We start from the raw sequence: 113,457 nt of genomic DNA, 5'->3' as shown, positions 1-113,457 counted from the left end.
TCAAGACTACATCCTGGTACGCAGCGCGCAAAGGCTGCGGGCTGTCCGGAGACACATCGGGTCCGTGCGCGATCGTCCAGCCTAGTTCACCGAGCCACTCGAGTGCCGCTTCCTCGACGTGATCTTCGACGAACTTGCCCACTACGCGAGCTTCTCAAAACCGCGGCGCACGACACTCGCCATAAGATCACGTCGTTTTTCAAGGAACTGGTCGTAAGGCATCGCCTCCCATCCCATGGGCAAGCCATGAGACCGATGCATTTCGGCCCAGTCCTCATCGGAGAAGCGAACCTTGATCTGCGGCACATAGTCTTGCGGCGCCTTGGCGCTGATGTCGATGTTGTCCGGCCACTCTACCAGAGCATAATTCGCCATCTGGTTGCGCATCCGCTGGTCGCTTACGCCTTGCGCTTCAAGCCAGGCTTTAGGGAACAGATGGTGCCGCTCCAGCGCCTTCTTCGTCGTCTTGATCGTGGGATCCAGCATATCCGAAACGGTTTTGTGCGAGAACAGCACTGGTGCGCCGAGCCGGTTCTGCGCTGCGAAGAACGCGAACAGCTGCGGGTTGCGGGCAGACGAACTGTCGAATTGCGATGGGAGGGTGATCTGCCAGAAATCGTTGGTCAGCTCGCTGGTGATCTCTCCGTCGAGCCACGACAGGAAGGCGTCACCGGTATCGATTTCGCGTATGCGGGCGAGATCGCCATCCATCACGGTTTCGGGCGAACTGGTGTAGCGACCGGTTAGGGACGCGAAGAAGAACCAGCGACCGATTGCGCGCTGCAATTGATGCTCGGCCAGACCGAAACGAACCTTGCCGATCAGGTAGAAGGCATAGCCAAACAGCAGCGCATTGGTGGATGAAACGAGCTCTCCGCTGCGGAAACCCGCGCCGACCAGCGCCTTGAAATACTGGTGCCAGTTGTTGAGGTTGAGGACGTGCGCCTGCGCCTCCGCCAAGATGTCGAACTGGTCCTGTCTGCGCTGCGGATCGTATTCGCCGGTGTCCGGGTCCTTGCCCCGCAGGACCTGATAGACGCTTTTCAAACGCCCACGGTTGAAAGCCAACGCCACTGCCACGCGGAGAAGCTGGTCAGGGTCTGGCTCGAGAAAGTGGTTGAACGGCGACGAGTCCGAACCTTTCGCCGGGACCCTTGCCGCCCTGCAGAACTGTTCGAGATCGGTGCGTCCTTCTTCCCAGAACACCGACAGCAGGGTAAGGATGAAGTCAGCCTGGTTCAGCTTCACCCCCTCGCTGTTGATCCGGACGAAGATGTCGGCAACCTGCTCTTCCTCAACCGATTGCGCGATTTCCAACGCTGTGAACGGATACTTCTGCAGGTCGAAAAGGCGATCGAGATTGTGCGCGATGTGCTCTTCCTCGGCCTCGCTCAATTCCACCTTCTGGCCCAGCTTGTCGATGAAACCATTGACCAGCTTGCGGCTCGACGCACCCGAAGACCATAGCTGCGAGATGTTGGGTATCCATTCCGGATCGCGCCGAATGGCAGCATCCGCCACCTCGAATTTGCCGTCGCTAGGGCGAAAGGCGATTTCGATCTGGCGATAGGCGTAATTCTCGTCGAGCACCTTTTGGCCGCGGAACACGGCATAGAGTGAGGTTAAGCGCTGCTGCCCATCCACGATCAGGCGAGCGGGCACATCTCGCTGCTTTTCATCGAACCCGATCTGCTTTGCGCCGCTTTCGACCGCATTCTCCCAGAACAGGAGATAGCCCACCGGGAAGCCGCGATACATAGAATCGAACAGGTCGCGGACCTTGGCGTTCTTCCAGACGAACGGGCGCTGGATATCTGGTAAACCGATATCGCCAACGTCTATAAAGTGCAGCAGGCTCGAAAGGTCGTAATCGACGCGCTTGAAACAGGTCTTCAATTCACTCATGCGCACCCCCTGCTACATAATCAGTAGTTTGCGAACTTGCTCAAATCGCGAGCAATCGCAATCCCTTGCAAGGATTTACGGACGACCGTTGCGATGTCGCCCCACTCTTCTGCACCTTCGGCCAGCGCAGTTTCCAACAGCTGGCGTTCTGAGTGATCCAGCTGGTCGATGTGCCACGCTATCATCGGAGCGACGGTTTGGTCGAATGCCGCTTCCAGCATCGGATGCGGGCCTTCCTGCGCCTCGTGGCAATACTCGTCCCAAACGGTTTTGAACCGGTAATCATCCCCGAAAATGCCGCTTGCCGGCATACGCTGCATGGCGTGGATCACCTTGCGCGCGAGTGCTTGGATACGGGTGTCGGAGAACCGCCACGCTGCTTTCCAGAGCGCCGAGTCCAGATCGTCGCTCATGCAGCAGAAAGCTTTTTGCTCGATACTTCGCCGACGCGGATTTCGCCGGACATTAGCTTGGGCAGCAGCAGGTCGCGGGTCTGGGCAAGCGTGTGACTTTCCGCGACATTCGCTCGAATCTTGGAAAATAGCGGCGAAACGATGGTTCGGAATGCTTCGTGAAGCGCCTCATTCGGCTGAGCCAGCGAGAGACCTTCGAAAGTCTTACGGGTTATCGTGGAGAACACCGACCCATGCGCCATCGATTTCAAGCGATCGACCATGTGGCCCGCTGCGAGATAAACGAATTCATCGCTAGCACCACTAAGGCCCTGAAGGGCATAACAAGACTGATTAAAGGTCAGATCTTGTGCGGCAATTGCGCGGTTTCCGACCGTTCCTCGCGCCGAGATAATTGTCGTTCCTGCACGCACAATTCTGGCAGACGAATTCTCGATGCCCTCCTGCGTTATGGTTTTTTCGGTCCTGAAAACGAAAACATCGCAGGCTGAAGGCGTGTCGACAACAGAGAACCAGGGAATCGGACCGTTCCAATAATCCGCGATTGACGTCTTTGGCGTGCCACCTCCGATAATTTCGAAATGCTCTGTGAGGGGAGAGAACTTCCACCCCTCCGGAACGCCAGCATCGCCGAGGCGGTCGGGGAAGAGCGACCAGAGGTCCGGCGCGAGATAGGGGGTATCGCCGGCCATCTTGGCCTTCACAGGGCCGAAGTCGACGAACCAGTCGCGGAACAGCGCCCGCGCCTGCGCCTCCAGCGTTTCGTTCATCCGCCGGTTCAGCTCGATCTTATGGTCGAGGGCGTTGAGAGTCGCCGAGATCGAGTTTTGCTCGTTCTCCGGCGGAAGAAGAAATTCGAATTCTTTGATCCGGGTCGGCGATGTGTGTTTGACGGTCGACCCTGTGGCACTGCCAACTACGCAGTTCCTATAGGCCGGTGTCCTCATCAGCCACCCGAGAAAGTCCAGACTGATCGCCTTGTCTTTCGACGTCACGAGACCGATACGTTGGTTGTGAAGCAATCGCGGACCGTCTTTCGGCACAATTGCCGAATATCCTAGGGTATCAGCTTGTTTGCTTAAGTCGGTCATGGTGACGATTAGGTCCCCTGGCTGAAGAACATACTCGTCAGGCACAGGGCCGTCATAATATTTGAGTTTGTCCGACTTGAAGCCTCCCCCGATCGCGAAATTGCCGGGCGTCACGAGCACATCATTGGTCTGATAATCGACGAAGTGCTGCCCTTTGAAAGCGAAACCGTGCTTGATATCGATAAGCTCGGCGAGAGAACTAGGCTGCCAATCAATCATTGGCGAAGACCTGAGACAGTTTCTCCCGGATCGTCGCCGTTAACCGCTCCCCCTCGTCAAACTGATCCTCCAAAGTCGCTTGCAACGATGCGAACTTCTCCGCGAACGGCACGCCGTCATCCTCAACATCTTCCGCGCCGACATAGCGCCCCGGCGTCAGCACATAGCCATGCTTCGCCACCTCTTCGAGGTTGGCGGAATACGCGAAGCCAGGCACGTCCTCGTAATCCTTGCCCTCGCGCCAAGCGTGGTAGGTGTCGGTGATCCGCGCGATGTCCTCATCCGAGAACTCGCGCCGAGTGCGGTCGACCATATGGCCGAGCTTGCGGGCATCGATGAACAGGATTTCGCCGCGCCGATCGCGCAGCCTGGCATCGCCGACCAGCCCGTTCGACTTGTCCTTGGCAAGGAACCACAGGCACACCGGGATCTGCGTCGAATAGAACAGTTGGCCGGGCATGGCGATCATGCAGTCGATCACGTCGCCTTCGACCATTGCCTGCCGGATCTCGCCCTCGCCGCTCTGCGTGGAAGACATCGAGCCGTTGGCCAGCACCACGCCCGCCGTGCCCGCCGGTGCCAGATGGTGCAGGATGTGTTGCAGCCAGGCAAAGTTCGCATTTCCCGCAGGGGGAATGCCGAACTTCCAGCGCCCGTCCTCACGCAGACGGTTGCCGCCCCAGTCCGACACATTGAACGGCGGATTGGCGAGCACGTAATCGGCGCGCAGGTCTGGCAATTCGTCGCGGTGGAAGCTGCCGTCGCTGTTCCAGCGAATGTCTGCGTCGATTCCGCGCACCGCCAGGTTCATCATGCAGAGCCGCCAGGTCGTATGGTTCGACTCCTGACCATAGACGGCGATGTCGCCAATGCGTCCGCCGTGATTCTCGACGAACTTCTCCGACTGCACGAACATGCCGCCCGATCCGCAGCACGGGTCATATACGCGGCCATCATGCGGCTGCAGCATCTCGACCATGGTGCGCACGACCGAGCGCGGGGTGTAGAACTCGCCCCCGCGCTTGCCTTCTGCACCGGCGAACTGGCCGAGGAAGTATTCATAGACGCGGCCGAGCACATCGCGGCTCTGCCCCTCGTCGGACTTGAAGCCGATGCCGGAAATGAGGTCGATCAGCTCGCCCAGCATGACGGGGTTGAGCGCAGGGCGGGCGTAGTCCTTCGGCAGCACGCCTTTGAGCGAAGGGTTCACCTTCTCGATCTCGAGCATTGCCTCGTCGATCAGCTTCCCGATGCCGGGCTGCTTCGCGCTCGCCTGCAGGTGCGACCAACGTGCGGGCTTCGGCACCCAGAAGACATTATCGGCCCGGTATTCGTCCTCGTCCTCGACGCCGTCCGGATACTCTTTTTCAAGTTCGGCGCGCTTGGCCATGAAGCCATCGGAAATATGTTTGAGGAAGATCAGACCGAGGACGACGTGCTTGTAATCGGACGGCTCCATATTGGCGCGGATCTTGTCCGCTGCCTTGAACAGCTCGGCCTCGAAACCGAGGTCGCCGCCCTTAGAACTGTCTGCTTTCTTTGCCATTCTTACCCCTCATACCATGCGGCTGCGACGGGATAGCAAGGCGGAAAGGGTCTCGCTACGCCCATCTAGGCAAATTGGCACAATCTTGCTGTAGGTGATCGATGAAAACCGAATAAGCCTTACGCAATGCCACAGCATTATATTGATTTTCAGCAAGTAAATTGACTACCCATCACAGGGTAGAACAGGGGAATTTGAATGAACGCCGAGGCCAATCCGCAAGTGCGCAAGCTGTTCGATGAGACGCGGCGCCGGCTGGTTGAGACTGGCACTCGCAACCGGCTCGTGCACGTCAACAGGGCGAACACGCGCGGCGCCGTCGTGAATATTATCAACGAACGCTCAGATGACGTCTACGCCATCCTTCCGAGTGGCAAAACGATGCGCTTTCGCGCCCTTGGCAAGGACAAACACGAGCAGGGGGAAATCCTGCTTGCGGAAGATACGGGTGAAACGGAGACTTTCGACGAGAACCGCTACACCGACAACTTGCTGGAAAGCCCGCTGGGGCCGGACGCTCTTGCCAAGAAGCTCCTGAAGATCGCGCGGGATGCGCGCACCGCCGAGGAGGAGCAAGGGGTAAACATCCTCTACCTGGCACTCGGCTTCGTCACCTGGTTTGAGGATGAGAAGTCCGAAGTTCGCCGAGAAGCGCCCCTTGTCCTTCTTCCGGTGGAACTTGTCCGCAACCAGCGCACTTCGACATATGACATTCGCATGCGCGGTGAGGATCTCATTACGAACCTTCCGCTCCAGCAGCGATGGCAGGACGATTTCGGGTTGGTTCTTCCCGAACTTGAAATCGGCGAGGACTGGCAGCCATCGCAATACTTCGACGAGGTCGAGGAAATTGTCGAAGAGCGCGATCGCTGGGAAATCGACCGTGATGCCATTCAACTGGGCTTCTTCTCGTTCTCGAAACTGCTCATGTATCGCGACCTTGATATCGATGTCTGGCCCGATAGCGCGCTGGAAACCCACGAGCTCGTCAAAGGCCTCCTTTATGAAGGGTTCGAGGGCGACGACGACGCAATTTTTGGCGAAGAGGACAAGCTCGACGATGTCTTGCCGCCGGACAGAATCTTCCACGTAGTCGATGCCGATGCAAGCCAGGCCCGAGTAATCGAAGAGGCCCGGTCTGGTCGCAACCTTGTCGTGCAGGGGCCGCCGGGCACAGGGAAAAGTCAGACCATCGCCAACATCATCGCGGCTGCCGCGCAGGAGGGCAAAACCGTCTTGTTCGTGGCCGAGAAGATGGCCGCACTGGAGGTCGTGCACGATCGGTTGGTAAAAGTCGGCTTGGCAGACATCTGTCTTGAATTGCATTCCCGTAGCGCGAACAAACGCCAGGTGCTCGAGGAGCTGAAGCGAACCCTCAACGCAGGTGCCGCCGTGCCTGCAATTCCCGCAAGGCCAGAAGCGCTGCAGCATAGCCGAGACAAGCTCAACGCCATCGCCCAGGCTCTCCATTCGCCGATCGGCGATACAGGCGAAACGGCGTTCGGGATGCTGGGCCGCCAAGCGCGCTTCATGGGCTTGAAAGCGCCGCCGCCAACTTTCGCTGCAGACGGCCTGGCTGAAATGGATCGCGCTGCCGAAAGCAAAGCGGTGGATGCACTCAAGCTTTATGGTGGCGCACTGAAGGAGGCTGGCGATCCAGCCAAACATCCGTTCCGGACAGTAACCGTGACGCAGCTTCAGCCGGTCGATCAGGCAAGATTGCGGCCGATGCTAGATGAGGCACGGGAAGCGGTAACGGCCCTTGATAGCGTCATGAATGCCGCTTTGGATTCTCTCGGATTGGCTGAAGGCGGCTGGTTCGACCTGGTCGCGCCGGTCGAAGAACTCTTGGTTGCACTCTCCGGCTTGAAAGAGGTCGATGGCAACCTTGCCAGAGAGCTTCTGCAATGCCGTGACATTGACCGCTTGTCTGAGGCCCTGGCATCTGGTCGCCGGTGGCGCGAAGAACGCGATGCGGCCAGCGACCACTTCATTGAGCACGCCTTCACGAGTGATGTGGCGCATCTTCGCGCCCCGCTCGTCGCAGGGACAACATCATTCTTCGCTCGCTGGGGCAGCCCTTATCGCAATGCCTCACGTGAACTTGCGGGATTGCTAAACGATCAGCTGCCGAAATCTGCCGATGAGCGTGTGGAGCTAGTCGATAGGCTTTTGCAAGTTTCCCGGCTCCGGAATGAATGGGGGCACGAGGAGGAATTTTGTCGGGCCGCGCTTGGCGAAAACTGGCGCGGCGAGCGGACCGATTGGGAGGGCATTGAGGCTGTCCGGGCATGGGCGGCGCGAGTGGCGTTAGCCAACGCCGATCTTGATGCCGAACCCGATTTCCTCGTTTCCACTGCCGTAGCCAGGGAGCGCGAAAATTGGGTGGATAAGATCAAACAGTTGGCGGGTCCGGCACGGACATCAGTCGCGCTTGTTCGCGATCGTCTCGGGATAGCTGATGACCGCTTCGAAGAAGGATGGAACGATGCGCAACTAGCCGAAATCGCCGGCGCTCTGGCGCAGATGTCAGGGGCAATAGAACGGTATCCAGAGTGGGCCGCCCTTATCGACGCTCGCACAAAGGTAGACGCCGCTGGCGCTGGCTCTCTCGCCGATCGCATGGCGTCCGGGGAATGCGCTGCCGATGCAGCTGTCGTTGAACTCAAATTTGCAAGGGCGGAAGCGATTTGGGAACGTGCACTAAGCGCCGAACCGGCGTTGCGGGAGCTCAGCAGCGTCGATCGCAACGCCCTGGTTGCAGACTTTACCAAACTCGAGAAGCAGCATCTGCGGGACAACGTAACGCATATTGTCGCCAACCATCTCGGCCAGCTCCCGCGCGGTGCGTTGGGAGAAATGAAGGTGTTGCGCGGCGAAATGGGGAAGAAACGTGGCCACAAAGCGCTTCGTCGCCTGTTTTCGGAGGCGCCAAATGCCATCCAGCGCATTAAACCGGTGCTGTTGATGAGCCCCATCTCGGTGGCACAATATCTGACACCAGGGATGCTTTCTTTCGATCTGTTGCTTATCGACGAAGCCAGTCAGGTGCGCCCCGAGGATGCGCTCGGTGCGATCGCCCGTGCTAGCCAGATCGTCGTCGTCGGCGATCAAAAACAGCTCCCACCGACCTCCTTCTTCGACCGACTTACCAGTGCCAGCCAAGATGAAGACGACGATGAACAGCTCGAAGACGAGGATTTGCTTGGTGGCGCCGCCCAGCTGGCAGAACTGGAAAGCATCCTGACCCTGTGCGAGGCGCGGGGCCTCGGTGCCCGCCTGCTCGAATGGCACTATCGATCGCGGGATCCTTCGCTCATTCGCGTGTCAAACCGCGAATTTTACGCGGACCGCTTGATACTCCCACCTTCGCCATTGGAGAAAGACCCAGCTTACGGCCTCGTTTTCACCCAGGTCCCAGGCGCATATGACAAGGGTGGTCGTCGCGATAATCGGCTGGAGGGCGAAGCTCTGGTAGAGGCCGTTGCAAATCACGCACGGACGATGCCGGACCAGTCACTGGGAATAGTTACGTTCTCTGCAACGCAAAAAAATACGATCACCGAACTCCTTGAACTTGCTCGTCGCAAGGACGCCATTCTTGACGATTTCCTCCGCGAAGGCGGTGCTGAGGATGTCTTCGTCAAGAATATCGAGAACGTTCAGGGCGACGAGCGCGACGTGATTTTCATCAGCGTCGGCTATGGCCCGACGGAACCTGGCGGGAGAATGATCGGCGCGAGTTTCGGCCCGGTTAACTCCGAAGGCGGCGAACGTCGTCTCAATGTGCTTTTCACGCGGGCTAGGCTTAGGTGTGAAATCTTCGCTTCCTTCGACCCGGGCGAACTTGATGTAAGTCGCGCTTCACGGGATGGGCCGCGCGTTCTCAAACGTTTCCTCGAATTTGCGAAGCATCGCCAGCTCGTCGAGCATATGCCGACTGGCGAGGAAGCCGACACCCCCTTTGAGGAGGATGTCGCGGACACCATACGGTCCTTCGGTTTCCTTGCAGATCCACAGGTGGGATCAGCAGGCTTCAAGATTGATTTGGGCATCCGCCACCCTGACAGACCGGGAAGTTATTTGCTGGCGGTTGAGTGCGACGGAGCTACATACCATTCGGCCTTGTGGGCGCGCGAGCGCGATCGCCTCCGTCAAGGCGTGCTGGAGCATCTGGGATGGCGCTTCCATAGTGCTCTGCCACCTGAAAACTGGACCATTCGCAGTTAGAGTTTTCCGCCGTAGACATCCTTGGCTGGACGAGGAGTTACGGCATGAAGGCATCGAAGTTCACGGACGCGCAGAAGGCGTTCGTCATCAAGCAGGGCGAGGAAGGCACGCCGGTGGCGGAGGTGTGCCGTAAGGCAGGTATCAGCCAGGCGACTTACTTCAACTGGAAGAAGAAATACGCGGGGCTGATGCCGTCGGAGATGCGACGTCTGCGTGATCTGGAAGATGAGAACGGCCGACTGAAGCGGATCGTCGCTGACCTGACGCTGGACCGCGAGATGCTGCAGGATGTCATCAAACGGAGTCGCAGACGGCCAAGCGAAGCGCGGCCAACGCTCTAAGGCCGGATCGGAAGCGCGAGATTATCGACGCTGTTCGGCAGGACTGGCAGGTGACGATCCGTAGGGCATGTTCTGCCTTGCAGTTTGATCGGTCGACCTATCACTACCAGTCCCGCCGAACCGATCCGGCCTTTCTGAAGAAGCGCATCAAGGAGATCTGCGAGACCCATGTCCGCTATGGTTATCGGCGTGTGTATTACATCCTGCGTCGGGACGGTTGGCATGTGAACCTGAAGAAGGTCTACAGGCTTTACAGGGAGTTGGGCCTGCAGCTGCGCAACAAGACGCCCAAGCGGCGAGTGAAGGCGAAGCTGCGAGAGGATCGTGCGCCGGCGGTCCGACCGAACGATGTCTGGGCAATGGACTTCGTGCACGATGAGCTGGCGACTGGTCGCAAGCTGCGGATCCTGACGGTGGTGGATACGTTCTCCCGGCTATCGCCGGTGATCGATCCCCGGTTCAGCTATCGCGGTGAGGACGTGGTCGCCACGCTGGATCAGGCATGCAGGAAGATCGGCTATCCGAAGACGATCAGGGTGGACAATGGCAGTGAGTTTATCTCTCGGGACATGGATCTGTGGGCTTACCAACGCGGTGTGATCCTGGACTTCTCCCGCCCTGGCAAGCCCACGGACAATGCCTTTATCGAAGCGTTCAACAGCAAGCTGCGCAGCGAATGCCTGAACGCTCATTGGTTCCTGTCGCTGCAAGATGCTTGCGAAAAACTGGAGGCCTGGCGTAGACACTACAACGAAGAGCGACCGCACAGCGCGATCGGGAATATCCCCCCGATAATGCTGGCAAACTCAGCCGGTGCATCCAGCCCACCGGAAATGAGAAAGGCGGAAAACTCCAGACCTAAGTGGTCCGACGTTGGGTAGCAGTGCAACAACCGCCCGACTCTAATCGAGACTGGAGGAAAATCAGGGGGTCACGTCAAACCCCCGACGACGTCGTCGAAAGCCTGCCGCCAAGCATCGGAGTGTTCGGCGATTTCGCAGGCTTCGTCTGGTGCCACCGGCGACACCACTAGGTCGAGTTCGCTGCAATAACGAGCTTCGTCCCTCTTGCGCCGGGCAATGATGGCGCTTGCGATCGAACGCATGACCGCCATCAAGAAATACTCCATCTTGAGTCCGGCAGGGCAGCTGCGTGACGTTAGCGTCCGTAGAATCGCTTCCTGCAGGATGTCTTCCGTGTCGAACCCGGCGGTAAAAGCGCGAATTCGCGCCATTCGCATGAGCTTTGAATTTGCCCGAAGGTCGAGCGCCGCAATTGCTGCGCGAACCTGGGGCTTCGTGAGATACGAGCGTGTCGCGTTATTCGTCGATGTATGCGCGGCACTGCCCGAATTCGGACAGGCGCTCCTTGGTTTTTTAATTTCATTGCCGTTGCCGGCAGCTGCCTTCGCCATGGTTTCCTCGCTGGGCGAGCGAGACCACGGATGTGGACAGCAGTGTCGAAAATGTCATTTCGCGACCTCGAGCGCCAGTCGAACGCGCACGAGTTTGTTCGGGTTCACAGGGTTAGCGCGACTCGAATTAAGGTCTCCGGCTCGGGGTTCTGTCCCGGCACGCTGCATCGCGACACTGCTTTGCCATGGAACAGTTTAAAAAATGGTTACTGTCGCCTGCCCGCATCAGCGGAGGTTGATTTTTCTTGCGCCGGACCGACGATGTCCGAATTTCTCCAGTCCGGCGCATAAGTATGGGGAAGGCTCAAGCAGCGTTGTCAAAACCCTCGGCGATTTTGCCGTGCAGGCTACCAACGTACGCTCGCAACTCGCCAGCCAGCCCATGGTCCGGACGTCGTCGCAAGAACCCTTCGACCAGCGTTACGATGGCAGGTTCAAGCCGTAGGCCATTCGTGCCCTGGGCAACCAACCACCCAATTTTTGCGATGGCGAGCAGAAGACAGTCCAGCTCGACGTGATCGCGTAGTTTTCGCCAAGCTCCATCGCTGGCCGGGCGTGGAACGGACGATTTCGCTGCGACGAGGTCGAACGGCACACCCATGCGCAGCAAAAGCTGGCTGAGATGGGTCCACGTTTTACCTCCCCCTTTCATCATTAGGCCGAGATCGAGATGAGGGCGCGGGCCTTTCCGGCCAGGCTGGTCGATGAGCTGCGGTGGCAGCCGGACGCCGTGGGCGATGCTCGCGTGCAACAGGATCGGCACGTCGGTCGCCAACCCGCCATAGGTGATGACGGGCTTGTCGTCATTCGCACGCAGATAATCGAAGACCCTGGTGACCACGCCAGCCTCGTCAGCCCAGTCCCGCTCGCACCAGCTGCCGATCTCGCCGGTGATCACCCGTCCTTCTTCGTCGATGGTGAACTGAAACACGCCGGCGGCCATGACCTTCTTGACCGCCACAGCACGATGGTTTGATTTTGGATCCATAGCCTTGTGCTGCTTGTACAGGTCCTTGTCCCAGAAGAATTCCGCATCGAGCGCGATATACGTTTTTGCCATTCTGCTTTTCCTTTCATCTAGTGTTGGCATCATCACGCTTCGTCAGAAGGGGAGTGAGCGCGCCCGCTCGAGCGCTCGCCATGCCTGCCAGGCGGCGACGAGCGACGCCCGCTGGTGCGGCGAACATTGCGACCAAAGGTACGCCGCCCAAAGGCACTGCGCTTCGTCCGGTACTCTGCGCGATCGCGACAGGACGTCCGAACCGGGCCCGGCTCGCTCGATCCGGTATGCGGCCGCAATTTCTTCCAGCACGCTGTTCGCGCATTCGAGCGGGAGAATATCGAGGTCCGGACGATCCCCCTGGAGCAGCTGCAGGTCAGCGGGCGGCAGCGGTCCTCCAGAGGCGAATGCGTGCCGCAGGTAATGCTGCGATGTGCGGGATGCCCGCGCGATAAGTGTCGCACCTGCAGGGATGCGCTCGGCGACGCCAGCCAGAATATCGGCCCGGTTCGCTGTCCGATCGAACGCGCGGTGATCGATAGCGAACCTTGCGCCGCCCTTTTGTTCGCGGCGGACAGTGAAGATGGCGGTCGATCGTATAGCGGATCGCGGGCTGCTTTCGCCGGGATCGCGGATGATCGCGAGCGAGCACAGCACCCGCGGATGGCGTCTATGGGAATGGGGCATGCTGAAAATCCTGTTCTGAAAAACGAGACAGGCGGCGCCTTCTGTTGGAGACGCCGCCTGCGTATTGGTGATAATCGATGTGAAGCTGGTCAGGCCAAGAAGTCGGCGAAGGCCTGCGCGTCGGTGAACAGGCTGAAATAGCCGGCTTCCCACTGGTCAGGATCGACCTCGACCGTGATCATGGCAGCGCGGATGTCAGTCCATGCGCGTTCGACGCCGCGCTCGACTTTCGCGCTCGACGGCACGGCGCACGATCGCAGCACACAGCGTTTGTCGAGGCGGAAGGCATGGCGGCGATCGGTGGTGACAAGCAGGATCGGCTTTCCACGGCTCAGGCGGCACGGCTCGACCTGCATGATCTGCGCTCCGTCCTTCGTCCGGTAGATCAGCGCGATCCCAGCGCAGATGCTGGTCTGATCGTTGGCGAACATCGCCAGCAGCGAGTCCTGCCTCGCCGTCATCGCCGCCCGGGCGACCATTTCAAGCGCGGGTTCGGATGGGTAGTCCATGGTGCCGATTGTGAGCGCGTCAGTGAAAGCGCCGGGTTCGGTGGGCAGACCCAGCGCTTGGGACAGGGCACAGGTCAGCTGCTGGCGGGGGCATGCCCCGCCGATATCGAGATCGATCATTCGTAGTTCCTTGTTGTGTGGTTGGCGGCCTATTGGCCGGAGCTTTTTTCCGTTCAGCCGGATGGCTCACATTCCTTGCCTTCTTTAGGCGCTTACCCGTTCAGGCCGGAGTCCACATGGTGTGGAACCGATACCGTTCGCTTGCAGGCAGCGGGACGATCACGGGCTCTTTTCCGATGGTCGACACGTACCAATCAAGCTCTCGCTGGTAGGCTTCATCGCGCACATGCTTGTGCCACACATCATGCAGCCGCCCCCACGCCCAACGATAACGTTGCTCGCGCAAATCGTCTTTGTATCCGTATGGCGCCCCCTGCGCCTCGAAGCGCCACGCTGGCGCATCCATCGCCGCCAGCGTTTTGGCCATGACGGTCTCGCCATCATCGCAGACGTGATCAAGAAGCTGGACCAAGGCAAGAACGTCGTCCTTCGCGCGGTGGGCTGAAGGCATGTAGTAACCAGCCTGATTGAGAAGGTAGCCTTGCGGTCCCGGCTCAAACCCGATCTTGCGCCACGGCACGTCAGCCATTGCGCAGCCCCACGGGACAGGCACATGCCGCCCAAGCATCTTTTCAATGTATGGCCTGTCAAAGCCAGCGTTGAAGGCCACGGCACCATCGCAGGATGTCAGCATTTCTGCGACTTGATCGTCGTCGATTGATCGCCCGGTAAGTTCCGTGTCGGTGAGACCGGTCAGTTCCACGATCTCTGCCGACAGCGGGTGACCCGGATCGACCAGTCCGCTCCTGACGACTTCGACAGCAACGATGCGTCCGGCATCGTTTACCAGGACTATCGCCATGCACAGTTCGATGATCTGATGCCGCTCAACGGCTAGTCCAGTTGTTTCGCAGTCGATAACCGCAATCCGGCGGACGGCTTCTCCTTCCGGCGCCAAACGTGGCCAATTGTCCCGGTCGCGAACCGGATGAAGAACGCGTTTGACGCTATGGTGGTTGAAATCGGTGCCGGTCTCGTCCGGGCGCTTGTTCAGCTTGTTCATTTATGCCTCGTGTCACGAGGCCGACCGAAGGGCTTTTCCCCTCTACCAACCGACCTCGGACAGCGACGCTGGCCGGTCAGACTTTTCCTAATGCGGCGACATGCCCAACCATTCGGTACTTTGATTTGAAAGACTGCTTTGCGCCCCATTCCGGACGTTCGGCCTCTTCCAAAGAACCCCTCAAAGCGGCCATCACGATGAAGACAGAGCAATCGACGATATATCCTCCTCCGGATTGATGACCTTACCGGCTTCCTTCCTCTCAGAGTAGCGGTCGACCAACTGTTCCGAGTGCGGGCGCAGGAGGACCGTAAAGCGGACTAGTTCCTCCATGACGTCCACAATCCGGTCGTAGAACGAGGACGGTTTCATGCGGCCGGCCTCGTCGAACTTCTCGTATGCCTTCGACACGCTGGACTGGTTGGTGATGGTGAACATCCGCATCCAGCGTCCAAGCAACCGCAGTGTGTTGACGGTGTTGAACGACCGTGAGCCTGCCGACACCTGCATGACTGCCAGCGTCCGCCCCTGAGTAGGGCGCATGCCTCCGATGCTTAGCGGCAGGTGATCGATCTGGGTCTTCATGATGCCGGTAATCTGACCGTGCCGCTCCAGGCTGCACCAGACCATACCTTCGGACCAGAACGCATGCTCGCGCAATTCGTGGACCGCTGGGTGGTCATCCGCCCCAATCTGATCGGGTAGCGGCAGGTCTGACGGATCAAAAACGCGCGTCTCCGCGCCGAACAGCTGCAGCAATCGAACAGCTTCCTCAACCGCGAGGCGCGAATACGAGCGCTTCCGCAGGGAGCCGTAAAGCAGCAGGATACGCGGCGGTGGCTGGTCGGAACCGAGGTTCTTGGCAGGACGGGCATGGACGAAGGACGGCTCAACCGCCGGGAAGGTGTCGGGATCGGGCAAGGGACGCCGACGGGACAAGGAAATTCTCCGAATTCGGGTCGTCAGCCACGTGGGCCGAACAGGATGATGGCAGCGCCGGCGAGCACGACCGCGCCGCCGATGAAGTCCCACCGATCGGGCGTAGTGCCTTCGACGATCCACGACCACAGGAGCGACGCGGCAACATAGACCCCGCCATAGGCTGCGAAAGCGCGACCGGCGGCGTCAGTCGGAACAAGCGTGAAGCCAGGCGAACAGCGCCAGCGACACCATCCCGGGCAGAAGCCACAAGGGGCTCTTCTCCAGCCGCCACCAGGCCCAGAACGCGAAGCAACCGGCGATTTCGAACAGCGCCGCGAGCGGATAGACGAGGAACAGTTTCATGCGAGACTCAATCGGAGGGCGAGCGCTGCCAGGGTCACCAGCAGGATTGGTGTCGTCAGCGTGATACCGACGCGGAAGTAATAGCCCCAGCCGATCTTCACGCCCTTCTGGCCCAGAACATGCAGCCACAGCAGGGTCGCGAGGGAACCGATCGGGGTGATCTTCGGCCCGAGGTCGCAGCCGATCACGTTGGCGTAGATCATGGCATCGCGAACCGGGCCGGTGGCACTGGTCGCATCGATCGACAACGCTCCGACGAGGACGGTCGGCATATTGTTCATGCCGGAGGAAAGCACCGCGGACAGAATGCCCATTCCGAAGGCCGCGCCCCATATGCCGCCCTCGGCGGAGCGCTCCAGCAACCCGGCAATCGCAGTGGCAAGCCCCGCATTGTTCATCCCGTAGACGACGAGATACATGCCGAGCGAGAAGATCACGACCTGCCAGGGCGCTTCGCGGATGACTTGGCTCGTGGGAATGACGTGGCCGCGCGCTGCGATGGCGATGAGCGCAAGCGCGCCGACCGCAGCGACGGCACTGATCGGCACGCCGAGAGGATCGAGCACAAAGAACCCGATCAGCAGCAGGGCCAGCACCACCCAGCCGGCGCGGAAGGTCGCGCGGTCATGGATCGCCTCTGCCGGAGCGCGCAGCTGGGTGAGGTCGTAGCTGGCCGGAATGTCCTCGCGGAAGAACAGCAGCAGTGCCGCCAGCGTGGCTGCGATGGCGGCAAGATCGACCGGCACCATGACCAGCGCATACTCGCCGAACCCGATATCAAAGAAATCGGCCGACACGATGTTGACGAGGTTGGATACGACCAGTGGCAGGCTCGATGTATCAGCAATGAACCCTGCCGCCATGACGAAAGCAAGGGTGGCCTTGGCGCTGTATCCCAGCGCCCTGAGCATCGCGATTACGATCGGGGTCAGGATCAGCGCCGCACCATCATTGGCGAAGATCGCGGCAACGCCTGCACCCAGCAATACCACGAGCACGAACAGCCAGCGACCGTCGCCGCGCCCCCACCGCGCCACATGGAGCGCAGCCCATTCGAAGAATCCGGCACGGTCGAGGATCAAGCTGATCAGGATCACCGCAACAAAGGCGCCGGTGGCGTTCCAGATGATGTCCCACACAACCGGAATGTCGGCGAGCGAGATGACGCCCGTTACAAGCGCCACCAAGGCTCCACCGATCGCGCTCCACCCGATGCCGAGCCCGCGCGGCTGCCAGATCACCAGCGTGATGGTGGCAACGAAGATCGCGATCGCCAGCAGCATCAGGCGATACGCTCGCCCGCCGCGTCCACGACCTGTTCGCCGTCCTCCTTGGTGAAGGCGCCCAGCTGGGGACTTGGCAGAATGTCGAGCACCGCTTCGGACGGACGGCACAGGCGGACGCCGAGCGGGGAGACGACGAGTGGTCGGTTGATGAGGATCGGGTGCTCCATCATCGCGTCCATCAGCGCTGTATCGCTCAGGCTCTCATCGCCGAGCCCCAGTTCCGCATAAGGCGTGCCCTTTTCGCGCAACAGCTCCCTCGGACTGATTGCGGCGCGCTCGATCAGGCGTTCGAGCATGGTGCGCGAAGGTGGCGTCTTCAGATATTCGATAACATGCGGCTCTATCCCGGCATTGCGAATCATCGCCAGCGTGTTGCGCGAGGTGCCGCACTCGGGGTTGTGATAGATGACGATGTCAGGGGTCATTCAGGCTTCCTTCGCCTTGGCGCTGGCGCCCTCCTGGCGGCCGATCGCGGCTAGTTTGCTGCGCATTGCCATTTCGTCGATGCTCTGTAGCGGGAGCATCAGGAACAGTTCGATCCGGCGCTTGAGATAGCTGAGCGCATCGACGAAAGCCTGCCGCTGGCCATCACCCTCCACCGCGGCGGGATCCTCGACGCCCCAATGCGCGGTGAGCGGCTTGCCTGGCCATACCGGACAGCTCTCGCCCGCGGCATTGTCGCAGACGGTGAAGATGAAATCCAATTCGGGTGCGCCGGGCTTGGTGAACTCGCTCCAGTTCTTGGAGTGCAGGCCATCGGTCGGATAACCGAAGCTATCGAGCACCTCGAGCGACATCGGATGCACTTCCCCCTTGGGTTGGCTACCCGCGCTGTAGGCACGGAAGCGGCCTTCGCCCATCTTGTTCATCAACGCTTCGCCCAGGATCGAACGAGCCGAGTTGCCTGTGCAGAGGAACAGGACATTGTAGAGTCGGTCAGGCAATGACTGCTCCTTCAGCAGCAATGGGAAAGTTCGGCGACAAGCGGCTCGCAAAGCTCTGCTCGGCCCTCACAGCAGTCCTTGGCGAGAAACAGCATCAGGTCGCGCAGGACCTCGATGTTCGCGCGTTGGATCATCTGCCGCCCCCGCTTCTCAGGTATGACAAGACCAGCGCCCACGAGAATCGCGAGATGACTCGAGAAGGTGCTCTGGGTGAGGCCCGAGGCTTCGACGAGCTGGCCTGTCGAGAGCCCGTCGGGTTCGCTACGCACGAGACGGCGAAACGCATCAAGCCGCGTTGGGTGCGCTAGAGCAGAGAGTGCATCGAGAGCTGAGGCCGACTTCATTCATCGGTAATTATCGATGAATTGAGCGGCCGTCAATTCCCATCGACAGTTTTCGATGAATTGAGCTGGATTTGGTGGGACTTACTATTGGCCCACCGTGATTGGACGACTGAATGCGACTTTCTAAATCCTAAAACCAGGCTGTCAGCCGGCAGGCCATGATTTCTCATCGGGTGCCGGTGTGTGGGCGGTCAACTTGGGGTGGTGGATAAGATTTCGACGATAACCGATAATGGGCCTCGCAAGTCGACGTCAGCTCGACCGTGAATAGGCTTGCTGTGCAGCGAACAAGACGGCCGTGACGTCATCCGTCCAAGTATCATAAGCTGAGCCAGCTGTCCTCGGCACGACCGATTGGGCGCAGTCTCGCGCACGCAAGTTAGATGTGGAACAGAAGCTGCGGCGTGCCCGTATGCTAAGCGATGTTAAAGACATTGCGTATCGCAGGCCGGGACCGCAAGCGCCTGGAAGAAATGATCAGCGTCACCTCCCGCTATGGCCTCGGCCTTCTGCTCGCGCGGATAGGACTGGGTCGCTTGGGGAGTGACGATGCGGGCGATGGTCCGTCGCATAGCCTGCCTCGGCGCACTCGACTTGCCATGGAAGAACTTGGGCCGACCTTCGTAAAGCTTGGCCAAATCCTGGCGACACGCGCCGATCTCCTGTCTCCGGAGTGGGTTGCAGAATTCGAGCAATTGCATAGCAAGGCACCGACGCTTCCGTTCGAGGAGTTGCGACCGATTGTCGAGGAGGCGCTTGGCGAGGCTCCCGAAAGCGCCTTTTCGGAATTCGATACAGAACCGCTGGCGGCGGCATCCATAGCGCAGGTCCATCGCGCGACGCTGCACGACGAGCGTGCGGTAGTGGTCAAAATCCGCCGGCCCGGCATTCGTCTGAGGGTCGAGGCGGATATCCGGCTCCTTGCGCATATTGCAGCCCTGGCGGAACGCGGCAGTGCCGAAGCGAGGCGCTTCGGGCCGAGCCGGATGATGCGGCAGCTTGCGGACGCGATGATTGAGGAACTCGACTTCACGAACGAAGCGCGCAATGCTGATCGTCTGCGAAGCGATTTTGCCGATCAGCCGAGCGTCGTCGTGCCCGAAATCCACTGGGAATGGACGTCTGAGACGCTGCTCGTCATGGAATACATTGATGGTGTGCCGCCGAGCAATGCGCAGGCTCTGGTGTCTGCGGGCCTTGATCCGGCCCGAATAGCAGCGCTGGGTGCCGACATGGTGCTGGACATGGTATTAGTGAACGGCCGGTTCCACGGTGATCCGCACCCGGGGAACCTTCTCTGCCTGCCGGGCAACCATATAGCTCTGCTGGACCTGGGCATGGTCGGCTATGTATCCCCGCGCAGGAGAGAGGAATTTGTCAGCTTCGTGCAGGCGCTTAGCACTGGCAGTCCGACGCAGCTCGCCGACGTGTTGACGCGGTGGTCGATCGGAGACGACGTTCCGGCGGACCGCGTGCTCTCTGCATCGGAACGGCTGATCGCGCGCCATGGCAGCGGTCGCCTTGTTCTGGGCGCCATGGTAACCGATTTCCTAGGGTTGATGCGCGACGAGCGCATGTCGTTACCGCCCGATCTTCTCCTGATCTTCAAGGCGCTGATCACGATGGACGGGGTATTGGCTAAAATCGAACCGGACTTCGACCTGACGCAGGCCATGCGACGCTCTTCGTTTCGAATCGCGCAGGCGCGCTTGTCACCCGAGCACTGGAGTCCCATTCTGCAGGGCGTTGCTTGGGAACTGTTCAAGATCGGAGATGATGCGCCGCGCCTGATTCGGGCGGCGATCCGGCGATTGGAACAAGATAGAATGCCGCCGTCTCTATCGCCCCCGGTTCGCGGCGGCTCGAGCGGCGATATTCGCTGGGCTGCAGCTGCTATCGTGGCGGGCGCCGTGATCATAGCGATAGCGCCCTGGTTTTATTGAGGCGTGATTGAGGGGCATGTCGAATGTTCAGCTCGGGGTCATTAGCCCGAACGGCCGCTTTCCCGGCGGCTCTTGTTCAAACCGGCAAGTCCGGAACCGGCCCCGTATCAGCCAAGCAAAGCAAACCCAGTTGCCGCTCCCGCAGCGACAAGCACCGGGCGCACCCAGACACCCTTGAGCTTCCACGCTGCGGCAAGCTCGACGCCAAACATTGTAGCGATCACGGGCAGGCTCGATGTTAAATCTACTAGGCTCCCAGCCCGGCAAGCCACTTCGTTTGCGCAACTCAACCGAAGGCTTGCACGATCGAATAAGCGCTGGTGGCGATCAGAAATACCGCAACCGCGCCGAGCAGGAGGCGCGGCTGGACGCGCTTCACTAGCATCGCGCCGAGCGGTGCGGCGATGACGCCCCCGATGATCAGGCCGACCGTTGCCACCGTAAAGGCGGCGAAACCGAGAGAGGCGATGAAGGCGATCGAGACCGATAGCGCCAGCAGGAACTCAGCTGTGTTGACCGTGCCGACAATCCTGCGCGGATCGCCGCCTTGGATGAGCAGGTTCGAGGTAACCACCGGGCCCCAACCGCCGCCCCCCGCAGCATCGAGAAAGCCACCCACGAGTGCGAGCGGGCGCGTGGTTTTTGGGTCCTCGAATCGCGGCTTTGACAGCTTGATCGCGCGGTAGAGTAGCAGCATCCCGATGATGGCAAGGTAGGCCATCACGAACGGCTTCGCGACCGATGCGTCGATGTTCGACAACAGGTAGGCCCCGGCTACTCCGCCCGCGATGCCGAATGGAACAAGTCGCCTGAACAGACCCCAGTCGACATTGCGTTGGACGATGTGGCTGGTCCCGGAAGCCCCGGTCGTGAACACCTCGACGAGATGGACGCTGGCCGAGGCTGCTGCGGGCGGGACGCCGACACTCACCAAAAGGGTCTGCGAGATCACACCAAATGCCATGCCAAGCGCACCGTCGATCAGCTGTGCGGCAAAGCCAATGAGGAGGAATGGCAGGATATCGGCGAGAGTGAGATTACCGATCTCGAGCAAGGGTACGGTCGATAGGTCGAACATGCGTTAAATCTCCGGCTGAGATACGCTTCAGAATCTGACGGCTACGGTGGCGCCATAGGTGGCCGGATCGCCGGGATTGCCGACGATCAGTCCGGTGTTTCCACTAGGCACCTGAAGCTGCTCGAAATATTCCTCGTCGAACGCGTTGCGCGCCCAAGCGAAGATGTTGAAGCCGCCATCGCTGCGAAAGCCGAGGCGGAAATTGCTCAGCGAATAGCCGTCCACACTGGTGTAGATCGATTGTGAGGGGTTCGACGAAAAGTCCGCCCGATGCGAACCGTCATATCCAAGATAAATTTCGCCTCCCGCGCCGAAGAGCGTCACCGGGTGGGTGTATTCCGCACCGTAGGAGAACGCCCATTCGGAAACGCCGGGCAGTCGCTGGCCCGAAATATCGCAGTTCTCCGGGCTGATGCCGCCGGGCGTACCCGGGGAGCTGGGCGACTGGCCGGGCAAAGCAATGGTTCCGCCCGAAAGCTCGGGCGGGCAGGGAGCATCGGCGAAGCTCACATATTCGGCATCCGTGTAGGCGCCGTTGACATAGAGGTTGAAACGCGCGCTTGGCCGCCAAGACAGGTCGACTTCGATCCCCTGACTCCGCACTTTGTCGGCATTGGCGAGATAGCCACGCAATACGCCTAGTTGACCATTGGTGACCAGCGCCTGATAGTCGTCGATCTCGGTGCGAAAGGCGGCCAGGTTGGCTGTAAGGCGACGATCAAGGAACTGTGCCTTCACCCCTGCCTCGAAGTGATCGACAGATTCCGGCGCGACCGTCGCGGCGGCAACGATCGGGTCGCCCACGGCGTCGGACGGCACGCCGTTGAGGTTTATCCCTCCCGATTTGAAGCTCTTGGCATAAGTCGCATAGGCGAGCACGTCGGGTTCGATTTCGTAGCTGGCGGTGAAGTCGTAGCTGAGGTTCCAATCGCTGAACGTGGTCTCGAAGCTCTGCGGCGCTAGCACGCCGCGCTGCGTGACAATTCGCGGATCGGTACTTGCGAATGTGACCAGCTGCCCGTCGCCATTGGTCACAACCGACTGGTAAAGCCCCTCCTTGCGGTCGTAGTTCAGCCTGAAACCCGGTTGCAGCGTCAGCCTATCGGTCACCTTCCAGCTCAGCTGTCCGAAAAGCGCTGCGCTCAGATTGTCGAGCCTTATGTCGTTGGTGGCAGTAAGCCCGTCGAGCACGGTCGGATCGTTGCTGAGCGGGTTGGAGGGATTGATGAGCCATTGGCTAGCCGCCGGTCCCTGTGCCTGCGAGCCTTCGGTGCGGATTTCCTGATAGTAGCCGAAAGCGTCCAACACGAAATCGACCCGTCCGATCTCGCCGCTATAGCGCAATTCCTGCGTCCACTGGTCCTGGCGCGAGGGGTTCTGCGAGAGCGTGGTGATCGGCAGACCGAGGAAGTCGCGATCGTTGGCGGGCAGCCAGTCCCAGAACCGCCACGCGGTGATCGAGGTGAGCGTGCCGGAGCCGAGCTGCCAGTTGGCCTTGAGCGCCGCCCCGCCAAGCTCGTTGACCGCGCTCAGCGGCGCGTCGAGATCGGCGATCCGGTCGAAAGGATCGTTGCTCGGGACCGCATACCCCTGCGCGGCGGCGAGCGCGGCAAATTGGCGTTCGAGCGGGCGCTGGGTCGCGCCGGCGCCGACGAAGACCGTGCCGCAGCACAGCGGGTCCTGACGGCTCCAGTCGAGCGCCATGGTGATATCGAAAGCGTTGCTCGGCTCCCACAGCAGCTGGCCGCGCGCCCCGAAATTGTTCTGCTCGTTGATGTTCTCGCCCGTCGCCGCGTTGAACAACGTGCCCTCGCGGTCGGTGTAGGAGAGCGCCACGCGCGCGGCGACCGTGTCGCTCAAGGGCCCGGAGAGCGCTGCCTTCACCTGGCGGAAGTCGAGATTGCCGAGCGACACCTCGAGGCTGCCTTCCGGCGTGAAGGTCGGATGACGTGTGGTGATGTTGATCGCGCCTGCGGTCGTGTTCTTGCCGTAGAGCGTGCCCTGCGGCCCGCGCAGCACCTCGATCTGCGCGACGTCGAGAAAGTCGAACGTGGCCGAGGCGACGCGGGAATAATAGACATCGTCGACATAGATGCCGACGCCCTGCTCGATCCCGTCGTTGGTGAGGCCGAAGGGGACACCGATGCCGCGAATATTGACTGCGGTGTTGCGCGGGTTGGAGCTGTAGAACTGCAGGGTCGGGGTCAGTTGCTGCAGCCGTCCGACATTGAAGCTGCCGGTCGCGTCGATATGCTCCCCGCCCACGACCGACACTGCGATCGGCACGTCCTGCGAATTTTCCTGCCGCCGCCGGGCGGTGACCACGATCGTTCCGTCATCCGCCGCGCCTGTGCCGACAGACGAAGGAGATTGCGCTTCTGACTGCATTCCCTCGGGAGGTTCAGTTTCGGGCTGGCCGGAATCCTGCGCCAACGTTGGGGTTGAGGGAATGGCAATCGATACCAGCGCTGCCGCGCGAATAAGATATCTCGGATGCATGGTCTCGCTTTCGTAAGATCGAGCCGCATCCGGTGGTCCGGTCTGCTTGTTCGGAGTAATTTAGGGTTGACGGAATTCAGGTGAAGCGGCGCTTCTCCGTAATTTCGAGCTGGACGAGCTTGCCTTCGTGCACCGTCAGCTGGATCATGCCGAACCGTAGCTTTTCAATCGCCTCAGCTACCTGAATAAGGGGTTCTGAGAGGTTGGGCGCCAGTTCGGTAACTTTTTCGTTCAAGCCAGCCATTCGCCTGTCTCCATGTTGCCGAATCACGGCTCCATGCACAATGATCTATTCTCAACTGATTTAGTTGACAATATGGTATGCGATAGGGCGTTCGAAATTCAGGCACCGGAAGAGCGTTCGGTGAGCAATTCCTCAAATGAAGGCAGCGGCTGGATCACGTCAGACAAGCGGATCGCGTCCAGCAACTCGGCAGTTTGGTCGCGTACCTTGAGCATGAGCGCGCGCAGGCGGCATTCATCCTCGGCCAAGCAATTCGAACAGCGTTCGTGAGCATTGCGACTGGCACATGGCACCAGGGCAAGTGAACCGCGCATCATCCTGACGAGATCACCATACGTCAAAGCATCGGGCGCCGTCGCAAGCCAATATCCGCCATCTCTCCCACGCTGCGAATCCACGACACCGGATCGACCGAGCTCCGACAGGATGGTTGTTAGGAAATTTGCGGGGATCCTTTGAGCCTTCGCGATTTCGCCAAGTTGGACCGGCCCCTCTCCATAGCGATCGGCGAGGTGTTGCATTGCGCGAATGGCATATCGAGCTTTCTGGGAGAGCATGGTCGGGTCTTAAACCAAACGCGATTGGCGCGCGAGTAGGTCTTATGAACGTCCGCTTTCCTGTGGTTCCCGACAAAAGCTGCCATTCCGCATACGGCCCCATAGCTTCGGGCCGCTTCTAGCCAACGCTGCCGGTAAGCTACGCGCTCAATTCCCTACACTAGCGTAAAAGACTCGATGAGGATGAAAGCCGGTGAATGCGACTTCTCGTAAAAGAATTGAACCACACAATAAATTCCGGTTGCGAACGCGCGATCCCAGATTCTCAGGATAAAAAGCGTCGACAAGGCGTTAGCAAATCCGAGGCGTAATCATGACGTCTAGTTGATGAGAAGGGTCGTATAATGTCGCTAGACGGCACGGATACTGCTGCGGGTTCACCGCCGGAGGAAGCTTATAACTATCGAAATACACGCTCGCTGGGGGTGTTCGGCCTCGCCGGCTTGGCCGCTTTCGGTGCGCTCAGCCTGGTCTGGGCAGCATGGTCGACCCTGGAGGCGGCTACGCGCGACCAGCGCCTGGCAGAGCCACCCGATTTGAAAAACGTCGTGCAATCTATCGAAAGCAAGGCAAGGGCAGCCGCCCCCGCCGCAAGCGGTAGCGTGTCAGATGCCCAAGAGGGCGAGGCCCGCCTTGCCAGCGAAAATCCCGATGACGATCAGTCCATCGACGATGCGGTCTAGCACTGCGTCCTGCATAAAATCGCTCCTGCTCTGGTACCAGGGCGTAGGAAGACGGGATTGAGATAGGGTTTCCCCGAAGGGTTACCGGAGCATTTACTTCTTCCTCCTCACCCAGAGAAAATCAGAACCGAAACGAAAATCAGGTCGGCTGTTCCGGCCCGATGCAGGCACTAGACGTGGCACAGGCAACTATTTCCGGCGCACAGCCAATCCAGAGGAGCGAGGAATACTGGCGCAAGCGCGAGCGCAAGGTCGCGCGTCGCTATGTATTGGCACTCGCCTTCGCGCTTGCGTGGGTGCTATTCAGTATCTGGATGTCGCTCCCTTGGCTGAGCGACCTCAGCAATTTGAGCCATCCGCTTGTCGCTCTCTTCGTGCTTACCTTCGTGGCTTACGTCCCGGGGTTCATGAACGCCTTCCTCCTCATCACCCTTGTGCTGCGGCCCAGCTCGCGACGTGAGACGCCCGCGCATTGGCCCGCCATTTCGATCCTCGTCGCAGCCTATCAGGAAGAAGAGCTGATCGGCGAAACCCTTCGCAGCATCGCCGCGCTCGAATATCCGGGCGACCTGGAAATCCTCGTCATGGACGATGGCTCCACCGATGGCACGCCAGACCGGGTTCGGGAGTGCGAACAGCTGTTCGCCGGCATTCCCAACATGACGCTCAAGCTGATCAGGGAAGAACGGAATCGCGGCAAGGCGCGTGTCCTCAACCATGGGCTCGAACTTGCCAGCCACGAGCTGATCATCACGATCGATGCAGATACCCTGCTTGAAAAGGGCTGCATCGTGAGCCTGGTCGAACATCTGGTTGCCAGTCCGCCCGAAACGGTGGCCATTGCCGGTGCAGTGTTCGTGGCCAATCATGACGAAAGCTGGATTACCCGGGCGCAGCAATGGGATTATTTCCACGGCATCGCGGCGGTCAAACGCATGCAGGGAATGTATTACGGCACGCTCGTCGCCCAGGGTGCCTTTTCGATATATCGCAAGCAGGCGCTGGTCGAAGCCGGTGGATGGCCCGATACGGTGGGCGAGGACATCGTGCTGACTTGGTCGCTCCTGCGTAAGGGCCTGATCGTGAGGCATGCCGAAGATGCCATTGCCTGGACCCACGCTCCCGCAAGCTTCTCCGGCCTCGCCAGCCAGCGCAAGCGCTGGGCACGCGGCATGATCGAAGCGCTGGCGATCCACAAGCCGTTGCTGTCGATGCGCAAGCTGCGCACGATGTTCATCTGGTGGAACCTGTTGTTCGTCAGCATCGACCTGACATTCACATTTGCATTCCTTCCCGGTCTTGTCCTCGCCTTTCTGGGCATCTTCTGGCTGGCCGGGCCGATTACCCTTCTCGTGCTGCCGCTGGCGGCACTTTGGAACGTCGTAATTTACCGCATCCAGACCCGAATGCTGAGACGCATGGACGTCAAGATGGAGAAGAGCCTGACCGGCTTCGTGCTCTACGCCTTCATCTATCCGCTGCTGATGCAGCCGGTTTCGGTCTGGGGCTATTTCGCCGAACTCTTCGGAGGCAAGAAACAATGGAACTGAAAACCGCTCTTCGCGCGGCGACAGCAATTGCTGCGCTCGCGATTTCTCCAAACATCACGATGGCGCAGGATCTCGAAAGCGCGCCGGCGACCGGTGCGGAAATTTTCTATTCGTCGGATAGCGACGATACCGAAATCGTGCGCACCGCGATCGACCTCGACATAGTGAACCGCGGCGAAGACCGCCGCTACGGCATTCGTCTGGAGAAAGCCTGGTACGATCCTTCGGGCACGGGCAAGCGCGAACGTGAGCGGGTCTTCCTGCGCGCAGCCGATGTTTCGGGTGACTGGAACTGGTCGGCGCTGGTCGGCACCGACGGGGATACGATCATCGGTTCGGCTTATGTGCACGACAATTCGCGCTGGCGGAAGGAAGCGTTTATCGAGCGTGACGTGGTGGAAACGCCGCGCGGGATCGACGAGGGCATCTATTCCACCTTCGTCGGCGCAGCGCTGGATATCCCGGCCGACGAGAATAATATTTTCACCGTTCTTGGCGGCGTGCAGGAATTCACCGGTGACAATGTGCGGCTTCACGCTCGCGCAAACTATGTCCACGTGGTCGACGCAGACCTGGGGCTAAGTGGCCAGCTTCGCACGCGCTATTTCCATTCGACCGAACCGAATGAATTCGATTACTATTCACCGCGCTGGTACGCACAGGTACTGCCGGTGGTGCAGATGCGCCGTTTCGTAAACCGGTGGGAACTCGTCGGGGCGGTGGGTGTCGGTCTTCAGCGCGATGCGACGAGCGACTGGAGGCGGTCAGATTTCGCCAACCTGCGCGTACGCAGCCCCAGGAACGACGACGATTGGCAGTTCCACGCCGACCTCACCTATACCAACGCGCCAGGCGACAGCGCTGTGTCGGGTAGCGACTACAGCTATTTCCAGACACGTGTGGGGTTCATGAGGAGGTTTTAGCGCCTCCAATCCTTGGGGAAAGCATCCCGCGACAAGCACAGCCAATGGTGCTTCGCCTGACCGTCAGCCTAGTCAGAAGGCTGCTTGTTCGATTGCGGGTCGTGACGTTTTGACCAAGGATTTCAACGGACGAGCAGGTTGACCAGCGGCCAGCCCAAAAGCGTGAAGATTATCAGACCGCCCAACACCGCAAGACCCGTCATCACCCTGCGTTCGGTCTTGCTGGGCTGTTTGTGCTTCATTTCCACCGCCTTATAAATACCTTCGTAGCTTGACCACTCGTGCAGTCCTTCTCGAATCGTTCTGGTAATGTTGTCAAACGGCTTGGCAAAGAATGCAAAGAGGATACCTTCATGCACCGCCAATATTGGTGTGATGATAGACGAGGGTGTCGAGGTCCGCGCGTTCAGGCCAAGTGAACGGCTGCCAACAGTAAGTTTCAAGCCTCGCTGACAACCCAATCGGCTACGGCAGCTCGACCGAACAGGTGAATGAATGTCTGCTTATCAAGGGCCTCGAGCTTAGAAGCAGACAGTCAGCAACCGGCCCAAAAGCCGCCTAAACAGGTTCTCCAGCGTCCTTCCATTCGTGCATTGCGCGAATGAGCTCAGCCGTTGGATATTCTTGAATATCTTCTTCGGAAGATCCTGCCGCCAACTCTCGTTCCCAGTACCATTCTTGAAATGCGATATACTTCCCTTAAATTTTTGCTGACCCGATCGCGGTAGCTCCAGCCTGAGCGATGAGCCAGCTTCGCACATGACGGACAGCTTTTTCATAGTCACCGGCATGAGCTTGTATATCCCAACCGGAAATGTCCAATGTATGACCCGCCCTGTCCATGCAAGGGTCGATTGGTGTTGACGGTGCCAGTCTGCACAAATGTATCCGGCCTCTCGCAAGTGGGCCGCTGTTGCGGCCAGGCCTTGATGAGATCCGCGCGCCTCGTTCGCAGATAAATGCTTCGGGCTTTCTGCCCGCTTTTTTGCAGGGGCTTACGATGCGCTGGTCCACTGTCTCGTCATCACTCTCACGAACCTCGCAGTTGGTGGCGGCTTCGTTCAGCCGAACGCTGGAACGCGCCGCTCGTAGGTAGCACCCGGCTTGGTCAGGATCACCCAGACGATGCGAGCGATCTTGGCTGCCAAGGCAACCGTGACCTTGTTTTTGTGCATCCGACTCTCAAGTCCATCGAGCCATGGTCCCAGTCGGTCCCGGCTGCGGTCAAGATGCGTGACGCAGGATCGAGCGCCATGGACGATCATCCTTCGCAGATACTTGTTGCCGCGCTTGCTGATGCCGAGCAGCTTGGTCTTCCCGCCGGTCGAGTGTTCGCGCGGCACCAAGCCGAGCCAGGCAGCAAGATCACGAGCCTTGGCGAACTGGTGCCCGGAACCGGCTGCCGCCAATAAAGCGGTCGAGGCAAGCGGGCCGATGCCCGGCACTGTCATCAGGCGCCGTGCGGTATCGCTGCGTGCTGCGATGTCTTCGATCTCGTGGTTCATCGTCGCGATGCGCTGTTCGAGCTCCATCATCTCGCCGTGAACCTCTGTCAGGATGCGGCGCATCGAAGGAGTAAGCTCGTTGGTCTCATCTGCCAGCACGCGTGTTATCTCGGCCTTGAACTTGCCCGCCCCCTGATGGATCGCGATGCCATACTCGAGGCAGAAAGCGCGCATCTGGCTGATCAGCCTCGTTCGATGGGCGATCATCCGGTCTCGAACCCGGTGGAGCGCTTGCAGGTCGATCTGCTCAGGAGTCCGAATCTCGACGAAGCGCATGGTCGGCCTGGTCACGGCTTCTGCGATGGCCTCTGCATCGATGATATCGTTCTTGTTCGACTTCACGAAAGGCTTCACGAACTGTGCCGGCACGATACGGACCGTATGCCCCATCGCCTGCAGCTTGCGCGCCAGCCACTGCGAGCCCGGGCACGCTTCCATCCCGACCAGCACTGGGGAAGCGCGCTCGAAGAACTGCAGCAAGGTCTCTCGCCTGAACGTAGCCTTCTGGATCGGCGCGTGGGCAGCATCAAGGCCGACCACGTGAAAGATCGTCTTGCCAATGTCGACGCCGAACACGGCTGCATCTCTTGGTTGGTTGCGTATGCTCATCATTACCTCCTTCTCGGTCCGCAGAACATGCGTGGTAGGACAGGGTGGGTCATCTCATTAGTTCTGACGCCCGTCGCAAAGCGGGAAGCTGTCGCTCATCTCCAGGCGTGCCACGGGATGAGCGAACGGCGGGCGTGCCGTGTCATCGATGCCGATCGCAAGAGCGTGCGTTACCGTTCCACCCGGGACGACGATGCCGGTCTGCGTGAGAAGCTGCGCGAGCTGGCCAACCAGCGTCGCCGGTTCGGCTATCGCCGTCTGCACATCCTGCTGCGCCGGGAGGGAATCATGATCAACCGCAAGAAGACCCAGAGGATCTACAGGGAAGAAGGGCTGGCGGTCAGGCGACGACGAAGTCGCAGGCGTGCTGTTGGCACAAGGGCACCTGCTCCGGTTCTCGCCTTGCCGAACCAGCGCTGGAGCCTGGACTTTGTTCACGACCAGATGGCCTCGGGCAGACGGTTCCGGGTGCTCAACGTGCTCGATGACGTGACCCGGGAGTGCCTGGCAGCGGTGCCGGATACGTCGATCTCCGGGCGCCGTGTCGTGCGCGAGGTGACTGCGCTGATCGAACGGCGTGACAAGCCAGGCATGATCGTCAGCGACAATGGCACCGAGCTCACCAGCAATGCGGTGCTGGCATAGTGCGGCGAGGTCGGCGTGGAGTGGCATTACATCGCGCCCGGAAGGCCAATGCAGAACGGTTACGTCGAGAGGTAGGCCTTCGGCCAGCTGCGCTTCCAACGGTCGCATGCGCGACGAGCTTCTCAACGAGACGCTGTTCATGAGCCTGGCCCATGCCCGTGTCGAGATTGCGGCCTGGGTGGATGACTACAATCGGGAGCGACCGCACTCCTCCCTCGACTACGACACACCGGCGGCGTTCGCCGCTGAACTGGATAAGCAATGGCCTGCTTCGCTACGCCCTACGGGCTCCGCTACGCAGCCCATTGCTTCAACCGCGCTTATGCGCAAAACTGCTCTGCCACCTGAAAACTGGACCGTTTCGAGCTAGAGTTTTCCGCCGTATGTATCCTTGGCTGGGCGAGGAGTTACGGCATGAAGGCATCGAAGTTCACGGACGCGCAGAAGGCGTTCGTTATCAAGCAGGGTGAAGAAGGGACGCCGGTGGCGGAGGTGTGCCGTAAGGCAGGTATCAGCCAGGCGACTTACTTCAACTGGAAGAAGAAATACGCGGGGCTGATGCCGTCGGAGATGCGACGTCTGCGTGATCTGGAAGATGAGAACGGCCGACTGAAGCGGATCGTCGCTGACCTGACGCTGGACCGCGAGATGCTGCAGGATGTCATCAAACGGAGTCGCAGACGGCCAAGCGAAGCGCGGCCAACGCTCTAAGGCCGGATCGGAAGCGCGAGATTATCGACGCTGTTCGGCAGGACTGGCAGGTGACGATCCGTAGGGCATGTTCTGCCTTGCAGTTTGATCGGTCGACCTATCACTACCAGTCCCGCCGAACCGATCCGGCCTTTCTGAAGAAGCGCATCAAGGAGATCTGCGAGACCCATGTCCGCTATGGTTATCGGCGTGTGTATTACATCCTGCGTCGGGACGGTTGGCATGTGAACCTGAAGAAGGTCTACAGGCTTTACAGGGAGTTGGGCCTGCAGCTGCGCAACAAGACGCCCAAGCGGCGAGTGAAGGCGAAGCTGCGAGAGGATCGTGCGCCGGCGGTCCGACCGAACGATGTCTGGGCAATGGACTTCGTGCACGATGAGCTGGCGACTGGTCGCAAGCTGCGGATCCTGACGGTGGTGGATACGTTCTCCCGGCTATCGCCGGTGATCGATCCCCGGTTCAGCTATCGCGGTGAGGACGTGGTCGCCACGCTGGATCAGGCATGCAGGAAGATCGGCTATCCGAAGACGATCAGGGTGGACAATGGCAGTGAGTTTATCTCTCGGGACATGGATCTGTGGGCTTACCAACGCGGTGTGATCCTGGACTTCTCCCGCCCTGGCAAGCCCACGGACAATGCCTTTATCGAAGCGTTCAACAGCAAGCTGCGCAGCGAATGCCTGAACGCTCATTGGTTCCTGTCGCTGCAAGATGCTTGCGAAAAACTGGAGGCCTGGCGTAGACACTACAACGAAGAGCGACCGCACAGCGCGATCGGGAATATCCCCCCGATAATGCTGGCAAACTCAGCCGGTGCATCCAGCCCACCGGAAATGAGAAAGGCGGAAAACTCCAGACCTAAGTGGTCCGACGTTGGGTAGCAGTGCACTTCTCAACGAGACGCTGTTCATGAGCCTGGCCCATGCCCGTGTCGAGATTGCGGCCTGGGTGGATGACTACAATCGGGAGCGACCGCACTCCTCCCTCGACTACGACACACCGGCGGCGTTCGCCGCTGAACTGGATAAGCAATGGCCTGCTTCGCTACGCCCTACGGGCTCCGCTACGCAGCCCATTGCTTCAACCGCGCTTATGCGCAAAACAACCGCCCGGCTCTAATCCCAGCTGGGGGAAAGCTGGGGGTCACGTCATCTGAGCTTGCATCACCTTACTCAGTCCAACAAGTTTGCCTCCGTCTGGACCGAAGCCACGCGGAGGCACAGTCGGGCAATCGGAATGCGAGCCATGCAAAAGGAGATGTGCAATGGCGAAGGGCGATAAAGACAAATACACCGACAAGCAGAAGCGCAAAGCCGGACATATCGAGGAAGGATACAAGGAGCAGGGTGTCAGTTCGGATGAGGCCGAACGCCGTGCATGGGCGACCGTGAACAAGGAGTCTGGCGGCGGCAACAAATCGGGCTCGGGTCGCGGAAAAAAGGACATGCGCGAAAGTTCGCGCAAGGGCGGCAAGAAAAGCAGCAGTGACTGATGCCTCAATACGCGTAACAGGATGGAAGCTCGACCGCGACGATCGAGCGGCGCTGCTCAAACGCTTTCCGCCGGTCTGGCCCGACATCATTGCCGATCACGTTACTCTCGATCCTTCGGCGACCAAAGACGCCGCCCTTCCCGACGCTGACTTCGGAGAAGTCGTCGGCCATGTGAATGACAGGAACGGGCTTCAAGCACTGGTTGTCGCTATCGATGGAAGTACCGACCGTCCCGATGGAAGCATTTATCATATAACATGGTCCATTGATCGTGCACAGGGACGCGAACCGAAGGATAGCAACGACGTTCTGGCGGATCAGGGATGGGAAGAGATCAACTCCCCTGTTCAGATCAGGCTTATTCCGGCACGATGGCCGTGAACCAGCTCTTCCTCGATTGCGATGGCGTGCTTGCCGACTTCGATCGCGCAGCCGAGGCAATCCTCGGTATGCCACCTCGCCAGTTCGAAAAGCGTCACGGTCTGTCGGCGTTCTGGTCGCGCCTTGCGCGCCATCCGGAATTCTACGCCGCGCTTCCGCTACTGCCCGATGCTCGCAAGCTGTTCGATGCCGTGCGTCATCTCGATCCGGTCATTCTTACCGGTTGCCCGAGAGGCGGCTGGGCCGAGGCCCAGAAGGTGCGCTGGGCCGCCAACCATTTTCCGGGCACTCACATCATAACCTGCATGGCGCGGGACAAGCGGCGGCATGGGAAGCCCGGCGACGTGCTCGTCGACGATACTTTGTGGCACAGACATCTGTGGGAGGACATGGGTGGCACGTTCGTTCACCATGTAACAGCCGACCGATCGATCGAGAAGCTAAGCCAGATGGGCTTGCTGGACCAAGAAGATCCAGCCGATAGAGCAGCTATTGGAGAGACTGACGCATGACCGAATCGAGACAAGCCGAACGCGAGCGAATGGTCGAGCGACAGATCGCGGCGCGGGGCATAAAGGACGAAGCAATTTTATCGGCATTCCGCGAGGTGCCCCGGGAAAGCTTCGTGGATCCGGAGATGGAGGCTTATGCTTACGAGGATTCGGCCCTGCCGATCCCCTCGGGCCAGACGATAAGTCAGCCCTATATCGTCGCATGCATGATCGCTGCGGCGCAGGTTAAGGCCGAAGACACGGTTCTCGAGGTTGGAGCAGGCTCAGGATATGCTGCGGCTGTTCTTTCGCGTATCGCAAGCGAGGTCCATGCCATCGAGCGGCACGAAGTGCTAGCGCGACAAGCGATGAAACGCATGACAAAGCTCGGCTACGATAACTGCCACGTTATCGCAGGTGACGGGTTGAAGGGTCTCCCGGACCAGGCCCCGTTCGATGCCATTCTTGTGGCGGCGAGGACCGACGAGGTGCCGAACGCGCTTAAATCGCAGCTGAAGATTGGCGGTCGTCTGGTAATCCCGGTAGGCGAGGAAAAAATCCAGCAACTCCAGGCCATAGTTCGCACCGGCGAGGATAGCTGGACAGACCGCGACATAACGCCTGTTCGCTTCGTCCCCTTGCTGGACGGCGTAGTCGCCGAAGGCCTTGCGCAGAAGACATAATGATTTGATGCTTTAGATTGTGCTAAGCTTACATAGAAGAACCGGACCGAAAAACGGTCCGGTTCCATCGTTATCGATTGCTGTGCGCCAAGCGCAAGGCTGCGAGCCTAATAGCCGCCGTAATAGCCCCGCACATCGGCACCATAACCGCGCTCGTAGTCGATTTCATCGCCGGCCCTGTGACTTGGCGCTCTGTCGAGATCATCTTCGGTGATATCGACGACGTAACCGTTCATGCTTTCGTCGTAATCGAGCTGGTCCCAGGGAAGGGGGTAATGCCGCTGCCCCATTCCGAGGAACCCACCAAAGGACAGGACGGCGTATTCCACCCGGCCGCTGCGTTTGCCGACCATGAAATTCTCGATCGTGCCAAGCCGGTTGCCTCGCCGGTCGTAGACCGCCGTGCCTTCGACGCGATCCGAAGCGATCAATCGACTGGATGAATCATTGCGGCCCCAGTTGTCGCGTTCGGAGCGGTAGCCGCCACGTCCGGAACGGCCGCCTCGATCATCGTCTTGCCATGTGCGGCGGCTATTCCGCCTCGAAGTCGTATAGTCATTGCGATAATTTGCCACTGGATTGCTCCTCGTAATCATTGGCAAAGCGCAGCGCCATTTCGCGGCGCTACGCTTTATTATGGCTTAGGTATTGGTTGATTTACCCGAGCCGCTTTTGTTGTCGGCTTTTTCGGTCGCGGAAGACCCGGATGCGGATGTGTTTCGATTCTCGCCACTCGAGGTGCGACCGCGTCGCCATTCATCGAAATCCTGGCCCATCCGTTCCTGACGGTCGCGCCGATATTCCCCGTAATCGCGGTCGAACTCGCGCATGTGGCGCTCGCGTAGATCGTGATAATGGTCGTCGTTGTATTGGCCCGAACCGTAGCTTTCACGTCCTTGGCCATATCGGTTTTCGTCTTGAAAGCGCTGGCCACCGTAATTTCCGCGTTCATAGCGATCCGCATTCCCGTAACGGGTAGTGCCTAAATCGCCCTCGCGGTCGAAACGACTGCCATATCCGCGTCCACCGTAGCCACGTTGGCTGTAGCCGCGCTGATAGTCGTCTTGCCCGCGACCGTAATCGTCTTGGCCCCGGCCGTAGTCGTCTTCGCCGCGACCATATCCTGACTCGTAATTGCGATCCGACCGATAGTTTCGCTCGCCGTAATCCTGACGGCGCGCGCCATACTCATAGTCATCGTTTCGACCCTCGCCCCAGCGGTCTCGGCCGCCGGACTGGTCGTCATCGAAACCGCGACCACCACCGCGGTTTCTGTTCGTATAATCGTTTCGCTGTGCCATTGGCTTTCTCCTCTTCCGAAAGACTAATGGTTAGAACGCGATGCTGCGGGGACGTTTCCGTGCTGCATTCGCCATTGCGACCAGAGGTGCAGGAAATGCGATCTTCGGCAAATGCGTGTCTGCGTATAATGCGCACCGAGGCCAGTCGATTCGATTTTTAGCATCCTTCTCAAAACAGGATGCGTTGGTGTTGAAGCTGCATTAGTAAGCAGGCGAAGAATGTCTCGTCAGGACAAAATCGAAGAGCATATGGAATTCGTCGGAGCGGATGGTGTTCATCTGGGCACTGTCGACAGGTTCGAGGGTAACCGGATCAAGATGATCGGAGCCGATAGCGGCTCGCATGGCGATCAACACCATTACATATCTGTCGGGCTCGTAGCTTCGGTCGAGGTAGATAAGTTTCACGTGTCTGCGACAGGCGCTTCGGCGGCTTTGCTGGAAGAAGAGAAAGGCAGCGAGCCTAATTTCGGACAAGCGGTAAGTTCGATCCGATCAAACCAATTGCGTTCGCTTCCTTGTTCTCCGTGACTGCGAAGGCGGAACATTGGCGTGGCCCGTTCGTCGAACTGACAAACGGCAATTCAGCATTCGATGTGAAGAGGAGAACGGCGATGTCCGATCAACGACGCAAGGAAATAGCCGAGGCGGCCCGCGATTCCAAAAAGGAGGATCAGGATCTGCGCAGCAATCCCGGTATCGGACAGTCGAAGGGGGCCTATGCGATGGGTGGCGATCTCGACTTTGCGGAGGGCGAGAACACGGTCGAGGGCGATGTGGAAAACGACCCCGACAGCCAGGGCCGGGTCAAGGATACGCATCAGGGGCGGACGAACCGCTAGGTCGATCATGCCCCTGCGCGACGTCGAATATGTCCTGCAAAAGCTGAACTCGATGCGAGCGGAAAAAATCTGGCCGAACGGGCTGCGCTATTTATGGACGGATGCATTCGGTGTCATCCTTATGAAACTCCCATCGCCCTTCCGACTGGCGAAGTTACGCCGCTGGGAGAGTTTCGTGATCTGGTCCGAGAGGCGCCTGGCATGAAAATCGGTTATGCGACGGATCTTCGCGACAATGCCAGTAATCGGAATGCTCTCGCCGCGCTCTTCGCAGGGGCCGATATCGTGTTTATCGAAGCGTCCTTTGCCGCCATCGATGCGGACCGGGCTTTCGAGCGCACGCATCTGACCACACGCGCCGTTGGCGAGATCGCGCGGCAGTGTGGCGCCAAGAGGGTGGAGCCCTTCCACTTTTCACCAAGATATAAAGCAGAGGAACACGAGCTTCTCGCCGAAGTCGAAGCTGCTTTTTCCGCCGTCGTACCGGAAAATGTCGAAGCCAAGAAAGCCAAGTCCCGATAGCTTGATAATTTGCGCAAGCATTCGCAATGTTCATGGTGTGATCACGTCAGGATAGCTCGAATAACCGCGATTCCGGCACCGAAGAATGCCCACTAACTCTGGAAACGTCCCGCGTGTTCACATTTCACGGACTGCCGGACATCACGAACGCTTGTCGGCCAGCGGCGCGCCGTCTTTTTCTTCCTCGAGCAGCGCCGCCGACGCTCCCGATGCCGAAAGGCGCACCTGGTTGTTCTCGACGCCGCTCACAAGGCCACCCGGAATGAAGTGATGGTGATCGCCATGCGAGCCGCTGTCGGCCTTGGTCATCTTGATGCGATCGCCTTCCACGCGGTCGACCGTCCCGAGATGGACGCCGTCCGCTCCGATGATTTCCATATGTTCCCTGATCTGGCTGAGATCGGTCATGCGTTTTCTCCTGCTGGTATGAGATGCAACGCATCTGGCGTAGATTGGTTGCACGGACTTTGAGATCAAGGCCGTATCGGAGGCATTTCCTGTGCTTCTGGCTCGGCGGAGGCATGCGGCTGCCGTTATCCCTAGCCGGTGTTTGGCCTTGTTTTGAAGCAATTGCCTTCGAGGGGGATTATTTGCTTGAAACCCTTGTCTCGACAATCGATCCTCCGAACTCCTGATGGACGACACCTTCGATCTCGTCGACGTAGTGCTTCTCACGCTGCTCCCGGCGCTTGGCAGCATTCTTGGAGTTGCCCTCGCCGAATGGCGCAAGCCGTCCGCCTGGCTGACCGGCACGGCGCTGCATATGGCAGCCGGAATAGCCACCGGCGTCGCTGCGGTCGAGCTCGTTCCCCGCGCACAGGAGCGCGGTGAAACCTGGCTGCTCGCCCTGGCGATCATCGGTGGAGCTTTGCTTTCCGTGGTTCTGGTGAGCCTTTCGCGACGCCTGAGAAAGGGCAAGGGCGAGGGAAGCGAGGTCCTCTGGGGCGCCTACACCGCCATCATCATCGATTTGTTCAGCGATGGGTTGATGACAGGCGGAGGCGGGGCCGTCGCGGCTAATCTCGGCGTCCTGCTGGGCGCATCGCAGGTGTTCGGAAACCTGCCGGGAGGGTTCGCGATTACGGCGGGGTTTCGCGAGGCCGGAATTTCGCGGCGCAAGCGGTTGATCGCGGCCTGCTCCTATCCGCTCGCCCCGGTCGCAGGCGGCGTCGGCGGGTTTCTCATCCTCGACGGTGCGAGCGATGCCTTGACCGGTTTCGTGCTCGCGCTGTTCGCCGGCCTGCTGCTGACCGCGACGATCGAGGATCTGGTTCCGGAAGCGGACGCACCGGGAGCGTCGCGAAAGCTCTCAAGCCCTGCCTTCGCCGTCGGTTTCGTCCTGCTGCTATTGATGTCCTCCTACCTCGAAGCGTGAAAAAGGTGCCGGATTTCACAAGTCTGAGCCTGTTCGTTCTAGTACTGATTTTCGTCTCAGGTGCAGCCCTGGTTTGGTCTGCAGGCGTGTGGGATACTTCAATCGCAATCATTGATCGGCGAGTATTTCGCCGTCGACCTCGGTTTCGACCTTGCCGGGATAGAAGCAGAACCATCCCACGATCTTCGTGGCGTCACCGATGAGGTCCGCGAGACTCCACGCGGCATCCTCTATGCGCTCGCCGCCCGCCTCGGCATGCCAATGCTGCGCCGGGCCCTTGTAGGGGCAGTCGGTCACGGTTTCGCTCTTTTCCAGATGGTCGCTGCGCACATCGTCCGGCGAAAAATAGTAGCGGGGCGGGAGGCTCGTCTCGAACAGCATCGCCGGCCGCCTGGTCTCGGCGACGATCTTGCGGCCGACGCGCGCGACCACGTGGCGCGAGGCCATGGCCACGTCGACGCGGTGATAGGGATCGCGCGGATGCGCGTAGCCGCGCTCTTCCTCCTCGAACCAGTCTCCGACCTTCTCGAGATCGAAAGCCAGATAGTCCTTCATCGGCGGCGCGTGCGCGAGCGGTTCCTCGTAGGACCAGGCGACATTATCGACGGCGCTACCGGCCATGGAATAATAGCTCGCATCGCCCTTGTGCGGGCACTGCGTCGTCTTCCCGGACGTTTTCAGCAGGTCCATCTTCACATCCTCGCGCGGGAAGTAGAGCTGCATGAGGTGTCCGGTCTCATGCAGCAGCTTCACGCCGCGGCTGTCGGCGACGGTGCGGCCGCCGATCTCGAAGCGGAAGCGCTTGGGGCTGTCCTCCCAGTAGATGACTGTGCCGTCCGGCCGCTCGAAATTGAACGTGCCGGCGGCCTGTTTGCCGAAGGGCCCGGTGCCGAGAGTGAGGGCCATGTGTCTGCTCCTGTCCTTTCGCGCGTCAGATCCTGCCCGGATCGATGCCCTTGTCTTCCAGTTCGGCCATTGCATCCCCGCTCTTGTTCAGATCGAACCCCATCGCCTCCTGCACCCCCTTGTCCTTCAGGAACTGGAGGTCGCGATATTCGACGACCTGGATGCGGTTGCCCGATGGATCGACAAAATCGAGGAACGGGCCTTCGAGGATTATCGCGCCGGAAGCCTCGGCGAGGTCGCGAACGCGCGAGCGATCGTCGACCACGAGGCCGAAATGCCGCGTCGTGTCCGCGCCCTGCTCGCGCCCCTCCATCAGCGCGAGGAACTGGTCGCCCATGTCGACGAAAGCACGGTCTTCGCCGCGACCGCGAAACTCGAAAGCGAAGATCCTGCCGAGAAAATCGAGCGCCTCGTCGATGTCGCGCACTTCTAGCGCGACATGATTGATGCCGACCAGGCTGGGCAGATCCGTATCGTTCATCGCCTCATTCTCCTGCTTCCGTAATTAGCACGAAGCGGGGCGCGGGAAGTTCCGGAAAATTATCCCGCCGTTGAAAATCGTGGCGCAACCGGATGCGCTGGATCGATCATCATGTTGAGGGGGAGAACAGGTTATACGACGCCGGAATTGTCTGGACGGAGGATGGCAATTCTCAATAGTCGTCGTCAACGGCGAATATTGTCGGATCGGATTTGCAGCGGGTGGTAGCGACACCGTAGCCAAACACGCGGCCTGCGAACGAGCGGCATTTCTTCGCAGTCTCGTGCTTACCCGTGGCTTCCAGTCGTTTGAGAGGAGCCAGGACTTCGAACGGCTCCATCTCGTGGATGGGTCGGTTCCCGATGGCAGGCGCAAGCTTGTCGAGGAAATAATTGGCCTTGACGATCGTGCCATCGGCGCGGCCATTCTGGACCATCATCTGCTCAATATACTCACGTGCGACTGCCTCGAACGTCTGTGCGGAAAGGAACTCGGCGCGGATTTTCCGCTTCCGCTTCTCAAAGGCCGGGTCGCCGCCAGAAGCAACAGCTCGTCGTGCCTCGTAGGCCACGTCTCGCGCTTGCTTGAGGCTGATCTCGGGATAGCTGCCGATGCATAGCTTCTTTTGCGCTCCGCCGATCCGGTATCGGAATCGCCAAAGCTAGCTACCGGTCGGCGTGACCTCAACATATAGGCCGCGCTCATCGGTTACCTTGTACGGCTTATCCTTGGGCTTGAGAGCGCGGAGGCGAGTATCTGTCAGCGGCATGTGGGGGCCTTTTCATCTGGGCCTTTGCGAAACGGCCTCAAAAGGCCCACAAAAGTGTCTGGAACCCCCGAGAACAGGCGGGACGATCCGGAACGATCCAAGGGCCAAATCCCTAGGATTTCTGCGGGTTTTATAGATCATTTGGGAGAACGTGAGAAGAACAAATGGTGCCCAGAAGAGGCATCACATTCGAACTAATTTCCTACGTCTTATCAGATAGCTATGAATTCGGTCGTCTCCAAAAAGCCCTCAAAAGGCCCTCAAAAGCGGTCTAATGCATTGGTTCGATGCCTTTTTGAGGACTCAGAATATGCGATTATTTAGCATTGGCATCGTCGATGCAAGTCCGCAAAAACGGCTAGCGATCCATCTCCGCAAAGCCATCCGATCACGTTTTCATCCCGCAAATTCACATTTCCCTGAATTGCTGGATAAAACTGGCCGGAGCATCTATTCGCGCGTCTTAACCTCGTCGCGCACCTCGGGGCTGATAGGCCGCTCGATCGCCTTTTCGGCTTCCTGCAGCAGTTTCGGTGTCAGATCGGTCGTCCGCGCGGGTAGAGGCGTGCCGTCGCCCATCTCGCCGTTCTGCTCGATATCCTCGATCAGCAGCTTCATTTCGGCGATTTCCTTGACCTGCGCCTCGATGATGGAATCGGCAAGCTCACGTACACGCGGGTCGGTGATCTCGGCGCGGCTGCTCGTGAGGACGGCGATGGAGTGGTGCGGGATCATCGCCGACATGTATTCCTCGTCGTTGACGGTCGCCTGGCTGCGAACCAGCCAGAGAGCCACCGCGAACACCAGCGCGCCGACGCCCAGTATGATGAGGTTCTTCGTCTTGTCCTTGTACATGCCCGACATGAAGGTGGAGGTCGCCACCATCGCCATGAAGCGCCAGTAGTTGCCTCCACCACCGTGCTGGTGATCCGTGTTGTAGTCGTCGGCCATTCAATCCTCCTTTGGGCTCATTTTCTTGTACCCGTACCCGGCTGTGCAGCTGATCATGATGAAGACCATCAGCGACGCGATGATCGTGCTCACCCCGAGGTGATCGGTTGGATATAGGTCACTCAGGCCCACCGTCCTCACGGTAAGCAGGGCGAAGTAATAGTAATCCCTGGGCGACATGGCCGGTTCCTTGGCGAAGCCGCCAAGACCGAGCGAGGCGGCCCATGCAAAACCGGCCGCGAAAACAACGGCTAACATCATGTGGCTGATAGGAACGAGCAATGATCCGCCCGTTACTCTTGGACCGGTCGGCAAGAGCCCCGGCGGTAAAATCCTCTTCGCGCATCGCAGCATGGCCAAGTGCAAGGTTAGTCGCCCCAAAAAAGAGAGCTATTTCGAAAAGAGCGAACAAGCCTATTCTCCATAAGGGAAAGTGTCAGGTACGCCGCTATGCGTTTCGTGCGGGTCGAGTGGCTGTAGCGCGGAGGTTTCGTCGAACCAGACATAAGCATCGAACTGGCGCGGCAGGACCACCTCGCTGTAGTGGCTCCACCGCTCCGTTTCCGGGCGGTAGATCACGCCGATAAACCGCTCCAGGCACGGTTCAAGCAGTCGCCGGGTCACCATTCCATCCTTCCGCAGATCGAGCAAGAACCGGTCCACGCGGCTGTCATGGCAAAGCCTCTCGTAGCTGTCGTGGCGCGACGGATTTACCCGCTTGATTTCGCGCTCGCCGTCCCAGTCGGTCGCCGCGCTGACCGTGCCGGTATGCGTGCCGAAGCCGACCAGCGCGACGTTCTCCTCGCCCCAGCGCTCGCGAGCCAGCTGGCCGATGTTGTGTTCGCCGCGAACCGCGCCCATGTCGGTCGCGCGCGCATCGCCGATATGGCTGTTATGCGCCCAGACGATCGCCTTGCTTCCCGCGCCGCCCTGTTCGAGCAGATGTTCTAGCGTATCGGTCATGTGGCTGTCGCGCAGGTTCCAGCTCTCCGCGCCGCCGTAATACATTACGCGATAGTAGCGCTCGGCCGAGGCAACGAGTCGCGCGTTCATCGCAGCGGAAAAGCTCTCGCCATCGCTGTCCAGCGCCCGGTCGAGAAGCTCGCGGCATTGTTCGACGACCGCATCCTCGCACTCGGCATAGCCCTTGCGCAGCGCGGCCCGCCCGTAAGTCGCGGGATCGGACTGCCAGGGCGAGAGACACCCGTATCGCGCTCGGGCCATTTGCGCAGCCTCGGGATCGGTCTCGTCCAGGTATGCGAGAACGGCCTCGATCGACCCGGACATGTTATAGATGTCCAGCCCGTAGAAGCCGACCCGGGAATCGGCATCGCGTTCGGCGTTGATGCCGCGCAGCGTTGCGAGAAACCTCGGCATGACCGTGTTGCGCCACATCCAGGTCGGAAACCGCTGGAATGGCGCAGTGCCGCCGTCCTTCGCCGGCGTTCCCTGTATGTGTTGGTTGTAGATGGCCGCATCGGGCCAGTCGCCCTCGACCGCGACAATGGTGTATCCGTGGCGCTCGACCAGGCGGCGGGTGATCGCCGCGCGGGCGGCGTAGAACTCGTGGGTACCGTGACTGCACTCGCCCAGCATGACCACGCGCCGATCGGCAAAGCGATCGAAGGCGACGGCGAATTCAGGATCGTCGATCTCCGGCAACGACTGACAGGCCGCGGCGATCGCCTCTGCGAGGGAGTTCGGATGGCGCCCGCGGTGATTGCTGGCCGCGCGCGAACCATCCTCGGGCTCGATCCCGTTCAGCAAAGGCACGAACCGCACGGGCATGATGTCGTGGGCTTCCCAGCTCGCCTCTCCGGTCCGCTCGATGACGCGCAGTTGCTGCACGTCGTCTGCGCCTACCGGGATTACAAGCCTGCCCCCTACCTTAAGCTGGCGCTTCAGCGCGTCGGGTATGTCCTCGCGTCGCGCCGCAACGAGGATCGCGTCGTAGGGGGCGAAGTCCGCCAGGCCGTTGGTCCCGTCGCCCGTGACGAGGCGGCAGTTATCGTAGCCAAGCTTCGCAATCCGGTCCGCGGCCTCCCGCGCGAGCACGTCGTGGCGCTCGATGGCGTAGACCTTGCTCCCGATCCGCGAGAGCACCGCTGCGGCGTACCCGGATCCGGCCCCCACTTCGAGGACCCTGTCGCCGGAGCCCACGCCCGCCGCGTCGATCATGCAGGCGACGATGTAAGGCTGACTGATCGTCTGTCCGGCCGCGATCGGGAGCGCAGTGTCCTCGTAAGCGAACTCAGCCATCCCCTCATCGACGAACGCCTCGCGCGGAACTTCGCGAAACGCCGCGAGGATTTCTTCGTCGTCGATGCCCCGGGCAGCGATCTGCCGCTCGACCATGCGATGTCGATCATCCGATCGTGCCTTGCTCATCCCGGTCACTCCTTTGTTCGCGCTTGGCCCCCGCTTGCCCAAGGTCTCCTAGAAGTACGCGCGAGCACCGCTTCCTCTCCCGCAAGAGCGGGGAAACTATGGGCGTATTGCCGAACCCTTGCGTCGCACCGCGACCCGTGACACGTCCGCTTGCCGTCGATATTCTGCCGGAAGTGCATGCATATGGCCGATGTCCCCGACCCCCGGAAGGGAATGCCCTCACCCAAACTCGACGAGGGCGAATTTCGCAGCCGCTACCTCGAGCAGTTCGTCGACCCGGCGTTCGACGACATGCGTGGCGAACTTGATCGGATCGCAGGAATTGCTTGGGAAGCGTACTCCGACGAGCGCAAGGCACCGGTGACCCGCAAGGGTGGAACAGAGTATGCCGATCCCGCTTACGACCTCTCGGTCGACTGGATCGCTGCCCGCGAGGAGGTCAACCGCGCGCAGGAGCAACATGACCACATCGAAGGGCGGCCGCGCATCCTCATCGTCAACGCCTCGCCGCGGAGCGAGCATACCTGTCCCGGAGAGATGTCGAAGTCCTGGCGGCTGCTCGAACTCGCGCAGGAAGCATGCTCCGAGGAAGGCACGAAGGTCGATGTGCTCGACCTTGCCCGGCTCGCCTCCGAGTACGGCCGCAAAATTCATCCCTGCAAGGCCTGTTTTTCGACGGCCGCGGCGCTCTGTCACTGGCCGTGCAGCTGTTATCCCAATCACGGCCTGGGCCAGACGCAGGACTGGATGAGCGAAATCTACCCGATGTGGGTGCACGCGGACGGGGTGATGCTGATCACGGCCGTCCACTGGTATTCGCCGACCAGCCCCCTCAAGCTGATGATGGACCGGCTGGTCTGCGCCGATGGCGGCAATCCGGATCCGACAAGCACACAGGGCAAGGATGCGAAGAAGGCCAAGAAACTCGAACTCGACGACTGGTCCTATCCCCGCCACCTCGATGGGCGACTGTTCTCCGTGGTAGTGCACGGCGATACCGAAGGTGCCGAGAACGTGCGCCGCGCCCTCGCCGACTGGCTGAGCTCGATCAAGCTGGAGCCGGCGGGTCCGACCGCGCACATCGATCGCTACATAGGGTACTGGGAACCCTATGCCACCAGCCATCGCGAGCTGGACGCGGACGAGGCCGTCCAGGAAGAAGTACGAAACGCCGCGCGCACGCTGGCGCGAGCGGTCGTTGCCAAGCGCGAAGGAAAGATCGTCAATCCTGGGGTCGATCTCGAGCCACCGCGCAAGAAATAGCTTTCGCACGAGGCCGATTTTTCGCTTCGACAGGAAACTGCGCCATGCATCGCGCATTTTTCTACCGAAGGAGATTTCACCATGGCGAAACGCGAACTGATCGATACCGGGACCGACAAACGATACGCGCGACGTGACAAGGACGGCAAGTTCAAGGAGTCGGACGATGTCGGCAAATCGCTCGCCGTCGATCGGCGGACGAAGGCGAAAACGACGGTAAAGTCGGGCCAGGGCGATCGCGGCGACCAGAAGAAGCGCTGACCACGTTTGGAACCAAGGGGTGCGGATCGCCACTTATAACGTCAACGGTGCAAATGCCCGCCTGCCGGTGCTAACGCGATGGCTCGACACGTCGCGACCCGACATCGTCTGCTTGCAGGAGCTGAAGACGCCCGACGATCGGTTTCCTGCCGCTCCCCTGGGCGAATTGGGCTACGAGGCGGTCTGGCACGGTCAGAAGAGCTGGAACGGCGTCGCGATCCTGAGCAGGGCGGGCACGATCCACGAGACCCGGCGGGGCCTTCCCGGGGATCCCGACGACAGCCACAGCCGCTACATCGAGGCGGCGGTGGGCGGGGTGCTGATCGCCTGCCTCTACCTGCCCAATGGCAATCCGCGCCCCGGCCCCAAGTTCGACTACAAGCTGCGCTGGTTCGCCCGGTTGCAGGACCATCTCGCGACGTTGGCCGCGCTCGATGCACCGGTGGTGATCGCAGGCGATTACAACGTGATGCCGACAGAAAGAGACGTCTACAAGCCCGAACGCTGGCTCGACGATGCGCTCTTCGCGCCCGAGGTCCGGGATGCCTATTCCAGATTGCTCGATCAGGGTTGGACCGACGCAATCCGGCATCTGCACCCCGACAAGACGATCTACACCTTCTGGAAATATTGGCGCGGGGCGTTCGAACGCAATGCCGGGCTGCGGATCGATCATATCCTGCTCAATCGCGTGGCGGCGAAGCGGCTGAAGGCCGCCGGGGTGGACCGGGAACCGCGGGGCTGGGAAAAAACCAGCGACCACGCTCCGGTGTGGATCGAACTAGCCGGTGCGTGAGGTTGTGACGGAACGGAAGCTGCTGGGGCGTATTTTAGGGTTTTGGATCGAACATCGAATGCGAGTTTCATGCGCGTTGCCATCGTAGAAGACGAAATACTGGTCGCCGCTCACCTTGAAGCTATGTTGGAAGACCTCGGGTACGAACCGGTCGGCATCGCGGTCGATGCCAACCAGGCCAAAGGCTTGATTGAGAAGCAACCCGACATCGCGCTGGTAGATCTCAATCTGCGCGACGGCCCGACCGGACAGGATATAGGTCATTCGTTCGGCAGTGTCGGTACGGCGGTGATATTTCTCACCGGCAACCCACACGACATAGTTCCCCCTATACCCGGCGCGGTCGGCAAAATGGCCAAGCCATGTGACGACAGCTGCGTTGAGCGCGTACTGGGCTACGTTAAAGCGCTTCGGTCGGGCGAGGCTGGCGGCGGACCGCCCTCAGCGCTTATGCCGTTATAGTACGCACCAAGCTTCCTTCGGGCAGTGTGACCTCGACGATCAGACCATCATGCTTCCAGTGATGGGCGATTGAACCGAAAAGCTGCTGCTCCACGCTCATTTTAACCAGTTGACTTCCAAAGCCGGTGCTTTCGGGTTGAGCTTCCACCGGCGGCCCACCGACCTCCCGCCACTCGATCTTAAGATGCTCGTTCGCGAACGACAACCGCAGTTCGACAAATCCATCCGGATGCGAGAGCGCGCCGTATTTCGACGCATTCGTGGCGAGTTCGTGGATCAGTAGTGCCAGCGGCGTCGCACCGCGGTCGTCCACGGCCACATCGTCCCCGGTTGCCCGGATGCGTGTGCCTTCCGGGTTCTGATAGGGTTCGAGCAGGCTCTCGAGCAGACCGTGCAAGGTGATGTCGCCGACACCGGGCCGCGAACGATCGCTGTGCGGGCGCGCGAAATCGTGCGCGCGGCCGAGCGACACGATCCGCTGGCTCAATTGTCTCGCAAAGGCCCTCGCCGAGGGCTCGTTGCGCGCCGACAGGCCGATCAGGCCCGCTATGATCGCGAAGATGTTTTTGATCCGATGCGCGAGCTCGCGGCTGAGCACCTCGTTGTGCTCGGAGACCTGCTTCGCTTCGTGAATGTCGGTACATGTGCCGATCCAGCGCCGGATCGATCCGTCGTTGTCGTAAACCGGTGACGCTCGGCCGAGCACCCAGCGATAGGCACCGTGGCGATCACGTAACCGATACTCGATCTCGTATGGGTCGCCGGTCGCCAGACTGTGGCGCCAAGCAGTCCAGGCTCGCTCCTGATCATCAGGGTGGAACAACCCTTTCCACGCTTCCCCGTCGGTCGAGCCCTGGGGCACGCCGGTAAATTCGTACCACTTGTCGTTGTAAAAATCGTGGTAACCATCAGGGCGGGTCGACCAAACCATCTGCGGCATCGCATTGGTCAGCACCTTGTATTCTGCACGGCTTTCGTCGCGCTGTGTTTCGGCGCGCATCTGAGCACCGATTTCGGTGTTGACCCCGAACCAGCGAACGACTTTGCCCGATGGATCGGTAACCGGCGAAATGCGTGTGAGGAACGGTCGAAAAACGCCATCGGCACCGCGAAGGGGAAAGACCATCTCGAACGGTTCGGCCTCATTGATAGACCGCTGCCATCGTACCTTTACATCATTCAATACCGCGGGATCGTGGACCTTTTCCCAGCCCCAACCCTCCATTTCCTGCGGTGTGGTGCCGGTGTAGTCGTACCAGCGCTGGTTGTACCATACGATGTAGCCATCCCCGCGCGCCATCCAGCAGAGAGTGGGCAGGCTAGCGGCGAAGCAACGGAAATCCTCGTCGCTGGGCTCGCCGGGAAGCGGTGGCAAGAAATCCGGCGATTCAATCCGACCCTGCCAAATTCCCTTAAAGAAATTGGTATCACTCATCGGGATCGGATATTACGTCGCGACAAAATTGCCTAGAGATTCCTGACCGGTAGCAGGTCAGATCGAAACGGGGTGGGCGCAGCCTCTGGGACGCGATCTTTTTCGATCCACGCGACGGCTCATCAGGAACGGAATGGGGACGATGACCAGCGAATGCTTCATGCTTGCAGCAAACGGGTGGGTGCCGAACAATTCGCAACTGCCGGTGATTGTGTATCGCGCGGTGGAACGCGGAGACTGCGACGAGATTGCCCGGGCCTTCGAGAGGCGTTTCGGGCGCCATGGCTGGCCACCCGACTGGCGTGATACGGTCTACGATTATCATCACTACCATTCGACAGCGCACGAAGCCCTGGGTGTGGCCGCGGGTCACGCGGTGCTGGAACTGGGCGGGCCTAGAGGGCGGAGGATGGACGTCTCGGCGGGTAATGCACTCGTCCTTCCTGCAGGGACGGGCCATCGGCGGATCCACTCGACCGAAGATTTCCTGGTCGTGGGCGCATATCCCGCAGGCCAAGAATGGGATATCTGTTGCACCGCGCCGTAGCCCGAAGCACACGAACGCATCCGAACGCTGCCCTATCCCGGGCGCGACCCCGTCATGGGCTGAACCTGGCGCGGACCCATCAATCCTTGTCGAGCCTTGCCGGAACGAGATCAATCCGGAAAGGAAGGTCGAGCTTGTCCCAATCACGGTTTGCTAGGACCGCGTTGCTGTCCTTGGCTTCGCGTCCGCGCTCCCGGTCGAGCGACCACGTAATGTGATAGGTACTGCCGTCAGGTCGCCGCGGGGTGCCGTCGATCGCGACGACCAGCGCCTGTAGCCCCTCGCCATCGTTCACGTGACCGACCACCTCGCCGGCCCGCGTTTCTGATAGCGCCCTCTCCGCCGAAGCGTCCGCATCCAGAGTCACATGATCGGCAATAATGTCGGGCCACACCGGCGGGAAGCGCGCAAGAAGTCGTTCACGCTCGTCGCGCGGGAGACGCCAGCCAATTGTCGCCATCGCCTGGTCTAGGCGTTGTCGTTCTTGCGGCGGGTTTCCCAACCCTTCTTCGCGGCTTGCGAGCGCTTCTCGGAACTCTGCCCCGACCCGCTGTTTTTTCCGCCTTTGCGCGAGCTTTCGTGCGTGTCCTTCTTCCCTCGGCCGGAGCCGGACTTGTTGCCCCCGCCGCTTTCCTTGTTGACCGTGGCCCAGGCACGCTTTTCCGCTTCCTTTTTCGACACGCCCCGCTTCTCGTAGCCCTCCTCGATATGCTCGGCCTTGCGCTTCTGCTTATCGGTATACTTGTCCTTGTCACCCTTCGCCATCGTCGCTCTCCTTTTTCAGATCATGGGCTTGCCGCCGGTGACCGCTATCGTCGCACCCGAGATGTAGCTCGCCTCGTCGCTGGCGAGCATTACGTAGGGCGGGGCAAGTTCTGCGGGTTGGGCGGCACGGCCGAGCGGATAGTCCTTGCCGAACTTTTTCACGTCCTCGGACGGCATCGTCGCGGGGATAAGCGGCGTCCACACGGGGCCGGGCGCCACACAGTTCACACGGATCTTCTTGTCCGCCAACAACTGCGCCAGCCCGGCGGTGAAGTTCTGGATTGCGCCTTTGGTGGTCGCATAGGGAAGCAGGGTCGGATTGGGTTTGTCCGAATTGATCGAGGCCGTGTTGATGATCGAGGCCCCTTCGCGCATGTGGGGGAGCGCCGCCTTGGCAAGGTAGAACATCGCATGGATGTTGGTCGCGAAGGTCTTGTCCCACTCGACGTCGGGAATGTCCTCCAGCTTCTCGAAGGACATTTGGTGCGCCGCGTTGTTGACGAGAATATCGATACGTCCGAACGCCTCGACTGCGTGCTCGACCACCTTGCGGCAATGCGACGCATTGCTGATATCCCCCGCAACGAGCTCGCAGCGGCGGCCCGCCTTCTCCACTAATGCGGCCGTGACGCGCGCATCGTCGTCCTCGCACAAATATGAGATCAGCATGTCGGCCCCTTCGCGAGCGAAAGCGATCGCGACCGCGCGACCGATGCCGCTATCGCCCCCCGTGATGACGGCCACCTTGCCGGCAAGGCGATCGCTACCCTGGTAACTGTCCTCGCCGTGATCGGGCATCGGATCCATGTCGCGCGTCGTGCCCGGCACATCCTGCTGCTGATCGGGGTATGGCGGCTCGGGGCGGTTCTCGTCGGGATCGGTCATCACGTCATGCGTCCTCGGTTTCGCGGTGTTTCGGTTTGGCAAGGCGGCGATGCATCTGCGCGACCAGGTCGTCGGGCAGGATATCGGCGAACATGGTCTGCACCTTGTTCATGAACCCGCTGACGACCTGCGTGTCCCCCTCGAGCAGCGCGTCGTATCCGTCCTTTGCGACCTTGGCGGGGTCGGCCTTGCTATCGGACTGGCCTGCCTTGGTATCTTCCATGCCGGCGCGCTTGAAAAATTGCGTGTCGGTGACGCCCGGCAACAGGCAGGTGACGACGACGTCGGTTTCCATGAGCTCGTTGTGCAGGCCCACGCAGAAATCGTCGATGAAGGCCTTGGTCGAATTGTAGACCAGCTGGAACGCCCCGGGTAGGTGACCGGCGATCGAGCCGGTTACGAGGATACGGCCAGCATTGCGCGCACGCATCCGCTGTCCGACCTTGTGGATCAGCGAAACGGCGCCCTTGATGTTGGTGTCGATCACGTGGGCGATGTCGTTCCAGTCTTGGTCCAGGAACGCCCCGCCCTGGCCGTGTCCGGCGTTCGCCAAGAGCACGTCGACGGGGCGATCGCCTATCCTCGCCATCACGCTGTCGATCCCGTCACGGGTCGCAAGATCGGCTTCTAGCGTTTCGACATTCTTCGCACCGCATTCGCGCACCGCGTCGGTCGCTGCAGCAAGATCGCGGTCGGCGACGAGGAGCAGCGAGCACCCGTCCTTCGCCGCAAGCTTGGCGAGTTCGAGCCCGATACCGCTCGAAGCACCGGTGACGATCGCGAAGCCCGACAGTCTGTCGATTTCGTTCTTGCTCATGCCGTGGTCTCCATTCCGGGTTTGAGGACCACCTTGGTCCAGCTGTCTTGTTCTTCCTTGAAGCAATGATATCCGCGCGGCGCGTCTTCGAGCGGCAGGCGGTGGCTGATAAGGAAGGTCGTATCGAGAGTACCGTCCTCGATCTTCGCCAGAAGGTCCTTCGTATATTTCTGGACATGTGTCTGGCCGCCGCGGATCTGCAGGCCCTTTTCCATCATCGCGCCCAGCGGCCACTTGTCGGTCATCCCGCCGTAGACGCCCGGTATCGAGACCTTGCCGCCGAACCGCACCGCTAGAATCGCCTGCTTCAAAGCGCTCGCGCGATCGGCACCGATGCCGACCTTCTGCTTTGCCACATCGAGCATGTTGTCGATCGCGAAACCGTGCGATTCCATGCCGACGGCATCGATCACCGCGTCGACGCCGATCCCGCCCGACATCTCCAGCAGCGCCTCGCGAACGTCGGTTTCGCGGAAATTGACGATATCCGCGCCCAGCTTGCGCGCCAGTTCGAGTCGGTGCGGATAGTGATCGATCCCGATCACCCGCGCGGCGCCCATCACGATTGCGGACTGGATCGCGAACAGACCGACCGGGCCGCAGCCCCACACCGCGACCGTATCGTCAGGCTGGATGTCGGCGTTCTCCGCTGCCATCCAGCCGGTCGGCAAGATGTCGGACAGGAACAGGACCTTCTCGTCCTCGAGGTGATCGGGAACGACGATTGGCCCGACATCGGAGAAAGGCACGCGCACATACTCGGCCTGACCGCCCGAATAGCCGCCGGTCAGGTGCGAATAGCCGAACAATCCGCTCATCGGCTGGCCGTAGAGCGTGGCCGACATGTCCTGCTTCTCGACGGGATTGGAATTGTCGCAGGCCGAGTACTGCTGGCTCTTGCAGTGAAAGCAACCGCCACAGGCGATGGTAAACGGCACCACCACCCGCTGCCCTTTCTTGAGGGTCGAATCCCTGCCCGTGTCGACCACCTCGCCCATGAATTCGTGGCCGAGCACATCGCCCGGCTTCACCCCGGGGATGACGCCGTCGTAAAGGTGCAAGTCGCTGCCGCAAATCGCGGTGCTGGTGATCTTCACGATCGCATCGCGCGGGTTGATGATCTCGGGATCGTCGACCGTCTCGACGCGAACGTCACGGGTGCCGTGCCAGGTCAGCGCGCGCATCATCCATTCTCCTGTTGGGCAGCCCGCGTCTGGTCGGCGGTGCGCGCCGATGTCGCGATCTCGCCGGTTTCCATCAGCATCTTGAACCGCTTCAGGTCGTGCCGCGCCTGGATCGCCGGCTCGCGCTGGAACAGCTTGGCGACCCGCTTGCCAACTTCGCCCGCCGGAGGCTTGTAGGCGATGATCAGCTTGACCCGCGTACCCCGCTCGCCGGGCGCGTCCTCGAACGTCACCCGCCCTTCCGTATCGATATCCGATCCTTCGACCGACCGCCAGGCGATGAGTTCGCCCGGCTCTTCCCGCGCAATCTTGGTCTCGACCTCCACGGACCGGCCGGCGGGGGCCTTGATGACCCACACCGAATCCCCGTCATCGCCTTGCTGGCGGACCTCCTCCAGGTTTTCCATGAAGCGCGGGAGGTTGGCGAAGTCGCGCCAGAACTCGTAGAGTTTCTGCCGCGGCTCGCGAATGGTGACCGATCGTCCGGTCACATCGTAATCCCCGAACGAGCGCGGCTGCGTATACCCGGGCGCGTCATCGCCGTGCCAAGCCCGCCGCCGCGCGAGGAAACTTGCCACCAGCCCTGCCGAAAGAGTCACCCCTGCGGCTGCCAGCAGTCCGCCGAACCGGTTTCTAGTTTCGCGTTCCATTCGTAATTCATCCTGCATCCGAGCGCCCACATGAAACCAGACGCTCGGCGGATCGCGTTCGTTCCAATCGAGCATTCCCGTCGTGGACGAAGTCAAGGAAGCTAAAGCATTCTGAAAAGTCGCGAATTCACATTTGTGACCCCGCCTCACGGTCCGAGGCGTTAAGTCGCTATGGCGTTGGTTGACTGGGCACGCGATAGTGATGACATACAAAGCACCGAGGTGGCGATCAGCACCACCAAGGTTTGGTCAATGCGAAGAAATCCAGGCATGGTTAAGTAACTGGGCTGTCCGCGCGGATGTTCCGATCTGGTCAAATTCGAGAAGCTGTTGAGCGTACGATCTGATATTTAAACCAAGGACGCGCAACCGACGCACACAAGCGGCATCCCGATTTCAGGCGGCGCTACTAAACCGGATTACCTCGTGGTGGACGTTGTGGACGGCGGCCGTGTCCCTCCAAGCACCTGGGTCCTGTCCTGCGGGGAAGCGCGGCGTGCTGCACCGCGTGGGGCGACACGCCAAACGGTGTTCGACACATCATCCGCGACATATAATACGCCACGCGCCTCATCGTATGTCACGCCTACCGGGCGCCCCCTCGCATGCCCGTCTTTCAAAAAACCTGTGAGCAGGTCGATCGGCCGCCCATCCGGGCGTCCACCACGGAAGGGCACGAAGACGACCTTGTAGCCCGACGGATCGGCGCGGTTCCAACTTCCGTGCATCCCGACGAAAGCACCTTCGCCGAACCGGCCACCCAAGCCACCGTCGGTTGTGAAATCGACACCAAGTGCGGCAACATGTGAGCCCAGCGCATAGTCAGGCACTACGGCCTTTTTGACCAGGTCGGGCCTCGCTGGCTTGATCCTCGGATCGACGTTTTGACCGTAGTAACTGTAAGGCCAGCCATAAAAGGCACCGTCGCGCACGGAAGTCAGGTAATCAGGCACGAGTTGCGGTCCAAGTTCGTCACGCTCGTTGACGACCGCCCACAGCTGCTCGTTCCACGGGTCGAAAGCGAGCGCTGTGGGATTGCGAATGCCGGAGGCAAAAATCCGGTTGGCGCCCGTTTCGCGGTCTATTTCCCATATGACCGCACGGTCCTCTTCCACATCCATGCCGCGTTCGCCGACATTACTGTTCGAGCCAATCCCTACATATAACTTCGAGCCATCGGGGCTGGCGGTCATCGCCTTCGTCCAATGGTGATTGATCTTGGCAGGGAGCTTTGAAACTTCGGTACCAGATCCCGCGATACTGGTCGCTCCCTCGGAATATTCAAAGCTTACCAGATTTCCCTGATTGGCTACGTAGAGCGTGCCATCAACGAAAGCTAAGCCGTAGGGCGCATCGAGGCCCTCGATAAAAGTAGTCTGGAGATCGGTCTGCCCATCTCCGTCCTCATCGCGCAGCAGCGTTATCCGGTCTCCGCCTTCGACCGGGCTTTTGCCGCGCTTCTTTATCCAGCCTGCGATAACATCCTTGGGCCTTAACTTTGGCGCCTTGCCGCCAGAACCCTCGGCGACCAGAATGTCACCATTGGGCAGCACGAGCGTCTGCCGTGGAATCTTCAGATCCTGTGCAATGGCGGAAACAGTGTACCCCTCGGGTACGATGGGTAGTTCGTCCCCCCATCCTTCCAGCGTCGGAATTTCCATCGCCGGCACGAGAGCATCGTTCTGTACGGGAAGCTCGGGACGCTCGCCAGTCTGATCGAGATCTGGGTCGCTGCTGACCTGGCACGCGGCAAGCGCGAAAGTAAGCGGCAAGGCGAGATAGGCTAGGCGGTTCATGCACGTTTCTCCACCGTCTGGGTGCCGTAGGCGATAAACGCTGCGATCAAGGCCAGGATCGAGCACATTATTGAAAGCACGAGGCCCAAAGTGCCAACGGAATGCCAGCCATCACGAGCATGCTGGAAAGCATTCAGCACACCGAGACCGAACATTGCGGCGATGACAATCAGATAGAGCGTACCGCGACCTTTCGCGTAGCGAGCTCGTCCGAAGAAGAGGCCGAGCAGTGCCGAGGCGAGGACCAGGCCAGCGAACAGGTCTGCCCCGGCAATGAGCCAGGACGAGAAGTTGGTCCACTGGGTCTCCGCCGTATTCAGATAGGTTATATCGGTAAGTAGAGCGGCAGGATAAAGCGCCACGGGAAAGGCAAGCAGTATCGCGTGCAAGGGATTTGCAAAAGAACGGGAATTAGTGACTGTGCGATGCATGCGGGCAATCTCCTCTTCAGGCTTTGCCACTCTGACTAACCAACAATCGCGGGGAAGGTGCCGAAGATTACACCCGCCCCAGCCAGACCGAGGGCACCGAGAGCGAGCGGCGAGCGTGGAGCACTTAGCCTCCGGACTTGTCCCAGCAATGTGGCGATTGCGATGAGACCAGCACCTATCGCGATAATCCGCGCGATCCCGGCATCGGGGAAAACCAGCACTCCGGCGTAGCTGATAGCGAAATGCGCCGACCAGATAACGAAGGCGATCAGAAGCGTGCGATAGATCGAAGATCGGTCGATGGGCTCGCCAATCTCGCTGTTCTTCGCTTCAGACACCGGGGAATACCCTCGGCAAGAGAGTAAAGATCATGCCCTGCAGCGCGCAGAACATTATGAAACGTGCGACGATATCCATGGTCACGTTTGTCGGAGTGGTCATGATTCCCCGTGCCTCGCGAAAGGCGAGATAGGCGGCCATGATGACAGCAACTACGACCACCTGTCCCTGAAGCACCGAAAGCATGAAGACAGTCGCGCCCATGCCATTCGCGGTGGGCTCAAGACCCGTCGCGAGCCAACCAGTCACATCGAGGTATAACGCGCCGACCAGTAGGGCCGCAGCAAGTGCCTCCAGCATCCAGGGCAGGTCTTCGGCAAGCCGCCCTTCTTTCGTTGCGAGAAACCGACGCCCGCCCCAAGCCGCAAGAAGTGCCGCAACTTCGATCCCGACGATAATTGCGGTTTTGCCGAGGGGCGGAGGCGCACTCCAGACTTCGGGATTGATGCCATAGAGATAGAGATAGGCGAACACGGCCATGAAGCCGATCATGCCGATTACGACCATCAAAGTGTTCAACGCCCACCAGCCGTGGCTTTTCGGCCCAGTGATTGCGATCGGAACCTCGATACCGCCGCCGATGTCGGCGCTTTCCTGTTTGATGGGACGGTCGGTTTCCCAAAGCCATCGGAGCGTACTCAGCACTGCTACAATGCCGCAAAACACTGCAAAGGCGTAGGCCTGCACCGTCAGCGAGAGGAAGAAGAGCGCGGTGAACACAGCTGCTGACATTGGCCACGGCGACGGGCCGGGCATGAGTTGGACATACTGAGGTTCTGCCATCACGGTCGAGGTAATCAGTGTCTCGCGCTGGCCTGTGGCAGAGTTCGGGAGGAAATAGCGCCCTTCTTCGACTTCCTTCGAGATTTGGGGGCGATCCCATAAAGGCTCGCGAGACGTAACCAGCGGGATCGAGCGCGTGGAGTACAAACCGGTTGGAAGCCATTCGAGCGTACCACCCCCGTAGATATTGCCTGCATCGTCATGAACCGTGAAACGAAAGCGGCGCGCGAGATCGAACAGGAAAAGGAGTATCCCAGCGGCCATCACGAAAGCGCCGATGGTGGACACCAGATTGAGCAGATCGAGATCGCGCCCGGGCAAATAGGTATAGACCCTGCGCGGCATACCCATCAAACCGGTCAGGTGCATGGGGAAGAAAGTGATATGAAGACCCGCGAACATCAGCCCGAAGACCCACTTTCCGACACGCTCAGATAGCGCCCGGCTACTAGTCATGCCGTGCCAGTGGTAGAACGCGGCGAACATCGGGAAAACCATGCCGCCCATCAGCACGTAATGGAGGTGGGCAACGATGAAATAGGTGTCATGCGCTTGCCAGTCGAAGGGCACCATACCCACCATCACGCCGGTCAAACCACCCATCGTGAAAATCACCACGCTTCCGACCACGAAAAGCGCGGGCGTGGTCCATTTGATTTTGCCGCTGGCTAACGTGGCGATCCAGCAAAATACCTGAATGCCGGCGGGTAGGCTGACGGCCATGCTCGCGGCAGAAAAATAGCCAGCGGAGACGCGCGGCATATCGGTCGTGAACATGTGATGCGCCCAGACGCCGAAGCTGATGAAGCCGGTAGCCACCAGTGCCAGTACGTTGAGACGGTATCCGACGAGCGGCACCTTTGCGACTGCGGTCACCATCATGCTCATGAGACCCGCGGCTGGGATGAAGATAATGTAGACTTCTGGATGGCCGAAAAACCAGAAGAGGTGTTGCCACAGCATGGGATCGCCGCCGCGTAGCGCATCGAAGAAAGGCCAATTGAAAGCTCGTTCGATCTCCAGCAGCATCGTGCACAGGATCACACTCGGGAAAGCGACCACGATCATTACCGCGAACACCAGCATGGCCCACGCAAACATCGGCATTTTGTCGAGGGTCATCCCCGGCGCGCGGGTGCGGAGCACGCCTACGATGATCTCGATTGCGCCTGCGATGGCGGAGATTTCGATGAAACCGATACCGAGTAGCCAGAAATCGGTATTTATGCCGGGGCTGAAGGCGATGCTTGTAAGCGGCGGATACATGAACCAGCCACCGTCAGGCGCCAGCCCGACGAATAGCGAGAGGAAAAACATCGTCCCACCAACGAAATAGGCCCAGAAAGCGAATGCTGACAACCTGGGAAACGGCAAATCGCGTGCGGCCAGCATCTGCGGCAACAGCATTATCCCGATCGCCTCCACCATCGGCACGGCAAACAGGAACATCATCACCGTTCCGTGCATCGTGAAGAACTGATTGTAGGTTTCGACGCCAAGGAAATCCTGCATCGGAGCGGCGAGCTGCACGCGCATGCCCAGCGCCAGAATGCCCGCTGCAAGAAAGAAGCCGAAAGCGGTGACGACGTACCAGAAGCCGACGTAATTGTTATTGACCGCGGTAAGGCGTCCCCAGCCTTTGGGCGCACGCCAGATGCGGTTTAATTCTTCGACTTCGCTATCGGAGCGCTTCTCGGTGGGGAAGCGATCATAGAGCGCATAGTCGAACCCCGTCTCGGATCTCATTTCTGCTGCTCTAACCAGATAGCGATAGCTTCGAGCTCTTCGGCATTGAGCATGTCATAGCTCGGCATGCGGTTTCCGGGTTTGAGCGATTGGCTGTCGCCGATCCAGCCAATGAGGGTGCCGCGATTATTGGGCAATATACCCGCACCCAGCGTGCGGCGCGATCCGACATGGGTGAGATCCGGACCAGCGAGACCGTTCGCCTCCGTACCCGCAACCCGGTGGCACGCAGCACACCCAGACTGCATGAACAGTTCCTGCCCGGACAGCTGACCAGAATTTGCGTCAGCGCCTGCAACCGGACGCGAGACTGCTGACTGCTCCGAAGCGACCGTCATTGAGGCGGATAGGGGTTCTTTTGGCGTGGTTATGCCGCGCCCCGCCGAAACGAGACGCTTAGTCCGCTCGGCATACCATTCGCGAAAATTGCCGTCCTCATGTGCAACAGCAACGAAGCCCATCAGCGCATGTTGCCGCCCACAATACTCCGCGCACACCCCGCCGAACTCTCCTGCGCGATCTGCTTCGATCCTCAGTAGAGTGCGGCGCCCGGGAATCATGTCCTTCTTTCCCGATAGATGCGGCACCCAGAAGCTGTGGATCACATCGGCGGATTCCAATTCGAGCACCACCGGACGTCCAACAGGAATGTGAATCTCGTTAGCATCTTCCATCACAACCGCGCCCGATGGGTCCAGATACTGCACACGGAACCACCACATTTCGCCGGTGACGCGAATACGCATCTCGTCCCCGTGGATCGGCTCTGTCAGGCTGGCCGTAAGTGTGAGTCCCCACACCAGTAGCGCGGTCAATACGACGCCCGGAAAGGCCACCCCGCCGAGCCAGATCGCGCGTTCGCCTCCGAGCTTCGCCTTCCACTTGTTTGGTCCCTTGATGGCGACCCAAAGAGCAAACACCACGACCAATGTGACGAAAGCGCCCAAACCGAAAAGCGACCAGGCCAGGGTTGTAACTTTGCCTGAATACGGACCTGCCGGGTCGAGTACCGGAGGTGGCCAACCCCAAAGTGCGTCAATCATGGTCGAGACCATACAAATAGGCTGCGATATCTGCCGCCTCAGCCTCGCTAATTGGCATTGGCGGCATGGAAGAGCCCTCCTTCACGGAAGGTGCGTTGCGGATGAAGGCCGCCAATACGTCCGGCCGGTTCGGCAATTGGCCAGCTATCAAGCCGACATCGTCGAAGCCATCAAGCGATGGTCCCAATCGCCCGGATGGCCAGTCCAGCCCGGGGATTTCGTGGCAAGATCCACAGCCTGCGCGCTTGATTGCTATTAAGCCGCGATCCTTCGGTCCGGTAGCCGGCTCTCGCCGCGTCTCGACCGGGTCCTTGCATGCGGCAAGCGGTGCACAAGCGGCTAAAGCTACGCCGGTCACGATGGCTTTCCAATTCCGATGCTCCACACTCCCCATTCCCATGGGAACCGGACAATTGCACGCTTCGTTCCCGCCAGACGATGCTTTTCCGCTCTAACCTGTCCGTCGCCGCCTTTGCTATGGCGCTGGCGTCATGCACTCCTGCCCCGATCGACGATCCATTCGACGACACCGGCGAATTGATTGCCTTATCAGGCGGGGACGCGGGTCCGCAGGCCGCTTGCCACACTTGTCATGGGCTGGACGGCGGCGGCGACGGAGCGTTGGTGCCGAGAATAGCGGGCATGGATACGGGATATCTTGTGCGGCAGCTGGGCTTTTACGCGGACGGCCAACGTAGCCATCCCCAAATGACTTGGCTTGCAGGTCGACTAAATTCCGAGGAGCGGTTGGCTGTGTCAGCCTACTACGCGGCCATGGACTTTCCGGAGGGCATGGGGGGAAGCACGACTTTGACTGAACCCTCGTGCGAAATCGCGAAAGCATACGAGATCTACCATGCAGGCTTACCCGAACGCGCTCTATCGTCCTGCGCATCTTGCCATGGGGAAACCGGTCTGGGCTCGGGTGGCGGCAACCCACCCCTGATCGGTCAAAGCGCTGAGTACCACGCCGAACAATTGCGCCGCTGGCGCAACGGTGGGCGATACGGCGATGCACTAAACGTCATGCAGGATGCGGCCAGCAAGCTGCAAGAGAGCGAAATCAGCCCACTCGCGGCGTATATTGCGTATGGTCCGGAGCCGTCTCGTCGTCTCGGATTTCCGGAAGAATGCCCCTGACTGTATCATCGCGATCCCAGAAATGGTGTTTCAATGCCGCAATGACATGCAGCGGCACCAGCAATGTGAGGCCGATCACGCCTAGCACATGAAGGCTCTCCGCCCAGTCTAGTACCTGATACTGCCACGCTGGGGAGAGTGTATGAAAGGGCATCGGTGGTATAGCGACCAATCCGGCAAGCCGCAGAGGCTGCACCGGCTGTATCGCCGACCACATCGCCCATCCGCTCAGCGGAAGTAGCGCGAACAGGCCATAGAAAAGGTACTGTGTGATATGTGCTGCCGTCCGCTGCCAGACTGGCGCATCGGCGTCGTTGACCGGATCGGGGACAAAAAGCCGCCAGCCAAACCTTAAGATGGCGAGGAACAGGATGGTCAGCCCCAGCTCGCTATGCAATTCGTAGGTGGCAAGCTTGCTTGCCCCGACGGGATAGCGCGACATCATCCAACCTGAGCCGAGTTGAAAGAGAACCAACCCTGCCATTATCCAGTGAAACCAGACACCGACCGGAGAATACTTCCCATGCTCGGTATAACTGACCGCCCATCTTCGGATAAGGTCATGAAGCCTCATGCGGCCGCTCTGCTACCAAGCGATCGATAGAGTATCGTCAATGCAGCGATTAGATAGACCAAGCTCGCGGGGGCCCACATAACGATACCCGCAATTTGCTGATCCTCCATCGGCGAGAGACCCCACAAGCGGGTCGTTAGCCAATGTGGCGCATAATACGCACGGTGCGCAAAGGTAAGTAGCGCGCCAAGTGCCCCCATCGCGACCATCGTCGCCAACAGCCCTGTCGCGGCAGCTGGAGCCGGCGATCGAATGACCTTGACCCACCATGCTGCTGCCGTGGCGACAATGCTGATCTGCATGAGCCAGAAAACCGCGTCGCTACTCATCGCCAGTTCGTACAATGGAGGTGCATGCCAAGCCCAGAAGGTGATGGCATGTACCGCAGTCCATACGGTCAACGTCCCGGGCAAGCTCTTGTCCTCGAGCCGAAAGGCCGCAATGAGCAGTGGGGCGAAGACCGCTGCGAGTATGACATCGTGGATGATGCGGACTGTGAACAATGCGGATCCGAGCGCGCAGAAGGGGCTGATGTAGAGAAGGCAGAAGACGATCAGGAGTGCGTATGTCGGCGTGGCTCTCAGACTTTCGCGTTGCCAATATGCGCCCCCTACCACGACCAGAAGGCAGGCGACCAATTCGGGTGCGAAATTCCAATTGGTTAACCAGCCCCCAGGATCTGGAGCTTTTCCGCAATAGGGCAACCAATCGTGCAGCATCCGTCTCCCGTGAGCGTGTGGTTAGATCAGCAATTCAATGCTCACAACAGTCTTTGGTGTTCTGCAAACCCACGCAATGAGCAGAAAGCGGTCGCAACCTAGGATGAAAGACGCTCGGACAGAATTTAGGGTCCCGAGACCATGTAGGTAGGTCATAATCGGTGAACCGCATTCGCTCTGATCATACCCGTGAGCCAGGTGAAGGTCGGCTTTGGCTACAATCGCGTCTGAAGCCGACAGTCCGCTACCGGCCCACTACCAGTCATTCGCCAAAAAGCTTACCCGACATCGATACCTGCGCCTGCGCTGTAGCAAACCCAGGATCGGTTTTTTTAGGCGACTGTTCGGTCCCCTCATCTTCCTCATTCTGCCGCTGCTTGCCAATGCGCGACCTTGGTTCGTTTTCACCTAGGCCCGGTTCCGTCGGAGCAAAAAGACTGAAATTGGCATCCGGCATCTTCGGCCCGGATTGGGCCACAGAATGGGAAGAGTTTAGCGTACTAAAGTCGCCCGACATCTTCTTCGAGTCATCCGCCCCTTCCGGTAAAGGCAGCGCGACCGCTCCGATGTTGGCGAGTTCGGAAGCGGAAAGATTGTCCAGCGGTTCGACAATTCTCGGTGCGCGGCCATCGAAGGCCGAGAGCCGATATGACCTTGGTGGCGTTTGCGCTTCGCTCGCGAGCGGGTGAGGAAGCTGCGGTGAACGATCGGAAGCGAGGCTTCTGCTATGGACCGCCCGGTCGCCTGACTCATCTGACACCGGCTTGATGGGCTCCGGTTGTCTGGGAGTTACAAACGTTGGCAGCTGCCGTCGATCGGAGAACAGATGATCGATGTCTTCCACCGGCGCGGGGATTGCAGGCGGGGCTTTCCCCGCCGGACCCAAAAGCCATTCGGAAAGTGCTTCTGCTTCCTCACCCGCGGAAAGGTCAGCCGGCACAATCGGCGCCTTCGGCGGCATTATCCCTACAGATTCTACGTCCGCGTCAGCAGCCAGCGGCTGCGGCACTACCGGCGCTGTGTGCGCAGCGATCTCCGGTTCTATCGCCGGGTTCGATGGGGGCTCCGGCAATTTCACGGGTGGAAACAGCTCCAGATCGAAGCCAGTGCCGATCCAGCTATCCGCCACCGGCAATGGATCAGGGAGCTTTGGCGCGATCACCTCGGCGGGCAAGTTCGAGCTGCGCCCAAACACCGCTTCGGTGTCGTTTGCCGGGATCACATCTTCTCGAAGGCCGCCATGCTTGGAAAGCAATTCCGGGGTGGATGGCAGTGTTATCCCGCGGATGTCGATCGACGTGGCAGATTGCATCGACCCCGGGCGGGAAACCGAAATAGCTGCGAGATCTGCGTCGCGCTCCTTTCGAACGTATTCCAATACGTTAGCGACCGTGGCTTGCAGGGCGCGACGCAGTTCTCGCACGCACTGCAGCGCCGAATTGCGCGCCACCGCCCCATGGTTCTGCTCGTTCATCGCAACCTTCTCACCGCGCCTAACTTTGGCGGTTAGCCCGGCACCCAGATGGACTTGAGGGATGTAATCCATTCCGGCCGCCGCGTAGCTTAGGTGCGTGTAACGCTTGTTCACGCCATACATCTCGCAGGTGTGGTTCAGTTCCTCGGCCAGCAGAAACCGCATCCGCGTCCACTGTTCCGGGCAGTCTAGGTCACTGCGCAGCGCTCGGCCGATTTGCCACTCTGCCTGATCGGTGCGTACCATCGGCCGATAAGAAAACACCACATGCGCATGCCAATTGCGCTGGTCGCCGTCCTCCGACGGCGGGTGGAGGCAGACGGAGTAAGGGAGATCCTGGCTGCTGAAAACTTGCTCGCAATAGCGCAGCAACATGGCCCACTGCTCTTCCGGAGAAAGCTCGTGCAGCGACTGGATAATCATGTGGTGCACGACCTTCGCGTTTCCCGCCGCCGACCGATTGACGCGCTCTAACTGGTCGAAGGCTTCCGCCGCCTCCTCTACTGTGAGACCGACCGAGCTGAAGAAGGCCAGCGCCCCGCTCTCGAACTCGTGGGCTCCCTCGGCCCCGTAGCGGACCAGGTCTTTTGCTGCCCCCAGCTTGCTCGTCTTGGCGTTGCGATAAACCGTCCTCTGGAACGGGAAGAGCAGTCCGTCACTCGTCCGGACCGGTGTCGAGTAGCGAGGCATCCAGCCCCTGCTGGTTCCGATGCGGACCGCACGTGACGAAGAGCTGGACTTGTAGTCCTTTCGTTGTTCTTCGCCCCAGTTCCTGGCCTTGGTCCTGAACCAGAACAGGTCACGATCTCGCCCGCGCTGGCGTATTTCCGCCTCACGCTCGAGCCTCTGGATTGACTTTACGTGCTGCGCCTCGCTCCACGCCGCGCGCTGCCTTTCTTGCTGTGCCTGCAGTTCAAGCCTGAGCCAGGGGTTCCTCGAGATGCGCAGGAGACTGGCGACATGCGCCGAACCTGGTTCGACATATCCGCATTGGCGATCGGGCTTGATCTTCATGGGGGCGGTCTTTGCAAACGGGGCGGGCGAAGCTGGCTTAACTGGCAAACATTATTTCGCGTACCGCCCCAACTTCATCCTTATGTCGACTGTGCTGGGTTGCTGATTGTCCGCAATGACTATCCGCGTTGCAATCCGCTTTTCCTTAACTGGCTGCACAATTTGTCCCTCTTCGGGTGACCAGCTTGGGTTTCTGCGAAAATCGCAATATAACTGGTCGATGGAACAGAAATTCACTCACGCCTCGGGCAACGACCTTGAGCAGCTCGCGTCTCAGCTGGATCGCACGCTCACCCTCCTTGCCAACACCGAAGCTCGCCTGGCAGGTCCGATCATCACGCCTGGCGAGACAAGGTTCCGGGATCCTCACGATGTGCATCACCAGATTACCCTCGGCGCGGTGCTGTGCGCGTACAAACTGAACGCTCACCACGCCCGCGCCATAGACGGTCTCCTTTCGATGACCGTGGAGCAGATGAAAGCAATTCTGGAGGAAGCGTCCAGCATTGAAGGCGATGACGACGACGACGAGGACGAGGACGAGACCATGGGCACCGTTCTTCTTAAGTTGGTGGAACTGGTGCCAGGTCGGCTCGATGAATTCGGCAGATACGCCGAATGGCGACGCGGCTTCGACGCGTACATGGACCGAACTAGGCCCTATCTCGAAGATATGACCGCAGAGGATTTGGAGAAGCTCGAAACTCGGCCACCTTCGCAGAACCAGATGCGCCAAATCAGGGTTACCTGTGCGTATCATCGCATACCGTTTCCAGCTGTGCCCAACCGGCGGACGGCATTCGAATGGCTTCGAGATTTCGGAGCTAACACCCGGTACCGGGAGCTGCCGCGATGAAGTTCGAATGGGAGCAACCCGATGGAACCGTTGTTGAAATCAGTGATCCAGACCTCATTGCCGACGTGTTGAACGATCTAAGGTCGCGTATCGAAATTGCGAAAGCGGATGGTCGCTCTATGGAAGAAGCCGCCCTGCGATCGAAGTTCGATGGCCAGTACGGCCAGTGGCGTTGGTACATGGCCCGCTATTATCAGGCAGAGCACCACGGACTGCTAAGGCTCGTCAGAAATTGGGAACTTGTTCTCTCATGGTGGACCGAATGCGCCGAAAGTTCTGACCACGAAGGGCTGTCGGAGCTTCAAGAGACATTGCTCGCCGGGGTATCTGCTGATCTTCGTCCCACATCCTGGGAAGAAGCCCGAAAGATCCTTGACTACCACCCCCGGTTCAAGATCCCGCCCTGTGGTCTGCACGCGGCAATAGAGGAAATCTCGATATTGATCCCGCTCGCAAAGTCGGTTCGCGATGCCGCTGAAAAGCTGGCGAAGGATCTGTTCGACGGGACCATGCCCAATCAAGAGGTGCTTAATCGGTTTAAGTCCCGGCGCGACGAACTGAAAGCCCAATTCGACGGCTTTGTCGCAGGTCGATAACTGATGCAGGACTCATCCGTAACCGCTGAGATGATGTCCAGCACCGAGGGAGGTGCCTACGCTCTTATTGCGTCTGCGTCCCTTTGGATCGCTCAGAACCTTTGTCACGGGTCCTCCCGTTTACACGCCGACCGGCTTACCCAAAATGCATTCGGCAATCAGCAGTCCTTATCCGTAACCCCACAGCGCCCGGCCGGACTTCGCGACATCTGGTTCCCAGGGCATCCGGCTGTCGAACAGATGCGCTGCAGACTTCATGGGATGGGCATCCCATCCAATCCTGACCAGATACCGATGCCCGCTTCTCGCGAGCAGATCACACCATACCTTGCGGCCAGGTATCCGTTTCTTTTCGATCGGGGCCGGGAGATGGCAATGGCCTCGCAGTCGCACCAGTCCACGGGAATAGAGGACGCCTATCTCCACGTGGCAGGCTGGACGTTCGAAGATGTCGAGGCGGTCTATCTGTTTGCCTGGGACAATCACCGCCACGGAGGGCGAGGAAGAGCTTCGTTCGATCGCCTCTGGATCCGGGATCTCGACGGGTTCTGCGATCTCTACCCTGATAGCTCGCGATCGTTTCGGTTAAGCGAGGCCTTCGATGACTTGCGCAACCGCATAAAAACCACAGCGGCAAACCCTATCGCGGTAGTTCGCCATATCGCCGAGGATCTTTTCGAACTCGAGCGCGGGATGGACTGTCTTGTCGGACTGACCGACCTGCGTGAAATGTTGAGGCAGGCACGGCGCGAGGACCGCCTTCGTCTCTTCGCATCGGTGAGTCCACTGCTTGTTTCAGTCGCCAGAACCCATCCTGAAATCCTGAGCCCTGCAGATCACAAACAGCATGCTGGTGTGACCGCGGGACTTTCGGATTCATTGACCATCGCAAGTCGCGGCATCGAGCCCGACAAAGAGCTGACCGAGGCTCGCTTCTTAGGATGGAGTGACCTCCAATATGTTCTGCATCTCTTCAGCGAGATGGGTCATCGAAAAGTGGAGAAGTTTGGATACCATGCGGGCTCTGCCGAGCATGACGAACTGCGCTCGAAAATCTTCCGCCTCGCCATCAATTTCATCGCGCACCACAACCCGGGTCGTGCAGCGGCTCATCTTGCAAAGCGGCTCAGCGAAGAAGATCACAAGCACGCCAGCGACGAGATCCTTCATAGGAAAAGGACGGGCTGGTCGGTCTTTGACGGTTCTCCGGATGCCGAAACGACAGAGGATGCTGACGCTCAGGATGAACCGCTGGCGGTCGTGCTTGCGTACTGTTTGGTCGGCGCATCCTACGTCGACACTTTCCGCAAGGAGAGCAAGCGACTGTCTGAAGCGGGGATCCTTGACCCCGCCAAAAACCCAGCGGCGAGGGCCTTCTTCTCGCCTGAGGCGTGGACACAAACTCCGGCCACGACGACCCTACTGGCTGCTCGCGACGATTGGAGCGACGAATTGGCAGTCCTCGACCGGCGCTATGTGGCGGAAAAGCGTAAGCGACATCTTCAGACATCAGCGTTCTTCGCGAGCCGCTTGAGCGAATGCATCATAGCGCCCTTCACGCTTCGCGCGTTTGGCGTGAAGCTACCCGACGCCCCCGAGAATCCCGCCACTGGCAAAGAACCGCGATCCAATAAACGGCCGAAATCATCACTTCATATCGAGAGTGGCGGAGAGAAAGCCCAGAATTCTGCCATTTCTGTCTGCGATTTGCGGACCAGGGAGCGCTCCAAACTCCTCCTGAATCGACGGTAACAGCCGCGTAATTGGTGTGCCTCTCAATGAAGGAGGCATACCATGGACACGGAAAATCAGGCCTCATTGGCCTTCGAAGAAAACATTGCGGACAACGGCATAGAGTATGCGACCGAAGCCGCAGACCCATCCAGTACTGAGCCATCGACAAATAGTTCAGCAACCGCGGACAAAATTGAAAGGAACGATCCATCCTATTTTCTCGCGAGGGATATCCAGCTCGACGCTAACCTCCACGAACGCAGGGCCTTCTCGGAAGACGATCTAGCGTTTGCCGATGCCGTCACTTCACAGTCGCATCTCGTCGCGCCCTTCCCGGTTGTTCGACGCGGTAACAGCCTCTTTCTCGTCGATGGATATGTGCATCTCGGGGCGATCGTCGAGGGCGACCGCGACGCGCTCGTAAAGGTCATCGAGGTCAGCGAAGAAGACGCGCTGGCTATCCGGTTCGCCGACACTCGCAGGGCTCGTGGTCGTGAGCCCATGGTCTCGAGCCGTCAGGCACTCGCCCGACATCGTTCCGGTGTTGCCCAGGAAGCCATAGCAAAGGAACTGGGCGTCAGCGCTGGCAACGTCTCACAGATGATCTCGGCGGCCCAAACCGAGGAGGAACTCGGTGCTGTGGCCGACCGGCTCGTTAATCGGTCCAAGGTTTCGCGCGGCTGGTGGTTCGACGTCCACACCACGCGGGAGCGGCTGAAGAAAGCTGACGGCGCCGAGCCCGAAGGAAGCACTCCGAACATGGATCGGTTCAGGAGGGCGATCGAGAAGCTGCTGGAATCTGGGGGGGCGCTCAGCACGGAGCAGGTTCGCGAAGCGCTCAATATCAATGTCAAGCGTGCCGAACCGAAGCGGCGCAACCGCATGCTCGGAAAGCCGGAAAAGCGGCGTGGGCTGAAGGTCCGGCTTAACGTCGATCGGAAGCGGCAGGGCGGAAAGGTGATCAACTTCCCGCCCGGTTTTCCGGATGAGGAGTTCGAAGCGGCGCTGGAGGCATTGCTCGCTTTCCTGATGCCCCCCGGCTCGGATGCCGGTCCGGCATCGAAGAACTGACTCGGATCGAGACGGCAGCGACGGATCGGATGCTGGCGATGGCAAGGGATGATAGACCCTCGCATGCGCGCACGACCGCGCTGCCGCTCGACAACGCACATGCAGAAATCGAGTGGCTGGCGTCTCCATCGGATGATCTCCTCGCGCGCTTGCTGCTCGAACTTATTGGCGAGGACGGACTGAAGGAGATATTCGATGAATGATGCCGTTGGATACATTCGTTGTTCCCACATGGACGCGCCTGCGATGACACGCTCTATCGCTGTGCAGAGCGAAAGAATAAGGTTATCGCAGCCATGCGTTCCCTGCGCCTGTATCGCGTTTTTATTGATATTGGAGGAGGCTGTTCGGTTCTATCCGAGCGCGAGCGCATGCTGAATTGCATTACTTGGTATAATATAGATGCAGTGATCGTGGCGGGGAAAGATCGTCTGGCAAGAGAGTATAGCGACTATTTTCGTATCCTCGGCAAACTGGATGCGCTTGGTATCGAGTTCATCTGCGCAGACGAGGAAAGGGAAGCGCTGCTCGATAGGCATGGGTAAGATGGCATGGCATCTCGCTGGTTACGAAGAATGAAACGGCAGAGGAGATAACGTGGGAAATAGGGCTTCACCGGATCGGCGAAAGGCATACGCGTATGTCCGTGTCAGCACGGCCGAGCAGGCCCAGCATCAGACCTCGCTCCGGCAGCAGACAGTCGATCTCAAAAAATACTGCACTCAGAACGACATCGATCTCATCGAGATCTTTGTTGAACCGGGACTGTCCGGCTCCGACTGGAAAAGACCGGAATTCAACCGAATGATGCTTCTCGCTACCGGCGATGATCATCCGGTCGATTGCATTATCGCCTGTGATATGGCCCGCCTCGCCCGCGACGTGGAATTCACGGTAATTACGCAGGGACAACTCCAGCGCGCTGGGGTGCAGTGCCTGTTCGTCTACCAGAGGTTCGAAGACAACCATTTCGGCATGTTGCACAAGCTGCTGACCAGCTGGCAGGATCAGGATGCTATCGTTAAGGCATCAATGAATACCCGAAGGGGTCTCCGAGGGACCGCCGAGGAGGGTTTCTGGGTCGGAGGGACCGTTCCCCTTGGCTACGAGTCCCGAACAGTCGAAGTGCGTTCGAAGAAGGAGAAGAAGAAGCTCTTTTTGAACGCGTCCGAAGCGGCCATCGTTCGGATGATATTCGACCTTGCGGAGAAAGGTCTGAATGGTAGCCCTTTGGGGGGCCGGGCTATTGCCGAATACCTGAACAAACATGGCTACACCCGCCGTGGGAAGAAATTCTACAATGCGACTGTCGCAGGCATCCTGTCTCGCCCCCACTACCTCGGCCGTTTTCCAGGCAACAAGTTCGACGAGTTCGGCAATCTCCTGCCGGAGGAGGAATGGACTTGGGTGGACTGTCCGCAGCTTATCACTCAGGAACAATTCGACCGCGTTGCAGCGCTCAGGGAAGAGCGGGCACCGCGAAATACGCCTCCACGGGTAGTAAGCGGTCCGACGCTTCTCATCGGATTAGCGGAATGCGAAGCCTGCGGTGCGGGAATGACAATCAGGACAGGAAAGGGTGGCCGATATCGCTACTATTCCTGCAATTCGAAAGTGAACCGGGGTGCATCGGCGTGCGATTGTCCCAACGTACGGGCTGAGAAGCTGGACGAACTCGTTCTAGGCGAAGTCGCTGATAGGGTATTCGGGGAAGAGCATCTCGAACCGTTGCTCACGAAGGTGCTCGATACTTCCGATGAGGGCCGTCAGCGCAAGCTACAAGAATTGGAACAGTGCGAGGCGAAGTTAGCAGACGCCCGTCGCCGTCTTTCTAATCTGCACGACGCGATTGAGACTGGAGCAGTTTCTCCTCGCGATCCGGACATCACGGCCAGGCTGAAGCAACGACGTACGGAGATCGATGGCCTTAATACGACTGTGACGACGCTACATCAGCAGCTCGAACGTGGGCCTGCTAGAATCACTTCGTCCGTAATTCAAAGATTTGGGGACATTGTTCGCCGAGAGCTGAAGCACGGCAAGGACGAGGCGCGCCAGCAGATTGCTCGTGCCTTTATCGAGAAGATCCGTATTGGCCCGAAGGTCGAAATCTCTGGGCAGACGGACGCATTGGCGCACGGCGCTGCGTCAGTGGCCAGATCGAAGGGCGAGGTGCCCAACTTTGACCGGAAATGGTGCCAGAAGAGGACTCGAACTCGTCTTGGGCCGATCTCTGAAAAGCGCGGAATTCCGCGGTTCTCTAATGTATCCTGCGGACTCTTGTGATCATTTTTGTGTTCAAGTCAATGCGACAATTTTAGCGGCAGCTTTGCGCCCCTTCTCAGCCGTTCAGCGACCTCGTCGATGATCCCAAAAGCGGACGCTGTTATGGTGCCGACTGAAGGAAAGCGTTGTCGGACACTCCAGAACGGCAGGTTTTAGAGGGTAGCTTGCAGATAGCTGCCCTTCGATGAGCCCATCTCCGATGGCAGCTACGCGACACCGTCTCAGCCATTCGGATTAGGCTCAGGACTCATTGATCACAGCCAGTAGCAGACGGTAGCGGCGATGCAGATGGCGGACATGAATGTGTGGGCGCATCGGTCATAGCGGGTGGCGACGCGACGCCAGTCTTTGATCCTGCCGAAGACATTTTCGATCTTGTGGCGCTGTCGGTAGAGCTGCTTGTCGTAGTGATATTGGATTTTCCGGTTCTTGCGCGGCGGGATACAGGCGGCGATGCCCTGGTTGTCGAGTGCGGCACGGAACCAGTCGCTATCATAGCCTTTGTCGCCGAGCAGCATCCTGGCGTGCGGCAGGATGGGAAGCAGCAAAGCGGCGCCTTTGTGATCGCTCATCTGGCCTTCGGTGAGCAGCAGTATTATCGGCCTGCCCAGCCCGTCGCAGACAGCATGGAGCTTGGGGTTCAACCCGCCCTTGGTGCGCCCGATACGTCTGGGAAGAGCCCCCCTTTTAAGAGGCTTGCCGCCGTGCGGTGGGCCTTCAAATGGGTGGCATCGATCATAACCGTGTCCGGCTCGCCCGCCTTGCCCGCCAGTTCGGCGAAGATGCGGTTGAACACGCCCATTTTGCTCCAGCGGATGAAGCGGTTGTAGATCGTCTTGTGTGGGCCATAGCCCTTGGGCGCATCACGCCACATCAGCCCATGCTTGATGACATAGATGATCCCCGACACGATCCGCCGGTCATCGACCCTTGGGATGCCGTGCGACAGCGGGAAATACGGCTCGATCCGGCGCATCTGTGCACGGCTCAGCAGAAACGGAACATCCATCAACAGCGTCTCCTTGACGCTGTCCTTGAATCAACCAATCATCCTTCATGCAAGCGATTTAATAGGTCCTGAGCCTAGCACGACAGCTCCCGACACCCTTCATTCCATCTCCTTCAAATAAGGCACAGCAGCCAATACTCAGATCTGAGGCTTTATTTGACGCGGCATTGTTCTATATTCGTTCTGACGCGAATTTTGGGCAAAACTTAAAAACATGTTCATGGGAATACCAAGCACACGATCCTACGAGCGATCCGAACTGGGAGCCCGCTGAGACCATGAGCGATGCCATCCGTGCCGAAATTCTTGCTCATGCGGCTAACGGCTCGCTGCTGAATGCCATCTTCCATGATTACGGATCGCGCTCGCACGATGACGGCGATCCGACCATTGCGATGCTCGGTGATCTTCATAATGGCGGTGAAATTGATCTCCTCAATATCGTAACGCGCGAGTCCATCCAGGCGTTTGAGGGACAGGTCTTCTGGGGCGGCCAGCAGGTATACCGCGCCCTGATTAGTCGTCTTCAAGCGCCGGCGGAAGCTCTTCTCAACGTGGTTCAGGTTCTCATCGAGGCAGCGGGGCAGGACATGGCCGCCGGGATGCCGGTCGAGGAATTCTCGAAATGGTGTGGATCGGAGCCGTCGCGCCCCAAGGAATTGCTGGCCCTTGTCGACCGCAAGGTTCCGCACGCGGATCGCTTTCTGACCATCGCTATCAAGCAGGGCGTTGCCGTCGATCGACCCTATTTCCTCGATCGGGCCTATGGATTTCTGACGGGTGGGAGCGAGACCGAGAGGCAGGCCGCGATCAACGCGCTCGGCCAAATTCCATGCCAGAGCGATGCGGAATGGGATCGCTTCGTCGCGGCTTTTTCCGACCTGGTGACGGCTGAAGACACTATTCGCGCGCCGTTGATCACGGCCGTCGCGCGGCGTTTGAAGGATGCTCCGCCCGGTCGACGCGACCAATTGACCGAACTGGCGGTCGCGGCGCTGGAGCAGCGTGGAGACCATACGCTCGATACCGCGGCGCGCACGCTGGCCTTCGATCCCGAACATCTGCCGGACGAGCTGATCGACGCCCTGCTGGAAGCTTTGCTGGCCATCAAGGGCGCGAATAAGGGCACCGTCGAGATGCTCGACCTAGCATTGATGAAGCTGGTGCAGAACGGTCACGCCGAACGTGCGCGCCACTATCTCGAGCACATCCTTCGCCGCGAGGAAGACCGAATTGAACTCGAGGAGCTGGATTCACTCAGCTACACGCTGCGAAACGCCGACGGGCAGGTCCTGGAAGACTGGGTGGTCGCCTGGCTGTTGGATGGCGACTATGACCTCTGTGGCGCGATGAACGACGCGCTGTTCGGGGCCGGGTCCGACGAATTCGACTTCGGGATCGACTTTGCGCGGTTCGTGCTCACGGATGCCGATTACCCCTATTTGGCGCGCAAGGCGATCGCTACCTTCTTTCTGAAACAGAGCGTCATGGCCTCGCTGATCGTGTCGCTGCTGCGCTCCGCGCCGGCCGAAGCCGCCGATGCGATCGTCGAGCTGCTCGTCGACCCAATCCTGATCAATTACAGTGGAATCGCGGACGATTATCTCAAGCCGATTTCGGAAGATGACACCGATCCGGCGCACACCGCCGTTCAGCGGGCGCTCGCGGGGCAGGAGGCCTATCTCGATGGGCTCAGCTCGATCGGCATTGTGCCGGAACTCCATCCATCGGAACGCGAGCGACAGCTCGAATTACAGCGGCATTCCGATAGCATGTCCGAAGCCTGGCGGGCAGCCCGGAAGAAATCGATCTTCGCCGAGATCGCGACCGAATCGCTCATCTTGTACGGAATCCGCGCTGTTTCCTGGTTCAGGGATCATACGGACGAGCCGCGGCGGATCGAAACGCCCATGGGGAGCATCAGTCATTCCTTCGAAATGCCGCGCGTCGAGATTGTTGATCCGATGGGACTGCAGATGATGCTGCTCCACTTCCGGGGGGAAGATCGCACCAAATGAAGCTGATCTTCCGCCAGTATCTTGCATCATTGCGTGAACGGCGCGAACTGGACGCGGTCGTCCCCGACCTGTTGAGCGAGCTCGGCTACACGGTGATCTCGCGGCCTTCCATCGGTACGCGGCAATATGGTGTCGACGTCGCAGCGCTCAGCCTCCCGGACAGCGAGGGAAAGCGCAAGCTCTATTTGTTCTCGCTGAAGCAGGGCGATCTCACCCGGGCTGACTGGGACGGGACGCCGCAGGCGCTGCGCAGCTCAATCAACGAGATTATCGACGTCTACATTCCGACGCGTGTCGCCAGGGCGTACCGCAAGCATGACGTGGTGATCTGCCTTTGCTTCGGTGGCGACGTCCAGGAAGCCGTCCGCGACAATTTGACGATGTTCACCAACGAGCTGACGCGCGAGGGTCTTTCCTTTGAGGAATGGAATGGCGACTATCTGGCCGGCCTCCTCGTCGACGGCGTACTGCGCGAGCAGCTTGTTAGTCCGGAGCTGCGCACGCATTTCCAGAAAGCCGTCGCAATGGTCGACGAGCCGGAGGTGGCTTTCACGCACTTCGCAGCGCTCATCCGAGGAATCTGCGCGACCACCGGCACCACGCCCAGGCAGCGCACAACGATTCTCCGTCAGCTCTCGATCTGCCTATGGGTTTTCTTCGTCTGGGCGCGAGACACCGGGAACATCGAAGCGCCCTATCGGGCAAGCGAGCGCGCGCTTCTGCATGCATGGCAACTCGTCCGCGACGATATCACTCGCACGAGCAAGGCGAGCGAGGCGATCGGCATCGCCTATGCCGATCTGGTCGATCTTCATTTCACCATCTGGGATGGTTTGCTTGGCGAGAAGATCTTGCCCTTCGTCGGCAAGCAACACGCTATATCGGTCGCCGTCAACTCGGCGGCGTCGGCTGACGTCAATCTCAAGCTGTTCGAGACGCTGGGACGGGTCGCGATGCGCGGGCTCTGGCACCTCTGGTTCAAGGCCGGAACGGCGCAGCTACCCGAGCTTCGCTCGGATTGGGAGTCACCGGAAGCCACCGAGTTGGCCCAACAGATTGTCCTGCTGATCCGCAACAATCCGATCCTCTTGACCCCGATCACCGACGAGCAGGTCGTCGACATCGGCGTGGCCCTGCTCTTTCTGTCGATGCTGGAACAATGGAATCCGGCGGCATGCAACTACGCCGAGGCGCTGATCGAGCGCATCACCTTGGCTTATCGAACGCACAATCGATATCCCACGATCCATAGCGACTATCGCACCCTGATTGATCATCCGCACGAGCGCACCGATGAATTTCGGCAAGCGCAGACCAAGGGAAGCACCCTGTTCCCGCTTCTCGCTCTTTGGGCTGCCTCGCTCGGCGGCGCGAAGGGATCGGCGCATCTGGCGCAATTTGCCGCGAAATTCCTCGGCTATTGCAACGCTCAATTCTGGATCGCGGACGGGGATACCGAGGAGCGCTTTTATGTCGGCGACACGCAGCACGGCGCTTCTCTCGGCGGTCTGCCGATCACCGAAGATGGCGCCGAGTTGATGCGCATCCTCGAAACCGAATGTTCGCCGTCCTCGTCCTTCCTCCAGCTTTCCGCGATCCGGCTCGGTCATTGGCCGATCCTGGCCCTGGCCTGCCGCCATTACCGCTTGCCCTTGCCGCCCGACCTCTGGCTCGGGCTCGTGAAACAGCTGCGCGCAAAGAATGGGTTGGGGGATGGAGGGCCCATTCGAAAGACCAAGCGGAAGCGCCGTGCGCGGTCGAAAACGGCCAACGACGCGCGCAAGCCGCGCCGAGGATCCAAATGAAGGGTGCCAGACGCGTCGACCTGGTCAGGCTGTCGGAGCACTTGTCTGCCCAGCAGCGCCATCCGGAGCTTGTGAAGGCGATCGCGCGCGCGGCCGCGGCAGGATCGATCCGCGAAGACTTGCGCACGGCGTTAGCATCGTTGCGGCTGATTGAGGCAAGGCAGAAGGAAAGTCCGCGCGAAGACATCAGAACGCTCAATGATGAGACGACCATCACCGGTGCCTTGTTCACTCAGGCCGTCGTCCTCTACGCTCGCGCGACCTTCACCACGGGCAAGCGGCCGTCGCTGCTTGGCGAGGCCAGATTGACAGATGAGGAGCGGGCCACGCACGAGGAAGTGAAGCTCCTGCGGAATGGCGCGATTGGACATTTCGGGCGCGGCGAGGGTCTCAAGGACGGTCCGCTCGTTCGCGAAGCTGTGATCCTGAGTTTCACGCGCCGACAGCGGCAGCTCGGTGTCTACACCGTCCGCGCCCAGCATAAGGCTAGGTTGGCAATGCGCCTGATTCATTTGATCGAAGTCCGGCTTCGTGAAATTGCCGAGCGTCAGGATAGCTTGTTCGACAAAGTCGACCGGTTGCTCTCCGAAGCCGTCAAAGCCGACGCGATCCTCGGGCCGTCCTTGCCCCAATTCCAGTTCGACGTGGAATCCTTCTGCCGCAGCCCTGAGGCGGCACAGCGTCTTCATGCGCAGCTGGAGGCCGGCGATGTTAAAGATATGGATTATGTGATTTCTGTGCCGAAAGTCTGAGCGTAAGCGTCAGTCTTTTCGCGGCGCAGCAAAGCTCGGCACATGGTAAGGGCAAGGATGGCAAAAGTTTCTTACGGCAACCGGCGCGCGGGCATTCTCGTACATCTCAGGCAGCCGCAACGATTGCGCCTCATTGCGGAAGGTCTCCCAGTCATTTCCGTCAGTGCGCGCAGCTTTTGGGGCAGTTCGAGCCAATTGGAGAATGGGTCACGCGAAGCGACGGTGCTCGAGGGATTTGCGGAGGAAGAAGCCGCCAAGGCGCTGATCCTGATGGACATGGCGCGGTGTCCCGCAAAGCTGGTTGCCCGCCGTGCTGGCACCATCGTTCGTACCTTCTACGATCATCTTGGTCGGCTGATCTACGCCGATGCGCAGCATTGGCGGCCGGTAAATATCGACCAGCTTCGCGAGTATGTTGACGATGCGCGCCAGGGCCACTCGCTGGAAGGCTTTGCCGGCGAGTACATTGTTCCGAACTGGCAGCGCTATAGCCGCGAAGCCGCGATGTATGCCGACATCGAGGTGTATGAAGACGGTGTCCCGCAGTGGAGCGCGCCGACAGGGTCGCTCTCTAAGACCATCTTTGGTGGCCCTCCGAATGCGCTTGCGCTGGTCGATGCTATGGCGACGACAGGCATGTTTACCCAGAAAGGCGTGCGGATCGTCAATGAGGTTTGGGGTGCACTCGATTTCGTCGACGTGCAACAGTTCGACGATGGCCAGCGCCTGACCGGTGAGATGTTCGATCGCCTCGATGCGGCCAGGCTCATCACCGACGCGGCCACCGACGAGCATTACCGAGTGCTCTACAACAATTGGCAGATGCCCATGTACGCGCTGGAGTTCAGCGAAATCGCGGTGCCTCTGGAAGAGCTGGAAGCGCGCCGGGAAGCCGCACTGTGGAGCGAAATCGGTTATTGAGCGACGCAGCAGGTGCTTACATAGAGCCGATATGCTGAATCCACTGGACTAGCGTCTCCGCGACGCTCGCAAGCTTATCATAGAGTGCGACCGGATCTTCCCACAGCTCCTTTCCGACGCCGGTTCCAATTCCGGTGACAAGGCCGGCCCCTGACAATTTTCCGGCCCATTTGAGCCAGCCCAGAATCTTGGTCGATAGCAGCCGAATCCGGCCTTCCGCCTTTTGCAGCAAAGCGCCGTCGGCGGTGGCCATAGCGTCCGGTTTGGCGAGCTCGCCCCGAATGTCGGCGATGCTGTCTCGAGCGCCGTCCAGGTCGACTTGGGGGAGTTCGAGGTGATATTCCTCCGGAGGGCGATTATGGCCCAGCATGGGCGCAGCGGCCTGCAATCGGGCCAGGGCGCGATCCAACTCGTCTAGCTGCGCCGGGAGCGCCGCAAGCCTTAGTGCAAGGGGAAGCGGCTGCTCCGCATACTCATCATCGTCCGGAAGATGCTGGAGGCCGAATTCGATGTTCTCCAGCAATTCATGATCGTTCACCTCGGTCTCAACCATGTTTTCCATTCCGACCGGATATTCCCACAGGCTCCAGCTGAGCTGTCCAAGTTCCGGATGGTCAATGACAGCGGCGTAGCTGTTCTCGGGGCCCATCTGTCGCTCTTCAGAGCCGACGGCCTCCCATTCCAGCTCTGCGGCATCGATTTCATAAACCTCGCCGGTCGTGGCGTGCCGAATGCGCGCGACACCCCTGGAGTAGATGTCGATCATGTCCGCTTATGTCGGCGCAACTTCGACGGAGACTTTCGCGACATGGTACAGCGAAACCGCGCCACCTTGAGCCTTGCGCGGATCGAACAGAGCGAGGTTGATGCCATCGCTCACCGAACTGCGATAAACGACGCCATCGAACCCGCTCTTCTTAATGAACTCGCACAGATACTGACTTGGGATATAGTCGATCGCCGCGCCGGAGGGCAGCACGGGCCGGGTAAGTTCCTCGCCGAGACGTTCAAGGAACGGTAAGTCGGCGCGAAGCTGGCCGATCTCGCTGGCGTCGGTCAGGATGAATGGCGACACCAGCTTGCGCGGGTTGCGCAGGTCGACCGCGCGAATGTCGGGAATGGCGAAATCGGCGACGCAGGCAACTTCACCCGTATGCGGCCGGATCTCGGCCGCGGCCGTCTCCGGTTTCGAACCTAGATAGAGATAGGGAATACCGGCGGGATTGGCGCGGCCGTGCGATGCCCGGCGCTTCGGCGGTGCGCCCATCTTGTCGATCGGGAAGAATTCGTCGTCGGTACGGATGCGCGCGCGAAACCATTGGCCCGGCAGGTCGGGCGCGAGCAGCAGATCGAGAAGCTGGCGCAGGCGATCCTGATCGATCGACACGTCGAGAAACCAGCGATTCTGGTACATCATCTCGTCGCGCAGATTTTCCCACAGCGCAAGACCTTCGCTGATATAGCTTGGTGATGGCGCGAAAGGTTGCCGTACGATCTCACCGTCATCGAGGATTTCGCCGAGCAAATCCTTGGCATGCGCGATGTCCATCCGGGGGTGGGTGAACAGCTGCCAGTCATCCTTCAGCCATTCGACAAGCGATTTGCCTTCCTCATCGACCTCATAGACATTGACGAGCAGCTCGAACCAGGTCGCGAGCTGCGCAGGCTCGACCAGCAGCGTGTCGCCGGTTCCGCAGAAACTGCATGTCCCGCGTTCCGGGTCCAGCGAAGGGAAGATGTCGTCGCGCAGGCCGCCATCGTCGAAGCATTCGGGACAGCAGTACCGCTTCGCCATGTCGGCCTCAGCCGATATAGTCAGCGAGCGTCTCGATATGATGCTTCATCGAGAGCTTTTTGACATAGCCGAGGCCCGGGAAATGGCCCTTTTCGTGGAGCTCGCGAAATTCCTTGATCGCCTCGGTCTCGAGCAGCTTTGAATTGCCGCTATCCAATTTGGCAATGACCTTTGCGAGCGCCTGGCCGAACTTGCCTGCCGGGTCGGTCGGTGTGTCCTTGGTGTCGGAGACGAAGTGATAGATGTACATCACATCGTCCTTGTCGGGATCGATGAAGGACAGGTGGATCGCGACCGCATAAGCCGGTCCACCGCCTTCGCTATAGACGTCGCCCACGATCAGGAAATCTCCGAAACCATCCATTCCGAGATCGGCATAGGTCACATGGAGGTCGGAGAACTCTTCCATTGCAGGGTAGTCCGCATTGCGCTGCCGCTTGAACCCGTCCCGCACAAGGATGCGATCGCTGTCGCTGAAATGCTTCCGATAGAGGAGCTTGGCGTGGTCATCGACGAACACGTTGGTCATGTCCGGCAAGTCCGCTGCTAGGGCGGCCGCCAGATCTTTTGGCGCGGTAAAGCCCGCATGGACCAGCACCGGATTATGGTCCGAATGATCGGCGTAGCATGCCAAGACTTCGGCGACTGTCATGTCGCTCCGTAGCAGGATACCCGCGGCAATTGCGTCGTTGCCGATAAAGCCTTCCTGTAGGAGGCCGGTGATGCTTGTCCCATCTTCCTGATGATCGCCATGATAGGGATTGACGATGACTATGGCGCGACCGCCGGCGTCGCACACGGCGGTTAGCGTCTTTTTCAGACCGCCGAGCGCTTCGCGCACTGGCTCGATGATCGGGACGAATTCCTTCTCGGCGAGCAAGGGAGCCATTTCACGAATTGTAATGAGCTCGAACTGCTTTCCACGAAAATAGGGATGATACATCGTCGGCTTAACTCCATGCCATCGCGGCACGCAGAGGCGTGGCCACCGCCGTGACCAGACGATTATGATCGCTGCGGCGTACCGGGATCGACAATGCAGCTGCCTGCAGCGAGTTTGGTAGTTGGTCGACAAGCTCGCCGAGCGGCGCAAGATTGCGGGTCCGCTTCAAGGTCCGAACCATCTCGACATGCAGGGTTGCTGGATCGAGATCGGCAAACAGGGTGCGCAATGCTGCATGGCGCTGTGTGTTCGGAACTTTCGGAACCAGGACGCCCAGTGACTTGAGGATCGCGATGGCCTCGGCTGCACGAAGCGATTCGAATACCGTCACTGGGCAAACACGTTGTGGGCAATCGACGGCGTCGCGCACAGTTGAGATCTGATACCGTCGTGACAAGCACAAGACGCCCACGTCTGCAGGAACGGTCGCAAGTACGCCATCGACATGGCTCTCGCCGGCGATCACGTTCACCTTTGCAAATACGCGTTTGTAGTTTTCAACCTGGTTGGCGAGCCGGGTCAGCGAATCCCGCTCCGATTTTATTTCGTAGACAGTCGCGGTACCATTAAGAATGACCAGATCGGCCTTGCATGAGCCGGCGCGAAACTCGTTGAGCATCGACGCGGATTGCAGCGAGTGGGTGCCCATCAGGATCTTGTGACTGATGGCCGCCCGATAGACATATTCGTCGCGTCGGCCTGCCACCTTCAGAATTTCAAAGGCGGATTCGAATGTGTCTCCGACAGTCGCACAAGGCGTGACACGCTCGATCAAATCTGTTTGCTCGACCAACCTGCAAAAGAGGCTCGAGCGCCCCTTTTTGGCTAATTCGCGAAAAACGCTAGCGGAAAAGAGCCGCTTCAAAGCAGAAAGTTGCGCTGTCCTAAAGATATTCGCTTCCTCACCAGAACCGTACTTAGCATCGCACGGTATACAGCACCTTGTAGCGAAGAACTGTCGGGAACGGAATCCTGAAGTTCCAGCTTAGGTAAAGCGTTAGATCGGGTTCGGATCGTGGGCAAGGCGAGCGGGCGTCGCACCCACATATGTCTGCTATCACCGTCTGCCGGTGGAAAGCCGACAGTCTCCTCCCGGCCCAAAAACGGCCGGGCGGCAATGCGCCCTAATTTCGGTCATTAGCATGGTTCGCCTCGCGACTTGAAAGCTGCCGTTTGCTCAACACGCCACTGTGGCGACACTGCTCGGACTCGCAAAATTGCCCTGCCCTTGCCAATGGACCTCCACAAGCGCTCGATGCGTATGGCTTTGTCATGCCGTTCCAAAGTCATTCTGTATTCGCTAAACGCGCATCGTATGACCCGAGCCGACTTCCAGCGCCTGATCGACGACAAGACTAAGCCGATAGGGTCATTGGGAAGGCTCGAGAGCCTTGCAGTTCAGGCTGCTGCGATCCTTGGCGACATGACTCCGTCGAATGCTTCGGCATCGTTGACCATTTTCGCAGCTGATCATGGGATTGCCGCACAGCGTGTGTCCGCGTTCCCGCAGGAGGTTACCGGCCAAATGGTCGCCAACTTCCTTGCAGGCGGAGCCGCTGCGAATGTCATCGCGGCGCAATTCGACATACCGGTGACCGTCGTTGACTGCGGAATCGCGCATCCGCCGCGCCGACGTGATGGGCTTATCGATCTGTCGTTGGGAGGGGGAACGGCCGACAGTTCGACAGGGCCTGCGATGTCGCCCGAGACGGCAAGGAACGCGATTGCGCAAGGGCGACAGTTCGCAAGCGGTATTGAAAGCAAGATCGTCTGTTTCGGCGAGATGGGCATCGCGAACACTTCCGCTGCAGCCCTGCTTGCGCACAAGCTGAGCGGCATTTCCGTGGCCGAACTCGTAGGGCGAGGGACGGGCCTCGACGATACCGCTCTCTCCCACAAGCAAGAGGTTCTCGAACACGCAGCTGCGCGGACTGGAGCGCTTGCGCCGATTGAAGCGCTGGCCGAGGTTGGCGGCTTCGAGATCGGCACGATGGCGGGTGCAATGGTTGGCGCCGGGGCATCGAATAAACTTGTGGTGGTCGATGGCTTTATCGCGACCGCTGCCGCCGCGCTTGCGCGGGCGATCGAGCCAGACTGTGAACGGGCCTTTGTCTATGCGCATCGCTCGGCAGAACACGGCCATCGGACGCTGCTCGACTGGCTAGAAGCCGAACCACTGCTCGACCTCGACATGCGGCTGGGCGAAGGGACCGGCGCGTTGTTGGCCGTGCCGATTATTCACGCCGCGCTCTCGCTTTTCGGCATGGCAAGCTTTTCTCAGGCAGGGGTGTCCGGCGCTCCCCCGATTTCATGAAGCGTCCATTCGCCGCCGCTTTGGCCGCGTGGGTGTTCCTGACGCGACTTCCTTTGCCCGCGGCGCAGCTCGACGAGAGCGATTTCGAGGCCGCGCCCGGCTTCTATCCGCTGGTCGGCGTGTTGATCGGCGTAATCGGCGCTGCCGCTTTTGCGCTCGGTTGGGCAATCGGCGGGGCCTTTATCGCAGCGATCTTCGGCACTGCGTCTACGCTGCTGGCAACCGGTGCCTTTCACGAGGATGGCCTGGCGGACCTGTTTGATGGGCAAGGCGCGACAACGTCGCAGCGGATGATGGAGATCATGCGCGACAGCCGGCTCGGCACATTCGGAGCCGCAGCGCTGTTCATAGTTCTGCTGCTCAAGATCGCGGCACTGGCGCAACTCCCTTTCATGGTCGCACTCGCCGCCCTGCCCGTGGCGCACGGAGCCTCGCGCCTGTCGGCAGTGATCGTGATCGCGACAAGTCGTTACGCACGTGCCGAGGGGATCGCCAAGCCGGTTGCGAAGGGGATCGGAGCAGCGCCGCTGGTGGTGGCGACGCTAACCGGGATCGCTGCGGTCGCAATCGGTGCGACCATTCTTGGGCCCGGCGCAGCGCTATGCGGCTTGGCCGGCCTTGCCATCGGCCATATCTCGACGCGGCTGCTCTTCGAGCGCAAGCTTGGCGGCTATACTGGCGATTGCCTCGGCGCGGTGCAGCAGATCAGCGAAGTCGGCTTCTATCTTGGCACCCTCGCATGGCTCTGATCCTGCTCCGCCATGGCGAGCCGCAGATCGAAGCGGGCGTTTGCTACGGCCTGTCGGACGTTCCCGCTAAAGCCTTTGACCAGAAAGACCTTCATGCACTGGTGGCCGCGTTGCCCAGCCGCTTTGCACGGATCGACAGCAGCCCACTGATCCGATGCACTGCGGTGGCGGAGCAGTTGTCCGCGCATTTCGACCTTCCCGTCCACGCCGACCCGAGACTGATGGAGATCGATTTCGGGAACTGGGAAATGCAGGTGTGGGACGATATTCCTCGTCACGAGATCGATGAGTGGGCAGAAGATATCGAAGGCGCTCGCCCGCACGGAGGGGAGAGTGTCGCGCAAATGGCTGAGCGGGTTCGCACATATCTGCTCGATTCCGCGAGGATCGAGGGACATATCCTTGCCATCACGCATCTCGGCGTCGTCCGTTGCGTCGCCGCGGCCCTCGGCCGACCTAACCCATTTGAACTCGAACTCGGCTTCGGCCAGTTCCTCACCGTTGAACCAAGAGGGGGCGTATGAGCGAGACCGACAGCGATACACACAAGGAGAAGATGAAGGAGCTGCAGGCCGCGCAAGCGAAGCGGCGCCGGGAGCTCAAGGATCCAGAACGCGGCCTCGTGCTGGTCCACACCGGCGATGGGAAGGGCAAGTCGAGCTCGGCCTTCGGGGTCATCGCCCGCGCGCTGGGCTGGGGACAGAAGGTTGCCGTGGTGCAATTCATCAAGGGCAAGTGGAAGACGGGCGAGAAGAAGTTTTTCTCGCGCTTCCCGGATTTGGTGGACTGGCACGTCATGGGCGACGGTTTCACATGGGATACGCAGGACAGGGATCGCGATATCGAAGCCGCGGAAACGGCATTGGCCAAGGCCGGTGAGTTGATCGCGAGCGGCGACTACGCCTTGGTCGTGCTCGACGAAATCAATATCGCGTTGCGCTACGAATACCTGACGCCCGCGGCAGTGATCGAGGCGCTGGAACGCAGGGGTGATACCCGGATCATCCTTACCGGGCGGGACGCTAAGCCCGAACTGATCGATTATGCCGACACCGTCACCGAGATGGCCGAAATCAAGCACGCCTACCACGCCGGTATCCGCGCGCAGCAGGGCATCGACTTCTAGCAGGCAAGGATTGACAGCAACGGACGAGGCGAGCATTGGCGCGGACAGACGGTGCTGCAGGTGCGAAATCGCCTGGAGCTAAGAGGGAAGCCGGTGCGATACCGGCGCTGTGCCCGCAACTGTGAGCCAGGAGCCCCGAACCAACACGTCACTGGCCAAGCCCTGCACTGGGTGGCGCCGGGAAGACGGTTCGAAGGCGTTGATCGGCAAGCCAGGAGACCTGCCGTCGCGTCGTTCGTCCGGGGCCGGGTCCAGCCCAGTGGGACAGGAAAGTTCTTTTCCGAAGTAACGACAGCCAGGCCGGTTACCGGCGCTGCGGCTCTCGGCGAGCGGCAGCGGGCCATCTGTCGAGTTGACCATGCGGGCACCGGAGCCTCCGCGTGGACTGGCTTTGGATTTTGCAATGAAAACCGCACTCTATCTGCCCGTCGCGGCATCGGCCGTGGCGCTGTGTTCGACCGGAGCATTCGCCCAGTCGGTCGATCGCCCCGAAGACGAGGAACTGGGCTCCGAAACGATCGTCGTCACCGCCAATCGCACCGAACGGGCGATCAGCCAGGTAGGTGAATCGGTCACCGTCGTCGAGGAAGAGGAAATAGTGAACCGTCAGCCGAGCGATGTGCTCGATGTGCTGCGCACCGTCCCCGGCGTCACCTTCAACCGTAATGGCGGCATCGGCACTAATGCTGGCGTCTCCATCCGCGGGGCCGAAAGCGACCAGACCGTTGTGCTGATCGACGGCGTGAAGCTGAACGATCCGGCGTCGCCCGGCGGCGGGTTCAATTTCGGACCGCTGCTGCTGGGCAATATCGCCCGGGTGGAAGTGGTGCGCGGTTCGCAGAGCGTGCTCTACGGCAGCCAGGCGATCGGCGGTGTCGTGAACCTAATCACGCGCGAACCGACCGAGGAACTCGGCATGTTTGCCCGTGCCGAATATGGCGCGCGCGATACGGCGGAACTGACCGGCAATGTTTCGGGTCGGTTCGGCCCGGTCGCGGCCAGCATCGGGGCAAGCTATCTGCATACCGACGGCATCTCTGCCTTCAGCGAAGCGCGGGGCGGGGCCGAGAGGGACGGTTTCGAAAGCCTTGGCGTCAATGGCAAGATCGACATAGCCCTGAGCGAAAACCTCTCCATCGATCTGCGCGGCTTCTACGCCGACGGCGAAGTGGGCATCGATGGCTTCCCGGCTCCCGACTACGTCTTCGCGGATGTCGATGAAGTTTCCTATCGCAACGATTTCGTTGGTTATGCGGGGCTGAATGCCGACTTCCTCGACGGTCGTTTCCGCAATCGGCTGGGCTTCGCCTACACCAATATCGATCGCCGCAACTTCAACTTCGATACCGATACCGAGACGTTCGACGCCAATGGCGAGAATCGTCGCTACGAGTATCAGGGCGTGTTCGACGCCGCCGAGTTTGTCGAACTGGTCTTCGGGGCCGAGCGCGAGAAATCCGATTTTCGCAGCGGCACCGATGAAGCCGACGTCTGGATCAACAGCGTCTACGGACAGGTCAACCTGAGCCCCGTGACAGGTCTCTCGTTGACCGGGGGCGTGCGCTACGACGATCACGAGACCTTCGGCGATGCAACGACTTTCGCGGCCAGCGGCGCCTACACTCCCAATAGCGGCGATACCGTGGTGCGGGCCAGCTATGGCGAAGGCTTCAAGGCCCCATCGCTCTATCAGATCTATAGCACCTACGGGAATCCGGCCCTTCTGCCGGAGGAATCGGAAAGCTGGGATGTCGGCATAACGCACAGCTTCCTCGATCGGCGTGCGCAGATCGGTGTCACCTATTTCGAGAGGGATTCGACCAATCTGATCGGATTCGTCTCGACCGCGACACCGCCTTTCGGCTTCTACGACAACACCGAACTCGCATCGGCGAAAGGCTGGGAGTTCGGACTCGCGGTCCGTCCGGTCGACGGCTTCGATGTCGCGCTGAACTACACCAATATCGATGCGATCGACGAGACCACCGGCAACAAGCTTGCCCGGCGTGCCGAAGACAAGGCCGACTTGGTGGTCGATTACCGGATGAGTAACGGCATCGGCATCGGAGCCACCGTTCTCGTTGTCGGGGACAGCTTCGACAATGCAAGCAACACACGGCAACTGGACGGCTATGTGGTGGCCGACCTTCGGGCCAGCTACGGTGTCACCGAGCAGCTGGAGATCTTCGGACGGGTCGAGAACCTGTTCGATGAGGAATACGAGACCGTTTATCGTTACGGCCAGCCCGGTCGCGCGGTATTCGGCGGCGTGCGCTTCCGGATGTAGTCGATGATGCGGGCGATCCTCTCGGCGCTGGTGTGCCTCTCGCTCTGTGCCTGTTCGCAGGTGCCCGAGCGGGGCACCGATGCGCCGCGACGGATCGTCAGCCTCGATTATTGCGCCGACCAATATGTGCTGAAATTCGCCGATCGCGAAGATATCCTCGCGCTGTCGCCCGATGCGGGGAAACGCTTTTCCTACATGCGCGCGGCGGCCGACGGTATCCCCACGGTGCGTCCGCGCACGGCGGATGTCCTCGCGCTACAGCCCGATCTGGTGGTGCGGACATATGGCGGCGGGCACGACATTGCGGACTTCATGAAAGAGCCGGGCGTGCCGGTCGTGCAGATCGGCTTCCCCCAATCGATTGACGAAGTGCGGGGCGAAGTGCTGCGCGTGGGGACCGAACTCGGCAAGCCCGAGGAGGCGGCGGAACTCGTCGCCGAGATGGATCGGCGCCTCTGGGCGCTCGCCGAAAGGCCCCGGCCTCGTCGCGAAGTTCTCTACATGACCCCCGCCGGTGTGACCGCTGGCGAGGGGACACTGGTGCACGAACTGTTCGTGGCGGCCGGCCTCGAGAATTTCCAGGATCGCCCCGGCTGGAATCCCCTTCCGCTCGAACGCCTCGCCTACGAGCGCCCCGACCTGATCGCGGCGGCGTTTTTCGAGAGCGCGACCAACCACGTCGACAACTGGAGCGCGGCGCGCCATCCGGTGGCGCAGGCGCAGCTGCGCGAACTGCCGGTCGTCCCGTTAGAAGGAGCATGGACGGCTTGCGGTGGGTGGTTCCTGCTAGACGCAGTCGAAGCGCTGGCGACATCGGGGGAGAACACGCGATGAATCGGGTGGTGTTCATCCTGCTGGCAGGTCTGGCAGGTGCGTTGGTTCTTTCGGTCGCGCTGGGTTCGGTGCCCTTGCCGCTCGACCGCGTGCTGGCTGCTCTCGCATTTCAATCGAGTCAGGGTGACGAGCTGGTGGTCTGGCAAATCCGCCTGCCTCGTGCGCTCGCTGCCGCGTTCGTCGGCGCGGCGCTGGGGATAAGCGGGGCGGCTCTTCAGGGCCTGCTGCGCAATCCGCTGGCAGAGCCTGGCATCCTCGGCGTTTCGGCTACCGCCGCGCTCTTCGCGACTTTCGTGCTTTATTTCGGTCTCGCGACTGCCGGTCCACTCGTCTTGCCATTGGCTGCGGTCGCGGGGGCGCTGATCGCCACCCTGCTGGTGGCGCTGGCCGCGATCCGCACCCGCTCCGTGGTCACGCTGATCCTGATTGGCGTCGGCCTTTCGAGTTTCTCGGCGGCGATCATGGCGCTGCTGATGAATCTCGCGCCCAACCCGTTCAGCCTTGCCGACATGGTCAACTGGATGCTCGGCACGGTGGACAATCGGAGCTTCGACGACCTGATCTTCGCGCTGCCCTTCATGGCGATCGGGGTGGTGGTGCTTCTTGCATCGCGCCGAGGCCTGTCCGCGCTCGCCTTGGGAGACGAGGCGGCCGAAGGAATGGGACTGGACCTCAGGCGGCAACGGCTGGCGGTCATCATCGGCGCCGGCCTGGCGACAGGTGCCGCTGTGGCGCTTGCTGGTGCGATCGGCTTTGTCGGGATCGTCGCGCCGCATCTGGTGCGGCCTTTCCTGCGCTACGATCCGGCACGGCTGCTGGTGCCATCGGCTATGCTCGGCGCTCTGATCCTTATGCTGGCGGACATCGGCGTGCGGGTTCTGCCGACCGATAGCGAGCTCAAGCTGGGCGTGGTCGCGTCACTGCTCGGTGCACCGGTATTCATCTGGATCGCTGCGCGACGGAGGCTGGCATGAGCATTCTGCAAGCGAGCGGTCTGAGCTACGCGGTGGACGGCAAGCCGCTGGTCGTCGATGCTGGCTTTTCGCTGGAACCAGGGGAACTCACCGCGCTGATCGGCCCCAACGGGTCAGGCAAGACGACTCTGCTGCGCCTCGCGCTCGGCCTTCTCCAAGCAGAAGCCGGTTCGGCGTCGATCGATGGCGAGCCGGTCGCTGGGCTTTCGCCGGTCGAGCGGGCGCGCAAGATCGCCTACCTGCCGCAGGCCCGACCGCTGGTCTGGCCGCAACCGGTTCGCGACGTCGTTTCGCTCGGGCGGTTCGCCTATGGCGCAGCTTTGGGGCGGCTGTCAGCGGGCGATGAGGCGGCGGTTTCTCACGCGATCGGGGCCTGCCAGCTGGACGGTTTCGAAGAGCGGGCAGCCGATACCCTATCGGGCGGTGAATTGGCCCGTGTGCATCTCGCGCGTGCGCTCGCTGCCGAGACTCCGCTGGTCATTGCCGACGAGCCGGTCGCCGCGCTCGATCCGCGTTACCAGCACCAGACCATGCGGTTGTTTGCCTCAATGGCGCAGGGCGGTCACGGAGTGCTTACGGTCGTCCATGATCTCGATCTCGCGCTGCGTTACGCCACCCGCGTGCTGTGGTTGGATGAGGGGCGGATTGTAGCGGATGGGACGCCAGAAGAGACCTATACCAATGAGCGTCTGAGGCGAGTGTTCGGGATCGAGGCAGAGATTATCCGGAATGGCGCACGGATCCGGCTCGACATCTTGGGTCCCGTGTAACGCAGGATGACCGGTCGCGCGATCATGCTGCAGGGCACCGGCTCGGACGTTGGCAAATCGCTGCTGGTTGCGGGGCTTTGCCGGATCGCTCAGCGACGCGGGATCGACGCGGCACCCTTCAAGCCGCAGAATATGTCGAACAATGCTGCCGCCTGTCCGGGTGGAGGCGAAATCGGTCGAGCGCAGGCGCTCCAGGCTCGCGCTGCGGGGCTGCAGCCGTCGACCGACATGAACCCCTTGCTCCTCAAGCCCGAAGGCGACCGGCGCGCGCAGGTCGTCCTGAACGGCAAGGCGCTGCGCAGTGAAGAAGCAGCAGCGTATATGGCAAATCGGGGAAGTCTGCTTCCCATCGTGATCGAGGCATTCGATCGGCTGAGATCGGCGCACGAACTCGTTATCGTCGAGGGCGCGGGCAGCCCGGCGGAGGTAAACCTGCGCAAGGGCGACATCGCCAATATGGGCTTTGCGCGCGCGACCGATGTTCCCGTAGTGCTCGTTGGTGACATCGATCGCGGCGGGATTATCGCATCGCTCGTCGGCACCCGAGCCGTAATCGACACCGAGGATGCCGAGATGATCGCAGGCTTCGCCATCAACCGCTTCCGAGGCGACCAGGCCCTGTTCGAAGATGGCGTGCGTTTCATCGAAGACCGCACCGGCTGGCGTAATTTCGGCATCGTGCCGTGGCTGGCCTGTGCTGCGCGGCTGCCCGCTGAAGACGCTGTGGTGCTGGGACAGGCGAAACCGAAAGACGGGGCCATTTTGATTGCCGTGCCAATGCTTTCGCGGATCAGCAATTTCGACGATCTCGATCCGCTTCGTGCCGAGCCGGATGTAGAGGTCCGCTTCATTCCTACCGGCCAGCCCATTCCGCGCGAGGCCGGTGCAGTCATCCTCGCAGGCACCAAATCGACCTTGGCCGACTTGGCAATGCTGCGGAACGAGGGGTGGGACTACGACATCATCGCCGCCTGGCGCACAGGCGCGCACATCGTCGGCCTGTGCGGTGGCTTCCAGATGCTGGGCAATCGGATCGAGGATGCCGACGCCGCGGATGGATTGGCAGGGACTGCGGATGGTCTGGGCCTGTTCGACATGACGACGGTGATGACCCGCAAGAAAGTGGTCCGCCCCATCAGCGGGACTACAATTGCCGATGCTGACGCGGTGACAGGTTACGAGATTCATACCGGTCTTTCGCAGGGGCCTGCGCTGGAGAAGCCCTTCTCTCGCTTGGAAGACGGCGTCCTTGATGGCGCGGTCGCAGCGGGCGGACGTCTGATCGGAACCTATCTTCACGGTGTGTTTGCAAGCGACGCATTCCGTTCGCGCTGGCTTGAGAAATTGCGTAGCGGCCGGAGCAGCACGCTCAACTACGAAGATGGTGTTGACACAGCGCTGGACGAACTAGCCGAAGGGCTCGAGGAGGCCCTCGACGTTGACGCTTTGCTGGCGCTTGCGCGGTGACCGCGGCATGGATCATGATGGCAGGGCTCGCGATCGAAGCCGTGGTCGGCTGGCCCGAAGCGGTGGACAAGCGGATTGGGCATCCTGTCCGCTGGTTCGGCTGGCTGGTCGAGCGGACAGAGCGTCTGGGCAATCGCCAATCACGGAGCAGATCGGCGCGGATCGCGACGGGCGGTCTTGTTACTCTGTTTCTAGTGGCGCTTGCGGGCTTGATCGGTCTGGCCATCCAGCTGCTTCTGCCAGCCGGATGGCTAGGCCTTGCCCTGATTGCCCTCCTCGCCTCCAGCCTGATCGCTGCGCGCTCACTGCGCGAACACGTTGCGGCGGTCGTCGAGGCGTTCGACACTACAGGGATCGAGGCTGCGCGGCATTCGCTCAGCCGCATCGTTGGACGTGCGACCGCTGAGCTGGATGAGCCCGCCATCGCCCGTGCCGCCATCGAGAGCTTGGCAGAGAACACTTCGGATGGCGTCACTGCACCCTTGTTCTGGGGTGCGCTTTTCGGCCTGCCGGGTCTGTTTGCCTACAAGGCAATCAACACGCTCGATTCGATGATCGGCCATCGCAATGCGCGCTACGAAGCTTTCGGTAAGATTGCCGCCCGGCTCGACGATCTCGCCAACCTGATCCCCGCACGCCTGACGGGTATTCTTTTCGCGCTATGTGCCGGTTCGGGCCAGGCTATACTAATCATGTTTCGGGACGCCGGCAGGCACCGTTCTCCCAATGCAGGGTGGCCGGAGTCCGCGATGGCGGGCGCGCTCGGCATCAGACTGTCGGGGCCGCGGACTTATGGCGAAACGACGAGCAACGACCCTTGGCTCAATTCGGGAGCAAGAGAGCCATCAGGAGCCGATATCCGCCGCGCCTTGGATCTTTATCGGTGGGTAGTCATCGCCATGGCGATCATCCTGGCGCTCCTGGGCTGGATCAACGTGTCATGACCGATCTCGACCTCGTGTCAGGCCATGGCGGACGGATCGACGCGATGGCACGCGCGTTTCCCGGGGCGCCACTGCCATGGATCGACCTGTCGACCGGCATCAATCCGTATCCTTATCCGTTGCCCCCGATCGCACCCGATGCATGGGAGCGCTTACCGGCCGAGGTGGCCCGCGCATTCTGCGAAACCACCATGGCGGAGTCGTTCCGATGCGATCCGTCTTTTTGCCGCGCGGTCGCCGGGACGGAAGTCGTCATCCGCCAGCTGCCGTCGATCCTGCGTGCTCAAAGAGTCGCCGTGCGCGCTCGAAGCTATGCCGATCATGCGGAAAGCTGGCGACTGGCGGGGGCGAAGGTGGTCACGCATTCCGATCCCTTGGCATTGGCCGGGGAGGCTGATGTCGTAGTAATCGTGAACCCCAACAACCCTGATGGGCATCGTTGGTCTATCGAAGCCATCGAGACAGCGCGCGCTACACTCGCCCATCGTGGTGGCTGGCTGATCGTCGACGAGGCGTATGCCGACCTCAATCCTTCGCTAAGTGCGGCTCCGTTTGCGGGACGCAAGGGGCTCATCCTCTTGCGATCCTTCGGCAAGTTTTTCGGGCTTGCGGGTGTGCGGTTGGGTGCCGTGCTTGCTACGCAAGAGATCTTGAGCAGCATCGAAGATCGCCTCGGCGGATGGGATGTGTCGGGCCCCGCGCTGGATATCGGTGCGGCAGCCTATGCTGATCATGACTGGCAGGCCGCTACGCGCGGACACCTTGCCGTGCGAATGCAGGAGATGCACGCCCTTTTCGCGACCTCGGCGTTGGAAGACCGTGGCGGAACCGATCTTTTCCGGTTCGTCCGTGGATCTGACGCAAATGCGCTCTGGCGGCGACTTGCTGAGCAAGGCATCGCCGTGCGCCGGTTCGTCGGGGAAGCGCATCACCTCCGCATCGGCTTGCCCGCCGACAAAATCGCGTTTTCACGGCTTGCACGAGCGCTCAACCCTTGAGACGAAGGGGGAGCCCAGCGACCACGAGTTCGACCGTGTCGGAAATCTCGGCCAGCCGCTGGTTCAGCCGTCCCTGTTCGTCGCGGAAATCGCGGCCTAGTCGATTTTCCGGGACAATGCCCGAGCCGACCTCGTTACTGACCAGCACGACATTTGCATTAGCCCGCGCAATACTCTCCACCAGCGCGTCGGCTTCCCTTCCGATGTCGAGTTCGGCAAGCATCACGTTCGAGAGCCACAAGGTGCAGCAATCGACGAGCACCGTGCCTGCGTTGACCGATGTAATCGCTCGAGCGAGTTCGATCGGTGCCTCGATTGTGTGCCAGAAATCGGCACGTTCTTCACGGTGCTGACGGATTCGCTCGGTCATTTCATCGTCATACGCCTGCGCGGTGGCGATGAACTTGTGCGGCCCCCGCATGCGGCCGCATATCGAAAGAGCGTGGCGGCTCTTGCCCGATCGAGCACCGCCGAGGATCAAATGAACCAAGCTCATAGAGTGAAGCCCTCGACTCTTCGCCTCTCAGCAGCCTGGATTACGGCTCGCCTTTGGTCAGGCGACATTTCGGACCACTCTGCAATCTCATCGAGCGTTCGGCCACAGCCCGTGCAGACATTTCCATTTGCCGACAATCGACATATCTTCTGGCATGGCGATTGCGGGTCATCAATGGTCGTTGCAGGCATGAGAATGGCTCTAACTCGTGCTGGCGGGGCTGGCAAAGTGCACGGACCTTTGCGGTAAGCGAATGATGAAGCGACTTGTCAGCTACGAAAACCTTCTCTCCTGCATCACGCGAGATGAGAGCCATCATGTTGCCACGCTTGACTGGAAGGCGTTTCTGCACCTCTCTCCTATTCTCTGGCTGCGGCGTAGGGAAGCACGTGCGGCGCTGCGGAAATACCTGAGCGGGCTTCAGGGCGCCAAATGGGAAGTCGATACCGTTCGTTTTCCAATCGGAAGTCAGATCGACGAACAGGCACTGAACTCGATCACAGGCGATATCGCTGGCGCTCTAGACGCGATTGCAACGAAGGCCGTGACACCGAAAGAGATCTGCAAGGCGCTCAACATTACGAAGCAGGAAAGATTGCGGTGGACCAAGGATGGTCGCCTCAAGACATCCGGGGTCGTGAGCTTCAGGAGGGCCAACACCGTAAGCATCTCGACTTACTCTGCACACGCAATTCACGAATTGATGAAAGACCATAGCGTAATTGAAGGTTGGCGACAGAAAGACCTCGATAGTCGAAAATCCTAGCCTCGAAGCTACAGCCATTGTGGTTCACAGGGGTGTAGTTTGGTCAAAAACCGTGACCGACAGGGATGACGCAGATTTGCACTACAACGCGGTCGGCCGCTTTCACATGTAAGCCAATCAAAAGCGGACCGACGGCTAGCGGCCCAGAAGCATCCATACTCGGCGTTCTCTCATCGGCCAATCACGGCCGAGGAGATGAACCATGGGATACTCTCGATTTGACACCGCCATTCAGGCTCGCCCGGCATGGAACGCCGGCATTCCCCGCCCCAGGTAACTGGCATCACCGCATCGCTCTCTTCGACGAACCCGGCAAAGGCCTTCACGATCGCGCCTTCGGTCATTTCTGGCCGCGACCAGGTCTCGAAGGCATTCACTTTGACGCTGCCACTATTCGATACATCGAACGACAGCGCCGAGATGCACACGATCCGGTGGAACGGCCACCGGACTTCGCGAGGACGATCGGCATTATCGTTTCCGGCATCGCCCTCGACATGCGCAGCATGAAGGTCGGCACGGCGCTGCCCCTCACGGTCGTAGGCGTATTCGATGTCGAAAACGATGTAGCGCTGACGATGTTCGTTGCGTTCGAGGATGGGCTGGGCCTCGGCGCGCAGGCGCAGCTCGAGAAGTTCGAGGTTGATCATGGGATTATCTTTCTGTTGGGCCGCTTGCGGTCGGGATCGACGGCAAACGGCGGGAGGATAGGGAGCTTGGTTGCGGGGCTGGTGGTCAGACCCGGTAGCGGGACACGGCATCGAGCATGGTGCCCGTAGGTTCTGGATGACCGGCGTCGGCAAAGATCGCCTTTTCCGCAAGGTAGTCGGCCATGGGCATATCCTTAAACCAAACGCGTTTCATGGCGTCCCAGCTGTAGCCACGCTGTTTGACGAACGCCTTGTCGTCGAATGGCAGGCCATGGGCCCTGACGCGAACGCAGCCTGCATCGCTGCTTGCGAGCAAGGCACCGAAGTAGGTCTTGCTCTCTGCTGCGGGGTCACCGCCGCGCTCGCGGACCTGCGATTGCAGCAGCTGGAACAGCGCCCAGACATCGCTTGTCGCCCGGTGCGCGTCGTAGAAGCCGCCATGTTCTAGGACCAGATGCTCGAGCTTGCGGCAGGGATAGCCGAGCGCGGTCCAGTCGATCTCCGCCAGGCTGCATGCCCACGGCAGGTGCGACGCGTCCGGCAGCCGCTTGTCGAGGAAGTTGATGTCGAACCCGGCATTATGGGCAACGACGAGATCGCAGCGTGAGAGGATCGCCATGACTGCCTTGTCGTCGATCATCTGGCCCTTGAGATCCTCATCGCGCAAGCCGGTCAGGCGGATGATATCGGGCGCAAGCGGCACGCCCGGATCTTCGCACCAACTATAGAGCCTAGAATGACCCAGCACGCTCCCGTCCGAGCCAAGCGAGACATGCTTGAGGCACAGTTCGATGATCGCGTCGTTTTCGGGATCAAGCCCGGTCGTCTCCACATCGAGAAGGGCAACGCGCCGTGCGCCTTTCGGCAACTCGTCGGGCAGGTCCTCGAAGGCGCGTGGCAGTCGCTGCAGAACACGGTATTGGCTGCTGTTACGCAGCAGTTCCCTTCCGCTCCTTCTTCCGGCCTATGGACCGCTGGCGGATTTTCCGGGCCATACCCCGCTTTAACATGAGACGCCGGCTGCGGAGTGACCGGATAGGAAGCAGTTGCTGCGGTGGCCCTCAGGCTATCTACAAATTCATCGTCGATCAGTTTGCTGACCGCATCGAACGTCGATGCCACTTTCGGGTGCGCAATCAAAGCGCTGCGACCCTGCGCCTCGATCATGCCAGACAGCCGTGCCAACATCACGTCCCTGATCAGACCCGGAGCGAGCGGTAGACCCCATCGTTGAAGCAGATCGCGCGCAGCTTGAGTAAGGTCATGTTCATCGACGAAGAGGCGCTTGGCCAGTCGCGCCGTATCCGCCTCGGCTGATGTAAGTTCAGCGAGAGGACTGGGTGCCGTTTCCCCGCCATTTGCCGAAATGCGGGCGGAAGCATCGTGGTAGGCCGCAGCATACACCTTGGCCCTTTGCTCTTCACGCGCCTTGTCAAGGGGCACGCCATCCAGCATGTGCGCCGTCGCCAAGGCCAGCTCATCGGCAAGGGCGTCACGGTAGATCTTCGACCTCTGGTCGAGGGTGAGGTGATTGACTGAACTCATATACATCGTTTCGGCATCCCATCTCGCCGCAAGCCGCCGAGCCAAAACTTGGGCGCGGTCAGGGTCACGGGTCTTCATTGAAATACTTATAGGATTTTTTGCTTCGTTTTGTGCGGGTAACCTCCGGCGGAAGTGGTAGGTTCGGCCGCGCAGCCAGATGAACGGGTGGGGCGCCATGCGTGCAAAGCTCCATTCAGCGGCCCGGCTCGATGCTGCACGCAGGACACACCCGGATTGCCTCACCCCCGCACAAGCCGCTGTGAACGGTCGTGTGAACAGGTCTGTGAACAACTCGAGCCGTGCTCGAACTGGATCCACCGAAAAGGCGGAAATTCAACGCTTTACGAGAGAAATGGTGCCAGAAGAGGCATCGCATCTGTTGATCATCATTCTAATTATACGAATATTTTTATCAGACGGCCAAAACTATGCCCCCAAAAATGCCCCCACGAGAGTCGCCTTGGAGGAACATCAGCTAGTATCAGGCCCAGCCTATCGCGGCCATTTTGCGATTCATTATCTCTCCACATCGCGCGTCGAGTTCCCAGTAGCGCAGCTCAAATGCTGCATATGTCCGCCGCCACATCCCCTTTGGGCGGCGGATGGGTCTCTCCCATCCCGGTTCACAGCCAAGTTGTTCTTGCAGCCTAAAGAGTTCTTCGAACGGCTTGTCGTCGCGTGAGATTCGCTGCGAATGGTATGCGATGCCCCATGCCGTTCGACTGGCAAACTTCTTTGCCCCTGCCGGGCAGAAGAGCTTTCCGACCCTCTCGCCATTGTGAGGACAAAGCATCCACCAACGCTTTCCACCAAAGTTGGGGCAGGTGTAGGTGAGCGGGACATGTTGCACATGATTTTGCTTCTGGCCGGTATGGCGGTTGGTTGTCTGAAATCGGAGGGTCAGCGAGGCATCGTCGGCGTCGCACATGTCGCACTCATAGCCGATCCTGCCGCTTTCCTCGCCGCGACATGTCCAGCTTAGTGAACCAATCATCAATTTGCCTGGGACGGCCTTCCCTACCCGAAGCATCCAGCCGAAATCGATTCTGAGAGCCTCGTGCGATAGCGGCTTCCCCCCGCTTCTGCCTGATCCAAAACCGCCCATAACCCATCACCCGACTTGTCGAAGCTGGAACACGTAGTTCAATCCTCTTCCAGCGAGACAGGCCCATGAAAGAAGCAACTTCGAATCTAGCGCTGCCCTATCTGCCGTCCATCCAAGACCGGACCTTCTCAACGCATCCCGGCAAGTCATCTCGGATTTCATAGACCCAGAAGCGCATCACATCGAAGCCCAGCTCAAATAGCCGGTGGTTTCGAAGCTGGTCTCTCCTGCAAAGTTCGCCGGTCCAATTCTTGTGATAGCGCTCGCCATCGACTTCTACGTCCAACTTCCGCCGCCCGTCGGTGACCAATAGGTCCAAAGCGAACTTCTCCACTTGGTATTGCGGAATTGACGCGATGCCAGCTGCATACAGTGCGCGATACAGAATCTTCTCCCAGTCTGAAACCTGATCGGGGTTCGCAACACTGGGATAGTCGGCCCCTGCCGATACAATGGCGTCTTCCACGTTCCGCGCTTCAGTGGCGCTCAGTTCGACAGAATATTTTGCAAAGTTCTCAAGGTAGTCGATCTCACAATCCAGGCACGCAGATAGGTCTCCGACCACGATCAGTTGTGCGCGAGCGCGGGTGATCGCGACGTTAAACAGGTTGCCGTTGGAATTAAGGAAGCCGATCGCACTACGTGGCGAGTCTCTGGACACTACCGGAGAGAAGAACATTACGTCTCGCTCGTCGCCCTGAAACTTGTGAACCGTGTCAGCCAAGAATGCGCTTCGACCAAGCCGATGATCTAACTCGCGATCCCTTGCGACTGCTTCCTTGATGGCGTTGATTTGAGCGCGAAACGGACTAACCACGCCGATAGTGCCGCGATAATCTTGCTCGATGGCGAGCTTCCGAAGTTCCCTGATTATCCCGCTCACTTCATCGCTATTGATGGCCCCTCCTGAAGAAGGCCTGATCGCCTTGCCCGGCGTATCCACCCAGCGCACACCAGGCTCCCCACGCCGAGGAAAATTCAGGCTGTCATAGTTTGTCGCAACTCTAAGCCGCTCCTCATAGAATTGATCGTTCGAAAAGCTGATGATGTCTGAATGCGAGCGATGATGATCGAGGAGCGCGACAATCTCGTCACCAGCCACCTGCCCTGCGGCCAGCGAAAACAGCGAATTGAAGCTGTAAGCCCACTGAGGATAGCCCTCGACCAGCTCGTATCGTTCCAGCAGTTTCTGATCCTGCCCTCTGGGCAACGAACTGATGTGCGCAAGCTGCATTGGGTCGCCAATGATAACCGCTGCCTTGGCACGATAAAGAAGTGGGAGAGCGGAAGCGATGTCGCACTGACTTGCTTCGTCGATCACAACGAGATCGAAATAGCCTGGTTCGAAAGGCAGACGCCCCTTTGCCGAGAGCGAGGTTACTGCCCAGCACGGCAGAAGGTGCGAAACCTTCAGATGAAGCCCCTTGTATTGACCAGCAACCTGGCGGGCCAAACCACCCTCGGGGCCAGCGTCGATTACCATTTGCAGTAGCGAGTTATACCGGCTCAGCATCGAGCGGTCCTGGGCAGACAACCGAGCGGGCTGTAGTCGCAGCCAGATTTTCCAAAGCGATGCCGAGACCTTTGCGAGGGTCTCTAGCTGAACCTTGCGATCCGCCCCAAGCTGCTCCAGGCGTGGTTGTTCCTGAAGCTTCTTCAACGATGCAAAGTAGCGGGCTGCCTCGTCGATATGGCCAAGTTTCAGCAATCCCGTGTTGCAGAATGACGCGACATCTTCGAGTCTGCCTTCGTCGATCGAAACGGGCAGCGTCGACAATTCCAGTCGAGATGTTAGCCCGCTGGCTTCCAGCGCAAGCTCGTTCACCTGCTTGAGTCTGCCCGACCGAAAAAGGAACCAAAGCAGCCTAACAATTGAGCTTTGGGATGCACGATCGGCGCGACCAACCAACTCCTGCAATTTCGTCAGCGTCGCGCGCGGTTGGAACGTATCAATCTCTGCGGCCTTGGCGAAGATGCTCACTCCGAGTGCCTCGCGCGCGGCCTCAGCCTTTCTCTCAAGCTCATCAACAGTGTTGCGGACCTCGATGACCGCCTCAGCCTTTGCATCCAGGGCATCCAGGCGCGCCATTACCGCATCCAGCCTGCTCTTCTCCTCTTCAAAGGATTCCTTGTCATTTCGGCCTATGGTCGCCGCCATGAGCGACAGGAGGAACTCCGCAAGCTTGGTCTGATATTTCTGCGAGCCGACCCGCAATAGGATTGGTCGCGGGCCGAGGGCATTGATCCGTGTCTCTACAACATCGACAGCCTGGTTGTTCTTCGATGCAAAGAGAACCCGCTTTCCATGCCAAGCCGCATTAGCAAGGATATTGGTCACGACCTGTGATTTGCCAGTGCCCGGTGGCCCAGTGATCACGGTGAGTGGTCTCGACAGGGCGGAACGGACGGCCTCGCGCTGCTCCAGATTCATGGGAAGCAACTCGATGAGTTGACCTTCAAACGTGGGACACTGATCAGCGCTTGTTTGGCCACTGATCCACTGACCCAGAGCAGTCTGCCCGAAAGAAGACTCCTGCAGACCAGCGAGCATCTTGAGTTCACTCTCCAGACCGGCGGTGAACGGCGATCGATCTGCCATAAGCAGAACCGCGCGATTGTAGATGCCGCCTTCAGTTAAGCTGGCCAGCGAAGGATCGGTGGCGAGGCCCGTCGGTTCGATGTCTTCACGCCAGGGCCATTCCGGCCTGATTGCTGAAAGCCGCATGGCGAGATCGTCAATCTCGACCGCATCACCGTCACCCGAAATGCCGAGTTCGTCTTCGAGTTGAGTGAGTTCAGTCATCAAGCTGTCGCGGTCAGCATTCGTCAGATTGCGGAATGCGGCCTGGTTTATGATCGGGAATGAAAGGTCGAGGATCGGGCGACCACTTCCTTCTTCTTGTTCAATCGGGAAGAGGAGGACCGGCTCGACAAAATAGCCCTGCCACCCGCTTCGGGCACGATGGCTTCTCAGTAGGCTCGGGTAACCGAGATAGAGAGCTTTGTTCCCTCGCTCCCTTCGGACCATGCCCAGCAGGCGATTGACCGCGGGATTGTCATCGAACGCGTCAGAGGAAAGCGGCAGGTCCTCCAGCTCGGTGTAGTCCAGGTGACCAGAATTGCTGCTCGCGAAAACAGACACGCCTGTCTCATCAAAGCCGATGCACGCGAGGTAATAGCGGCACAGCCTCGATAGATCGGTATCGGCAAAGGCTTCTGCTTCGACATCGTTGCCTCGACCTGGCGAGGCTCCTGTCTTCGCAAGCGTCCAGCGATAGCGTCGATCCTGGACAACGTGTCCTTTGAGTGATCCGTAAAGAGCCGAATTGATGTCACGCTTATCTTTCCCAAGCGCATCGCCGATTTCGCGGGCCAACAGCCCATCCCGACCCTCCAGCAGCTCTAGGATGGCTCGCTCAAGATCGTTCGGCATCGATCGATCTCCAACTCAGATGAAGGCTTGAGAGCAACTTAGAAACTTCCCTCATCTTCTTCGGGATCGGTGAATGTCTCGGTCTGCGGATTCCAGAAGACTTGCTTCCAATCCTGCCCGGTTGGCTCAACTTGATCATGCGGGACCCAAGAGTCGCCTTCATCTGAGTTCTTGTATTTGTAGACCAACATGCTGGAGCCGCCCATGTCGATAAACCGGAGGCCGAGGAGTTCTCTCTCGACCAAGGTCCCGTTCATTCGGACACTTACGACGCTGCCAGGCTCGTAGACCACCAATTCACCGTTAGGGGGCGCGAGCTGTTGGGGTGAAGGGAGGGTTCCCTCCTGTAGACTCTCATACCAGTCCACCAGCTTCTCGATGATCTCGCCGGACACCAGCGCGTCTCCACCGGCCATCGCAGCCGCCTTTTGCAGCTTCTCCAAGAAGTCATCAAAATCTTGGAACAACGGCTCTGTGAGACGCAAGCCGCCGTAAATGCTGTCATAGACGACTATGGTATCCGTTGCGCGCTTCGGCACACCTGCTTGGTAGTAGGATATGTGAGAATGCGCCTCATCTATGTCAGTTGGCGCGATGCTCTTCTCTCGCAGGATCATTTGGCGAAGCGCATCTGCTACAGCCTGTCGCACAATCCTTTGCTGACCACTGCCTGAGAACCATTCATCCTTGATTTGGATTACCACTCCAGTCGTTCCAAATTCGCGCTGCTTCTTGGTCATCTTTGGGTCTTTCGCCCTCAACTCCTTGTAGAGGAATTGCTTGCCGCCAACCTGAAATCCCAAGACCGCTTCGTTTACCTGCAAGCTCACTTCCGCAAGCAGACCACGTTCGCCGGATAGAATGCTGCCAGCGATGATCTCGTCGGACGAGACACCCACCATGACGCTCTTATACAGAATGGGGCGCGTCAGAGCGGCCTTGCTGGCATCATACAACCGGATTGATCTATCGAACGAATTGGACTTCCACTCGCTGACTTTCATGGGTCGCTTTAGGTGGAGATAGAGCGCCCCCGGATACGCCTCTCGGATGGCTTGATTGAGGGCAATGCCGCCGATCTGTTCCGGGTCAGAGTGCGACCCTTCCTTGAGCTTGTAGTTGGGTTCACCCACCTGTCGCAGCGGATAATTGAAGTGGGGAGCATCAGCACCAATCTGGGCAATAAGCTCAAATTCCTTCGGTCGGCGGATGCCGGGGCGGGCAGCCTCATAGACCTTCTCGAAAGACTCGGGCCACTGAACGCCGGGAGGGATTTTCGCATCGCTGAAGCCGAGTTGTTCTGACTCGTCCATCAGACATCTTGCATGGGCGAACTGGATAAAGCGGTTGTCGAGGTAGAGATATGATGGCTCTACCGAACCTTCAAAATACTCCTGAAAACTCGAACCGAGCTGGGTAAACGCATGGCGCGGCGCAACGACGGCGAAGATGCCTGGAGACGCGCGGCCAACTCGGCCCAGTCTTTGTCGGAATGCCTTCTTCGACTGCGGAACGCCGAGGTTCAACCCGACCGTAAAGCCGCTGACATCGATCCCCACTTCCAATGCCGAAGTAGACACCACTCCTCGCAACTCGCCCTCTCGAAGTTGCTGCTCGATCCGCGCCCGGTCCTTGCCTTCGTAGCCGCTCCGGTATGGCAGGATGTCATCGCGATCAATCGCTCTGGTGACGCGTTCGACGCCCTGGCGCGAGTTATGAAATGCGATGAAGCTGTCTTGTGTCGCGTGCCCGATCTCCTGGATGATGTCCTGCAGCATCGACTCGCCAGGACCTCCGATTTCCGGACCGTCGATATGGAGAAGAGTTCGAGGGTGACTTGGTGAACCGTCGTCCACGTCATCGACTGAAACAAACTCCCAGCCCGTCAAGCAAGCCATGTGATCGACGGGGCTATAGATCGTCGCGGTAGCGGCAATGATCTGCAACTTGGCTTGGGACTTGAGGTCTTTCGCGGCACGGTTGCGGGCGATCAGGAACCGCCGCATCAGATAGGCGACATTGCTCCCGAACACGGACTCGTAGACGTGCGCCTCGTCGATCACGAGGAACCGGAGCTTGGCGAGAAATTGCTTGAACAATGGCGCGGACACTTGCCGCATAAACCATGCTTGCAGCAGGTCGGGAGTAATCGCGACTATGCGGGCATTCTGCAGGGCATCATGGCGCTCGTCCATGCGAATGTCGCCGTGGAGTTCGGCGACAGTATTCGCCGGAAGCCCAAGTTCCAGCGCCATCAACCGCCAGCGCGAAAGCTGGTCCGAAAGTAGCGCCTTGAGCGGGTAGATGACGATCGCGACACCATCGCCTTCGAGCAATTCGCGCATGATCGGCAGCTGGAAGATGAGCGATTTGCCGGATGCGGTGCCGGTAGCGATAACGACATTCTGGCCATCGTCGATCTGCTCAAGGGCAACCGCCTGGTGGTTCCAAACTGTCTCGTCCTGACCGAACTTCGCGTTAAGCCAGTGGCTCAAGTCATCTTGCCGATAGGGGTCAGGAATCGGAGCAACCCGTTCCTCGCGTCCAGGAATCTCGACCCGTTCGACCACGGTAAGCTTGCCACTGTCGCACAGCTCGCCAAATGCTTCCCTGACCCTCATCAATCCCCCCTTGCAGCGCGTCAATCGCGCCTTGGATTAGGCGACATCGAGGCAGGCGATGGCTTGGAGCCTGATGCCTCCCCACGCAGTCTTGCAAGCTCGCTGTCAATGTCGGCTAGGTTATCACTGTTCAGCTTAAGAATAACAGTAGCGCCAACCACTTGGGTAGGCCACGAGGCGACGCCTCGATTCGTCCACGAGCGCGCGATCGAGCCGGAAGAGATCGTGAAGCTGCCACCGCTGGCAATGCACAATCCCTTGACCATATAGAGGCCGTAACCGCTGTTGGACCAAACACTCTTCGAACGCTGCTTGCGCCAGGTCTTTGACGAAATGCCCGGTTGAACCGCAAGATCGAGCGCCCGGTCGTCATCCATCTTTCCCAGCTTGGGGTTGGACGAAAGCGACTTAGCCAAACCCATTCCACGGTCGGTGATGGCGACTTCCGCAAGCCCGTTGCCCGGCCAATATTGCGCCGCGTAGGCAAGATCGACAGAGCCACTGTGCTCGACGACATTCCGGATCATCTCGCGCATCGCGTATGAGAGTGCCTGGAATGCGGGCGTGTCGCTCGCTTGCAGCAGCACGCCAATCATCTCCTCGCTCGCGCGCTGGATGGTGTCGCCATGATGCTCCATCTGGTCGATGGCCTCGCCCCTGATGTCCTCGACCAGACGAGGCGTGATCGGAATGAAGCGCTCGTTGGAATTGGCTTCTTCGGCCTGCTTTCCAAACTTCATTCCAAAGAACTGGAAGAAGCCTGCATGGGCGGGATAGTGCAACTTGCCGAAGTTTATTGCCTTGCGTTGGACGGCCTCGCGATCTTCCCGAAACTGCCTGAGCGCTGCACCGATCGTCAGCATCCAGCCGGGCGTTGCGAAAGCCACGTCTCCAAAATCGAAGTCCACGCTGCGGACTTCAGGCAATGCTGCAAGGTCGGCGCTGAATCGGTGGAAAGCGTCCTTGCTGTCAGGGACTTTGACGACGAGCGCTTCGCCTGCCGTCGTCATCAGTCAAAGTCCTTGAACAGCGGGCCGATGGAAGCGATCTGCGCTCGGCGGTTCTTGTCGATGAGGCGCTTCACTAAGTCTTTGAGTTCCATCGAACGTTGCATCTTGCGGTAGCCAAGCTCGCCCAAAACCAGCTGCAACTCCTCGTTGTCGCGCTTGTTGGCTGTGACGTGGTTTTCGAGTTGGTCGATCGACCAAGTGCCCATTGGCCTCCCCGCTTTGCCCCCGCTTCGTTTCATGCCAATTCGCTCATTTCATTGGTCTTCCACTATCGGCTCGAAGGCTCCAATCCTCCTCAGACATAGGTCTTCGAGCGCTTCGAGATCACGATGGATACTTGAAGCCTGCTCGTTAGCCTGTTGGACTCGAGCCTCGGTCGCTTCACTGACGATCCCGGTCTCTCGATCTTGATCAGTCTTGAAGGAGGCAATCTTTGCCGAGCCTGTTAACATGTGGGAGTTGAGGGCGACGAAGTTCGAGAATGATCGAATTTTCGCTAGTAAAGGCGACCACCTCTCTTCGACCTTCTTGTCGCGGAATTGGTATTGAACGCCATCGAAAACCCCCGCGACGTATCGGATGCCTTTGAGATCATCGATGTTGAAGCTCCCCCCAAAATCGTGGTCGCGTAGGAACTCCAACTCATACTGAAGGCGGCTGTAAAGCTTGTTTCGCAGTTTGACATCATGAGGATGGGGGTTTGTCCGAAGCGAAGCCCATTCAGAAGCAACCCAAGCCGCTATTGCGCCTGCCACCACAGCGGCCTTCTCGAAATCAAACTGAAGATTCTCGGCGAGTGGTAGGTTAGCAACCGTTACCACAAGAGCCATGGAGCCGAGGAACAACCGCGCGGCGAAAGAGCCGAGCGCCTCCTTCGCATGATGCAGACTAACGTCGGCCATCAATCGATCTCCAGCTTAGGCAGGTTGCGGACGATCTTCATCGTTTCCAGGCTGACCGTGATGACGCGCTGGAAGAGTTTGAGCGGGTAGGCGGGGTCACCGACTGTCTCGATGGCGTAGCGGTTGGCGTCATTTACGATGCCGCTCTTCGCATCGGTCTTCACGCACTGACGCTCCATGACCCAGTCGAGCGCGGCCTTGCCGTTGACGACGTAGTCGTAGGCTTCAAGCGGGATGCCGGTGATGGTGATGTTGCTGTTGTAGATGACGGTCGTCTTGTCCGGCTCCAGCTTGCCATCCTTGTTGCGAACCTTGTGGAACTTCATTTTCTCGACGCGGAAAAACTTCTTCGGATCGGGAATGTGCGCCAGCTCCAGCGCGCCCTGCGCGAAAGTGACCGGGAAAGGCTCAGCCGTCTCGTAGTCGCAATGAAGATCGCCAAGCGTCCTACCTGCTTCAGTGAAGGCCCAGAAGTCTACCGCCTTCTTCACGGCTGGAATACGGGGCAGTTCCTTGGAGAGGTTGTCGGAAAAGCGGCTGCGATACCCCTCCGAATGCAACAAGCCATAGACGTAATAGAACAGATCATCTTTGGTGATCGTCTCGCCCGGATAGGCCGCCTGGAAATGCGCCACCCCCTCATCGGTCAGGGCATCGCGGCGCTTAAGGCCAGCCTCCCCGCCATTGGCGAACAGGTCATCTTCGGATTCTTGCGCCTGTTCATCGTATAGGAAACGGGGATAACACTGCCCTTTTTCGATTGTATCCAGAGCTGGAATTGAATTGCTCATCAATGCTGAGAACCCACTGCGCGCACCGATTCCAGCCGCTTGAATTACCCGGTTTTTCGCCACCGTTTGTAACGGAAAGATGCGAGGCATCTGCAGGACCATCTCATTGAAAGTACGGTCGTAGTATTGCCATTGCGATGTAAATGGTCGGTAGAGGCTTAGCGTCAGCGCAGCATCGTCAAATGCAAAGAGCTTTCCCTTCGCCAATTCACCCTTGAGACCTCGCGTCCAACTTATTTTGGTTGGGTCGTTTTCGACAAAGTCGTCAGTCGCATCACCACGCGATTTGCGGTCAAGGTTTGGGTGCGCTGCGTCGAAACGCTCGACCTCACGATTATAGCAGCCAATCATGGCCCCCATGTTTGCGGAAAGAGCATCGCGACTGAAATTATAGGCCCAGCTATCTCGGTTGCTCACGACACCAAGAGAGAAGTTCTCGAATATCGCAGGGTCGCCCCCCTTCTTATCTCCGATCCGAATGAATGCATCAAAGCTCCGATCTCGCTGCCCGAGCCAATCACCGTGCTCATCAGGCGTGATTTGTTCCCACTGCCTTGCTTGCCTTATTCCCTCGATGCTTCTGAAGCGGGCGATTCTCTTGAGCTTCTCTTCCGTGCTTAAGTCGTCCCCAATGTCATGATAATAGATTTGCCCGCATTCAGCCCCGCTCGGGTTCTTGACAAAGATTGTGATTGCATTGCCCGTCATGCTGCCGCTGCCAAAGACATTCTGACCTTCTTTAGCGCGGCCTTTGCTCAGCATGTTCTTACGAATGTCACCTCGCAGATTCAGCACATGAATGCTGAGAAACTCTTCTGCTAAAGTCTTGCGGAGGCCATCCATCGCAGGCTTCTCCGCGAAACCTGATCCGGAGATGTAGCCAACAACGCCTGCGTCTCCGATCCGGTCGCTGGCCCAACGGATTGCTCGAACATAGCTATCATACAGTCCCCGAGACAGGGTGGCGTTAGACCTTGCAACATAAGTCGCTTCAATTTTGTCATCTAGCTTTTGATACGAAGCGTTTCCCGCGTTGTCGTTGGCGCTTCCCTGACCAATCGAATACGGCGGGTTCCCAACAATTACTCTAACAGGCAATTCCATTTGCCTGGTGCGTCGATCGCTGTTGACCGGGAATATCTCTGCAAGCAGGTCTGCTTGCTGCTCGCCCATCTGGAATGTGTCAGTCAGGCAAATGCCTTCAAAGGGGGCGTAATCGCCCCCGGATTGCGAGTGATAGACTGCCTCAATATTGATCGCTGCGATGTAGTAAGCGAGCAGCACGATCTCGTTGGCGTGAATCTCATGCTTGTATTTGTGCTCCAGCTCTTCCGGCTTGATGAGGCCGGATTGCAGCAGCCTGGTGATGAAGGTGCCAGTGCCGGTGAACGGGTCCAGGATATGGACGCCTTTGCTACCCAGCGTCTGGCCAAACTCGCTTTGCAGCACCTCGTTGACCGAGTGGATGATGAAATCCACCACCTCGACCGGGGTGTAAACGATCCCCAGCCGCTCGGTCATGCGCGGGAAGGCATTGCGGAAAAACTTGTCGTAAAGCTCGACCACGATCTTCTGCTTGGCCTCGGCATTGTCGATGCCCTGAGCACGCCGCTGAACACTCGCATAGAAGCGATCGAGGCTCTCGGCCTCCTTATCCAGTCGATGCTCGTCGAGGGCCTTCAGCACGCCTTGCATTGAACGAGAGACGGGATTGTTGGCAGCGAAGTCATAGCTCTCAAACAACGCGTCGAAGACCGGGCGCGTGATGAGGTGCTGGGCCAGCATCTCGATGGCCTCCTCCTCGCTCACCTCGGGGTTCAGGTCGTCGCGGATTTCAGCGAGGAATGCGTCGAATGCTTTCCTTTCGGGGCTTCCTTCTCTTGAGATGATACCCTTGATGCGGCTGATGTGGGTTTCGGCAATTTTGGCGATGTCGCCCGCCCAGTTCTCCCAATAGTCACGTCGTCCGCACTTCTTGACGATCTTCGCCATGATGGCGCGGGAGAACTCGTCGAACACGAAGCCGGTCTGGAACGGATTGTCAGCCTTCGGCTTGCTGTCACCGTCGTTCGTGTCATCCTCGCCACCGCCGCTGCCATCACCGATTCCGGTTTTGGGCTTGGCGGTCGATCGGGTGGAAAGCTTGTTGCTGACTGCCACCACTTCAATCTTGTGGCTGATGTCCACGCCCAGATCGGCTTGGTTGAGCTGTGCGTCGAACCGCTCGTCGTGAGATCGCAGAGCGTTCAAGATTTGCCAGACGACGCGGTAACGCTCGTTATCCGCCAGCGCCTCTTCCGGGGTCATCCCGGCTGGCACGCCGATGGGCAGAATGACGTAACCCATATTCTTGCCAGGCGCGCGGCGCATGACGCGCCCCACGGATTGCACCACGTCGATCTGGCTCTTGCGCGGATGCATGAAAAGGATCGCGTCGAGGGCGGGCACGTCCACGCCTTCAGACATACAGCGCGCATTGCTCAGTATGCGGCAGATGGCATCGCCGTGGGTTTCCTTCAGCCAATCGAGCTTGTTGGCGCGCTCCTTGGCACCCATGGTGCCGTCAACGTGCTGCAACTCGGTGGTTAGCAGCGTCGCGTCGCCCAGCGCCTCCTGCCCCTCGTCGCTAGCGAGATACTCCTCGATGACGTTGCGGAACTCGGTCTGGATCAGCTTTGACGAGGCGATGTCCTTGCAGAAGGCAAGTGCCCGCTGCATCGGCTGCGGATCGGTTTGCACCTCCTCGGCCAAACCAGACTTGATGAGCGCCTTGTAGCATCCGATGATCTTGGTGGCGTCGTCCAGGACCAGTGAGCTGTCAGCGTCCTTGAGGCGGTTCTGCACGCTGGCGCTTACCATCTCTTCGTCCACGGCCAGCACAATGACCTTGTAGTCGGTCAGCAGCTGGTTCTCGACCGCCCAGCCGAAGCCACGCGTGAAGAGCGTCTCGCCATAGAGCGCTTCGTCATCCATCGACGCCAGCTCAGCGGATGCCTCGCTAGCCTTGGCCTTGACCGCCTCGCCAAACACCCGAGGGGTTGCTGTCATGTAGAGGCGCTTCCTAGCAGCGATGTAGTCCTGGTTGTGGACTTTGACGAAGTTGCTCTCGTCCTCGCCAGCCAGGGTCGCGCCAGTCGTCCGGTGCGCCTCATCGCAGATGATCAGATCGAACTCGGGAAGGCTGTGCAGCTTTTGCGCTTCACTGATCACTTGGATGCTCTGGTAGGTCGAAAAGACCACCGTCATGCGGTCACTGGCGTCGTAGGATGACCGGCTGGCCAGGTTGGCGGCATTGGTAGTGACAGGATAGTCGAGGTCATGCAGCTCGACCTCTGCCACGTCGTCTTGTCCGCCCTTCTTGCGCTTGCCGACCTGAGCGTCCGAACAGACCGCGAAGGAGCGAAGAGGAGTCTGGCTGTCGATCGTCCATTCACGGATGGTCTGGTTGACCAGCGCAAGCGATGGCAACAACACGAGGACATTGCCGCCAGCGCCGACCATGTCTTCTGCGATCTTGAGGCCAGTGAATGTCTTACCGGTGCCGCAGGCCATGATCAGCTTGCCGCGATCGGCTTCAGCGAGACCGGCCTTTACGTCGCGGAGAGCTTCTTCCTGGTGCTGCCTAAGCTTCTTCGGCGGATCGACCTTGATCTCACCATCGACGAAGTAGGCTTCCCAGTTGATGGTGCTTTCTTCCAGCCGGTCCAAGCCGATGGTCGTGACGTTCAGATCATCGAACAAAGCCGTCGCATTTGCGCTGAAGGGCCTGCCAGTCGTCTCGATGATCAAGCCGCGTGAAAAATGCCTGCCCATTGCCCCTAGTGTGGAGAGGAACTTGTCCACCTCTGCCTTGGGGATGTTCCCGCCTTCGCGATAGAACTTGCACTGGATGGCGCAGAAGCTGTCTTCGCCCCTGATCTTGGCAACGACGTCGATGCCGTTATCAGTCTTCGACAAACCGTGGTTGGCTGCCCAGGTGCCGTATTCCCAGGCATCCTCGTATTCCTGCTTCATGCCAGGATCGTTCTTGAGAAAGACCAGCGCAAGCCGTTCGAAGTATGTGCCCTTCTCGCGCTCTGTCTGGGCGACATCGCGGTATTGATCGAGCAGCTTACGAAGTGCGGATGCCATCTATCCCCCTGAGTTTTCGGCCAGCTTAGCTCCCATCTGCGACCGCGCAAGACAATGAGGGACGATCTGATTGATTGTCGGTGCATCATGCAAGGGGCTGCTTCGCTTCGCGTAGCGGGGGCTACGCTACGCAGCCCCTTGCGACCACTGTCGCGAAAGATTTTCCGAAATCAATTGGCAATTTGGTGATTTGGGACATCGTGGCACAAGATGACCAATCCACACAGCAATTGCTCGACCGCAAGCTGACCCTCACATGTCCACCAATAACTGCCGGGGGTATGGTTATCTATAAGCGGTGACACAGTGCTACCGACCTTCCCGGTAGCGGAATGGCGGACTTCTCCCGTTTCTTGCGCATCGGTCGCCTCAATTGGTGACAGTGCGTCACCAGCCTTCCGCTCGTTCAGTGATGCGTTGTTACCAAAAATCGCCTTCTTCGGTGACGATGCCTTACCGGCTTTCGGTTTGGGCTTCACCCAATCCTTGTAGTCGTTGGTCGCGGCCTTGAATTTGCCGCCAGGCGTGGTGTTCACGAAGGTCAGCCGATATTCGCGACCTTTGCGGCCCTTCCAGTCGGCATCAGTAGTCACATCGATGAAGCCGTGCTCCATCAGTTCTGCGAACGCTTTCGACATTGCGCGGCGGTTGGTGTTTCCGAGCCGCTCGGCCAACTGGTCAAAGGTGCAGACGATCTTGCCATTGTTGTAGCCGTTAAAGCACGCCACCAGCTCGATCAAAACAGCTCGCCCCCAGAGCGAAAGATCGCGATAGGCGGGGGACTCGATGACCTTCAAAGGTATGCCGACCCAGCGGCCACCCCTCGTGTCAGCGCGATGGTCTGCCTTCGGTGGCTTCTTTCTCGGCATCGGTTCGAACTCGGCGGTGCTCTCAGCCGCGCGCGGGCAGCTGCTCGAACCACTTCTGCGCATCGCACTCGGCGATGCGCGTTGCGCGACCGATCTTGCGGAAGGGCAAGCGTCCCGCCTGGTTCTCGCGGTAGGCCGTGGAGCGGCCCACGCCGAAGCGGTCGCAAAATTCGTTGATGGTGATGAGCCTGTCCATAGGTGCCTCCAGGTATTTAAGGAGGCTCCCAAGTATATGCCTTGCGACGAATGTCAGTCAGTTATTCGATGCCGATTCCGGCATCCAAGATCTGACTACCTGGTCGGTAATCTCACTCTGCGGAGGACGCTTTGCCTATCCGGCGTGCTTTGCTCCCCCAGAGCAAGTGAAGCAGCTGCCTGAAAAACTGCGCCCAAGGGCTTTCATCTTCGATTGGGAGAGATGCAGAACCGCCCTTGAGCTTAGGCTCCAAACCAAACTGGTCTTCAAATATCGGCAGGAGCTTGCAAGCCAGAACAAGCCGCCGTTCTCGGTCGGATGAAGGCCGTGCCTTTCGCGGTTGCCAGTTGCTGGACAGTTCAAGCCAATACGCAAACTTTCTCATCGGACCGACAAGTTCGAAGATGCGGCCTGGCAAGTTGCAATACTCAAACATCTCGCTCTCCGGAGAGCCGGATTTAGCTTCGAGCGCGGCCATCGTGTAGTCTTCTTGCCACGCCATATCATTCATTTCTCTGCCGATCTTGATGATCTCGTCGGCACAAGCAGAACATCGCTTCGCCATCTGCGCGCGGCTCAAACTGTCCTCGGTTCGCGCTTCCGGGAGCTGAAAGTGAATGATACGCAACTCGCGAGCCACATAAGACCAGCCGTCCTTGGGGGTATGGTGGAAGCTCATTTCTTCACACGCACGGCTCAGCATCTCTGCCTCAACCTCCGCAGACCCAATTTCACCCCAAGCGACCCACTGATCCCAGTGCTCTTCGACCACTGCACGCGAGACGCCATAGTCCTCGTATCTCGGCCTTGTCCTTGGGCCTCTCTTGGTCATGGCGACTCCATCGGTGGCCGGGTCGCTTCCCAAAGGACGGCCTGTCGGTCGGGCGTAGAATGTTCACCCCAGAAAATGCTAGCCGCCATCTGGTAGAAGCGGGTCCAGTCGTTGCTATCCGCGTCCTCGACGCTGGCACTGCCGCCAACTGGCTTTGCCGCAAGCCCAAATTCCCGTTCAAAAAGCGGTGAGAGTAGAACGGCCAGCCTTACCCTTTGTTGTCGCATCGACCGCGCATTCCATTTTGCAGGTGGCTTAGCCCATTCAAGCCAAGCCGAAATGTGCGCCAGGTCCTGCTTGAGTTCACCCAGCCCTCTTTCCCTATGCCTCACTGCATACGGATCGGGACGTGAGTAAATTGCCGACACATAGTAGAGTTCATACTCTAGTCCGTGGAGAAGCTCTTGAGCTTCCCCCAAGCGCTTGAGAGCTTTCTGCACTTCCTTCTGCACCTGGGCATGAGACATGCCGTTCTTGGCAAGCGAACCGCAGCCCAGTTCAACAAGTCTCAATTCTCTCGCGACAACAAGCCATCCAGATTTTGGAGACTTCTCTCCCTTTCGGTCCTTGAAGGCCGCTTCGAACCGCACTGCATCAAGCTCGGGAACCGGAATGCTACCGGAAGCAACGCTGGCATCATAAATTCGCTGCAAGTCATCGCGACTGGCGACAGCGTTCTCATAGGCGATCCGATACCTAGACATTGTTCTTGGCGGCTTCGAGTGGGATCACCTCACCACCCCCTGCTAGCGTGTTGAGATAGTCACTCCACCATTGCGCCATCTTGACCCGCTCGTTCCAGTAGTTGCCGCGACTGTATGCTCCACGGACTGCATCGCTATCGCCATGAGCAAGCGCCCGCTCGATAGCATCGGGGTTCCATTTCCCGCTTTCGTTCAGCAAGGTCGATGCGGTCGCCCTCAACCCATGAGCAGTAACTTCATCTTTGGAGAAACCCATGCGTCGGAAGGCGGCGTTGATGGTGTTCTCACTCATCGGTCGCTTTGAAGTATATAACGATGGGAAGACGAAGGCTCCATTACCCGAAAGCTGGTGTAGCTCGCGCAAATGCGACAGCACTTGGCGGGAAAGCGGCACGGCATGTGGCCGCCGTGCCTTCATCTTGCCTGCCGGAATGCGCCAAATCGCGGCTTCCAGATCAAACTCACTCCATTCGGCATGGCGCAGCTCGCCTGGTCGCACAAATATGTGCGGCGCGATCAGGAGGGCAAACTTCGTGACGGGATGGCCGTCATAACTTTCGATGGCGCGTAGCAGCGCACCCAACTTGGTCGGCTCAAGGATGGCGGCATAGTGCTTGGCTTTCGGCGTCACCAACGCCCCCCGCAATGTAGATGCGGGATCGTGCTCGCCTCGGCCTGTCCAAATGGCATACCTAAAGACACGGCTGGCAAAGCTTCGGCACTTCTTGGCCGTCTCGTAGTTGCCCTTGGCTTCCAGCTTCGGAGGGCAGCCAAGAGCATTTGGGGATCGACATCGGTAATCGGCATCTTGCCGATCGCTGGCTTCAGCAAGTCCAAGAACCAACGCGCCTTTTTCAATGTCCCCTCGGCGCAACCATCTCCCACCATCTTCTTTTCGATGTATTCAGCGCCAATCGCGCCAAACGTATTTGCAGCCTCGAACTGGGCTGTCGCCTTTGCCTTCTTGCGTTGAAGCGACGGGTCAACGCCTTCGCCCAGCTGTCGTCTCGCTGCATCTCGCAAGTCACGGGCCTCGGCCAAGCTGACTTCCGGCCACGCCCCCAACGCCAGCCGCTTTTCCTTGTTGGCGATTCGGTATTTCCACCGCCAAAGCTTCGAGCCGTTCGCGAAAACTTCGAGATACAGCCCCTTGGCGTCAGCTCGCTT

General features: G+C 59.6%; 106 protein-coding genes, 9 pseudogenes and 1 riboswitch (2 of these 116 only partly in view). Of the genes and pseudogenes, 46 read left to right on the top strand and 69 right to left on the bottom strand.

Annotated elements, in window-relative coordinates:
• The 5 genes in view from QQW98_RS06875 to QQW98_RS06855 are tightly spaced (at most 20 nt apart) and all read right to left on the bottom strand, a layout consistent with a single transcriptional unit that may run on beyond the window.
• Positions 1–142: the 5' end (the start) of a type I restriction endonuclease subunit R gene (locus QQW98_RS06875; RefSeq protein ID WP_290136780.1), read on the bottom strand. Its footprint begins 3,071 nt before the window's first position; the window shows 142 of its 3,213 coding nt (coding positions 1–142); its start codon is at positions 140–142; its stop codon lies beyond the left edge, outside the window.
• The gene (locus tag QQW98_RS06870) at positions 142–1,905 is read right to left on the bottom strand and encodes a GmrSD restriction endonuclease domain-containing protein (protein WP_290136885.1); all 1,764 of its coding nucleotides are present in this window, start codon (positions 1,903–1,905) and stop codon (positions 142–144) included. Before QQW98_RS06870 ends, QQW98_RS06875 begins: the two co-directional genes overlap by 1 nt.
• Before the next feature lie 20 nt (positions 1,906–1,925).
• Positions 1,926–2,318, bottom strand: coding sequence for a hypothetical protein (locus tag QQW98_RS06865; RefSeq protein ID WP_290136779.1), 393 nt, complete (start codon positions 2,316–2,318; stop codon positions 1,926–1,928).
• Positions 2,315–3,628: a restriction endonuclease subunit S gene (locus tag QQW98_RS06860; RefSeq protein WP_290136778.1), complete on the bottom strand. Its 1,314-nt coding sequence runs from the start codon at positions 3,626–3,628 to the stop codon at positions 2,315–2,317. The genes QQW98_RS06865 and QQW98_RS06860 overlap by 4 nt, the downstream gene beginning before the upstream one ends.
• Positions 3,621–5,174, bottom strand: a complete 1,554-nt coding sequence (locus QQW98_RS06855) for a class I SAM-dependent DNA methyltransferase (protein ID WP_290136777.1) — start codon at positions 5,172–5,174, stop codon at positions 3,621–3,623. Before QQW98_RS06855 ends, QQW98_RS06860 begins: the two co-directional genes overlap by 8 nt.
• A gap of 198 nt (positions 5,175–5,372) precedes the next feature.
• Between QQW98_RS06855 and QQW98_RS06850 the strand changes: the two genes are divergently transcribed.
• Both QQW98_RS06850 and QQW98_RS06845 read left to right on the top strand, forming a co-directional pair.
• Positions 5,373–9,404, top strand: coding sequence for a DUF4011 domain-containing protein (locus tag QQW98_RS06850; protein ID WP_290136776.1), 4,032 nt, complete (start codon positions 5,373–5,375; stop codon positions 9,402–9,404).
• 44 nt (positions 9,405–9,448) lie between these two features.
• Positions 9,449–10,626: pseudogene (locus QQW98_RS06845) on the top strand (IS3 family transposase).
• A gap of 50 nt (positions 10,627–10,676) precedes the next feature.
• On the opposite strand, the gene QQW98_RS06840 reads toward QQW98_RS06845, so the two are convergent.
• The 11 genes and pseudogenes from QQW98_RS06840 to QQW98_RS06790 all read right to left on the bottom strand — a co-directional run bounded on the left by QQW98_RS06840 (position 10,677) and on the right by QQW98_RS06790 (position 18,336).
• Positions 10,677–11,159 (bottom strand): hypothetical protein, encoded by a 483-nt coding sequence (locus QQW98_RS06840; RefSeq protein ID WP_290136775.1) that lies wholly within the window; start codon positions 11,157–11,159, stop codon positions 10,677–10,679.
• A 304-nt stretch (positions 11,160–11,463) separates the two neighbouring features.
• Positions 11,464–12,219 (bottom strand): 3'-5' exonuclease family protein, encoded by a 756-nt coding sequence (locus QQW98_RS06835; protein ID WP_290136774.1) that lies wholly within the window; start codon positions 12,217–12,219, stop codon positions 11,464–11,466.
• Positions 12,220–12,261: 42 nt separating this feature from the next.
• Positions 12,262–12,846 (bottom strand): hypothetical protein, encoded by a 585-nt coding sequence (locus tag QQW98_RS06830; RefSeq protein ID WP_290136773.1) that lies wholly within the window; start codon positions 12,844–12,846, stop codon positions 12,262–12,264.
• Positions 12,847–12,935: 89 nt separating this feature from the next.
• Positions 12,936–13,475: a hypothetical protein gene (locus tag QQW98_RS06825; RefSeq protein WP_290136772.1), complete on the bottom strand. Its 540-nt coding sequence runs from the start codon at positions 13,473–13,475 to the stop codon at positions 12,936–12,938.
• Between the two features lie 100 nt (positions 13,476–13,575).
• The gene (locus tag QQW98_RS06820) at positions 13,576–14,478 is read right to left on the bottom strand and encodes an exonuclease domain-containing protein (protein WP_290136771.1); all 903 of its coding nucleotides are present in this window, start codon (positions 14,476–14,478) and stop codon (positions 13,576–13,578) included.
• Positions 14,479–14,670: 192 nt separating this feature from the next.
• A complete protein-coding gene (gene arsH / locus QQW98_RS06815) occupies positions 14,671–15,399 on the bottom strand; it encodes an arsenical resistance protein ArsH (protein ID WP_290136770.1) in 729 nt (242 codons plus the stop codon).
• Positions 15,400–15,440: 41 nt separating this feature from the next.
• Positions 15,441–15,762, bottom strand: a pseudogene (locus QQW98_RS06810) (YnfA family protein).
• Positions 15,759–17,045, bottom strand: coding sequence for an arsenic transporter (locus QQW98_RS06805; protein WP_290136769.1), 1,287 nt, complete (start codon positions 17,043–17,045; stop codon positions 15,759–15,761). Before QQW98_RS06805 ends, QQW98_RS06810 begins: the two are co-directional and overlap by 4 nt.
• Positions 17,045–17,473, bottom strand: a complete 429-nt coding sequence (arsC, locus tag QQW98_RS06800; RefSeq protein ID WP_290136768.1) for an arsenate reductase (glutaredoxin) — start codon at positions 17,471–17,473, stop codon at positions 17,045–17,047. Before arsC ends, QQW98_RS06805 begins: the two co-directional genes overlap by 1 nt.
• Complete coding sequence (locus QQW98_RS06795; RefSeq protein ID WP_290136767.1) at positions 17,474–17,992, bottom strand: arsenate reductase ArsC; 519 nt, start codon at positions 17,990–17,992, stop codon at positions 17,474–17,476. It abuts the gene before it with no gap.
• An 11-nt stretch (positions 17,993–18,003) separates the two neighbouring features.
• The gene (locus tag QQW98_RS06790) at positions 18,004–18,336 is read right to left on the bottom strand and encodes an ArsR/SmtB family transcription factor (protein ID WP_290136766.1); all 333 of its coding nucleotides are present in this window, start codon (positions 18,334–18,336) and stop codon (positions 18,004–18,006) included.
• A 422-nt stretch (positions 18,337–18,758) separates the two neighbouring features.
• Between QQW98_RS06790 and QQW98_RS06785 the strand changes: the two genes are divergently transcribed.
• Complete coding sequence (locus QQW98_RS06785) at positions 18,759–20,279, top strand: ABC1 kinase family protein (protein WP_290136765.1); 1,521 nt, start codon at positions 18,759–18,761, stop codon at positions 20,277–20,279.
• A 286-nt stretch (positions 20,280–20,565) separates the two neighbouring features.
• Here the strand turns inward: QQW98_RS06785 and QQW98_RS06780 are convergent, their stop codons facing one another.
• The 4 genes from QQW98_RS06780 to QQW98_RS06765 all read right to left on the bottom strand — a co-directional run bounded on the left by QQW98_RS06780 (position 20,566) and on the right by QQW98_RS06765 (position 24,657).
• Entirely contained in the window at positions 20,566–21,357 is a 792-nt protein-coding gene (locus QQW98_RS06780; RefSeq protein ID WP_290136764.1) for a sulfite exporter TauE/SafE family protein, read from the bottom strand.
• 27 nt (positions 21,358–21,384) lie between these two features.
• Complete coding sequence (locus QQW98_RS06775; protein WP_404800878.1) at positions 21,385–23,856, bottom strand: TonB-dependent receptor; 2,472 nt, start codon at positions 23,854–23,856, stop codon at positions 21,385–21,387.
• A 76-nt stretch (positions 23,857–23,932) separates the two neighbouring features.
• Positions 23,933–24,100, bottom strand: coding sequence for a YezD family protein (locus QQW98_RS06770; RefSeq protein WP_290136762.1), 168 nt, complete (start codon positions 24,098–24,100; stop codon positions 23,933–23,935).
• A 98-nt stretch (positions 24,101–24,198) separates the two neighbouring features.
• The gene (locus tag QQW98_RS06765; RefSeq protein WP_290136761.1) at positions 24,199–24,657 is read right to left on the bottom strand and encodes an RrF2 family transcriptional regulator; all 459 of its coding nucleotides are present in this window, start codon (positions 24,655–24,657) and stop codon (positions 24,199–24,201) included.
• A gap of 344 nt (positions 24,658–25,001) precedes the next feature.
• Here QQW98_RS06765 and QQW98_RS06760 point away from each other — a divergent pair, with 344 nt between their 5' ends.
• The 3 genes from QQW98_RS06760 to QQW98_RS06750 all read left to right on the top strand — a co-directional run bounded on the left by QQW98_RS06760 (position 25,002) and on the right by QQW98_RS06750 (position 27,813).
• Positions 25,002–25,340, top strand: coding sequence for a hypothetical protein (locus QQW98_RS06760; protein WP_290136760.1), 339 nt, complete (start codon positions 25,002–25,004; stop codon positions 25,338–25,340).
• A 176-nt stretch (positions 25,341–25,516) separates the two neighbouring features.
• The gene (locus QQW98_RS06755; RefSeq protein ID WP_290136759.1) at positions 25,517–26,890 is read left to right on the top strand and encodes a glycosyltransferase; all 1,374 of its coding nucleotides are present in this window, start codon (positions 25,517–25,519) and stop codon (positions 26,888–26,890) included.
• Entirely contained in the window at positions 26,881–27,813 is a 933-nt protein-coding gene (locus QQW98_RS06750; RefSeq protein ID WP_290136758.1) for a hypothetical protein, read from the top strand. The genes QQW98_RS06755 and QQW98_RS06750 overlap by 10 nt, the downstream gene beginning before the upstream one ends.
• A 122-nt stretch (positions 27,814–27,935) precedes the next feature.
• On the opposite strand, the gene QQW98_RS06745 is transcribed toward QQW98_RS06750, so the two are convergent.
• Both QQW98_RS06745 and QQW98_RS06740 read right to left on the bottom strand, forming a co-directional pair.
• Positions 27,936–28,256, bottom strand: coding sequence for a hypothetical protein (locus QQW98_RS06745; RefSeq protein ID WP_290136757.1), 321 nt, complete (start codon positions 28,254–28,256; stop codon positions 27,936–27,938).
• A gap of 618 nt (positions 28,257–28,874) precedes the next feature.
• Complete coding sequence (locus QQW98_RS06740; RefSeq protein WP_290136756.1) at positions 28,875–29,858, bottom strand: IS110 family RNA-guided transposase; 984 nt, start codon at positions 29,856–29,858, stop codon at positions 28,875–28,877.
• Between QQW98_RS06740 and QQW98_RS06735 the strand changes: the two are divergent.
• The 7 genes and pseudogenes from QQW98_RS06735 to QQW98_RS06705 all read left to right on the top strand — a co-directional run bounded on the left by QQW98_RS06735 (position 29,790) and on the right by QQW98_RS06705 (position 34,331).
• Positions 29,790–30,942: pseudogene (locus QQW98_RS06735) on the top strand (IS3 family transposase). The gene QQW98_RS06740 and the pseudogene QQW98_RS06735 sit on opposite strands and share 69 nt — an antisense overlap.
• Before the next feature lie 44 nt (positions 30,943–30,986).
• A pseudogene (locus QQW98_RS06730) lies at positions 30,987–32,164 on the top strand (IS3 family transposase).
• Positions 32,165–32,171: 7 nt separating this feature from the next.
• A pseudogene (locus QQW98_RS06725) lies at positions 32,172–32,402 on the top strand (integrase core domain-containing protein); the annotation flags it as partial.
• A gap of 145 nt (positions 32,403–32,547) precedes the next feature.
• Positions 32,548–32,769, top strand: a pseudogene (locus tag QQW98_RS06720) (plasmid stabilization protein); the annotation flags it as partial.
• Positions 32,768–33,157: a hypothetical protein gene (locus QQW98_RS06715; protein WP_290136754.1), complete on the top strand. Its 390-nt coding sequence runs from the start codon at positions 32,768–32,770 to the stop codon at positions 33,155–33,157. The pseudogene QQW98_RS06720 and the gene QQW98_RS06715, both read left to right, overlap by 2 nt.
• The gene (locus tag QQW98_RS06710; RefSeq protein WP_290136753.1) at positions 33,154–33,669 is read left to right on the top strand and encodes a 5' nucleotidase, NT5C type; all 516 of its coding nucleotides are present in this window, start codon (positions 33,154–33,156) and stop codon (positions 33,667–33,669) included. The genes QQW98_RS06715 and QQW98_RS06710 overlap by 4 nt, the downstream gene beginning before the upstream one ends.
• The gene (locus QQW98_RS06705; protein WP_290136752.1) at positions 33,666–34,331 is read left to right on the top strand and encodes a protein-L-isoaspartate(D-aspartate) O-methyltransferase; all 666 of its coding nucleotides are present in this window, start codon (positions 33,666–33,668) and stop codon (positions 34,329–34,331) included. The genes QQW98_RS06710 and QQW98_RS06705 overlap by 4 nt, the downstream gene beginning before the upstream one ends.
• Positions 34,332–34,438: 107 nt before the next feature.
• Here the strand turns inward: QQW98_RS06705 and QQW98_RS06700 are convergent, their stop codons facing one another.
• Both QQW98_RS06700 and QQW98_RS06695 read right to left on the bottom strand, forming a co-directional pair.
• Positions 34,439–34,762 carry a PRC-barrel domain-containing protein gene (locus QQW98_RS06700; RefSeq protein WP_290136751.1) on the bottom strand — a complete coding sequence of 108 codons (324 nt, stop codon included), beginning with the start codon at positions 34,760–34,762 and terminating at the stop codon, positions 34,439–34,441.
• 210 nt (positions 34,763–34,972) lie between these two features.
• Positions 34,973–35,632 carry a hypothetical protein gene (locus tag QQW98_RS06695; protein WP_290136750.1) on the bottom strand — a complete coding sequence of 220 codons (660 nt, stop codon included), beginning with the start codon at positions 35,630–35,632 and terminating at the stop codon, positions 34,973–34,975.
• 219 nt (positions 35,633–35,851) lie between these two features.
• On the opposite strand from QQW98_RS06695, the gene QQW98_RS06690 reads away from it, so the two are divergent.
• The 3 genes from QQW98_RS06690 to QQW98_RS06680 all read left to right on the top strand — a co-directional run bounded on the left by QQW98_RS06690 (position 35,852) and on the right by QQW98_RS06680 (position 36,996).
• Complete coding sequence (locus tag QQW98_RS06690) at positions 35,852–36,163, top strand: DUF2171 domain-containing protein (RefSeq protein ID WP_290136749.1); 312 nt, start codon at positions 35,852–35,854, stop codon at positions 36,161–36,163.
• An 83-nt stretch (positions 36,164–36,246) separates the two neighbouring features.
• Positions 36,247–36,474 carry a hypothetical protein gene (locus tag QQW98_RS06685; RefSeq protein ID WP_290137089.1) on the top strand — a complete coding sequence of 76 codons (228 nt, stop codon included), beginning with the start codon at positions 36,247–36,249 and terminating at the stop codon, positions 36,472–36,474.
• A 201-nt stretch (positions 36,475–36,675) separates the two neighbouring features.
• Positions 36,676–36,996 (top strand): MBL fold metallo-hydrolase, encoded by a 321-nt coding sequence (locus QQW98_RS06680; RefSeq protein ID WP_290136746.1) that lies wholly within the window; start codon positions 36,676–36,678, stop codon positions 36,994–36,996.
• 141 nt (positions 36,997–37,137) lie between these two features.
• Here QQW98_RS06680 and QQW98_RS06675 read toward each other — a convergent pair whose 3' ends face one another.
• Positions 37,138–37,404 (bottom strand): DUF2171 domain-containing protein, encoded by a 267-nt coding sequence (locus tag QQW98_RS06675; RefSeq protein ID WP_290136745.1) that lies wholly within the window; start codon positions 37,402–37,404, stop codon positions 37,138–37,140.
• 226 nt (positions 37,405–37,630) lie between these two features.
• On the opposite strand from QQW98_RS06675, the gene QQW98_RS06670 reads away from it, so the two are divergent.
• Positions 37,631–38,371, top strand: coding sequence for a ZIP family metal transporter (locus QQW98_RS06670; RefSeq protein WP_290136744.1), 741 nt, complete (start codon positions 37,631–37,633; stop codon positions 38,369–38,371).
• 108 nt (positions 38,372–38,479) lie between these two features.
• Here QQW98_RS06670 and QQW98_RS06665 read toward each other — a convergent pair whose 3' ends face one another.
• From QQW98_RS06665 to QQW98_RS06640, 6 genes and pseudogenes are all read right to left on the bottom strand, one after another.
• A complete protein-coding gene (locus tag QQW98_RS06665; RefSeq protein ID WP_290136743.1) occupies positions 38,480–39,277 on the bottom strand; it encodes a DUF427 domain-containing protein in 798 nt (265 codons plus the stop codon).
• A gap of 25 nt (positions 39,278–39,302) precedes the next feature.
• Positions 39,303–39,758 carry a VOC family protein gene (locus QQW98_RS06660; protein WP_290136742.1) on the bottom strand — a complete coding sequence of 152 codons (456 nt, stop codon included), beginning with the start codon at positions 39,756–39,758 and terminating at the stop codon, positions 39,303–39,305.
• 172 nt (positions 39,759–39,930) lie between these two features.
• A pseudogene (locus QQW98_RS06655) lies at positions 39,931–40,407 on the bottom strand (tyrosine-type recombinase/integrase); the annotation flags it as partial.
• A gap of 570 nt (positions 40,408–40,977) precedes the next feature.
• On the bottom strand, positions 40,978–41,478 hold the full coding sequence (locus tag QQW98_RS06650) for a DUF305 domain-containing protein (protein WP_290136741.1): 501 nt from the start codon (positions 41,476–41,478) through the stop codon (positions 40,978–40,980).
• The gene (locus QQW98_RS06645) at positions 41,479–41,739 is read right to left on the bottom strand and encodes an ion channel (RefSeq protein WP_290136740.1); all 261 of its coding nucleotides are present in this window, start codon (positions 41,737–41,739) and stop codon (positions 41,479–41,481) included.
• Positions 41,740–41,892: 153 nt separating this feature from the next.
• Entirely contained in the window at positions 41,893–43,866 is a 1,974-nt protein-coding gene (locus tag QQW98_RS06640; RefSeq protein WP_290136739.1) for a protein-L-isoaspartate(D-aspartate) O-methyltransferase, read from the bottom strand.
• A 183-nt stretch (positions 43,867–44,049) separates the two neighbouring features.
• Between QQW98_RS06640 and QQW98_RS06635 the strand changes: the two genes are divergently transcribed.
• From QQW98_RS06635 to QQW98_RS06620, 4 genes are all read left to right on the top strand, one after another.
• On the top strand, positions 44,050–45,129 hold the full coding sequence (locus QQW98_RS06635; protein ID WP_290136738.1) for a flavodoxin family protein: 1,080 nt from the start codon (positions 44,050–44,052) through the stop codon (positions 45,127–45,129).
• Between the two features lie 81 nt (positions 45,130–45,210).
• A complete protein-coding gene (locus tag QQW98_RS06630; RefSeq protein WP_290136737.1) occupies positions 45,211–45,390 on the top strand; it encodes a hypothetical protein in 180 nt (59 codons plus the stop codon).
• Between the two features lie 19 nt (positions 45,391–45,409).
• Complete coding sequence (gene xth / locus QQW98_RS06625; protein WP_290136736.1) at positions 45,410–46,186, top strand: exodeoxyribonuclease III; 777 nt, start codon at positions 45,410–45,412, stop codon at positions 46,184–46,186.
• 69 nt (positions 46,187–46,255) lie between these two features.
• Complete coding sequence (locus tag QQW98_RS06620) at positions 46,256–46,648, top strand: response regulator (RefSeq protein ID WP_290136735.1); 393 nt, start codon at positions 46,256–46,258, stop codon at positions 46,646–46,648.
• On the opposite strand, the gene QQW98_RS06615 is transcribed toward QQW98_RS06620, so the two are convergent.
• Entirely contained in the window at positions 46,635–48,083 is a 1,449-nt protein-coding gene (locus QQW98_RS06615; protein WP_290136734.1) for a sensor histidine kinase, read from the bottom strand. The genes QQW98_RS06620 and QQW98_RS06615 overlap by 14 nt on opposite strands.
• Positions 48,084–48,216: 133 nt before the next feature.
• On the opposite strand from QQW98_RS06615, the gene QQW98_RS06610 reads away from it, so the two are divergent.
• A complete protein-coding gene (locus QQW98_RS06610) occupies positions 48,217–48,630 on the top strand; it encodes a cupin (RefSeq protein ID WP_290137088.1) in 414 nt (137 codons plus the stop codon).
• A gap of 79 nt (positions 48,631–48,709) precedes the next feature.
• Here QQW98_RS06610 and QQW98_RS06605 read toward each other — a convergent pair whose 3' ends face one another.
• From QQW98_RS06605 to QQW98_RS13965, 12 genes are all read right to left on the bottom strand, one after another.
• A complete protein-coding gene (locus QQW98_RS06605; RefSeq protein WP_290136732.1) occupies positions 48,710–49,090 on the bottom strand; it encodes a hypothetical protein in 381 nt (126 codons plus the stop codon).
• Positions 49,091–49,098: 8 nt separating this feature from the next.
• Positions 49,099–49,395 carry a plasmid stabilization protein gene (locus tag QQW98_RS06600; protein WP_290136731.1) on the bottom strand — a complete coding sequence of 99 codons (297 nt, stop codon included), beginning with the start codon at positions 49,393–49,395 and terminating at the stop codon, positions 49,099–49,101.
• 15 nt (positions 49,396–49,410) lie between these two features.
• Positions 49,411–50,280 (bottom strand): glucose 1-dehydrogenase, encoded by an 870-nt coding sequence (locus QQW98_RS06595; protein ID WP_290136884.1) that lies wholly within the window; start codon positions 50,278–50,280, stop codon positions 49,411–49,413.
• A gap of 4 nt (positions 50,281–50,284) precedes the next feature.
• A complete protein-coding gene (locus QQW98_RS06590) occupies positions 50,285–51,097 on the bottom strand; it encodes an SDR family NAD(P)-dependent oxidoreductase (protein ID WP_290136730.1) in 813 nt (270 codons plus the stop codon).
• A complete protein-coding gene (locus tag QQW98_RS06585) occupies positions 51,094–52,281 on the bottom strand; it encodes a zinc-dependent alcohol dehydrogenase (protein WP_290136729.1) in 1,188 nt (395 codons plus the stop codon). Before QQW98_RS06585 ends, QQW98_RS06590 begins: the two co-directional genes overlap by 4 nt.
• Positions 52,281–52,931 carry an SRPBCC family protein gene (locus QQW98_RS06580; RefSeq protein WP_290136728.1) on the bottom strand — a complete coding sequence of 217 codons (651 nt, stop codon included), beginning with the start codon at positions 52,929–52,931 and terminating at the stop codon, positions 52,281–52,283. Before QQW98_RS06580 ends, QQW98_RS06585 begins: the two co-directional genes overlap by 1 nt.
• Positions 52,932–53,350: 419 nt before the next feature.
• A complete protein-coding gene (locus tag QQW98_RS06575) occupies positions 53,351–54,727 on the bottom strand; it encodes a PQQ-dependent sugar dehydrogenase (protein WP_290136727.1) in 1,377 nt (458 codons plus the stop codon).
• A complete protein-coding gene (locus QQW98_RS06570; protein ID WP_290136726.1) occupies positions 54,724–55,158 on the bottom strand; it encodes a DUF2231 domain-containing protein in 435 nt (144 codons plus the stop codon). Before QQW98_RS06570 ends, QQW98_RS06575 begins: the two co-directional genes overlap by 4 nt.
• 35 nt (positions 55,159–55,193) lie before the next feature.
• Positions 55,194–55,496, bottom strand: a complete 303-nt coding sequence (locus QQW98_RS06565) for a hypothetical protein (RefSeq protein WP_290136725.1) — start codon at positions 55,494–55,496, stop codon at positions 55,194–55,196.
• Positions 55,489–58,026 carry a cbb3-type cytochrome c oxidase subunit I gene (locus QQW98_RS06560; RefSeq protein WP_290136724.1) on the bottom strand — a complete coding sequence of 846 codons (2,538 nt, stop codon included), beginning with the start codon at positions 58,024–58,026 and terminating at the stop codon, positions 55,489–55,491. The genes QQW98_RS06565 and QQW98_RS06560 overlap by 8 nt, the downstream gene beginning before the upstream one ends.
• The gene (locus tag QQW98_RS06555) at positions 58,023–59,069 is read right to left on the bottom strand and encodes a cytochrome c oxidase subunit II (RefSeq protein WP_290136723.1); all 1,047 of its coding nucleotides are present in this window, start codon (positions 59,067–59,069) and stop codon (positions 58,023–58,025) included. The genes QQW98_RS06560 and QQW98_RS06555 overlap by 4 nt, the downstream gene beginning before the upstream one ends.
• Positions 59,062–59,463 carry a c-type cytochrome gene (locus tag QQW98_RS13965; RefSeq protein WP_067503770.1) on the bottom strand — a complete coding sequence of 134 codons (402 nt, stop codon included), beginning with the start codon at positions 59,461–59,463 and terminating at the stop codon, positions 59,062–59,064. Before QQW98_RS13965 ends, QQW98_RS06555 begins: the two co-directional genes overlap by 8 nt.
• Between QQW98_RS13965 and QQW98_RS13960 the strand changes: the two genes are divergently transcribed.
• Entirely contained in the window at positions 59,385–60,209 is an 825-nt protein-coding gene (locus tag QQW98_RS13960; RefSeq protein ID WP_404800877.1) for a c-type cytochrome, read from the top strand. The two genes, QQW98_RS13965 and QQW98_RS13960, sit on opposite strands and share 79 nt — an antisense overlap.
• Here the strand turns inward: QQW98_RS13960 and QQW98_RS06550 are convergent.
• The 3 genes from QQW98_RS06550 to QQW98_RS06540 all read right to left on the bottom strand — a co-directional run bounded on the left by QQW98_RS06550 (position 60,133) and on the right by QQW98_RS06540 (position 63,990).
• Positions 60,133–60,783 (bottom strand): cytochrome b, encoded by a 651-nt coding sequence (locus tag QQW98_RS06550; protein ID WP_290136722.1) that lies wholly within the window; start codon positions 60,781–60,783, stop codon positions 60,133–60,135. The two genes, QQW98_RS13960 and QQW98_RS06550, sit on opposite strands and share 77 nt — an antisense overlap.
• Positions 60,780–61,502: a cytochrome c oxidase assembly protein gene (locus QQW98_RS06545; protein WP_290136721.1), complete on the bottom strand. Its 723-nt coding sequence runs from the start codon at positions 61,500–61,502 to the stop codon at positions 60,780–60,782. Before QQW98_RS06545 ends, QQW98_RS06550 begins: the two co-directional genes overlap by 4 nt.
• 262 nt (positions 61,503–61,764) lie before the next feature.
• Positions 61,765–63,990, bottom strand: coding sequence for a MobA/MobL family protein (locus tag QQW98_RS06540; protein WP_290136720.1), 2,226 nt, complete (start codon positions 63,988–63,990; stop codon positions 61,765–61,767).
• 220 nt (positions 63,991–64,210) lie between these two features.
• Here QQW98_RS06540 and QQW98_RS06535 point away from each other — a divergent pair, with 220 nt between their 5' ends.
• The 7 genes from QQW98_RS06535 (at position 64,211) to QQW98_RS06505 (ending at position 70,533) form a co-directional block, all read left to right on the top strand.
• Positions 64,211–64,846, top strand: coding sequence for a hypothetical protein (locus QQW98_RS06535; protein WP_290136719.1), 636 nt, complete (start codon positions 64,211–64,213; stop codon positions 64,844–64,846).
• Positions 64,843–65,442 carry a hypothetical protein gene (locus tag QQW98_RS06530; RefSeq protein WP_290136718.1) on the top strand — a complete coding sequence of 200 codons (600 nt, stop codon included), beginning with the start codon at positions 64,843–64,845 and terminating at the stop codon, positions 65,440–65,442. Before QQW98_RS06535 ends, QQW98_RS06530 begins: the two co-directional genes overlap by 4 nt.
• A 261-nt stretch (positions 65,443–65,703) precedes the next feature.
• Positions 65,704–67,194, top strand: coding sequence for a hypothetical protein (locus QQW98_RS06525; protein ID WP_290136717.1), 1,491 nt, complete (start codon positions 65,704–65,706; stop codon positions 67,192–67,194).
• A gap of 42 nt (positions 67,195–67,236) precedes the next feature.
• A complete protein-coding gene (locus QQW98_RS06520; protein ID WP_290136716.1) occupies positions 67,237–68,247 on the top strand; it encodes a hypothetical protein in 1,011 nt (336 codons plus the stop codon).
• A gap of 29 nt (positions 68,248–68,276) precedes the next feature.
• Complete coding sequence (locus tag QQW98_RS06515) at positions 68,277–68,450, top strand: hypothetical protein (RefSeq protein ID WP_290136715.1); 174 nt, start codon at positions 68,277–68,279, stop codon at positions 68,448–68,450.
• A gap of 93 nt (positions 68,451–68,543) precedes the next feature.
• The gene (locus tag QQW98_RS06510) at positions 68,544–68,792 is read left to right on the top strand and encodes a recombinase family protein (RefSeq protein ID WP_290136714.1); all 249 of its coding nucleotides are present in this window, start codon (positions 68,544–68,546) and stop codon (positions 68,790–68,792) included.
• Between the two features lie 52 nt (positions 68,793–68,844).
• Positions 68,845–70,533 carry a recombinase family protein gene (locus tag QQW98_RS06505; protein ID WP_290136713.1) on the top strand — a complete coding sequence of 563 codons (1,689 nt, stop codon included), beginning with the start codon at positions 68,845–68,847 and terminating at the stop codon, positions 70,531–70,533.
• A gap of 254 nt (positions 70,534–70,787) precedes the next feature.
• Here the strand turns inward: QQW98_RS06505 and QQW98_RS06500 are convergent.
• Positions 70,788–71,542 (bottom strand): IS5 family transposase gene (locus tag QQW98_RS06500; protein WP_290136712.1). Its coding sequence is split into 2 segments (ribosomal slippage): positions 70,788–71,224 and positions 71,224–71,542, totalling 756 coding nucleotides; the frame shifts between segments, so codons are not numbered across the junction.
• Positions 71,543–71,820: 278 nt separating this feature from the next.
• Here QQW98_RS06500 and QQW98_RS06495 point away from each other — a divergent pair.
• From QQW98_RS06495 to QQW98_RS06480, 4 genes are read left to right on the top strand one after another with little or no spacing between them, the layout of a single operon-like run.
• A complete protein-coding gene (locus QQW98_RS06495; RefSeq protein WP_290136711.1) occupies positions 71,821–73,560 on the top strand; it encodes a hypothetical protein in 1,740 nt (579 codons plus the stop codon).
• The gene (locus QQW98_RS06490) at positions 73,557–75,365 is read left to right on the top strand and encodes a hypothetical protein (RefSeq protein WP_290136710.1); all 1,809 of its coding nucleotides are present in this window, start codon (positions 73,557–73,559) and stop codon (positions 75,363–75,365) included. Before QQW98_RS06495 ends, QQW98_RS06490 begins: the two co-directional genes overlap by 4 nt.
• Positions 75,362–76,117, top strand: coding sequence for a hypothetical protein (locus QQW98_RS06485; RefSeq protein ID WP_290136709.1), 756 nt, complete (start codon positions 75,362–75,364; stop codon positions 76,115–76,117). The genes QQW98_RS06490 and QQW98_RS06485 overlap by 4 nt, the downstream gene beginning before the upstream one ends.
• Positions 76,118–76,174: 57 nt before the next feature.
• A complete protein-coding gene (locus QQW98_RS06480) occupies positions 76,175–77,038 on the top strand; it encodes a hypothetical protein (protein WP_290136708.1) in 864 nt (287 codons plus the stop codon).
• A gap of 16 nt (positions 77,039–77,054) precedes the next feature.
• On the opposite strand, the gene QQW98_RS06475 is transcribed toward QQW98_RS06480, so the two are convergent.
• Genes QQW98_RS06475 through QQW98_RS06460 form a run of 4 tightly spaced genes read right to left on the bottom strand, consistent with a single transcriptional unit; the run spans position 77,055 to position 80,551 of the window.
• Positions 77,055–77,804, bottom strand: a complete 750-nt coding sequence (locus QQW98_RS06475; protein WP_290136707.1) for a hypothetical protein — start codon at positions 77,802–77,804, stop codon at positions 77,055–77,057.
• A 6-nt stretch (positions 77,805–77,810) separates the two neighbouring features.
• Positions 77,811–78,833: an RES family NAD+ phosphorylase gene (locus QQW98_RS06470; protein ID WP_290136706.1), complete on the bottom strand. Its 1,023-nt coding sequence runs from the start codon at positions 78,831–78,833 to the stop codon at positions 77,811–77,813.
• 7 nt (positions 78,834–78,840) lie between these two features.
• Positions 78,841–79,776, bottom strand: coding sequence for a sce7725 family protein (locus QQW98_RS06465; RefSeq protein WP_290136705.1), 936 nt, complete (start codon positions 79,774–79,776; stop codon positions 78,841–78,843).
• Between the two features lie 7 nt (positions 79,777–79,783).
• Complete coding sequence (locus QQW98_RS06460) at positions 79,784–80,551, bottom strand: sce7726 family protein (protein ID WP_290136704.1); 768 nt, start codon at positions 80,549–80,551, stop codon at positions 79,784–79,786.
• 540 nt (positions 80,552–81,091) lie between these two features.
• On the opposite strand from QQW98_RS06460, the gene cobT reads away from it, so the two are divergent.
• The 11 genes from cobT to cobD all read left to right on the top strand — a co-directional run bounded on the left by cobT (position 81,092) and on the right by cobD (position 92,239).
• Positions 81,092–82,090 (top strand): nicotinate-nucleotide--dimethylbenzimidazole phosphoribosyltransferase, encoded by a 999-nt coding sequence (gene cobT / locus QQW98_RS06455; protein ID WP_290136703.1) that lies wholly within the window; start codon positions 81,092–81,094, stop codon positions 82,088–82,090.
• Complete coding sequence (gene cobS, locus QQW98_RS06450) at positions 82,087–82,839, top strand: adenosylcobinamide-GDP ribazoletransferase (protein ID WP_290136702.1); 753 nt, start codon at positions 82,087–82,089, stop codon at positions 82,837–82,839. Before cobT ends, cobS begins: the two co-directional genes overlap by 4 nt.
• Positions 82,830–83,363, top strand: coding sequence for a histidine phosphatase family protein (locus QQW98_RS06445; protein WP_290136701.1), 534 nt, complete (start codon positions 82,830–82,832; stop codon positions 83,361–83,363). The genes cobS and QQW98_RS06445 overlap by 10 nt, the downstream gene beginning before the upstream one ends.
• Entirely contained in the window at positions 83,360–83,965 is a 606-nt protein-coding gene (cobO, locus tag QQW98_RS06440) for a cob(I)yrinic acid a,c-diamide adenosyltransferase (protein ID WP_008603669.1), read from the top strand. The genes QQW98_RS06445 and cobO overlap by 4 nt, the downstream gene beginning before the upstream one ends.
• 32 nt (positions 83,966–83,997) lie before the next feature.
• Positions 83,998–84,207: riboswitch (cobalamin riboswitch) on the top strand.
• A gap of 161 nt (positions 84,208–84,368) precedes the next feature.
• Positions 84,369–86,252 (top strand): TonB-dependent receptor plug domain-containing protein, encoded by a 1,884-nt coding sequence (locus QQW98_RS06435; protein WP_290136700.1) that lies wholly within the window; start codon positions 84,369–84,371, stop codon positions 86,250–86,252.
• A gap of 6 nt (positions 86,253–86,258) precedes the next feature.
• A complete protein-coding gene (locus QQW98_RS06430; RefSeq protein ID WP_290136699.1) occupies positions 86,259–87,086 on the top strand; it encodes an ABC transporter substrate-binding protein in 828 nt (275 codons plus the stop codon).
• The gene (locus QQW98_RS06425; RefSeq protein ID WP_290137087.1) at positions 87,011–88,060 is read left to right on the top strand and encodes a FecCD family ABC transporter permease; all 1,050 of its coding nucleotides are present in this window, start codon (positions 87,011–87,013) and stop codon (positions 88,058–88,060) included. Before QQW98_RS06430 ends, QQW98_RS06425 begins: the two co-directional genes overlap by 76 nt.
• Complete coding sequence (locus QQW98_RS06420) at positions 88,057–88,830, top strand: ABC transporter ATP-binding protein (protein ID WP_290136698.1); 774 nt, start codon at positions 88,057–88,059, stop codon at positions 88,828–88,830. The genes QQW98_RS06425 and QQW98_RS06420 overlap by 4 nt, the downstream gene beginning before the upstream one ends.
• A 24-nt stretch (positions 88,831–88,854) precedes the next feature.
• Positions 88,855–90,297 carry a cobyric acid synthase gene (locus tag QQW98_RS06415; protein WP_290136697.1) on the top strand — a complete coding sequence of 481 codons (1,443 nt, stop codon included), beginning with the start codon at positions 88,855–88,857 and terminating at the stop codon, positions 90,295–90,297.
• Positions 90,298–90,311: 14 nt separating this feature from the next.
• Positions 90,312–91,241 (top strand): adenosylcobinamide-phosphate synthase CbiB, encoded by a 930-nt coding sequence (cbiB, locus tag QQW98_RS06410; protein WP_290137086.1) that lies wholly within the window; start codon positions 90,312–90,314, stop codon positions 91,239–91,241.
• On the top strand, positions 91,238–92,239 hold the full coding sequence (gene cobD, locus QQW98_RS06405) for a threonine-phosphate decarboxylase CobD (RefSeq protein ID WP_290136695.1): 1,002 nt from the start codon (positions 91,238–91,240) through the stop codon (positions 92,237–92,239). Before cbiB ends, cobD begins: the two co-directional genes overlap by 4 nt.
• On the opposite strand, the gene cobU is transcribed toward cobD, so the two are convergent.
• Together cobU and QQW98_RS06395 are read right to left on the bottom strand one after the other, a co-directional pair.
• A complete protein-coding gene (gene cobU / locus QQW98_RS06400; protein ID WP_290136694.1) occupies positions 92,229–92,735 on the bottom strand; it encodes a bifunctional adenosylcobinamide kinase/adenosylcobinamide-phosphate guanylyltransferase in 507 nt (168 codons plus the stop codon). The two genes, cobD and cobU, sit on opposite strands and share 11 nt — an antisense overlap.
• A complete protein-coding gene (locus QQW98_RS06395) occupies positions 92,732–92,926 on the bottom strand; it encodes a DUF1289 domain-containing protein (protein WP_082837365.1) in 195 nt (64 codons plus the stop codon). Before QQW98_RS06395 ends, cobU begins: the two co-directional genes overlap by 4 nt.
• Before the next feature lie 65 nt (positions 92,927–92,991).
• Between QQW98_RS06395 and QQW98_RS06390 the strand changes: the two genes are divergently transcribed.
• Positions 92,992–93,501 carry a hypothetical protein gene (locus QQW98_RS06390; RefSeq protein WP_290137085.1) on the top strand — a complete coding sequence of 170 codons (510 nt, stop codon included), beginning with the start codon at positions 92,992–92,994 and terminating at the stop codon, positions 93,499–93,501.
• A gap of 170 nt (positions 93,502–93,671) precedes the next feature.
• Here the strand turns inward: QQW98_RS06390 and QQW98_RS06385 are convergent, their stop codons facing one another.
• The 15 genes and pseudogenes from QQW98_RS06385 to QQW98_RS06320 all read right to left on the bottom strand — a co-directional run.
• Complete coding sequence (locus tag QQW98_RS06385; protein WP_290136692.1) at positions 93,672–94,151, bottom strand: 3'-5' exonuclease family protein; 480 nt, start codon at positions 94,149–94,151, stop codon at positions 93,672–93,674.
• Positions 94,152–94,236: 85 nt separating this feature from the next.
• Positions 94,237–95,031: a 3'-5' exonuclease gene (locus QQW98_RS06380; RefSeq protein WP_290136883.1), complete on the bottom strand. Its 795-nt coding sequence runs from the start codon at positions 95,029–95,031 to the stop codon at positions 94,237–94,239.
• A gap of 686 nt (positions 95,032–95,717) precedes the next feature.
• A pseudogene (locus QQW98_RS13905) lies at positions 95,718–95,873 on the bottom strand (DUF6538 domain-containing protein); the annotation flags it as partial.
• Between the two features lie 304 nt (positions 95,874–96,177).
• Complete coding sequence (locus tag QQW98_RS06375; RefSeq protein ID WP_290136691.1) at positions 96,178–96,624, bottom strand: hypothetical protein; 447 nt, start codon at positions 96,622–96,624, stop codon at positions 96,178–96,180.
• Positions 96,625–96,898: 274 nt separating this feature from the next.
• Positions 96,899–100,234, bottom strand: a complete 3,336-nt coding sequence (locus QQW98_RS06370; protein ID WP_290136690.1) for an AAA domain-containing protein — start codon at positions 100,232–100,234, stop codon at positions 96,899–96,901.
• Positions 100,235–100,272: 38 nt separating this feature from the next.
• Positions 100,273–102,855, bottom strand: coding sequence for a DEAD/DEAH box helicase (locus QQW98_RS06365; protein WP_290136689.1), 2,583 nt, complete (start codon positions 102,853–102,855; stop codon positions 100,273–100,275).
• A 20-nt stretch (positions 102,856–102,875) separates the two neighbouring features.
• A complete protein-coding gene (locus QQW98_RS06360; RefSeq protein WP_290136688.1) occupies positions 102,876–103,865 on the bottom strand; it encodes a hypothetical protein in 990 nt (329 codons plus the stop codon).
• Positions 103,865–104,071, bottom strand: a complete 207-nt coding sequence (locus QQW98_RS06355) for a hypothetical protein (RefSeq protein ID WP_290136687.1) — start codon at positions 104,069–104,071, stop codon at positions 103,865–103,867. The genes QQW98_RS06360 and QQW98_RS06355 overlap by 1 nt, the downstream gene beginning before the upstream one ends.
• Before the next feature lie 48 nt (positions 104,072–104,119).
• A complete protein-coding gene (locus tag QQW98_RS06350) occupies positions 104,120–104,767 on the bottom strand; it encodes a hypothetical protein (protein ID WP_290136686.1) in 648 nt (215 codons plus the stop codon).
• A complete protein-coding gene (locus QQW98_RS06345) occupies positions 104,767–109,689 on the bottom strand; it encodes a DEAD/DEAH box helicase (protein WP_290136685.1) in 4,923 nt (1,640 codons plus the stop codon). The genes QQW98_RS06350 and QQW98_RS06345 overlap by 1 nt, the downstream gene beginning before the upstream one ends.
• A 170-nt stretch (positions 109,690–109,859) precedes the next feature.
• Positions 109,860–110,486, bottom strand: coding sequence for a hypothetical protein (locus tag QQW98_RS06340; protein ID WP_290136684.1), 627 nt, complete (start codon positions 110,484–110,486; stop codon positions 109,860–109,862).
• Between the two features lie 94 nt (positions 110,487–110,580).
• Positions 110,581–110,754, bottom strand: coding sequence for a helix-turn-helix transcriptional regulator (locus tag QQW98_RS06335; RefSeq protein ID WP_290136683.1), 174 nt, complete (start codon positions 110,752–110,754; stop codon positions 110,581–110,583).
• A gap of 112 nt (positions 110,755–110,866) precedes the next feature.
• Complete coding sequence (locus QQW98_RS06330; protein ID WP_290136682.1) at positions 110,867–111,586, bottom strand: hypothetical protein; 720 nt, start codon at positions 111,584–111,586, stop codon at positions 110,867–110,869.
• Positions 111,583–112,290: a hypothetical protein gene (locus tag QQW98_RS06325; RefSeq protein ID WP_290136681.1), complete on the bottom strand. Its 708-nt coding sequence runs from the start codon at positions 112,288–112,290 to the stop codon at positions 111,583–111,585. The genes QQW98_RS06330 and QQW98_RS06325 overlap by 4 nt, the downstream gene beginning before the upstream one ends.
• Positions 112,283–113,457 (bottom strand): annotated as a pseudogene (locus QQW98_RS06320) (tyrosine-type recombinase/integrase); it runs 54 nt beyond the window's last position. Before QQW98_RS06320 ends, QQW98_RS06325 begins: the two are co-directional and overlap by 8 nt.

It is taken from the genome of Alteriqipengyuania flavescens, from assembly GCF_030406725.1.
Lineage (GTDB): Bacteria > Pseudomonadota > Alphaproteobacteria > Sphingomonadales > Sphingomonadaceae > Alteriqipengyuania_B > Alteriqipengyuania_B flavescens.
Note: the sequence above shows the minus strand (reverse complement) of the source record. Positions and strands in the feature narration are given on the sequence as shown.

Bases quoted from the DNA above. Each gene is read 5' to 3' on its own strand.
- QQW98_RS06870 (WP_290136885.1), bottom strand. From the start codon at position 1,905: ATGAGTGAATTGAAGACCTGTTTCAAGCGCGTCGATTACGACCTTTCG.
- QQW98_RS06865 (WP_290136779.1), bottom strand. From the start codon at position 2,318: ATGAGCGACGATCTGGACTCGGCGCTCTGGAAAGCAGCGTGGCGGTTC.
- QQW98_RS06860 (WP_290136778.1), bottom strand. From the start codon at position 3,628: ATGATTGATTGGCAGCCTAGTTCTCTCGCCGAGCTTATCGATATCAAG.
- QQW98_RS06855 (WP_290136777.1), bottom strand. From the start codon at position 5,174: ATGGCAAAGAAAGCAGACAGTTCTAAGGGCGGCGACCTCGGTTTCGAG.
- QQW98_RS06850 (WP_290136776.1), top strand. From the start codon at position 5,373: ATGAACGCCGAGGCCAATCCGCAAGTGCGCAAGCTGTTCGATGAGACG.
- QQW98_RS06840 (WP_290136775.1), bottom strand. From the start codon at position 11,159: ATGGCGAAGGCAGCTGCCGGCAACGGCAATGAAATTAAAAAACCAAGG.
- QQW98_RS06835 (WP_290136774.1), bottom strand. From the start codon at position 12,219: ATGGCAAAAACGTATATCGCGCTCGATGCGGAATTCTTCTGGGACAAG.
- QQW98_RS06830 (WP_290136773.1), bottom strand. From the start codon at position 12,846: ATGCCCCATTCCCATAGACGCCATCCGCGGGTGCTGTGCTCGCTCGCG.
- QQW98_RS06825 (WP_290136772.1), bottom strand. From the start codon at position 13,475: ATGATCGATCTCGATATCGGCGGGGCATGCCCCCGCCAGCAGCTGACC.
- QQW98_RS06820 (WP_290136771.1), bottom strand. From the start codon at position 14,478: ATGAACAAGCTGAACAAGCGCCCGGACGAGACCGGCACCGATTTCAAC.
- QQW98_RS06805 (WP_290136769.1), bottom strand. From the start codon at position 17,045: ATGCTGCTGGCGATCGCGATCTTCGTTGCCACCATCACGCTGGTGATC.
- arsC (WP_290136768.1), bottom strand. From the start codon at position 17,473: ATGACCCCTGACATCGTCATCTATCACAACCCCGAGTGCGGCACCTCG.
- QQW98_RS06790 (WP_290136766.1), bottom strand. From the start codon at position 18,336: ATGAAGTCGGCCTCAGCTCTCGATGCACTCTCTGCTCTAGCGCACCCA.
- QQW98_RS06785 (WP_290136765.1), top strand. From the start codon at position 18,759: ATGTTAAAGACATTGCGTATCGCAGGCCGGGACCGCAAGCGCCTGGAA.
- QQW98_RS06780 (WP_290136764.1), bottom strand. From the start codon at position 21,357: ATGTTCGACCTATCGACCGTACCCTTGCTCGAGATCGGTAATCTCACT.
- QQW98_RS06775 (WP_404800878.1), bottom strand. From the start codon at position 23,856: ATGCATCCGAGATATCTTATTCGCGCGGCAGCGCTGGTATCGATTGCC.
- QQW98_RS06770 (WP_290136762.1), bottom strand. From the start codon at position 24,100: ATGGCTGGCTTGAACGAAAAAGTTACCGAACTGGCGCCCAACCTCTCA.
- QQW98_RS06765 (WP_290136761.1), bottom strand. From the start codon at position 24,657: ATGCTCTCCCAGAAAGCTCGATATGCCATTCGCGCAATGCAACACCTC.
- QQW98_RS06760 (WP_290136760.1), top strand. From the start codon at position 25,002: ATGTCGCTAGACGGCACGGATACTGCTGCGGGTTCACCGCCGGAGGAA.
- QQW98_RS06750 (WP_290136758.1), top strand. From the start codon at position 26,881: ATGGAACTGAAAACCGCTCTTCGCGCGGCGACAGCAATTGCTGCGCTC.
- QQW98_RS06705 (WP_290136752.1), top strand. From the start codon at position 33,666: ATGACCGAATCGAGACAAGCCGAACGCGAGCGAATGGTCGAGCGACAG.
- QQW98_RS06695 (WP_290136750.1), bottom strand. From the start codon at position 35,632: ATGGCACAGCGAAACGATTATACGAACAGAAACCGCGGTGGTGGTCGC.
- QQW98_RS06690 (WP_290136749.1), top strand. From the start codon at position 35,852: ATGTCTCGTCAGGACAAAATCGAAGAGCATATGGAATTCGTCGGAGCG.
- QQW98_RS06685 (WP_290137089.1), top strand. From the start codon at position 36,247: ATGTCCGATCAACGACGCAAGGAAATAGCCGAGGCGGCCCGCGATTCC.
- QQW98_RS06680 (WP_290136746.1), top strand. From the start codon at position 36,676: ATGAAAATCGGTTATGCGACGGATCTTCGCGACAATGCCAGTAATCGG.
- QQW98_RS06675 (WP_290136745.1), bottom strand. From the start codon at position 37,404: ATGACCGATCTCAGCCAGATCAGGGAACATATGGAAATCATCGGAGCG.
- QQW98_RS06670 (WP_290136744.1), top strand. From the start codon at position 37,631: ATGGACGACACCTTCGATCTCGTCGACGTAGTGCTTCTCACGCTGCTC.
- QQW98_RS06665 (WP_290136743.1), bottom strand. From the start codon at position 39,277: ATGGCCCTCACTCTCGGCACCGGGCCCTTCGGCAAACAGGCCGCCGGC.
- QQW98_RS06660 (WP_290136742.1), bottom strand. From the start codon at position 39,758: ATGAACGATACGGATCTGCCCAGCCTGGTCGGCATCAATCATGTCGCG.
- QQW98_RS06650 (WP_290136741.1), bottom strand. From the start codon at position 41,478: ATGGCCGACGACTACAACACGGATCACCAGCACGGTGGTGGAGGCAAC.
- QQW98_RS06645 (WP_290136740.1), bottom strand. From the start codon at position 41,739: ATGATGTTAGCCGTTGTTTTCGCGGCCGGTTTTGCATGGGCCGCCTCG.
- QQW98_RS06640 (WP_290136739.1), bottom strand. From the start codon at position 43,866: ATGAGCAAGGCACGATCGGATGATCGACATCGCATGGTCGAGCGGCAG.
- QQW98_RS06635 (WP_290136738.1), top strand. From the start codon at position 44,050: ATGGCCGATGTCCCCGACCCCCGGAAGGGAATGCCCTCACCCAAACTC.
- QQW98_RS06630 (WP_290136737.1), top strand. From the start codon at position 45,211: ATGGCGAAACGCGAACTGATCGATACCGGGACCGACAAACGATACGCG.
- QQW98_RS06620 (WP_290136735.1), top strand. From the start codon at position 46,256: ATGCGCGTTGCCATCGTAGAAGACGAAATACTGGTCGCCGCTCACCTT.
- QQW98_RS06615 (WP_290136734.1), bottom strand. From the start codon at position 48,083: ATGAGTGATACCAATTTCTTTAAGGGAATTTGGCAGGGTCGGATTGAA.
- QQW98_RS06610 (WP_290137088.1), top strand. From the start codon at position 48,217: ATGGGGACGATGACCAGCGAATGCTTCATGCTTGCAGCAAACGGGTGG.
- QQW98_RS06605 (WP_290136732.1), bottom strand. From the start codon at position 49,090: ATGGCGACAATTGGCTGGCGTCTCCCGCGCGACGAGCGTGAACGACTT.
- QQW98_RS06600 (WP_290136731.1), bottom strand. From the start codon at position 49,395: ATGGCGAAGGGTGACAAGGACAAGTATACCGATAAGCAGAAGCGCAAG.
- QQW98_RS06595 (WP_290136884.1), bottom strand. From the start codon at position 50,280: ATGACCGATCCCGACGAGAACCGCCCCGAGCCGCCATACCCCGATCAG.
- QQW98_RS06590 (WP_290136730.1), bottom strand. From the start codon at position 51,097: ATGAGCAAGAACGAAATCGACAGACTGTCGGGCTTCGCGATCGTCACC.
- QQW98_RS06585 (WP_290136729.1), bottom strand. From the start codon at position 52,281: ATGCGCGCGCTGACCTGGCACGGCACCCGTGACGTTCGCGTCGAGACG.
- QQW98_RS06580 (WP_290136728.1), bottom strand. From the start codon at position 52,931: ATGGAACGCGAAACTAGAAACCGGTTCGGCGGACTGCTGGCAGCCGCA.
- QQW98_RS06575 (WP_290136727.1), bottom strand. From the start codon at position 54,727: ATGAACCGCCTAGCCTATCTCGCCTTGCCGCTTACTTTCGCGCTTGCC.
- QQW98_RS06570 (WP_290136726.1), bottom strand. From the start codon at position 55,158: ATGCATCGCACAGTCACTAATTCCCGTTCTTTTGCAAATCCCTTGCAC.
- QQW98_RS06560 (WP_290136724.1), bottom strand. From the start codon at position 58,026: ATGAGATCCGAGACGGGGTTCGACTATGCGCTCTATGATCGCTTCCCC.
- QQW98_RS06555 (WP_290136723.1), bottom strand. From the start codon at position 59,069: ATGATTGACGCACTTTGGGGTTGGCCACCTCCGGTACTCGACCCGGCA.
- QQW98_RS13960 (WP_404800877.1), top strand. From the start codon at position 59,385: ATGCGGCAAGCGGTGCACAAGCGGCTAAAGCTACGCCGGTCACGATGG.
- QQW98_RS13965 (WP_067503770.1), bottom strand. From the start codon at position 59,463: ATGGGGAGTGTGGAGCATCGGAATTGGAAAGCCATCGTGACCGGCGTA.
- QQW98_RS06550 (WP_290136722.1), bottom strand. From the start codon at position 60,783: ATGAGGCTTCATGACCTTATCCGAAGATGGGCGGTCAGTTATACCGAG.
- QQW98_RS06545 (WP_290136721.1), bottom strand. From the start codon at position 61,502: ATGCTGCACGATTGGTTGCCCTATTGCGGAAAAGCTCCAGATCCTGGG.
- QQW98_RS06540 (WP_290136720.1), bottom strand. From the start codon at position 63,990: ATGAAGATCAAGCCCGATCGCCAATGCGGATATGTCGAACCAGGTTCG.
- QQW98_RS06535 (WP_290136719.1), top strand. From the start codon at position 64,211: ATGGAACAGAAATTCACTCACGCCTCGGGCAACGACCTTGAGCAGCTC.
- QQW98_RS06530 (WP_290136718.1), top strand. From the start codon at position 64,843: ATGAAGTTCGAATGGGAGCAACCCGATGGAACCGTTGTTGAAATCAGT.
- QQW98_RS06525 (WP_290136717.1), top strand. From the start codon at position 65,704: ATGGGCATCCCATCCAATCCTGACCAGATACCGATGCCCGCTTCTCGC.
- QQW98_RS06520 (WP_290136716.1), top strand. From the start codon at position 67,237: ATGGACACGGAAAATCAGGCCTCATTGGCCTTCGAAGAAAACATTGCG.
- QQW98_RS06515 (WP_290136715.1), top strand. From the start codon at position 68,277: ATGCTGGCGATGGCAAGGGATGATAGACCCTCGCATGCGCGCACGACC.
- QQW98_RS06510 (WP_290136714.1), top strand. From the start codon at position 68,544: ATGCGTTCCCTGCGCCTGTATCGCGTTTTTATTGATATTGGAGGAGGC.
- QQW98_RS06495 (WP_290136711.1), top strand. From the start codon at position 71,821: ATGAGCGATGCCATCCGTGCCGAAATTCTTGCTCATGCGGCTAACGGC.
- QQW98_RS06490 (WP_290136710.1), top strand. From the start codon at position 73,557: ATGAAGCTGATCTTCCGCCAGTATCTTGCATCATTGCGTGAACGGCGC.
- QQW98_RS06485 (WP_290136709.1), top strand. From the start codon at position 75,362: ATGAAGGGTGCCAGACGCGTCGACCTGGTCAGGCTGTCGGAGCACTTG.
- QQW98_RS06480 (WP_290136708.1), top strand. From the start codon at position 76,175: ATGGCAAAAGTTTCTTACGGCAACCGGCGCGCGGGCATTCTCGTACAT.
- QQW98_RS06475 (WP_290136707.1), bottom strand. From the start codon at position 77,804: ATGATCGACATCTACTCCAGGGGTGTCGCGCGCATTCGGCACGCCACG.
- QQW98_RS06470 (WP_290136706.1), bottom strand. From the start codon at position 78,833: ATGGCGAAGCGGTACTGCTGTCCCGAATGCTTCGACGATGGCGGCCTG.
- QQW98_RS06465 (WP_290136705.1), bottom strand. From the start codon at position 79,776: ATGTATCATCCCTATTTTCGTGGAAAGCAGTTCGAGCTCATTACAATT.
- cobT (WP_290136703.1), top strand. From the start codon at position 81,092: ATGACCCGAGCCGACTTCCAGCGCCTGATCGACGACAAGACTAAGCCG.
- cobS (WP_290136702.1), top strand. From the start codon at position 82,087: ATGAAGCGTCCATTCGCCGCCGCTTTGGCCGCGTGGGTGTTCCTGACG.
- QQW98_RS06445 (WP_290136701.1), top strand. From the start codon at position 82,830: ATGGCTCTGATCCTGCTCCGCCATGGCGAGCCGCAGATCGAAGCGGGC.
- cobO (WP_008603669.1), top strand. From the start codon at position 83,360: ATGAGCGAGACCGACAGCGATACACACAAGGAGAAGATGAAGGAGCTG.
- QQW98_RS06435 (WP_290136700.1), top strand. From the start codon at position 84,369: ATGAAAACCGCACTCTATCTGCCCGTCGCGGCATCGGCCGTGGCGCTG.
- QQW98_RS06430 (WP_290136699.1), top strand. From the start codon at position 86,259: ATGCGGGCGATCCTCTCGGCGCTGGTGTGCCTCTCGCTCTGTGCCTGT.
- QQW98_RS06425 (WP_290137087.1), top strand. From the start codon at position 87,011: ATGGACGGCTTGCGGTGGGTGGTTCCTGCTAGACGCAGTCGAAGCGCT.
- QQW98_RS06420 (WP_290136698.1), top strand. From the start codon at position 88,057: ATGAGCATTCTGCAAGCGAGCGGTCTGAGCTACGCGGTGGACGGCAAG.
- QQW98_RS06415 (WP_290136697.1), top strand. From the start codon at position 88,855: ATGCTGCAGGGCACCGGCTCGGACGTTGGCAAATCGCTGCTGGTTGCG.
- cbiB (WP_290137086.1), top strand. From the start codon at position 90,312: ATGATGGCAGGGCTCGCGATCGAAGCCGTGGTCGGCTGGCCCGAAGCG.
- cobD (WP_290136695.1), top strand. From the start codon at position 91,238: ATGACCGATCTCGACCTCGTGTCAGGCCATGGCGGACGGATCGACGCG.
- cobU (WP_290136694.1), bottom strand. From the start codon at position 92,735: ATGAGCTTGGTTCATTTGATCCTCGGCGGTGCTCGATCGGGCAAGAGC.
- QQW98_RS06395 (WP_082837365.1), bottom strand. From the start codon at position 92,926: ATGCCTGCAACGACCATTGATGACCCGCAATCGCCATGCCAGAAGATA.
- QQW98_RS06390 (WP_290137085.1), top strand. From the start codon at position 92,992: ATGAAGCGACTTGTCAGCTACGAAAACCTTCTCTCCTGCATCACGCGA.
- QQW98_RS06385 (WP_290136692.1), bottom strand. From the start codon at position 94,151: ATGATCAACCTCGAACTTCTCGAGCTGCGCCTGCGCGCCGAGGCCCAG.
- QQW98_RS06375 (WP_290136691.1), bottom strand. From the start codon at position 96,624: ATGTGCGACGCCGACGATGCCTCGCTGACCCTCCGATTTCAGACAACC.
- QQW98_RS06370 (WP_290136690.1), bottom strand. From the start codon at position 100,234: ATGCCGAACGATCTTGAGCGAGCCATCCTAGAGCTGCTGGAGGGTCGG.
- QQW98_RS06365 (WP_290136689.1), bottom strand. From the start codon at position 102,855: ATGAGGGTCAGGGAAGCATTTGGCGAGCTGTGCGACAGTGGCAAGCTT.
- QQW98_RS06360 (WP_290136688.1), bottom strand. From the start codon at position 103,865: ATGACGACGGCAGGCGAAGCGCTCGTCGTCAAAGTCCCTGACAGCAAG.
- QQW98_RS06355 (WP_290136687.1), bottom strand. From the start codon at position 104,071: ATGGGCACTTGGTCGATCGACCAACTCGAAAACCACGTCACAGCCAAC.
- QQW98_RS06350 (WP_290136686.1), bottom strand. From the start codon at position 104,767: ATGGCCGACGTTAGTCTGCATCATGCGAAGGAGGCGCTCGGCTCTTTC.
- QQW98_RS06345 (WP_290136685.1), bottom strand. From the start codon at position 109,689: ATGGCATCCGCACTTCGTAAGCTGCTCGATCAATACCGCGATGTCGCC.
- QQW98_RS06335 (WP_290136683.1), bottom strand. From the start codon at position 110,754: ATGGACAGGCTCATCACCATCAACGAATTTTGCGACCGCTTCGGCGTG.
- QQW98_RS06330 (WP_290136682.1), bottom strand. From the start codon at position 111,586: ATGACCAAGAGAGGCCCAAGGACAAGGCCGAGATACGAGGACTATGGC.
- QQW98_RS06325 (WP_290136681.1), bottom strand. From the start codon at position 112,290: ATGTCTAGGTATCGGATCGCCTATGAGAACGCTGTCGCCAGTCGCGAT.